Genomic DNA, 115,343 nt, shown 5'->3' on the forward strand with positions numbered 1-115,343 from the left:
CTCCTGAGCGGCAGCTTTTTCTTCGCGGTCAGCTTTCTCGGCCTGATACTTGGCGAGCACATCAGCACGGTTGGCTTCTTCAGCCAGTGGGAAGCCCAGCTCTGCACGGCTGTTGAAGTACGCCTGTGCAACTGAGCGCGCCAGTGTGCGGACGCGGAGGATATAGCCCTGACGCTCCGTCACCGAAATGGCACCACGGGCATCGAGGAGATTAAAGGTATGTGATGCCTTCAGAACCTGCTCGTAGGCTGGCAGAGGCAGGCCAGCATCAATCAGGCGAGCACAGTCTTTTTCGTACTGATCAAACGCGGTGAACAGGAAGTCTACGTCCGCGTGTTCAAAGTTGTATGCCGACTGTTCGACTTCGTTCTGGTGGAATACATCGCCGTAAGTCACGGCTTTACCGTCCGGGCCGTAAGTCCAGACCAGATCGTAAACAGAATCTACTTCCTGCAGGTACATGGCGATGCGCTCAAGACCGTAGGTGATTTCGCCAGTCACCGGGAAGCATTCGAGGCCGCCCACTTGCTGGAAGTAAGTGAACTGAGTGACTTCCATGCCGTTCAGCCAGACTTCCCAACCCAGCCCCCAGGCGCCCAGCGTTGGAGATTCCCAGTTGTCTTCTACAAAACGGATATCGTGTACCAGAGGATCAACCCCCATCGCACGCAGCGAATCGAGGTAGAGTTCCTGAATGTTTACCGGATTAGGCTTCAGAACCACCTGGAACTGGTAGTAGTGCTGCAGACGGTTCGGGTTCTCACCATAACGGCCATCGGTCGGGCGACGGCTTGGCTGAACGTAGGCAGATGCCCAGTTCTCAGGGCCAATGGCACGAAGAAAGGTAGCGGTGTGGAAGGTACCGGCACCGACTTCCATATCGAGCGGTTGGTTGATCACACAGCCCTGTTCGGACCAGTATTCCTGCAGGGCAGCGATGAGGCCCTGGAAGGTTTTGATGTTATGGCGGCTATCGCTCACGGTGGACATTCCTGTGGTTTGCGCGAATTCAAAGACTGGCGATTATAGCAGTGGCGGCGCGGGATAACAGGGGGCAGAAGCCCCGTCTTTATTGGGGAAAGTAAACGGGCACAAAAAAAGGGGCCAAAGCCCCTTTTTTCTTGCTGATTGGTGTCTTGCTGAAAGCTGTTCAGCCTTGCAGCCAGCCGTTCAGCATATTGATGTCACCTTCGTTCAGCGTGCCTGCGTAGTACTTCAGGGTCAGCAGGTTGATGATGTAGTCATAACGCGCGTTTGCGTAGTCACGCTCTGCTCCGTACAGCTGCTGCTGTGCGTCGAGCACTTCAACAATGTTACGGGTACCGACTTTGTAGCCTGTCTGGGTCGCATCCAGTGCACTGCGTGCAGAGCGGATCGACTGCTGGCGTGCCTTGATGTTCAGAACATCATTCTGGACCTGCAGGTACAGAGTACGGATATTCTGGCGAACTGTGCGTCGTTCGTTCTCAAGCAGATAGTCAGCGGCGGCGTAATTCAGAGCAGCCTGTTTGGTCTGAGCATACAGAGAACCACCGGCCAGCAGAGGTACTGATACCGTGATGCCGTAAGCGGTTCGGGTGATGCCGGCAGGATCTTCGGTGATGGTGGTCGCCTGATCGCCGTCTTCATAGTTAGCAAAGACTTCTACGGTAGGTAGATGAGCTGCACGTGCGGCGTTACGCTGCAGGCGAGCGGCTTCAAGTTGTGAATCCACCATGCGCAGGCCCGGGAATTTATCCATGCCGGAATTAACCCATGCGTTCGGATCGGCAGGCTCTGGACGATTCATATCCACTGAGCCTTTCAACGCAGCGACATCACTGATGGTCTGGCCTGTCAGCTGCTCAAGCGTTTCGTACTGAATCTGGCGGTTTGCCTGCTGGCCCAGAAGGTTGGCATAACTCAGGTCGTAAGCGGCTTGCGCCGAATGAACATCGGTAATTGCAGTCAGGCCGACGTCATAGCGCTGCTTAGTTTGCTCCAGTGAGCGTTGCACGGCTTTCAGTTCTGCATCGGCAGTCGACAGGTTGTCTTCGGCGCGCAGGACGTTGAAGTAGGCTTCCGCCGTGCGAAGCAGCAGTTGCTGTTCGGCCATTTGCAGCTCGTAAATGCCGTTGTCATTACCCGCGCGAGCTGCCTTATAGGTGTACCAGCTGTTCAGGTTGAACAGTGACATTCCGGCGGTAACCGAGAATGCGCCGAGTTCGTAATCAGTGACCAGACCGTTTACACCGTCGATTTCGATTTCGACATTGGTGTGCGTGTAGCTGGCTTCTGCCTGCGGCAGCAGGGCGCCGCGGGCGATCATGACGTTATATGCATCTGCTTCGCGACTGGCGCGGGCAGCAGCAATTTGTGGGTCGTTGCTGGCGGCCATGTCGTATATGGTGCTGAGATCTGCAGCAATAACGGCCGATGGCAGCAGGATTGCAGATGTCAGAGTAAGCAGTTTTTTCATAAAGGTGCCTTTCCCAGGAGAAGGTATAAAATGCTCTCAGGTGCCCCTGGAATTTCCGGAGGTGCACCAAGTCTAACAGAAATTATCCGGCTTTCAGTTTCACCTTTGTTGCTGCTGAGCGAACAGTCAGTATTGCCGGTGTTTATTCGAATATTCTTGTTCAGGTATATAGATAGGTCAAGCATGTCAGTTTTCCCTTCCCCTATGACGGTCGCCGATGTCGTTGTGGAGGCAAAAGAAGTCGCATATCAGGGGTTCTTCCGTATGGAAAAGCTCACCCTTCGCCACAAACGCTTCAACGGCGAGTGGATGGGGCCGTTCACTCGTGAGCTTTTCGAACGCGGGCAGGCAGTCTGTGTCCTGCTGTTTGATCCCAAAAAAGATGCAGTGGTACTGCTTGAGCAGTTTCGCGTCGGGGCCCTGGAGGATGAACGTTCTCCCTGGTTGATTGAGTTGGTCGCGGGCATGGTGGAAGAGGGAGAAACACCTGAGGACGTCGCCTTACGAGAATCCGAAGAAGAGGCCGGTACGGTGCCCACCCGTCTGATTCCTGTGTGCAATTACTGGGTGTCTCCAGGCGGTACCAGCGAAAAGGTCGCGATTTTCTGTGGACTGATCGACAGTGAAGGCATGGGCGGGCTGCACGGTCTTGATGACGAACATGAAGACATCCGTGCATTTGTGGTGCCGTTTGACGATGCCTATCGCGGTGTGGTGGATGGCACCATCAACAACGCGGCGACCATTATGGCGTTACAATGGCTGAAGATTAATCACGCCTCAGTGACTGCTTAAACGCTGCATTCAGGGCGATCCCTTTGCTTTTCTAAGGGCGTCTTCAGTCATGTCTGACAGTGCCGATAATGGCGCTGATCAGGAAAATCTTCATGCGTCCTGCTAAGGTGTTGTGTCTTTGATATTTACTCTGGAGAGAACGCTTGCGCCGTAAACGCTACGTCCCTGACCTGCAGGAAATGGCTTCCGTTGCCGAGTCGAATTACCTGCGATTCCTGCGCTTACTGCCTGAGACCGACGAGGGCGGTGAGCGCACGTTTGCGATCACAGGGATGGGTGATCAGAGCGCCCGGGTGCGGATCAGGATCGACGAGGTGCAGCCATACACCACGATGCTGACGGTGCAGCAGGAGGGCCTGAGCCCGGAGTGGGTCACTCCTCCTTCCATGAATGTGCGGCTGTACCACGACGCCAGCATGGCCGAGGTGCTGAGTTACCAGAACCAACATAAATTTGAGGGGCGGTATCAATACCCCAACCCACAGATGCGCCTGCCCGATGAAAAAATTCAGCTGAATAAGTTTCTTGCCGACTGGCTGGAGCACTGTCTGCAGCACGGGCATGTCGAGCAGTCTTTCAGTTTTACACCCACCTTTTAAATAAGTGTGTCGAGTCGGGCCATACTGGCCCAGACTGGTACTTTCTTCGTATATTGGCCCGTATATTCCGATATGTGATGGGTTTCCGTTCGGGGCTTCGACAGACGTCTAGTATATAGTCTCAGCCCACTGAAATTCACACTGAGGCCAACGTGTTCCAACTGACATCCGCCGAGACATTGCGCATCGTGCAGGTGACCGATACCCATCTCTTCGGGGATATCGGTGGTAAGCTGCTGGGCGTACCCACGTACGACAGTATGCATGCCGTTCTGTCTCAGTTGGATGCGTTTCCGTTTCAGGCCGATGCCATGCTGGTCACAGGCGACCTGTCTCAGGATGGCAGCGAACAATCGTACCGTTTGCTGGATGATGCCATGGCCCGCTTCGGTGCCCCTGTCTTCTGGCTTCCCGGAAATCATGACGAACCCCGTAATCTTGAGAAAGTCGGACGCGAGCGGGATCATCTGCATAAGGTGATCCGTAGCGAACACTGGCAGATTGTGATGCTCGACTCTCAGGTGGAAGGTGCCGTGTTTGGCCAGCTAAAGCAGGAAGAGCTGAATATGCTCGAACGTGCTCTGACGGAGCGGGATGACCTGCATACGCTCGTTTGTCTGCACCACCATCCGATCCCGATGAACAGCGAGTGGATGGACAACATCGGCCTGCGCAACCGTCAGGCGCTGATGGATATTCTAAGTACTCATGACAACGCCAAAGGTGTGCTCTGGGGGCACGTGCATCAGAGCTGCGATGGTTACGTGAATGGCGTGCGTCTGATGTCCACGCCCTCAACCTGTATACAGTTTGAGCCACAGACCAGCGGCTTCAGTCTTGATGAGGCTGCACCCGGTTTCCGCTGGTTAGAACTGCACAAAGATGGGCGTATCAGCACGGGCGTTGAACGTCTGAGCCATGTATCCTTTGCGGTAGATCGTACCCAGACAGGATATTGATATGCTGATTCCAGCCTCTGTGCAGAACAGCGGCTGCCTTTATCTCCACGGTTTTCTCAGCTCACCCGCCTCTGAGAAGGCCCAGCAGATGACGGCTCTGTTCCGTGAACATCCCGAACTCGGCTCCATTAACGCCCCTTTTATCCATTTCGACCCCCAGGATGCCATTGCACTGGCCGAGCAGGCCTTGGCGGAATTGCGTGAGAAGCATGACCGGGTCTGGGTTGTCGGCAGTTCGTTGGGTGGCTTTTACGCGACCTTTTTAGCCGAAAAGCACAATGTTCCCGCCGTATTGATTAACCCTGCGGTCAGGCCGTTCGAATTGTTCAGGCATTACCTCGGCGAGCACACTCACTACCATACGGGCGAAACACTGTTGCTCGAAGAAGCGCACCTGCATCAGCTTGAAGCGCTCAATACGCCAGTTGTTCAGAATCCGCAGAATCTGCTGCTGCTATTGCAGACAGGCGATGAAACTCTCGATTACCGGCATGCTGCTGAGCTTTACCGCGAATGTCCGGGCTGGCTGGAGGGCGGCGGTGATCATAGTTTCCAGCATTTTATCGACCGGGTGCCTCAGATGCTGGGGCACTTGAGTCGCCTCTGGTAGGCAGACTCCCCCACGCCCCGGTATACTCCGGACATTACTGCAATTCATGGTTTGACAGGGGAACAGATGTCAAAGCAATACACCGCCTCATCGATTGAAGTCCTGAGTGGTCTGGACCCGGTCCGAAAGCGTCCGGGCATGTACACCGAAACTACCCGCCCGAATCACCTGGCGCAGGAAGTGATTGATAACTCGGTGGACGAAGCTCTCGCAGGTCACGCCAGCAAGATTGAGGTGACGCTGCACGAAGATGGCTCAATGACCGTACTTGACGACGGTCGTGGTATGCCAACGGATATTCACCCTGAGCATGGTATTTCGGGCGTTGAGCTGATTCTCACCCAGTTACATGCTGGGGGTAAGTTCAGTAATGACAACTACCAGTTCTCCGGTGGTCTGCACGGTGTCGGTGTTTCTGTCGTCAATGCCCTGTCGCAGGTGCTCGAAGTCACTATCTGGCGAGACGGTCAGGTCCAGCGCATTGGGTTTAAAGACGGTTATAAAGCGATTGATCTTCAGGTGGTCGACACTTGCGGTAAGAAGCGTACCGGTACCAGCGTTCGTTTCTTACCGGACCCTCAATACTTTGATACCCCCAAGTTTTCTGTCGCACGACTCAAGCACAATCTACGTGCTAAAGCGGTTCTCTGCCCGGGACTGCGTATCAAGTTTAATGCCCCGAACGCTGAAGACAGTGCTGAGTGGTATTACGAAGATGGTCTGAAAGATTACCTCAAAGTATCGACAACCGGCTGGGAAGCCATCCCCGAAGAGCCTTTCACAGGCGCAATGAGCGGTGATACTGAAGGTGTCGACTGGGCAGTACTCTGGCTGCCCGAAGGCGGAGAGCTGCTGCAGGAAAGCTACGTTAACCTGATCCCTACTGCGCAGGGCGGTACTCATGTAAATGGCTTCCGTTCTGGCTTGCTCGACGCGTTGCGTGAGTTCTGCGAATTCCGCAATCTATTGCCGCGCGGCATCAAGCTGACACCAGATGACCTCTGGGAGCGCTGCTCCTATGTTTTGTCTGCGAAATTGGCGGACCCTCAGTTTGCGGGTCAGACCAAAGAGCGACTGTCTTCTCGTGAAGCTTCAGCCTTTATCTCGGGCGTAGTGAAAGACGCCTTCGCGCTTTGGCTGAATGAAAATACCGCGGATGCCGAGCGCCTGGCCGAACTGGCGATTTCCAGTGCGCAGTCGCGTTTGCGTAAATCCAAGAAAGTTGCACGTAAGAAGATTACCCAAGGCCCAGCTCTGCCGGGTAAGCTGGCCGACTGTACCGGTCAGGACAGCGAACGCACGGAACTCTTTCTGGTGGAAGGTGACTCGGCGGGTGGTTCTGCCAAGCAGGCCCGTGATCGCGAGTTTCAGGCCATCATGCCGCTGCGCGGTAAGATTCTCAATACCTGGGAAGTGGAGTCAGGAGAAATTCTGGCATCGCAGGAAGTGCACGATATCGCCGTTGCTCTTGGGATTGACCCGGCATCAGATAACCTTGATGGCCTGCGTTACGGCAAGATCTGTATTCTCGCCGACGCAGACTCCGATGGTCTGCATATCGCGACTCTGCTGTGCGCGTTGTTTGTCCGTCACTTCCGCAAGCTGGTGGCGGATGGTCACGTTTATGTCGCGATGCCGCCTCTGTACCGGATAGACGTCGGTAAAGATGTCTACTACGCGTTAGACGAAGGTGAAAAGCAGGGCGTTCTTGAACGCATCAAAGCCGAAAATAAGCGCGGTAAAGTGAATGTTCAGCGCTTTAAAGGTCTGGGTGAAATGAACCCGATGCAGTTGCGTGAAACCACGATGGACCCTAATACCCGGCGTCTCGTCCAGCTGTCGCTGGAGCCGGGGGATGGCACCAATGAAATGATGGATATGCTGTTGGCGAAGAAGCGCTCCTCTGACCGTAAGGAATGGTTAGAGACGCACGGCAACGAGGTTGAGATTCTCTGATTTTTCACCGCTCCACTGTTTTCAGAACAATAGCCGGCAGTGCGCTGCTGGCGCCCTTACCAGCCATGGCTGATGGGATTGCTGCTGAGCCGTTTGACCTGATTCTGGCCGTATTACTGCTGGCCATGATTTCAGTATTCACTGTGCTGCTGTTGCTTCAGCAGCGTCAGCTTCGCGCGCGCAGTGATCGTCAGCTGGGTGCGCATACTGCCTTGCTCGGCAATATTTTCGGGGCACTGCCCGAGATGGTGTTCTACAAAGACCGGCGCGGCGTCTATCGTCTGTGTAATGGACCGGGTAGTCGTTTTCTCGGTCGCCCGGCTGATGAAATTAAAGGTCAGCGTGATACCGACTTCTTCGATGTTCAGAGTGCTGAGCGGATGCGCCAGCGCGATGTTGAAGCCATTGAACGACGCAGTGCGATACGCTCAGAAGAGTGGTTGCCCGGGCCAGATGGTGAACAGGTACTGCTGGAGATAAATCGCCAGCCATTGTTCAGTGACACTCAGGAGTGTGTCGGTGTGCTTCTCACGTGCCGGGACATAACTGAAACCCGTGAAAAGCAGAAGAAGCTTGAGTATCAGGCGCGCCACGACATTCTGACCGGGCTTGCTAATCGAGCCTTGCTGCATGAAAAACTGACCTTTGCGCTGCAGATGGCGAAGCGTAATGATGAGTCGCTGGCGGTGATCTTCATCGACCTTGACCGCTTTCGTGAAGTGAACGATGCGTTGGGCCATACCGTCGGTGATCTGCTGCTACGTGACGTCGCCCATCGCTTGAGCAGTAATCTGCGTGATAGCGATATCTGCGCCCGCTTGAGTGGCGATGAATTTGTCGTCGTACTGACGCAGGCGGATAAAGCCTACGTTGAGAGCAAGTGCACGCAGCTCCTCGAAGCTTTGGCACGTGCTTACCAGTTGCAGGGCCATTTGCTCAGTATCAATGCCAGCGCCGGGATTGCACTGGCCCCTGAGCATGGGGACAACAGTGATATCCTGCTTGTACATGCGGATGCCGCACTGCATCACGCAAAAGCGCTCGGGCGCAATCGCAGCTGCATCTATTCACAGGAACTGTCAGCCCATAAGAGCAGTCAGTTGTCGCTGGAACAGGACTTGAGAGATGCGGTCGAGAATGAAGAGTTCAGCCTCGAGTTTCAGGGGCAGTTCCGGCCGGGTGAGCGAATCCCTCGTCGGGTCGAAACACTGATCCGCTGGCCTCATGAATTACGCGGCCAGGTTTCTCCGCATGAATTTATTCCATTGGCAGAAAGCAGTGGCCTGATCCGGGAACTCGGTTTCTGGGTGCTGCGACGCGCCTGTGCTGAGTTCATGAGTTGGCGTCAGCAGGGAATGAAACTGGAAAAGATAGCCGTCAATGTGTCGGCCATGCAGATCAACAGCCGCTTCGCCGAAACGGTTGAAACCATCATGAAAGAAACCGGTTTCGAGCCCGCCTGGCTTGAGCTAGAGGTGACCGAATCGTTAATGATGTCGGGCATGACCGAGGTGAACAACCAGATTCACCAGCTTCGGGCGCTGGGTGTCGAGTTTTCAATTGATGATTTTGGTACCGGATACTCTTCGTTGAGCAAGCTGAAAGAGATGCCCGTCAGTGTGTTGAAAATCGACCGGTCGTTCGTGCGTAACATTCATGATCAGGAAAACGATTACGAGATCGCCCGTGCGATAGTGGCCATGGCTGATAGCCTGAACATTGAAGTGGTGGCTGAGGGCGTTGAAAATGAAGAGCAGGGTGAGACCCTGAGACACCTTGGCTGCGAATGGTTGCAAGGATACCTGTACGGCCGGCCTATGGCGGCGGACGATTTCCTCAGGCACTATTCCTAAATTCAGTCCGAAACGCAGTTTAGTCGTTAAGTCAGAAGCAGAAAATTTTAAACATGGCCCTGCGACGGGCCTCGAGCAGACAACCGGATACTATGACGGATCAGATCAGTTATACCGATGATGGCGTTGAACGCCAGTCACTCAAACAATACACCGAGAATGCGTACCTGAATTACTCCATGTACGTCATTCTTGATCGCGCACTGCCTCATGTGGGCGATGGTATGAAGCCGGTACAGCGCCGGATCATTTATGCCATGAGCGAACTTGGCCTGAAGTCTACGGCTAAGTACAAAAAATCGGCCCGTACTGTCGGTGACGTGTTGGGTAAGTATCACCCACATGGCGACAGCGCCTGTTATGAAGCCATGGTGCTGATGGCTCAGCCGTTCTCATACCGTTATCCGCTGGTCGATGGTCAGGGTAACTGGGGTGCGCCGGACGATCCTAAGTCCTTTGCCGCGATGCGTTATACCGAAGCTAAGTTGTCACCTTTTGCTGATGTGCTTCTGAGTGAGCTGGGTCAGGGTACGGTCGAGTGGCAGCCGAACTTTGACGGTACCATGGACGAACCTGCGACACTGCCAGCACGCCTGCCGACGGTGATGTTGAACGGTACGACCGGTATTGCGGTGGGTATGGCGACGGATATTCCGCCGCACAATGTCCGTGAAGTAACCTCGGCATGTATCCGCCTGCTGGATGAACCGAAAGCCGATATCGATGCTCTGTGTGAGCATGTCATGGCGCCGGACTTTCCGACAGAAGCCGAGATCATCACACCTCGCGAAGATCTCAAGAAGATGTACCGCACGGGTAAAGGCAGCGTCAAAATGCGCGCGGTCTACACTCTTGAAGACGGTGATATCGTCATTACGGCGCTGCCGCATCAGGTGTCTGGCGCCAAAATTCTTGAGCAGATCGCAGCGCAGATGCAGGCTAAGAAGTTGCCTCTCGTAACGGATTTACGTGACGAGTCAGACCACGAGAATCCAACCCGCCTGGTAATTGTGCCTAAGTCCAACCGGGTTGATACAGCCGCAGTGATGGCGCACCTGTTTGCGACTACTGACCTCGAGAAGAACTATCGCGTCAACATGAACGTGATCGGACTTGATGGTCGCCCACAGGTCAAAGATCTTAAGACCATGCTCAGTGAGTGGCTGGAATACCGTACCGGTACGGTGCGTCGTCGCTTGCAGCATCGCCTGGATAAAGTACTGGCGCGTTTGCATATCCTTGAAGGTTTGTTGGTTGCCTTCCTGAACATCGACGAAGTGATCGATATTATCCGCACCGAAGACAAACCAAAGCCGGTGCTGATGGAGCGCTTTGGTATTTCCGATATTCAGGCCGAAGCCATTCTTGAGTTAAAGCTTCGTCATCTGGCCAAGCTCGAAGAAATGAAGATTCGTGGCGAACAGGATGAGCTGGAGAAAGAGCGCGATATGCTCGAGAAGACTCTGGGTTCTGAACGTCGTATGAAAACTCTGATTAAGAAAGAACTCACTGCCGATGCGGAGCAGTACGGCGATGAACGTCGTTCTCCGGTCGTTACCCGTGCCGAGGCGAGAGCCTTCAGCGAGACCGAACTGGTATCCGCTGACCCGGTTACGGTGGTGCTGTCGCAGAAAGGCTGGGTTCGGGCCGCCAAGGGCCATGACGTTGATGGTGCGAACCTGAGCTACAAAGCCGGTGATGCCTTCCTCACGGCGGCCAAAGGTAAATCGAATCAGAGTGTGATCTTCCTTGATAACACTGGCCGATCGTACAGTTTGCAGGCGCATACACTCCCTTCAGCACGGGGGCAGGGTGAGCCGCTAACTGGCAAGCTGAATCCTCCTGCAGGAAGCCTGTTCACGAATGCGCTGATGGGTAAAGACGATGACCGCTACCTGCTAAGTACCGACGCGGGCTATGGCTTTATCGGTACGCTCGCCGACATGCAGAGCAAGAACAAAGCCGGTAAGACACTGGTTACTGTGCCGACTAACGCAAAAGTGCTGCCCCCTACGCTCATCGACGAACCGGATAAGAGTTGGATTGCCGCGGTGAGTAATGAAGGTCGGATGCTGGTCTTCCCAGCGGCTGACCTCCCACAGATGGCGCGCGGTAAAGGCAACAAGATGATCAACATCAACGGCACCCGCGCGGCCGCCAGAGAAGAGCTGATGGTTGCCACGCTTGCTTTCAAAGAAGGGGATACCCTGCTGGTTCATGCCGGTAAGCGTCACCTGAAACTCAAGTTCTCTGATCTTGAACACTATCAGGGCGAGCGCGGGCGCCGTGGTAACAAGTTACCGCGTGGCTTCCAGAATGTAGATTCGATGGAGGTTCAGGGGGCTGACTAAATCAGCGCCCACCTTCTGAAGCAACGAAAAGGTCGGGTTGCCGCTCCGGCCTTAACAGATCTGCAACGGCCTGGGATGTTGGTTTTGCTCTGATCGTGCCATCTGTCGTCACGCTTGCGATGCCGGTGCAAGTTGCCCCCAGAGGGACAGTCGCTGCCGAGCGGTTTGCCTCGCCACTGAGTATTGCATCAATCTCAGCCTGACTGAGTGCTTCCAGGGTCTCCGCCGCGGTGACCTTATGTCCTTCGAAATAGGCTGTTTGTTCACTGTCCCACGAGCCATCAAAATTTCTGTCGAAGTGCTTGTATTGTCCGTGCATCATGCCTTCATCCAGAGTGATGCTCAAAGAGCCCGATTCGCTGTAAGGTGAAGTCGCAGTCTTATCGGTCAGTGAATAGGCGCCGCGCAACTGTGAAGCCTGTTGGTTGAGTGTCATTGGCGTGAAATTAGCGGTGCAGTCGTGTAGCCGGAATTCTCCGTGGCCAGTCTCTTCCAGTACGACAAGCTGTCGTCCGGACATTTGGGTGCGGATATCACTTCCTGAGTCATTGATGCTATCGCTCATTGTTGTCTGAACATACCATACCCCCGCTGGGGAGCTGTCTGTTCGCGAGCTGTCTGCGTTTGAATTATCGCTCATGCATCCACTGATGCAGGTAAGTGAGGCAAGGATCATCGTTGATAGAACTGAGCGCCTGGTCTTCATAACAACTCCTTGCCTGGGTATTTATTGAATCGGCTAACTACCATAGCAACCCGTCAAGGGATGAAAACGGGCCCTTAATGACAATACTGTTAATTTGAGGAAGGAGTCACAAATACAGCGTTTTCCGGTACGCTTTCTGTCAAATTTGTCACAGATATCAAGAAATGGAAGGCGATTACCTGTTTGTCTACGGCAGCTTAAGGCCGGCTGCGCGCTTTACCGGTTCCATCGTGGGCGCCGATAAGGCAAGAGCACTCCTGACGCAAGACCGCCATGAAGCGGCTGCGACTGTTCCCGGTCACTTGCTTTCTTTGGGGCTTTATCCTGGGTGGGTCGCGCCCGGAAGCTTGCCGGTTATTTCGTCATATTCACATATTCAGGGAGACATTTATCGCGTTAATGACCGCATTCTTGCCTGCCTTGATGTGTATGAGGGTTGCTCCGCCTCTTGCCCGCCGCCTCATGAATACGAGCGGCGTAAGGTGATAGCGGTTACCGCAGAGGGTTCTGAAATCGAGGTTTGGGTGTATGAGTACATCGGCCATTTAACCGGAATGATCCGGCGGATAGAGCTGATTCCATCAAACGACTGGCTAGAAATGTAACAATACGGGCCGCCGAATTCGTAATCCGGCCGGAAAAGATATGGGCGGCATGATTATCAGACCTTACTATGTTGCCTGCTTATAAGTGAATGAACGACTCATAGAGGAGTAATAATGAAAATAGTTAAAGCGATAGCCGCGCTGGTTGTGGTAGTGGTCATTGGTATCACAGGTACCATCATGGTTGCCCCAGAGGAGACCGCAACGTTTCTGGTTGATGTGAAACGCGGTCTTGGAGATCTTGAACAGAAAGAGATTACTCTGCCGAGTGGTCTGACCTACGTTTACCTTGAGTCAGAAAATACCGAAGCAGACACACTGGTTCTGCTGCATGGCTTTGGTGCTGATAAAGATAACTTTACCGAATCAGCCCCGTACCTGAAAGACTTCCACCTGATCGTGCCTGATCATATTGGCTTTGGTGAGTCGTCGAAACCTAACCCGGCTGACTACACACCAACTGCTCAGGCTAAACGTTTACACGAGTTGTTCAGCGAGTTGAATCTTGATCGTAAGATTCATATGGGCGGCAGCTCCATGGGTGGTCATATTGCTATGACCTATGCTGCCCTGTATCCAGCTGAGGTAAAGAGCCTCTGGTTGCTTGATCCGGGCGGTGTCTGGTCTGCGCCGAAATCTGAAGTGATGACTATCGTTGAAGAAACGGGCAAGAACCCACTGACAGCGAAAACCGAAGATGAATTCCGCGATGTGTTCGATATCGTAATGAGCGAACCACCGTTTGTGCCTGGGTTCGTGCTGGACCAGATGGCCAAAAAACGCATCGACAATTTTGAGCTGGAACAGGATATTTTCGCTCAGATCAAATCGGACAGTGTTGAAGAGCGTGTGACTGGCCTTGAGACCCCGACGCTTCTGGTTTGGGGTGTCGAAGACCGTGTACTTAACGTCGGTGCTACGGATGTTCTCGAACAGCTGATGCAGAATGTCACTACTATCAAGATGGAAGGTATCGGCCATCTTCCTCAGCTGGAAGCGCCAAAGCAGACCGCTGAAGACCTGAAAGCCTTTATTGCTGGGCTTGAGCAGTAATCGCTTACTGTGTTTAACCAAAGAAAAGGCCAGCAATTGCTGGCCTTTTTGTTTGCCCTACGATTACTTCACCATAGTCCTGATTTGCTATGGCAGCTATAATCCGGCGCTTTACTCACTCCCATCTGGAATCCGCCCATGACTGAGAAAACTTTCGTCCGCGAGCGTCTGTACGACGACTACGCCCAGTCCTTCACTGTCAGTGAACTGCTGTTTGAAGTAAAAACCGAACACCAGCATCTGGAGATCTTCGAAACCCCATTTCTTGGTCGTGTGATGCTGCTTGATGGCGTGGTGCAGACCACCGAGAAAGATGAGTTTATCTATCACGAGATGATGGTGCACGTGCCTATGCTGGCGCACCCGAATCCAAAGCGTGTGCTGATCATTGGTGGTGGCGACGGCGGTATCCTGCGTGAAGTGCTGCGTCATAAGAACGTAGAGCACGTCACTCAGGTCGAGATCGATCAGAGCGTCATCGATATGTGCAAAGAGTACTTCCCGAAGCACTCTGACGGTGCCTACGACGACCCGAAAGCCAATATCGTGATCGCCGACGGCAAAGATTTTGTCGCCAACTGCACTGACAAATTTGATGTGATTATCTCTGACTCGACTGACCCTATTGGTCCGGGCGAAGTGCTGTTCACTTCTGACTTCTACGCCGATGAGAAGAAGTGCCTGAACGAAGGCGGCATTATGGTAGCTCAGAATGGCGTGCCATTTATGCAGGGCGATGAAGTGACCAACACTTTCCAGCGTCTGAGCAAGATTTATAACGAAGCCAGCTTCTATGTGATGCCAGTGCCAACCTACGCGGGCGGTTTTATGACTCTGGCATGGGCAACCGATGATGAGTCACTGCGTAAGCAAACCGTTGAGCAAATCCAGGCGCGTTACGATATTGCTGGAATTGAAACTCGCTACTACAACCCGGAAGTACACGTCGCCAGCTTCGCGCTCCCGAATTACGTGAAAGTGCTGATGAAGTAAGTCGTCTGCCTGAAGTATGCCAAAAACAAAAACGCCCGCGCTGACTGGTATCAGCGCGGGCGTTTTCATTGGAGGAGCTTTTAATTCTTGCGTAGTTTTTCTGTGATCAGCTCAAGCAGCTGCGACACCGCTCCACGATTCGTCTCCACGACTCCCAGTCCTTTCTGGCCCATCGCCTCGCGGGCAGTGCTGTCCTTCAGCAAGCGAATTGCCTCTTCCTGCAATGCCGGCAGACTCTCGCAAACGGCCATAGCACCGGCGTCGGTCAGTTCAGTGACGATGCTGGTGAAGTTTATGTGATCAGCGCCAATCAGGGTGGCTTTTCCTAGTGCTGCCGGCTCAATCGGGTTGTGACCGCCGCCGCCAGAATAAAGGCTTCCGCCCATGACGACGACGTCGGCAGCGGCAAGCATATTCAGCATCTCGCCCATGGTGTCTGCAACGTAGATCTGAGTGTCGTTTGAAGCGGGGCCATTAGTTCGACGATGGACACGCAGGTGACGACTGCGGGCAGCATTGGTTACCGGTTCAAAACGTTCTGGGTGGCGTGGAATCAGTAGCAGTAAAAGACCGGGGACGGCTTCTTCTAACGCAGGATAGATATCGAGTAACTGCTCGTCTTCGGTCGGATGACTTGAAGCCAGCGCCAGTACGGGACGACTCACACCCCATTGCTCGCGTAGGTCGGTACCGTTCTGGTGGCAACCCTCTGGCAGGGTGACATCAAATTTTACGCTGCCCGTAACCTTGAGGCGTCCGGTTGGAAGGCCCAGTTCGATAAAACGTTGGCCGTCAGTGGGGTTTTGTACGGCAACGATATTCAGGCTGTGCAGCATTGGCCGGGTCAAAGCGGGTACTTTTCCATAACCACGGGCGGATCGTTCTGACATGCGGGCATTAGCAAGTACGACTGGCAGATCATGCTGATCACAGCACGCCAGAAGATTGGGCCAAAGCTCGGTTTCTACGATGACCAAAGCGCCGGGGCGAATGCTCTTGATAAAACGATTGATAAAGGACGGCAGGTCATAGGGCAGGTACATGTGAAAGACCCGCTCGCCGAAGATGCGTTTGACCTGCTCCGAGCCTGTAGGGGTAGTACTGGTGATGATCACCGGAGTATCGGGGTTCTGTACCATGAACTGTTTGACAAACTGAGCCGCTGCGAGCGTTTCACCAACGGATACAGCATGCACCCAAAGGCCGCCCGGACGTGGCCTGTGTGGCAGAAACCCAAAGCGTTCAGCGACACGCTGGCGGTATCCCGGGTTCGCGCGTCCACGCCACCACAGTCGGGCGACGATGATGGGTAAAAACAGGCTGTAGATCAGGGTGTAAAGATGTCGTGCCACAGTGCGTCCGGGTACTGAATGTCGGGCCCGGATAGTAGCACAAATCAGAGGTCGCCTATGTTAAACTGCGCGCTTTCTGATCTACCGGCGACTCCCCTGATGGATGTAACTATCCCTGATTTTCACAAAGCCCGGGTTCTGGTATTCGGCGACATTATGCTCGACCGCTACTGGGGTGGCCCGACGTCACGCATTTCTCCCGAGGCACCTGTGCCCGTGGTGAAAATTCAGGACACAGAAAACCGTGCTGGTGGTGCGGGCAACGTTGCGTTGAACATCGCAGTTTTGGGCGGACAGGTTGACCTCCTTGGGATAACCGGAGAAGACGACAACGCCCAGCTACTTGAAGGTCTGTTACAGGATGCCGGCGTTACTTGTGATTTCCAAAGGCACGACACCCATCCGACCATCACCAAGTTGCGGATTATCAGCCGTCAGCAGCAGCTGATTCGTCTCGATTTTGAAGATGCCTTTCATGCGGTGGATATCTCCGCATCGAAAGCGTCGTTTGAAGCTCGCTTAAAAAATACGGGTGTAGTCATCTTGTCGGATTACGGCAAAGGCTCTCTGGCAGATCCTCAGCCTCTGATTAAAGCCGCGAAAGCGCAGAATGTTCCGGTTCTGGTCGACCCGAAAGGTGCGGACTTCGAGAAATATCGGGGCGCGACCCTGATTACCCCAAATCTCAGCGAGTTTGAGGCCGTGGTTGGCCCGGCTCCGTCGGATGAGGAGCTGGTTACAAAAGCCCGTGCGCTAGTCGAAGAGTTTGATCTCGAAGGCGTACTGGTGACCCGCAGTGAAAAGGGCATGACCCTGGTACGTCGCGACGCTGAGCCTTTCCATCTGCCGACCCGCGCCCGCGAGGTGTACGATGTGACCGGTGCCGGTGATACCGTGATTTCTGTTCTGGCAGCGTCTTTGGCCGCCGGTGCGGGTTTTGAAGAGGCTACTTTGTTGGCAAATACTGCTGCTGGCATTGTGGTCGGCAAGCTGGGAACCGCAACGGCCTCAACCGAAGAGTTGCGCCGTGAGCTGCGTCAGGACAGCCAGCAGGGTGCTGGCCTGTTTGATGAAGACTCGCTGATGGTACTGGTCGAGGAGGCCCGTGAACGTGGTGAAACTCTGGTCATGACCAATGGCTGTTTCGACATCATTCATCCCGGTCATGTGCAGTATCTTAAAGAAGCGAAAGCGTTGGGCGACCGCTTATTAGTCGCGGTGAACTCTGACGAATCTGTGTCTCGCCTGAAGGGCCCGGCACGTCCGATTAACCCACTCGACCACCGAATGGCTGTGTTATCTGGCCTTGAAAGCGTGGATTGGGTGGTGCCTTTTACCGAAGATACCCCGGAGCGCCTGATCTGTCGGGTGCTGCCGGATATTCTGGTGAAGGGTGGTGACTACCGCATAGAAGAAATCGCCGGTGGTCAGTGTGTACAGCAAAACGGTGGTGACGTGATCATCCTGAGCTTTAAAGACAACTGCTCAACCACGGCCATTGTTAAACGCATTCAGGAGACAGAAGCATGATTATCGTAACAGGCGGTGCCGGTTTTATTGGCAGCAACATCGTTAAAGCCCTGAACGCGATGGGGCGCACCGACATCATCGTGGTGGACGACCTGAGCGACGGTCGCCAGTTCTATAACATCAGCGATTGCGATATTGCCGACTATCTGGATAAGGATGACTTTATCCAGCGCGTACAGATTGATGATGGCCTGCTGGACGATGTTGAAGCTATCTTCCACGAAGGTGCCTGCTCATCCACTACCGAGTGGGATGGCAAGTTTATGATGGAGAACAACTACGAGTACTCCAAGATTCTGCTGCACGCTTGCCTCGAACAGGGTATTCCATACCTGTATGCCTCCAGCGCATCGGTTTATGGCGGTAGTGACGTCTTCAAAGAAGAGCGCGCTCACGAGAAGCCTCTGAACGTGTACGGCTACTCTAAGTGGCAGTTCGACCAATACGTTCGTCAGTTGCAGGCCACTTATCCGAATAATCGTTTCCCAAGTCAGGTTGTGGGCTTCCGTTACTTTAATGTGTATGGCCCGCGCGAGCAGCACAAAGGTTCTATGTCGTCGGTGGCGTTCCACTTCAATAACCAGATTAAAGACGCTGGCGTCTGCAAATTGTTTGGCGAGACCGAAGGCTGGGGGGCTGGTGAGCAGCGCCGTGACTTTGTCTATGTAGGCGACGTTGTGAAAGTAAACCTCTGGTTCTGGCAGCAGAAAGCGGCATCGGGGATCTACAATCTGGGCACGGGCAAGTGTCAGAGCTTTAACGACGTTGCAGATGCCGTCGTGGCATGGCACGGTGCGAAAGGCACGGATGGCAAGAAAGAGTACATCCCGTTCCCGGACCATCTGAAAGGTGCTTATCAGAGCTTCACCGAAGCGGATATTTCAAATCTGCGTGCGGCTGGCTACACCGATGAATTCTTCACCGTTGAACAGGGCGTTAACGCGTATCTGGACTGGCTGAATGGCTGAAGTATCTCAAGGCGGCGCGGAGCAGCTTAAAGCTCCGATCCACCCTAAGCACTGGCCCATCTGGTTGGGCATAGGACTGCTCGCACTTCTGACGCGGTTGCCTTTTTCATGGCAGTTGGGAATCGGCAAAGGCATTGGCTTGCTGCTCCACAAGGTCGCCGGGAGTCGTCGCAGAATTGCCGAAGTTAATATGGAAATCTGCTTCCCGGAGAAAACCCCTGCGGAGCGTGATGCCCTGGTGCGTCAGATCTTTATCGACAACGGCATCGGTCTGATGGAAACCTTTATGGGCTGGTTCCGTGATCCTCAGTGGTTGGCCGCCCGTACGGATTTTGTAGGTTTCGATAAGGTGCGAGAGGCACAGAATAACGGCCAGGGTGTGATGCTGCTCGGTGCTCATTACTCCATGCTGGATCTCGCTGGCAGCCTGGTCAGTACAGTGCAACGCGTGAGCGTAAGCTATCGCCCGCAGGATAACCCGGTGATGAATTATGTAATGGAGCGGAACCGCGCCCGTTTGTACGATGAATGCCTGACGCGCAAAGACATCCGTGGATTTATCCGTACGTTACGTCAGGGCAACGTGCTCTGGTACGCCCAGGATCAGGATTTCGGCCGTAAGAACAGCATCTTCGTAAACTTCTTTGGCCACCCGGCGGCGACGATTACAGCGACTTCCCGTATCGCGAAAGCGGGTAAGGCGCTGGTGATGCCGATCACTTACTTCCGTAAAGATGATAACTCGGGCTATACCGTCACGGTGCATGATCCTTTACCGATTCCGAGCGGCGATGACGCAGCCGACGCCCAAATGGCGAATGACTTTATCGAAACACAGTTACGGGAGCACCCCTCTCAGTATCTGTGGCTACACAAGCGCTTTAAGACAACGGTTGACCCTGAAATGAAAAAGGGCAGCATTTACCGCAAGAAAAAATAACAACAACTTACGGGGTTTTATCATCATGCAAAAAGTACTGATTACAGGTGCGGCCAGCGGTCTTGGCCGTGAACTGGCCTTACGCTTCGCTAAAGAAGGTGCCGATATCTGTATCGCAGATATTAACAGCGAGGGCTCGGCTGAAACTCTGGAGTTGGTAGAGAAAGCCGGTGGTAAAGGCTGGACGGCTTATCTGGATGTCACCTCTGAAGATCAGTGGAATGCATTGCGTGCTGATGTCGAAGGGCGCTGGGGTGGCCTTGATGTCTTGATTAACAATGCCGGTGTTGCCACTGGCGACCGCATTGACGCGGGCGAGTGGGCCTGGTGGGAATGGATCATCGATATCAACCTGAAAGGCGTCGCTCTGGGTTGTCGTACCTTTACCCCTGTGATGAAAAAGCAGAACAGCGGTTACATTATGAATACTGCTTCGCTTGCCGGTCTGATGATTCTGCCGTCGATGGCTTCCTACAATGTGACTAAGGCGGGTGTGATCGCACTCTCTGAGACCATGTACTACGAGCTGCACGCGTATAACATCAAGGTCACGGCGCTGTGCCCGGGCTTCTTCCGTACCAATCTGAACAAGACAATGAAGACATCCGATCCTTCGATGCTGAAGTTCGTCGACAAGGTGTTCGAGAAGTCAGAGCTGGATGCCAGTGAGGTGGCTGATCGCGCATACAAATCGCTGATGAAAGGCGAGATGATCTGTAACCCGCATCCGATTGGCCGCAAGGCGGTATTTATTAAGCGTTGGCTGGGTGGTCTGTTCCGCTGGAAAGTGAAGCAGGCATCATTCGATTTGCGGCGTCGTGAAGAGTCACTGCAAAAGCAGAGCTGATGTTGTTCAGTTAGCTTAACCATCGAAACACACGCATTAAAAAGGGTCGCATTCGCGACCCTTTTTAATTGAACGGAATTGAGAGTGTTTTAACGACCTACTGAACGGACTGGCTTGCTGTCGCTCTCGTCTTCCGTGCTACTACCCGCTGGTTCAGATTCTATGAGGTCAGATTCTTCGGGGGCAGCTGACGGATTGGCACGTAGAATCCCGAGTCCGCCGTCATCACTGACATCAATGCCACTGATCAGGCTGACAACAAAGTCGATGTCGGTTACGTCACCGTTAACCTCGATGACTTCTTCAGTCACTGAGTCAGGATAGCCGCCGCAGGTTTCCCCGTTCTGGCAGATGAAAAGATCAACGTCGATATCTGAACCTGCGACAACCCGATAGCTGCCGGTAGGCACATCCGTGACCGCGTAGCTGCCATCTGGATTTACGAGGGTCTCTGCAACGATTTCGGCGGTTTCAGAATCTTCCAGCAGTACATATTGAGGTGCCGAATCTGTAATGGCGATGATGTCACCGACTCGCATAGTTACCGTCACATCCAGGCTGTTGCCCGTATCTGGTGTAAAGCGGACCAGACCTTCGTAAATACCATCGACAAGGTCGGCGCGATCGACAGTCACTGTGTATTCGCCGAAGCCATTACTGTCGACATCAGTCGGGCTGACCGTGAGCCAGTCTTCGCTGACGTCTGTTGTGATGACAGGGTCATCAGCTTCATCATTAACGTTGTCCAGAGTAAGGGTCAGTGAAGAACCTGATCCGAACTGAAGTTTGTCAGGGTCGCTTTCAAGAACCGGAACCTGAGGAACACTGCCGCCTCCAGCAAGGTTGTTTGCTTCCTGAACCGCCTTCAGCGCATTTATAAGACCGTGCCCGAACTCATTGTCACGACCGGCAGCGCCGATGTCGTCGGTAATCAGGCCGCTACTCAGCAGGGAATCTACTTCGCTGGGTGTCAGTGTTGGGTCGACGGCCTTCATCAGCGCAAGCACACCAGCGACGTGCGGTGTCGCCATCGACGTGCCTTGCTGAAGTGTGTAAGCGCTTTGACGGGTGCCGGAGGAGTCATCAACTGAGGTACTGAGAACACCATCCGCTTGCCCGTCAGAGTTTGTGTCGTTACGTAGGTCTCCGCCCGGAGCGGCAACGTCTATTTTACTGCCAAAGTTTGAATAGTAGGCCAGGCTGTCATCAGGAGCGGTGGCACTCACAGAAATCACACCGTCGTAAGACGCTGGGTAGAAAAGTTCATCGGTGGAGCTGTTTCCTGCTGCGGCGACGATAATCACGCCGGCATTACGGGCAGCGGTAAATGCATCCTGTTCCGCCGAGCTGCGGAAGCTCGAGCCGAGGCTCAGGTTTATGATGTCCGCCCGGGATGACGGCAAGGTACCGCTGTCATTACTCAGGCGTGCGGCGTAGCGAACCGCCTGTAGCACATCGTAGGTAGAACCTTCACCGTTAAGGCCAAGCACCCTGAGAGGCATAACCCGGGTATTCCAGCCGGCTCCTGCGGTCCCTTGTTGGTTGTCTGTCGCTGCGGCAATTGTTCCGGTGACGTGAGTACCATGCCACGAGCTGGCTCCGCGCTGATTGCTGTCGCCAGGATCATCAGGATTTGAGTCAATGCCATCACCATCGCGGCTTACCGAGGAGTCACTGATAAAGTCGTAACCCGACACCAGTTTGCCGGCCAGGTCATCATGGTTGAGGAATACTCCGCTATCAATTACGGCAACGGTCACGGAAGAAGAGCCTGTCGAGAGGTCCCAGGCTTGCGGCAAGCGGATATCCGCATAGTGAAACTGAAGGCGATACAAGCCATCATCTGGTGTGGCTGTGGCATAACGGATGTAGTTAGGTTCGGCGTACTCAACGTCATCGCGTTGATTCAGTGCCTTAATAGCTGAGAGAGTGTCGCGGCCAGCGTTAAAAGCACTCAGATCCTGACCAGTACTGGCCGATAGGCGCTGAACCGATGCCGGTTTCCTAAGGTTGAGTTTGACCGGGCGATCGGTCGCAGTGCTCATCGCTTGTGCACGATGGTCCCGCACATTGAAGGCAGTAATAGCGGAGGTATCCGCAGTGTCTTTCCATTGCACGATGGCCTCACCCGGCTTGAACGATGGCCGGGTAGGTTGTGACTCAGATGCGGTTGGCAACAGGCTATTACTTGCCGGGAGGATCTGTAAAACATACTTAGAGATACCACTGTAGGCGAACACCTCAAGAATGTAGTCACCATCGGCCGGCACTGAAAATTCTTCGCGGTTGGTCTCTGACTGTGAACTGCGGATGGGGTCGCCGCCGGTATTCAAATACAGATACATGTCCAGATCACCCGCGTATGCGCTATCCGGATTGTTATTGCCGTAGTAGTCAACGACATTCATCACGATTCGCTGCCCGGCCTGAAGTGAGACAGCAAAGTAGTCACTTTCATCCGCTACGTTAGCGAAGCGTTCAAACTCTGGATCGCCTGTCGCTGTGGCGTTTGTTGGCGTGTTCGAAGCAAAGCCTTGCACTGTGACCACGTTTGGCAAGGGCTGGCCATTGAATGGATCGTCATTGGTCAGAGAACCGCTATAGACGTCATTGATGTCGTAATCGATGACCGTCTGTCCGGCTGTAAATAATGTGCCACTGACGGTATGTCCGGAATCTGAGTCTCCGTCTGAACAGCCAGCCAGCATGGCTGTGCTCAGCAGGGCGGCCGCGAAACTTGCGACTGTCGAAGTAGCATTACGAGTGTTACATTCATCATCGATTAAAATGTCAGGAGTCATGGTTTCATCTTCTTCGCTACTGGTGGCGCCTCCACATCCTGCCAGGATCAGGCTCAGCGCAATACATATGGGAGAGAGCCGGTTCACAATACGTTCCCTTCAAACAGTATTCTGTTGTCCGTGCCCCGCTAGTTCTTCGGCCTTGAAAGGTAGATACGACTTAGCCGGGGCTTCAGATGTAAAGGATACGTGACTGGCAGTTATGGTGTCAGTCTTTCTTCGTATGGTCGTCACTCAGGCACTTCTATAGTCTAGCTGGATACAGCGGCAAGGAGGCCCGATGTCACTTTCTACAGTTTATACCCGTGCTCAAGTGGGCATAGAGTCGCCTTTGGTTCAGGTTGAGGTGCACTTGTCTGGCGGTTTGCCTTCTTTAAGTCTGGTCGGTTTACCTGAGACTGCCGTCAAGGAATCCAAGGACCGTGTGCGCAGTGCGATTCTGAACAGTCATTACGAATTTCCGGCTAAGCGCATCACTATTAACCTCGCGCCTGCGGATCTCCCTAAGGAGGGCGGACGTTATGACCTCGCAATTGCGTTAGGTATTCTTGCGTCTTCTGAGCAGGTACCGAAAGACAAACTTACCGATTACGAATTCGTTGGCGAACTGACCTTGTCTGGTGAACTACGTCCGGTGACCGGGATTCTGCCGACGGCGTTACGTGCGGCGCATGCGGGTAAGACGCTGATCGTGCCCGCTGGTAATGCCGGTGAGGCCGCCCTCTGTCATGAGGCCAGAATACTGCAGGCGCGTTCGCTATCTGAAGTCTGTAGCTGGTTGCACAATAATGAATCTCTGCCGGAGGTCAGCGCTGAGGACGCACCGGTTCGAACCGCCCGCCTGACGAATGATCTTTCTGAGGTTAAAGGTCAGGTCGGTGCTCGGCGAGCACTTGAAATAGCGGCGGCTGGGCAACATAACCTACTTTTTATCGGGCCTCCGGGGACTGGAAAGACCATGCTGGCGTCACGGCTGCCCGGAATTCTGCCGCCGATGAGTAATGACGAGGCTTTAGTGGCTGCGTCTGTCGCTTCCATCAGTCACCACAGTGGCGACTGGCAAAGCCGTTGGGGGCAGAGGCCCTTCAGGGCACCCCACCATACTTCATCAGGCGTTGCTCTTGTTGGCGGTGGCGGTAACCCCAAGCCCGGTGAGATCTCTCTGGCGCACGGTGGGGTTTTGTTTCTGGACGAGTTGCCCGAGTACAGCCGTAAAGTGTTGGATGTTCTGCGGGAGCCTCTGGAAAGTGGAGAGATCGTCATCAGCCGTGCCAACCGTTCTGTCACTTACCCGGCCAGTTTCCAGTTAATTGCTGCGATGAACCCGTGTCCATGTGGTTACTACGGTGACCCCTCTGGGCGCTGTCAGTGTACGCCAGATCAGATCCGTCGTTATCAGGGCCAGACATCAGGGCCTTTACTGGACCGGATTGATCTTCATGTCGACGTGCCTCCGGTATCGCCAGCGCTGCTGCAGCAGGCGCCACCCTCGGAGCCGAGTACAGCCGTCCGCGATCGCGTGATGGCCGCGCGTGACCGTCAGATGCGCAGGCAGGGCTGCGCGAATTCCTGCCTGTCAGGGCAGCAGCGGGATGATGTGTGCCGGTTGCTTGAGAGTGATCAGGCCTGGCTTCTGGACACGATCGCACGCCTGAATTTGTCTGCGCGCTCGTATCATCGCTTGCTGACCGTTGCGCGCACTCTTGCCGATCTGAATGACGCGGACAGCATTCAGCGCCAACACTTAATGGAAGCGATTGGTTTTCGGGCTCTTGACCGTTATCGGATGGCCTGACACGGGTTGTTTGGTATAGTGCTCAGGTTGAAGAATAATAATTATCCGGAGAAACCTATGAGCCTGCTCAAAAAACTGACGATTGCCGCCAGCATTGCTGGTCTCGCTGCCTGTGGTGCCGACGACGACAGTGATGCCTACGTGCGTATCTTACATGCCTCGCCTGATGCACAGGCTGTGGATGTATACGTTAACGGCGAACTGCAGCTCAGTGATGTAGCTTTTCAGGATGGTACGGGTTATCTCAAATTGTCTGATGGCAATGCCAATATCGAACTGCGCCTGGCAGGGACGGATACTGTTGCTGCATCTTATGCTGCGAGCCTCAATTCAAATGCTTACTATGCCGCGATTGCCGTAAACCAGGCGAGTGACCTTGAGATTACGGTACTTGATGAAACTGACGTCGTCACTGACGGTGATATTGATCTGCGTGTGCTGCACGCAGCACCAGCAGCCTCGTCAACAGACGTCGATGTGTTTGTATCACAGCCTGATGCTGAGCTGGGGGCGACGCCTCAGGTGAATGCTCTGTCTTATTTGAGTAACCAACTAATCGAGGGAGTCCAGGATGGCTCCTATCAGGTGCGTCTGACTGCGGATGGGTCATCTGATGTCATATACGACTCAGGCTCGTTGAGCGTCACTGATGATGCGATTGTTGTCGCTGTGAACAGTGCTAAAGGCCGCTCCCCCGTTTCTTTGCTGGTTTGGGCCGGTCCTGCGGCGACTGCTATTCAAGACAACACGGCTGAGCTGCGTATCGTACACGCTATCGATACCCAGGATATTGATGTGTATATCGAAGGGGAGCTGTACGCTCCGTTGGAAGATATGAGTTACACCCAGGATTCAGGCTATGTTGTGTTTCCTGCGGGTTCACTGCCTATCAGCATTACTGCAGCTGATGCAGCTCTGGAAGATGCCCCATCTGGCTTATCAACATCGCTTGAGCTTGCGAGAGGGGAGTCCTATACACTGGTTGCGAGTGGTAGCAGTGATGATTTCGCAAATGCGATACGTATTTTCCTGACCGATCAGCGCGAGGCATCACAGGCGGGTTCCGCAGATATCCGCTTGATAAATGCATCCGTCGCTACAGATGTGAATTCGGCAGATGTTTATATCTATGAGTCTGCTGATAGTAGCCAGGAAGCATACGAAACCACTGGGATGAGTCAGGGCGATGATACTGACTATATCACTCTTGCTCCTGATACATACGACATTCACATCGTTGCATCAGGGTCGGGCAAAGCTGGGCCCGCGGTTGTCCCTGGGCTTACCAATCAGACGGTAGCTGCAGGAGATGTTAATTCAATCGTTATAGTTGGTAAGACGACCCCGGTGGCGCTTAAGTTATCATCTGATAAGCGCGCGGACTGATTGCTTTTGCAAAACAAAAACGGGGCTTCTGCCCCGTTTTTTTTGCGCCATGTTTCCCCCCAAAGGTGTCTTCTTGCGAAACCCCGGTGACGTGCCAGACTGATAAAACAGACTGAGCAATTGCGGAGACCTCAGTGAATAAACAACTGATCATATTTCTGTTAGTTATCGGTGCTTTTGTTGGCGCTATGTCTTATTACCATGTCAGCACGCCGAGTCCTTTTGATGGAGAGGCGTTCTTTGGCCCGAAAGAGACTCCAGCACCGCCACCTGAAACGCCTCAGGAGTAAATAGATTGCAACGGAGTCGGGCTGGTAGGGAATGCTAAAAAAGGCTCTGCTGCCCGGAAGCGTAATCGACAAGAACAGACTCCTGAACGCAGGCGCGCTCAATCAGTTTGTCGACGGACATGGGCTGAGCGTAGAAGTAACCCTGCACACGATCGCAGCCCAGTGAGTGGATCACCTCGAGGCAGCTCTGGTCTTCTATCCCTTCTGCCGTTGTTTCCAGTTTCAGGCGCTTAGAAAGGTCCAGCATGGTTGCGACTATGTGTCGTTGTGCCGAATTTTCATCGTCGTGGCTCAGTGGTGTGACAAAAGCCCGGTCGAGCTTTATGCCCGTAATCGGCAGATCGCTGAGGTGAGAAAGCGACGAAAAGCCGGTGCCAAAATCGTCCAGAACGATGCGGACCCCTGCTAGCTTTAATCGATTCAGGTTATTCAAAGATACACTGGCGTCCAGCATCATGGCGGTTTCGGTGAGCTCCAGTTCCAGACTGGCGGCGGGCACCCCCGTTTCATCCAGCAGATCCAGAACTTTATCGGCGTAGTCGGGGTCTGCAACCTCCGGGAACGAAACATTAACTGCCATCCGGATATTGATGCCCCGGTCATTCAGCATCTTCCAGACGTTGAGGGTCTCGCGGAGTGCCCAGCTTCCCAGAGTGCGAATCAGGCCAGCCATTTCAGCATCCCGTATAAATGCGGTTGGCGGCACCATACCAAGTTCGGGGTGGAGCCAACGCAACAGGGCTTCTGCCCCCACAATCGTAGCTGTGTGACTATCAAATTGTGGCTGAAACTCCAGATAAAATTCTTTGTTGCGTAGTGCGCGGATCAGATCCTTCACAACTATGGACTCATCAGCGGTGAGCGAGCGCCCTCCAATCCGGCTGCACATCATACGGCTACGCTCAATTTCGCGAACACAGTGCTGAAGCGCCTCACCCAGGTCATCGTAAGAGTGAAGTGGCACCGGGGTGCTTAGAAATGCGGTCCAAAGGAAGCTTGTGTCATCGTCGTGCGAGCGCAGCCACTTTTCTGAGAGGTGCTTTTTATTCTGGCTGACAATCACGAACTGGTCGTCCAGAAGTTTACCGATCAGAGAATCGGTGGGCGCACTGGCCCGTAGCTGATGTTCGAACGATTGTTGTGTATCGAAGCGGATTTCAGCGCTGTCTCCAGAGGCAGCGGGACGCCAGCGACAACTAACGAGTTGCAGCATCAGATCGGAATTTCGTTCCAGAAGACTGCGACATTGAAGCATCCAGTTCTGGCGAGCAAGTAACGGGCGTAACTGGCCAGCAACGCAAGCCCTCAGCTCGGTCAGACCATGTTTTAGAGCGTGGGGAGTCAGGTGATCGGCATCGATCCATACGCAGGCGTCGGGGTAAAAGGCCCTTTCATCTGAAAAGCCAATCAGTAACGTAGGTACCTGGAGAGTAACTTCCTGAACGCGGTCGCGCTGCTCCGGGTCACCATGTGGCACCGTGATGACGACCATATGCCCCTCTGGGACGGGGATAAACGCGTCCAGCATTCCTACGCGCAGTGCGTTTTTCTGGTGTGCGGTTTCCTGACTCAGCCAGTCTGTCAGAAAATCAGGCATCGGGCTGTCAGTGCCCAGTGCAAGTAGCATCGGTTGTTCGGTGTCCATTCTCTGGCTCATCCTGAAACGGTGTACCCCAAAAATAATCCGCCCTATGACATATAGAAGAGAGAATGCGGCTTCGCGAATGAATGGCCGGAAATGTGTCTGGATTGGCCCATTATTTTCACCCCTGACTTTGTTTCTCCAGCGTTCGGCAGTGGTGTCTCCTTCGAGGTAAATGCTGGTAGAATCTCCAGCCTGTTTCAGAGGTATATCCGTGGTCGATTTAAGTCAGCTCAACCCCCGTCAACGAGAAGCCGCCAAGTATATTGATGGCCCCTTGCTGGTGCTCGCGGGTGCGGGCTCTGGCAAGACGAGTGTGATTACCCGCAAAATTGCTTACCTGATCGATGCCTGTGGAATTAAGTCTCATCACATTGCCGCGGTAACCTTTACCAATAAGGCTGCCAAAGAGATGAAAGAGCGTGTGATGCAGCTCACCGGGCGCGGCGGTGCCCGCGGGCTTACCGTGTCGACTTTCCACAACCTGGGCCTCGGCATTATCCGTCAGGAACTAAGTACCGCAGGTTATAAATCGGGCTTCTCTATTCTCGATCAGGACGACTGCAAAGGCATTATTCGTGACGTGATGCACCGTGAGCACGGTGATGACGGCGATATGCTGGACATGGTTCAGAACGAAATATCCAACCTGAAGAATGACCTGATCACGCCTGAGCAGGCAATTAATAAGGCCGCCAGCCCGCAGGAAGTATTGGTCGCTCAGACCTACAGCGTTTATCAGCGTATGTTGAAAGCATACAACGCTGTCGACTTCGATGACCTCATTATGGTGCCAACCATCTTATTCAGGGATAACCCAGAGGTTCTGACCCGCTGGCAGAAAAAGATCCGTTATCTGCTGGTGGACGAATATCAGGATACCAACACCTCGCAGTACGAGCTGGTTAAGCTGCTGGTGGGTCACCGCAATGGCCTGACGGTGGTAGGCGATGATGACCAGTCGATTTATGCCTGGCGCGGTGCGCGGCCGGAGAACCTGTCGTTACTGAAAAAAGATTTCCCGTCACTGAAGCTGATCAAGCTTGAACAGAACTACCGCTCTACGGGCCTCATTCTGAACGCGGCGAACATTGTTATTGATAACAACCCGCACGAATTCGAGAAGAAGCTCTGGTCTGATCAAGGGTATGGCGATCCGATCAAAATTCTTAAGTGCAAGAATGACGAGGTTGAGTCAGAGCGTATCGCTACCGAAATTGTCGAGCGACGCCTGCGCTACGGCGGCACCTATCGTGATTTTGCCGTGCTGTACCGTGGTAATCATCAATCGCGCATGATTGAGATGAAGCTACAGGCTTATCAGGTGCCGTATAAGTTGAGCGGTGGTCAGTCATTTTTCGGGCGTAATGAAATCAAAGACATCATGGCGTATTTACGCCTGCTGATTAACCCGACAGACGATGCTGCATTCTTACGTGTGGTGAACACTCCCCGCCGTGAAATCGGGCCCAGCACGATCGAGAAACTCAGCGAATATGCAGCGATGCGCAATATCAGCATGATTGCCGCAACGACCGAAATGGGGCTGGAGCAGGTACTGATGCCAAAGGCTCTGGATCGCCTGCGTCGTTTTGGTCACTGGCTGGAGCGTATCACCCGCAATGCCTACACAGATGATCCTGTTGCTGCCATCAAAGAAATGATCGACGACATCGATTACGAAGGCTATCTGCACCAGAACTCCGGAACGCCTCACCAGGCTGAGCGACGTATGAAGAATGTTTACTTCCTGGTTGATCAGATTCAGAAAATGATCGACAAGGCGGATGAGCTGGGCGACGAGTGCACCATTGAAGACGCGGTCGGTAAGCTCATTCTGCGCGACATGCTGGAGCAGCAGAGCGAAGAGGACGAGAACGATCAGGTGCAACTGATGACACTGCACGCTTCGAAAGGTCTGGAGTTCCCGCATGTCTATATCATGGGCATGGAAGAAGAGCTTATGCCACACCGTAACAGCATCGAAGCAGACACGATTGAAGAAGAACGTCGCCTGATGTACGTGGGTATTACACGTGCTAAACGCACCTTGACGCTGACCTATGCCGGTAAGCGCAGACAGTACGGCGAAGCCACGGACACCACACATTCCCGTTTTCTGGATGAGCTTCCGCCTGATGATATCGAATGGGAGGGCAAGTCAGAAACCTCTCCGGAAGAGTCTAAAAAGCGTGGACAGGATACATTGGACAGCCTGATGAACCTCTTTTGAGATGAGCCACCTCCCGGCACAAGCGATAAAACCCCGGACTTATGTCTGGGTTTTTTTTGTTTCTACCTCTGAATATCAGGCATTGAAGACAGGTTAGTCACGTTGGCCTGTTAAGAATGCTTGATCACCGCAATGATTCCGGATGGCTCTCTATACTCATTTGATAGCCCATCATTAATGTCTGGAGTCAGATTATGAAAGTGCGTCATTTCCGGCGGTTGCGCCGCGTCGTCGTCCGTATGTTGTTTGCTTCTGCAGTGGCAGCAACGTCCTCGTTAACGGTCGCTGAAACGATAAAAGTTGGGATGTCGGCCGCTCTGACGGGCCCCGCATCGGCTTTGGGTAACGGAGTTAAAACCGGTATTGAAAGCTACTTCGCGAGTGTGAACGCCGCGGGGGGCGTGAACGGCAATTCGTTAGAGCTGGTCGCGCTGGATGACGGCTATGAGCCTGACCGCGCGGCCCCCAATATGAGCACACTTATTGATGAAAAAGGCGTCGTTGCTGTGATGGGTAACGTCGGCACACCGACAGCAATCGTCACCGTCCCGATCGCTAATGAGAAAAAGACCCTGTTGTTCGGTGCCTATACTGGTGCAGGTGTTCTGCGTCAATCCCCACCCGACCGTTACGTCATTAACTATCGTGCAAGCTATGCAGAAGAAACCGCAGCTATGGTGGATGGCCTCCTTGGTGCGGGCATCAAACCCGAAGAAATTGCCTTCTTTACCCAGAACGACGGATATGGCGATGCGGGATATAACGGCGCTGTCGCTGCACTGAAGGCCCGTGGTTTCAACGATACCGACAGTCTTGCTCACGGGCGCTATGCGCGTAACACGACGAATGTAGAGGGCGCTCTGGGTACCATACTCGATGCGGACACTGAGCCGAAAGCCATCATTATGGTGGGTGCCTATGCCCCCTGCGCTGAGTTTATCCGTCAGGCTAAGCTTGATCTTGATGACGTCGTTTATGTGAACGTCTCCTTCGTGGGCAGCCTGCCCCTGCTGAAAGCACTCGGTGACGATGCGGAAGGCGTGATCGTGACCCAAGTCGTCCCGCACTACGCCTCTGATCTTCCGGGTGTGGCGCAGTATCGCAAAGACCTTGCCGCACACGGTGAAGGCGCTGAGCCTGATTTCGTCTCTCTCGAAGGTTATCTGGCTGCTAAGATTTTTGTCGAAGGTCTGAAAAACTCTGCTGCAGCCGATCGTGAATCTGTGATCGATGGCATTGAGGCCCTATCCAATCTGGATGTGGGTATCGGGGTGCCAGTGTCGTTTGCCAAAGATAAGCATCAGGCGAGCCATGAAGTATGGCCAACGATTATCCGAAACGGTAAGTATGAATCGCTCGAGTGGTCTCAGTTGCAGTGATACTCATTAAATGAGAACGAGGTAATTTATGGCACGGTTGAGTTTGTCGATCCGTCAGCTGCTGACAGTGCTGTCAGCCATTGCGCTGGTGTCTGTCGTGATAGTGTCTGCCATGACGTTCTGGCTCGGGCAGGTGGCAACGGGCGTCGGCGAAAGTATGACTGATGAGACTGAGCAGTCGCTTGCGTTGGTTGATCAGCAGCAGCTGAATTCAGAGATACTGGCTCAAGCACTCAGTGTTATAACGGCAGATTCTGCTGATGCCATGGTTCAGGATACCGCTTTGGATGTTGATCCTGAAGATGTCGCCTGGCCGGAGCTTAGCAAGCTTATCGTTGAGCTCAACGATACCGGAAGGCAGTTGCGTAAGATCAAAGGCACTCTTCTCACTAATGAAACTCTGATGGCTGATAAGGTCGTAGAGATTGAGAAGCAGATATCAGCGATGCAACGGGATGCGGGCTCTCTGAAAGGCAAGAGCTCGCTGATGGTTAAACGCGAGAAGCGTGCTCTCAAAAAGCAGTTTGGGCGTGTAGAAGATACCTTCGAAGGTGACTGGGAAGGTATGGCCGGAGACTTGTTTTCCTTTATCCAGGGCAATGGTGAAGAGATTGCTACGACTTCCGTAGAGCTCTCTGAGGGGGCTGCGCGGCTCGGATCTGTGTCGTTTCAGATGCAAACAATTAAAGATCAATCGGGGCTGATCAGTCTTGAGAAGAATGTCGCGGTTCCTTTGTTTAAGCGCATGGATAAATCGCTGGATGCCTTGACGGATGCAACCCGCGACGCAAAGGCGCTTGCGGACCTGGTTGCCGGGCTGAAGGCGCAAAGCCAAGAGACCGCGACCCTGCTTTTTTCTGGTGAATCTTCATTAAAAAGTTTGCGAGAAAACCACATAAATATGGTCTCGGAACTAAAAGCCCTGAGTTCTCAGATGATGACACTGATCGCTGATGTTGCAGCGCTTTCGTCTCAGCGCACCGGGCAAGTCAGATCGGATACTCAGGAAAAGTTACTCGCAGCAGAAAGCAGTATCAGCGGTATTACGACTGCAAGTGTGATTACCAGCATCGTGGTACTGGCGGTCTTACTGGCGCTCGCTCTGATTATCACGCGGTTTATTACGCGCCCACTGGATCAGGTCGCTGGAGCGCTTAACGATATTGCTTCCGGAGAAGGCGATCTTACCCGCCGCCTGAATGTCACAGGAGTTAAAGAAGCTGTCGTCCTGTCTTCTCACTTTAATCGCTTCATTGATCGGCTACATATCACGGTGAAGGCGGTGGGCGAGGTTACTGATCAGTTGGGCGGCTCAGTCAGCGGTACGATTGAAATTGCTCAGCGTAGCCGCGATGCGATTCAGCGTCAGGCGAACGAGACCGGGCAAGTGGCGACGGTTATGGAAGAGCTCTCACATTCGTTTGCTGATACGGCGGGCTCTGCTAATCATGCGCTAGATTCAGCCAAAGTCGCCTGTGAACAGGCCAGCGAGGGGCAGCTGCAGGTAAACAGGTCGGCTGAAAGCGTGTCGCGCCTGGCAGAAAAAATCGAATCGGGCGTTGCCTCTATGGAGCGTCTTGCAGAAACCAGTCGCAATGTTATTGGAGTTCTGACTGTTATCAGTGAGATCACCGAACAGACCAATCTGCTTGCATTAAATGCTGCGATTGAGGCCGCGCGTGCAGGTGAGCAGGGGCGAGGTTTTGCCGTAGTCGCTGACGAAGTGCGAATGCTCGCTGGTAGAACACAAGCATCAGCGGCTGAGATAGGTGGCATTCTCGACACCTTAAATAAAGATGCGGTTCAGGTCATGAGTATCATGACGGATGGCCGGGACCAGGTGCAGGAGAGTGTTGCCCAGTCACAACAGGTGGCTTCATCCCTTGGAGAGATCACTGCCGCTGTCAAAACCATTCTCGAGTTGAATGAACAGATATCTTCTGGTGCAGCGACACAGAACAAAGCAGTATGTGAGGCGACCGGGAGCGTTGAACAGATCAATGCGATTGGCACTGAAACCCTGACTATTGCTGATGAGACACGAGCGTCTGCTGATCGTCTCTCTGAACTGGCTGGATCTCTGCAGCTGACTCTTAAACAGTTCCGTTACTGATTATTTCCGCCTGACCAGGTTCCCTGACAAACCAGAGCTACTCAACGTAGCTCTGTTTTTTTGGGCCCTGCTTTTTAGCTACTCTTGTTTTCTCCTTATCCCGCTTACCGTATCGCCCGGTATCGCTCCATTCTGTTGTTAATCCTGCTGTATTTGGCCCTGCTGTATTTGCTCCTGCTGTATTTAGCGTCGGGGGTTTTATCCACACTACAATCTGGTGTTCGGTGCTTTCTCTCCTTTCTCTCCTCAGTGGTTACGGATCATACTCTCTGCTGCTTTTGGGTGGCCGCTATCTATTCCTCCTATGCGAAGTGCGGGGTTCACTGGAGGGGGAAACAGAGTTGGGAGTGACGTGCAGGCACAAAAAAGCCCCGGTATTACCGGGGCTCTGAGACGTGTCGGGCCAGCTATCGCCAGCGCACTTTTAGCGGACGTCCCATACCTCGCCATTCACCTCGCCAGTTGCGCTGTCGAGTGCACTGCTGTCTTCAGTATCCTGTCCAAAGCTGACAACGCTGATCTGACGAGCATTCAGTTCAACTTTGGCAAGGTTCATTCTCAGGTACTGAGTCACGCCATCATCGGTATGTTGAGTATTGAGAATGAGGTAGCCGTCGTCGTTGATGGTCCAGGTGAAGCCGAGTGAGACAAAGTCCCCATCATTGATCTCTCCCTGATACAGGCCGTTGCCGTCCTGGGTGAAGCTGAAGGCACCATCACCGAAGAAGAATGACTTTCCGGCCACATCCCCAGAGGTGAACGATACCGCGCTGCAGTCGGTCGCAGCTGTGTCGAAGTCAGCAAAAGAAGAGTCTTCGTTATCAGCGATATCGCAGGCAGTAAGCTCATCCAGCAGGGTATAGTCGAACGCTGCTTTAATTTGTTCGCGTGCGTTCCCATTAAATACCCATTGTTTGTCGCTGCGGCCGCCGGCAGGCATCATCTCACCCGCGCGTACGTAGCCATCGACAACTGCAAGTAAGGGCTTCGCTCCGCGGTCGTAATCACTGCGCAGTGCAATATCCGCAGGCAGGTCGATGACCAGCACTTCTTTTGTTTCTACCGTCGACAGGCGCCAGCTCGTTGAGCCAGCAGCGATCAGGCTTTCCGATTCGCCCATACTGCTTCGTTCGATACGATACAGATTCGCCGTGCCACCAGAAACCAGCTCTACAACGTGCTGATTGTCATCGCCATACAGGTCGATGCCTCCCAGGTCTGCTCGATATTGTGGATTACTTGCGGCTGCTGAGCTGATCAGTTGCGAGAGAGAGGTTGCTGCATCGCCATCTGTTTCATGGTTGCCATCGCCTGTGTGGACAAAGACGTTGTTGCACCAGGTATCGGTCGGAGACCAGGTATTACCCTCGATAACCTCTCCATCCCAGCAGTCGCCGACTGACTCTACATTGTCTTTGTACAGCTCATAAGTATCCTGACTGCGGGTAAAGGTCAGCAGATAGCCCAGGGCGGTATCGTCGAATGTTGCTGCCGGATCAATGACGGCTTGATATTCATGCTCCAGATAGGCGCCAATGCGCTTATTTTCCAGGTTGATCTGTTCACCAGAAATAATTTCCTCGGCGAAACTCAGGCCACCGCGCAGAATACGTACGTTATTACCATCGGTTGACACGGATTCGTTATCCTGTGCGAAACAACGCCACTCACCATTGCCGAGCAGACAATCCTGTTGCTGATTTCCCTCGTCAGACATGGCTGCCCAACTGTCGCCCTGTGTGTCATAGCCATACTGCGTGATGGAAATAACTCCTTCACCATCAGCCTGAACATTGCCATAGCCGAACATCAGTGCGCCTTCTTCTTCAAACGCCTCGAAGAAATTAAGGCCATCGCCATCCGTCAGTAAGCCGGCCAGATTTGCCGCGGTTGCTGCGCGGCGGTCGCGGCGTTCTTCAAGCTGTTCTTCGACTTTGCTTGGGTCCAGACGGGTACTCTGAAGATCATCGGAGCCTGCCAGACCATCGGCGTCGAAACCGTCTCCAGCGGTTTCAATCGCTTGCTGAATATCGTCGAGTGCTTCGAGTACCTGTTCTACGATCAGAGCGGTCAGGTCTTCCTGAGACACGCCGGTTTCGTCGACCACTGTATTAACCAGCTCAATGTTCTTCTGCATGACAGCACGAGTGACCTGGGCAACCTTGTGCAGGCGCTGAAACTCCTCTCCACTGGTGCCGTCATCAGAGCCCGCGACATAGTCTTCAGTCGGGTCAAGTTCAGTACCTAGTCTTGCCTGAATACTGGCTTTAGCCTCATCCGGGCTCAGTCCATTTTCTTTAATCTCGTTCTGCACCATTGTCGTCAGCGGGCTGACAAAGGCTGAACCAGCGGGTGCGGTCAGGGTATAGGTCTTATCAATGGTTTCACCTGGGTTATCTTCATCGATGGTTTCACCCACGATAATTTCAACCACGATGGGTGAATTCGCGATCTGTTCCTGCGTCACGCCTTCGAGGGTATAACCACCACCGGCACTGGTCGTCGTGGTCGGCTCGCCATCGTCGCAGCTCGCATTATTATTTAAGTCGAGGCAAACACGTGCCCCTGCAAGGTAGCCATCGGCGGCTTTACCTTCAAGTGAGACATTTCCACTGCCGTCGCTGTTGTCTGATTCGTCAGAATTACCACTACTGCTGGAGCAGCCACTGGTGATTAAAATCGCTGCAAGCGCAGCACCTGTTGGGATGAGTTGTCTGAACATACGCAAATTCTCGGATGGGAGGAGGTATGTTCAGTGAAGCAGTCTGTATGGATTTGTCTTGCCGTGGTGACTTGTCTAACGCGACAAGAGTTTCGTAACTGGTGGGCGGCTACAAAACAGAACAAAGGGGTAACCGTCGGGTAGCAACCCGATGAAATTGTTACCAAAAATCATCGGGAGTTTTGCGTACTTATTTTATTTTTACTGGCCTGTACTTTTTCTCCATAAACCACATCAGCCCGCGGTACATCAGGTTACCCCATGGAGGAGCAACGAGGGCTGCTGTGTTAATCCGCCCTTTGCGAATAACGCCTTTTGCTTTCGAGAAGTTACGGAATCCTTCTTCTCCATGATAGTGGCCCATGCCAGACGGACCTATACCCCCGAACGGGATATCATCGGCGGGCACATGGCTGAGAGAGTCGTTGATACATACACCGCCCGAATGTGTTGTTTTGAGAATGTGATCAGCGCGTTTCTGATTCCAGTCAAAGTAGTAGAGTGCGAGCGGTCGTTCGCGAGCAGCGACGTAATCCAGAGCCTCTTCAATTGAGTCGTAGGGAATGACCGGTAAAATCGGACCGAAGATTTCCTCCTGCATAACCAGCATCTCTTCGGTGGTATCCAATACCAATGTCATCGGCATCTTCCGTGTGTTTCTGAGATTTTCGTTGCTGGAGCCAGCGGTCATTAACTGAGCACCTTGTGCGCGTGCGTCATTCAGGTAGCGTTCTAAGCGATTTTTCTGTCGCTCAGAGATAATCGCGGTGTAGTCCGGATTCTCTTTGAGTGTTGGGTAGGCCTGCTCGACGGCGTCGATAAAGAGAGAACTGAACTCGTGAACTTTATTACGTGGGCAGAGAACGTAGTCTGGCGACACACAAATCTGGCCGGCGTTCATGCATTTGCCGAAGGCAAGGCGGCGGGCGGCTTCGCCGATGGGAAATTCATCATGAATGATTGCAGGTGACTTGCCGCCAAGCTCCAGAGTGACCGGGGTGAGGTTTTCTGCTGCTGCCCGCATGACAATTTTGCCTACAGGGGTTGAGCCTGTGAAAACCAGATGATCGAAAGGCAGCCGGGTAAATTCAGTGGCTACTTCTACGCCACCGGTTACGACTGCGACCTCATCCTCCTGAAAGACACTGGCAAGAATAGTACGCAGCAGTTCACCGCTCGCCGGGGCAAACTCTGACGTTTTGATCATTGCCCGGTTACCCGCGGCTAGCGCGCCTATGAGTGGCGAAAGTGCGAGGAAAAAAGGGAAGTTCCAGGGGGTTACGATGCCAACAACACCGAGAGGTTGGTAATGAACTTCTGCTTTACCCGGCGCAATGGTAAGTGAGGCATGACGCCGTTGCGGCTTCATAAATTTTTTCAGCCGTTTACGGTAGTAAGCGATGCCCTCCAGCAATGGTAGGATTTCTGCCATCTCTGTTTCTGCGCTTGAACGTCCAGAGAAATCGGCATCAATAGCTGTGTATATCTGTTCCCGGTACGCCAGCAGGGCATTGTGCAAAAGGTTCAGGCGTCGCAGACGCTCATTCAGTTCGGGCATGGGTGTGGAAGCAAACGCGTTCTTCTGCGCTTTGAGTAATGGCTCCAGTCGCGTCAGTTGCGATGCATCATCCGAGTGATGGTTCATATTCATAAAAGATGGCCTCTTCAATGGTGAGCGCAGTGTTATGCTGAGTGTGTGCGGTGTAGCCAGGCAGTTTCTTCGCCGGGTTCCGGGAGAATTTCACCCCCCTCCATCGCCCAGCTTGCCGGGAATCCGAGAAGGTGTGCGCTTACTTCTTGCGGTAGGTAACCGGTTGTTTCAGAAATACCGTTACGAATCGCGACCCGGAGGTCTTCCGTCAGTTCAGCGTTACGGTTTCCACCGCTACGAACGTTACAGATGACGCTCAATTCCTTACCTTTTTTCAGTGGGTGGCCATGCATAAAAATAACGTTAACGAATTCTGGCGGTGCCCCGGTTAACTGGCAGTGAATATCGGTGATGCGCGCAGCGGTAGCTTTGCGGATTTCGTAGTTGAGCGGATAATTTGTAGCAATGTTGTAGACAGGCATAGCAAGTACCCTCAGAGATTCGGATTGAATGAAATGGGAGACCCTGTCAGCCGTGCGCGGACAAATGAGCTAAAAACTTTCAGGACGAGACATAGGCGGCCAATAGGGGATAAGCGCTGCTTGTTGCTGTTAAATACATCAGCGAAAAGCGTCTCTTCAACCAGCGCGAGCATTACCTGATGCGGATTCTGGCCGGTAACCGTTCGCCAGTCCCGTTCCAGAGACGTGAGCATGGCGACGCGGGATTCTTGAGGGAAGTTATTCGGACACTCCATGGTGATCAAGGAGGAGCGTGAATCTTCATAATCTGTAAAGGCCTGACCCTTTGGCAGGGTGTTCCAGAGAGTCAGAAGCTTTTCAGACCCAACATGCTCTCTGTAGTGTTTTTGAATAAGAGTGTCGAGGTGCTCGATTTTGGCATCAGAAATCTGTTCTGCCTGAATCACTATGAGTGCTTTACGCATCGTATTTCTCCCGTGTTTAGCCGTTACTTTAGGGGCATCCCGACGCCTTGTTGATGAGCACTTCTGCCATAAAATTGATATTTATTGCCATCATCGTAAGATGAGTACTATGAGTGCACTAGCGAATAAACGGGCGATCTCCAGCGTAAAAATCATGACAGAACTCGGCCAGCACTATGGCTTGAGTACTTCGTATTGCCTGCAAAATACCGGGGTAACACCTGAGCTGCTTGAAGACAGCTCGGCTCTGGTCACGGGGGCTCAGGAGCTACAGGTGATAGAAAACCTGGTGCACGGATTACCTGAAGCCCGGGGCTTAGGGTTGCAGGCGGGGATGCGTTATCAGCTGACAACTTTCGGTATCTGGGGCTTCGCCATCATCAGTAGCCCCACAGTGAGAGATGCAATCGATGTTGCACTGCGGTTTACAGATCTGTCTTTTGTGCTGCTAAAATTTTCGTATCATGAAACCGCTGAGAGCGCAGAAATTGTCATGGGGGTTGAGCATATACCTACTCACCTTCGGCAATTCGTTGTTGAGCGTCACCTTGCGGTTTTTATGATGCTTGCTCGGGAGATGATGGGAAGCGAGGTACTGGCACCCCGGGAAATACACCTCACTATCGATGAATTGCCTCTACCGGGACTCGCTGATCTGATGCCCACGACTCATATATTCCTTGGTGCGGATCAGAATCGCTTTGTACTGGACCCATCACTCCTCGCTCGTCGTGTGCCCAAAGCCAACGCAGCGACAGCGGCGTTCTGCCTGAAACAATGTCAGGAGTTGCTGAATCAGCGCCACTCAGCGTCGGGGCTGTCAGGTGATATCAGGGCTTATTTGTTAGAGAACCTGACTGATATACCAGCGATGTCAGAGGTTGCTGCGCATTTTTTTCTGAGCCAGAGAACTCTGAGTCGACGCCTGGAGGATGAGGGCAGCAGCTTCCGCGAACTCGTTGATGACGTTCGTGAGGGGGTTGCTGCTGAATTGCTTGAGACCGCGAAATTGAGTGTCGAATCGGTCGCTGAGAGACTGGGCTACGCAGAACCTGCCAGCTTTATCCGAGCTTTTAAGCGCTGGACGGGAGTGACACCAGCCCAATACCGGCGCGCGCGATAGCCCTCGGTTGGTCTGGTCTGCGAAACCTTAGCGCCTATCTTAGTGCCACTTAGGCAGCCAGACTTTATTGCTTAGTCCGGTCAGCTCATCCCCCATGATGACAGTCGTTGCGGGCAGTTGTTTATCGCCCACTGCGTACTTAGCGGTGACCGTGTAGTTAATCCGACGACGTTCGCCGGGCGCCAGTGGTTTCAGCGTCCGTTCCCATATCAATTCTGTGCCGTCTTCAGATACAAAACGAGTGAAGTTATCGCCTGCGCCGCTGAAATCAGTATCGTCGAGCGCATCCCTGAGTATCAGCTCGCTGGTGGCCTGTGAGCCGTGGTTAACGACTTCGATACTGATTTCGACAGGCCCGGTTTCTACAGGGATCGGATATACGGTTTTACGAACCTGAAGGTTCACCGGGCCGGGGTTGTAGGTAAATTTGATCGGCTGTAACTGCTGTGAGCGAGCGTAATATTCGTACTGAAATTCTTCTTCTGCAGACTTTTCCATCGCCGGTGGTTCTGAGCGGATCATCGGAAAAGCGGCTTCAGGAATCTGGATATCGATATCCACCGAGCTGATGGCCGGGGCCGGTGCATTATCAAGCAGTAATGAAAGGTCGACTTCAGCTTTTTGAATCTGGTCGATCTTTCCTGCGTGGCGCGGTGATGTCGGCAATGTGATGGTGATCGACTCTCCTGCTGCAACCGTGATTGGCTGAGTGTCAGCACCCGCGAAACCTATCACTCCGGAATAGCTTTCGTTCGATTCATTCTCGATCAGCAACTGGAGCGATGTTTCGGGTGACTCTCCATTCTTGAGGATAATGTTGCCGGTCAGCTCAGTGAGCGCGATCACTGGCTCTGGGATTTCGTCTTCGGCAGGTGCTCGCTCAGACGGTTCGGCATTGGCAAAAACACTGAACAACACTGAACAAATAATAAGGGAGGTCAGGCTAGCGATCTTAGGCATGTGATAGTCCACAGTTTGGTCTCAGGCATTGTTACCCGCGTGCCGTTTTCAGGCAAGGCGCTTAGAGTGCCATAAACTCTTAATGACACGGTCATGAGGACGTATATCTAACGGTAACTTTTGCTGGCAGGCGTTGCTTTCTGACGACGAGAAAGCAACGCTCCGACTGTTACAGTCTTTTTAAGTCGTTACTCAACCGTCACAGATTTCGCCAGATTACGCGGTTGGTCAACGTCGGTGCCTTTAATGACGGCGACGTGATAGCTCAATAGCTGTAGCGGTAATGTATAGAGCACAGGGGCGATAATGTCATCGCAATGCGGCACGCTCATGACCTTCATATTGCTCTCGGGTCTGATGCTGAGTTTCTCATCGGCGAAAACAAAAAGCTCACCACCGCGGGCACGAACTTCTTCAATGTTCGACTTCAGTTTTTCGATCAGCTCGTTGTTGGGTGCCACAACAATGATGGGCATTTCTGAATCAATCAGTGCCAGAGGGCCATGCTTAAGCTCGCCGGCCGCATAAGCTTCGGCGTGGATATAACTGATTTCTTTCAGTTTTAGCGCACCTTCCATTGCAATCGGATATTGGTCGCCGCGACCAAGAAACAGGGCGTGATGCTTTTCTGCGAAATGCTCGGCGAGATCTTTAATAGCACCATCCATGCCGATGGCTTTTTCAATCAGCGCTGGCAGCTTCAGCAGGGCTTCGGCGATGCGGCTCTCACTTTCCTTGTTCATGCCGTTGGCGCGTCCGAGACCCGCTGTCAGGAGCATCAGGGCGGTCAGCTGGGTGGTGAAGGCTTTGGTTGAGGCTACGCCGATTTCTGCGCCTGCCCGGGTAAGCAGAGCCATATCAGACTCACGGACCAGGGAGGAGCCGGGCACATTACAGATGGTAATCGCGCGGTCATAGCCGGTTTCTTTTGCAAGTCGAAGTGCTGCCAGAGTATCGGCTGTTTCACCGCTTTGCGAGATGGTAACCAGCAGGCTGTTAGGGCGCACAACCGATTTCCGGTAGCGGAATTCTGAGGCAATTTCGACGTTACAGGCGATGCCTGCAAGTTCTTCGATCCAGTAGCGGGCAGTCATACCAGCGTGGTAGCTGGTGCCACAGGCAATGATCTGAACCTGATCGATATTGCTCAGGTCACCGAGAGATTCGAGGTTGAGTTTCCCGCCGACTAAGCGGCCTTCCAGAGTATTCGCGATCGCAACTGGCTGTTCGTAAATTTCCTTCATCATGTGATGGCGGAATTCACCTTTGTCGCCCGCATCGTGCTCTACGTCGGACTCATGAGCTTCGCGGGTTGCAGGTTCGTTACCTGCATCAAAAATGCGGATTTCTGTACGGGTAATTTCTGCAACATCACCTTCTTCCAGATAGGAGAACTTACGGGTAACCGGAAGCAGGGCCAACTGATCCGAGGCAATGAAGTTTTCGCCAATGCCGTGTCCTACCACCAGTGGCGAACCTGAACGGGCAACCACCATACGCTCAGGATCTGTACGGTTAATCACCACCATGCCGTAAGCGCCTTCGAGCAGTGATCGGGCCGCCATGACCGCATTCAGCAGGCTGGTTGAGTCGCGCAGTTCGCGCTCAACAAGGTGGGCGATGACTTCGGTGTCTGTTTGGGAGGTAAAGGTGTAACCCTGATCCTGAAGCTCTTCACGCAGCTTTTCGTGATTCTCAATGATGCCGTTGTGAACAACGGCGATATCACCGGATACATGGGGGTGGGCGTTATCTTCGGAAGGCTCGCCGTGAGTGGCCCAGCGGGTATGGGCGATTCCCGTACCGCCGGGCGTCGGCGACTCGGCGATGGCATCTGCCAGAGTTTTTACTTTTCCCATGCGGCGGACGCGCCGGAGATTCTGGGAATCATTGATGACAGCAACACCTGCTGAGTCGTACCCGCGGTACTCAAGGCGACGTAAACCTTCTAGCAGAACTTCAACAATATCGCGTTGTGCGACGGCACCAACGATTCCACACATGACACTTAAACCTTCCAGAATTCCAGCGGCGAACTATATCCGATGCCTGCTGGGCTGGCAAAGTTGCACCTTCATTATGGCTTTTGCTTTCAGGCGATCACCGCGCGGTTGCGGCCCGACTTTTTGGCCTGATAGAGGGCTTTATCTGCTCGCTCGAAGACCATTTCAGTGGACTCCAGCGCTCGAAACTCACTGATGCCAAATGACATGGTTATGGACACACGTTCACCACGGAAATTAAATGGGCAGGCTTCGATACTGGCCCGTAGCTTTTCTGCGACCCCGGCCGCGGCATCTGCCTGAGTACCGGGCAGCAGAATGACAAACTCCTCACCGCCATAGCGTGCGATAAAGTCCGTCTCCCGTAGGTTCTTCTTGAGCGTGCTGGCGATCAGTTGCAGTACTTTGTCTCCAGCGATGTGGCCGTAGTTGTCATTAATCTGTTTGAAGTGGTCAACATCACAGATAATGAATGACAATGACCTGCCACCGCGGCTGCGTTTCATCAGTTCTTCGCCAAGTTGCACTTCATAAGCAGCACGGTTTGGTAAGCCTGTAAGGTGATCCAGCGTCGCACGTTTCTTCTGGTCTTCAATAATCTGGCGTGCCTGAGACGCTTCTGCCTCCATCTCTGTAAGCCGGTTCTGCAGGACTTCAAGCTGCTCTGCCAGTCTCGCTTCACGCTGTGATTCGACTTCCTGATAGTGCTCCATCGCCCGGACGATGGTGGTCAGATGCTCTCTTACGCTGGAGCCCAGCTCACCAAGATCACCGAGACCGTTTACCACGCCGCGGATGTCATCAATCTGATCCCTGACCATGGTTTCGAGGCTTGTGCGGGCATCTTCACGGTCAGCCTGCCCAGAGTTGGCGTCTGATACCATGGTCTGAATAGCTTGCAGGCGCTGATCCAGGCTATGAAGAAATCGCTCGAATTCCTCTTGCCCGGAGCCCAGGCAGTCGAGCAGGAACTGGGAGGTATCTTCCAGTAGGCTGACAAATTCATACCAGTGCAAACCGTCATCAAGGCGTTTCTGTAGCTCGTCAGAGCGTTGGTGCAGTCGCTCTGGTACGACCAGTCGTGATATCAGCCCATTCAGTGCACTGGCGACTTCTCGTGCAATCGTCGAGAAGCCGGGTTCTGCGGGTTCGTCACTGCCGTTGGTATCATCGGCAGTGATGGCTGCTTCAGGAGGCTCGGTCTTTTCGGCGGAGGTCTTCTCTTTTGAAAAGACCTTTTTCCACCAAGGGCCCTTGCCGGTATCGCCCGAATTCTCGTCGAGGGTTACCAGCGTCGACAGGACGCCAGCCCAACCCTCAAGCTGGTGGGAGTAGCCTTGCCAGTCATTGAGAGCATCTGGCGCAGCTTTGCGCAACGCACGAACTTCGTTCACTAATTTCTTAGGTATCTGGCAGTGACACAGCTTTTCAGCCATCAGGCTGATTTTCTCAGCGAGAGCGGCTGAATGTTCTGCCTGACTCAGATCGTATTCTTTTATCTGGCCATTGAGCAGATTCATCGTTTTGTTCAGGTCGCTGGTTGAGCCCCGCATAGACTCGCGAAGATCTGCCAGAGTCCGGTCGAGAGGGTCTGACTGGCCTTCAGCCAACAGGGATACCAGCACTAGCCCACGCCGCAACTGCTCGTTGCGTGTGCCTACCTGGAGCTTAAGCTTGTCGTATTTTTCATTGAGGGTGAGGTACTTATCCCTCCACTGAAGATCGGAGGGTCCCTGCTTTGTTACCGCCATACTGCTTCCCGAAGACGATTCTCAGATGATTGTGTCCTGAGTATAGTCGCGTTTGGACAGTCCGCTGGGCAGATACGGACTTTTATAGTCCTATTTCGGCAGCCACCGGGAGGTGATCTGACTGTGGGTGGTCAATGACCGCAATCCGATGCAAGGGAATGCTGTCGCTGACCAGAATATGGTCAATGCCGCGCGCCGGTTGCCAGCTCGGGTAAGTTGGCAGTTCGTCGGCAACAGGGTGCAGGTTCAGCCCTTTCAGTGGACTTTGCTGGAGAAGCCATTCGCTCTCCTGATTAAGGTCGCCCATAATCACGACTTTTCGGGCGTCAGCGAGCACATCGACCAGGTAGCGAATCTGACTGAACTGCGTTTGCTTGCGCAAAGCGAGGTGAGTAACTGCGACTACCAGCGGGTCTTCAGGGTCACCGTAACGAAGAATCATCATGCCTCGGCCGGGTAAGCCAGGGAGAGGGTGGCGCTCAATACTGAAAGCGCGGTTGCGGCAGAGTACGCCATTAGAGTGCTGGGCGAACCGCCCAAGATTACGGTTCACCTGGTGATGCCAGTGATCGAACCCCGCGAGTTCTGCGATGCACTGAATCTGATTTTGCCGGCCACTGCGCCAGCTTCCTCCATCTGCTTCCTGCAAGGCAACCAGGTCAAAAGGCCGGACCAGATCTGCGATGTTATCTAACGCCGATTCACGGGCCTGGAAAGGAAGAAGGTGTTGCCAGCTGCGCAGGAGGTAGTGATGATATCCGCCAGTGCGGATACCGACCTGCATATTGAAGGTGAGTAGTCTTAGGCGTTCTGGGGAGCAGGGAAGCTCTGTGAACGCCCTTAGAGAGGTTAATTCAGGCACGGCCGCTTAGCGGTTGCGTTCCTGTTCGATCAGATAGTCGACAACTTTAACCATATCTTCCTGACTACCGGCACTGCTGGCATCGACGATGTACTGACCGTTAACAATCAGAGTAGGCACGCCGCTGATCTCAAATGCGCGAACACGCTTGTCGCCACGGGTCATTTTTGAGCGCACGGCGAATGACTCGTAAGCCTTATCGAAATCTTCAGCAGATACGTCGGCTTTGGTCATCAGAAAATCACGCTGCTCGTCCTTGGTGAGTAGGCGTACTTTCTGAAGATGGATGGCGTTGAAGATGTCACTGTGTACCTGATCAAGCACACCTAATGCATCAGCGGTGTAATATAACTGGGCGTGAACTACCCAAGCGCGACCAAACATAGCCGGAACACGTGAGAAGGTCACGTCTTTCGCCAGAGTCTTTTTCCACGGAACAATGACAGATTCGAGGCTGAAACAGTGTGAGCAGCCATACCAGAAAGCTTCTTCGACGTGAATCTGTCCGTCTTGCATGACTGCGACTGGATTTTCCAGTACACGGTAGTGCTTACCAGCTTCATAATCTGCCGCCGACGCGACAGATGCGACTGTTACTAAGGCTGCTGCCATCCATTTCTTGAAAGAAGAAAGCATCATCGCTCCCGTTTAATTATGTTAGATAGTTTATAGTTTGCCCAGAAAGGCCCCGCACGACCAGACTGGCTGTGCAAAGCTCTGTCAATCTGAATTGCACAGCAGAAAACGCAGGCATAAAAAAAGGTGGCCAGGGCCACCTTCTTCTCAGTGCTGCTTAACGCAGACCCTGGATGTAAGAAGAAACCGCTTCGATTTCTTTGGCATGCAGGCGATATGCGATATCACGCATCATTTTGCTGTCACCGTCGTTGGTACGCTCGCCGTTGCTGAACGCGGTCAGCTGCATAGAGGTGTAAACATCATGCTGACCCGCAAGACGTGGGAAGCCAGCCGCTTCAACACCTTTGCCCGAGGGGCCATGGCATGCCAGACATGCAGGGACGTTTTTCTCTTCGATACCGCCGCGGTAGATACGCTCACCCAGTTCGGCAAGTTCTTCTTTAGCACCGCCAGCTGTGGGTACCTGCTCAGTGAAGTAAGCAGCCAGATCAGCGATGTCCTCATCCGACAGGCCGGTCACGAAAGGCATCATTGCTGGAGCCTGACGATTACCGTCACGGATGTCAGTGATCTGTTTGATCAGGTAGCGCTCTCCCTGGCCAGCGATTTTAGGGAAGGTCGGCGCCATGCTGTTACCGTCAGCACCGTGGCAGGCTGCACAGGTAGCAGATTTCGCTTTACCAGCTTCTGCATCACCCGCGTGGGCGACGGTTACGAGGCCGGCAGACAGAATGAGGCTAATCAACAGGTTTTTCATCATCAGGTCCAGTTTCAGATATAGTTCTTAGTTGCTTGTACGATTATTTCGGCGTTGACATATATTCGATCAAAGCCTTGTACTGATCAGCAGTACAATCCATGCAGAGACCTCGTGGAGGCATCGCATTCAGGCCGTTTGTCACGCTCTGTACAAGAGTGTCCATGCCTTTCTCAAGGCGCGGCGCCCATGCTTCAGCGTCGAACGCTTTAGGTGCACCAGCGACTGCCATTTTGTGGCAGGCTGCACAGGCCTGAGTGTATTTGGTTTCAACATCAAACGCCTGCACGTTGGCGCTCAAAGTGGCGGTCAGGGCCGCGAGTAGTGTCAGTTTTTTCATGGTCTGATCTCTCTCTTTAGTTATAGCCACAGGTTTCCGACAAACACACCACTTCAGAATTATCCCTCTATGATAGAATAGGATCTGCGCTGAAGGGCGCTCATTATATACCATTATTTTCCGGACGGTCATTACCAATACCTTATGTCAGCTCAGGAAACCTTGATTTACACCAACGCCGAGTTCGAAAAGAGCGCCGCTAAATTGAGCCAGTGCCCGACGGACATCATCCGTGAGGTGGCTTTTGCCGGGCGTTCTAACGCCGGTAAATCCAGTGCGCTCAATACATTAACGGCGAATAAGAAGCTGGCTCGCACCAGTAAAACTCCCGGTCGAACTCAACTGATCAACTTCTTCCGCCTTGGCGAAAGCAAGCTGGCACTGGTCGATTTGCCGGGCTATGGCTATGCAAAAGTACCGGTCGATAAGAAAAACGAGTGGCAGAAAGAGCTCGAAACCTACCTGAATCGCCGTCAGGCGCTGTGCGGGCTGGTTCTCCTGATGGACATCCGCCACCCTCTCAAAGACTTCGACAACGCTATGCTCGACTGGGCTGCAGAAGCTGGTATGCCTGTTCATATCTTGCTGACTAAGTCAGATAAGCTTAAGCGTGGGCCTGCGAAAACGACGTTGTTGAAAGTTAAAAAGGCCGTTGCTGATCTGGGCGACCTTGTTACGGTCCAGACCTTCTCAAGCCATAACCGTGAGGGGTTAGGTGATCTACAGAGCAAACTGACTCAGTGGCTGGATGCACCGTTTATTACTCAGGAATGAGTGAATTCTTTAGTATTTCGTAAAAAAGGAGGCTGTCGCCTCCTTTTTTACGGTTCAGTCGTCAGTCTTTAAAGATAAAGCGTTTGATGAAGTCCTGTTGATCAGGGCGATCCGAAGCGCGAGCAAAAATCAGGTGCGCAGAGGCATGGGATGCTTCTTCAGCGAATTCACCTTCCCAGATCAGAGGAACGGTTCCAACAACCGGCTTGTAGTGGCGGATACCATAGCCGTCCTCGTCAAAGTCACTCTCAACACGAACATCCGGCATATCGAACAACGGCTCGCCAACAATCGGCAGATCAGCCAGGTTAGCGGCAGCAACACTGCTTGAGTTCGGTACAATCGTGTCGCCAGCACCGTTAGTCAGCATCAGAGGACGAGCCTCATTACCAAGCTGTGGATGACGGAACATATCGATGTAGTTAATTGAGTCGCCGTGGTCGAGGGTTTGCTGAATTGCACCACGCAGCATAATGGCTTCTGCACCGTTGGCTTCAGAAGGCACCAGATTCGAGAACATAGGAACCCACAGGATCGAGTTAGCCAGAATGCTGGTCACACCCACACCCGTCACATGGTATACGCCGCCTTTAATGGTTGGGCTGACTGCGCCGTAGGTTGAACCCAGTACGCCGCCGAGTGAAGTACCTTGCATCATGACCTGAGTGGAGTCGATGTCAGCAACACCATCGGCTTTGTTGCCATACCAGCTGCGCCAGCTTTTCTTGCCAACTACATCAATGTCCGCCAGAGTGGTTTCCAGTGCACGATGCGCTGATGCGAAGTCGATCGCGTTCTGGTTAATCATACCCACCGGGATACCCAGCTTATCGGTGCTGACGTTCGCCAGCACATAGCCACCATCCGCATCACCACGTGCGCCGTGGTTTGGAAATCCAATTGAGAAGGTGGCAACGCCGATTTCAGCGTTCATGGTAGATACCACGCCATCACTTTCTTTGTTGGCGCCCAGACCATGTGCGTACAAAGCAACCGGAGCAGCACCATCGCGCGACGCTGCAGGCAGAGTCAGACGGAATTCAACCCACTGTTCCATAGGCTCAGCGTCGTAATCCACGTTGCTCGTACCGTTTTTCATACGATAGTTGTAAATCAGAACTTCACCTTCAACGCGAGCGGCAACGTCACGGTTGGTGTAGTTATAAGTCACGTCGAGGTTACGTACTGGGTGTTCGCGATCACGAACGTCAGCAACGGCGTTGAATACTGGCTCGATCACTTCTGCGCGATCGCGTACCAGAAAGCGGGTGGCATTGCGTACGCTCAACGGATTTACACCGTTGGCCGTGAGAGTGGAGATCAGGTCCTGTGTATAGGCACGTTGATCTGCGGTGCCAGATAAAATCTTCGATACCAGGCCTGCTTCTGGTGACTCCAAATCCAGATCTGTCGTGATCGCCACTACGATTTCGTGCCCGTATTCCCAGCGAGACTGAGGATAAACTTCAACCACATGTGCGGTGCCATTCACTTTGTCGGATTGTGAGTATTCACTGATGACGGCACGAACCGGAACCTGATTACCGGTAGTCAGATCGATGGCGACGACGGCAGCGCCACCATTCTCAGGCAGAGAGGCCGCATCTGGCGCACTGTTAAACTCGAAAACAGCGGCGCTGGCAGCGGAAAAGCCACTGGCGCCATTGAAGATACCTTCCGGAGTAAATCCTTCATCAGCTGGCAACTGAGCCAGTATCTCTGGACGGATCATGGCGTTGGAGACCTGGATGGTCTTACCTGTTGGGCTCATTGCATCGTCTTCCATCCAGTAAGTAGAAGGGAACGGCAAAGCACAGGTATTCAGTGAAGTGGGGTTGCATAGCTCGTCAGCTGAACTGACTGACGCCAGCGTAGTCAGCGCGACCGTAAGAGCAGAGCGTACAGTATTGATAGGCTTCATTTCGGCACCATTTTATTTTTTTAATGTGGTGTTGCAGAGGGCTAATAGTCTCACGCAACTGGGATGTCCGTGTATACGATGCTTTGAGCCAGTCAGAGTGAGTTATCGGTCTTTTGCGGTCACATATCGGTTGAAAATGACATTCGGCGGGCTGTTGAACACCTGATATAGCCAGAGTGAAACTAAAAGACAGACATAATGAAAAATCTGTCTTAAAACGTGATGAATCGCACGGCAAAGTTGAGAATAGGGTCTATAGTTAAGATATTCCTCCTGCGATTGAGTGTGATTGAGGTCGCTTGAAAGCAAGGGTAGTTCTTTTTCCTTCGGTACTTCCCCCAATGATCCGAAGTTGGCCCGACAGTTTCCCCCAATGGCTGCCGGGCCTTTTTTTGTCTGTAATCCAACAATCCGGGCCGCTTTGTACTATTTCAGTTATCAATCGTTGATCATATTCTCCAGTGAATGCAGCATATAGAACAGAAGTCACTGCCGGAGAATAATAAAAATGGCAAAGCTAAACCGACGTAAGTTTTTACAAAGCTCAGCGGCTGCAGGTGTCGCTGCTGCATCTAGTGTTGCGTCAACTGCTAACGCAGGCTGGTTCCGCAAAACTACTCGCTCTCAAACCAAAGCGTTAGTTATTGGCTCGGGCTTTGGTGGCTCAGTTGCCACATTGCGCCTGGCCGAAGCGGGCATTCAGACCATGCTGCTCGAGCGTGGCAAACACTGGAAATACGAAGGTGAAGGGAGCTACCCAACGCTGGCAGAAACTGGCTCGACCCTGAAGATCAACGACACCGTACTCTGGACCAACCCAAGCCCACTGATACCGGGCTCCATGGGGATGGTGGAATACTTTGTTGATTCATCCATCGCCGTGGGCTGTGGTGCCTGCTTAGGTGGCGGCTCGGTGGTGTATGGCGGCGTACTGCTGCAACCTAAGCGCGAAGCCTTTGAAGATGCTATGCCGTTTCTGTCGTACACCGATATGGATCAGGTCTACTATCCGCGTGTGTTGAATCGCATCAGTGGCGGCCCGATTCCCGACGACGTACTGAATCACCCGAACTACACCGCCAAGCGTGAATTCATTAAGAGCGCTGAAGACGCGGGCCTCGAGGTTGTGCGCAGCCATGTCAGCTTCGACTGGGATGTGATCCGCGAAGAACTGAACGGCACTAAGCCTCAGTATGCCTCCGTCGACGAATACGTCTTTGGCTGCAACAGCGGCGCGAAGAACACACTCGACCGTAACTATCTGGCCGATGCCGAAGCCACCGGTAACGTCACCATTAATCCACAGCATCTTGTGACCGACATTCAAGCCAACAGTGGCGGCGGTTATAGCGTTACCTGTGACATGCTGGATGAGAAAGGCAAAATCACGGGCAAACACGTGATTGAGTGTGACTATCTCTTCATGGGCGCAGGCTCACTGCACACTACGCGACTACTGCTGCGGGCAAAAGAACGTGGGGATATTCCTGGCCTGAACGATCAGGTCGGCGCTGAGTGGGGCACCAACGGCGACGAATTGATGGGCCGTAATGACATCGACACCTCGACCGCGCCGATTCAGGGTGGGCCGCCTTCGATCGCGGCATTTGATACAGAAAACCCGTACAAGCTGACGGGCTATATGCACTCGCCGACATCAGTTGCAAAGGAATTTACTCAGTTGCAGATGGGCATGGTGGTACCCGATCAGAACTCCCGCGTCACCTACAATCGTTGGACGGACAAGATCAAACTTAACTGGGATCGCGACGCCAATGAAAACTCCCACAATGCCCTCGTACACACTATGGAAAAAATGGTGCAGAGCGGCGGCGGTAAGATCAACGAAGCAGGCTGGTTCGGCACCTGGCATCCGCTTGGTGGTGTTGCCATGGGCAGTGCCTGTGACCTCAGCGGTAAAGTCTACGGCGTAGAAGGTTTGTACGTGGTCGACGGCGCAGCGATTCCTGGCTCCAGCGGCTCGGCTAACCCAGCGCTGACCATTGCCGCTAACGCCGAGCGCATGATGGAAGAGATTATTCCGCAGATCAGCTGATCAATATTGGGCGCTTCTCTTGAGGGGCGCCCAATTCGCAAGGCCTCTCGTAGATTTCTCAGACCTCAGACCTCAGACCTCAGACCTCAGGTGTTTTTCGGGCACCATCCGTTTGTGCAACACCGCAAATATCGTGATCCCAGTATCCGCGTTGAGGTAATAAATCACATGTCTACGAAACGGAAAACTGTAGCTTGATGCACTGACCTCCGGGCGGTGTTTGCCTATACCGGGGTTGTCAGCGAGCGTCTGTAAACTGGTGCGTAACGCCATCAGATATTCGCGGGTATGACGCACTCCCCAGCGGTCATCTGAGTAAGCCTTGAGGTGGCGTAAGTCAGCCTGAGCGGCCGGCGTAAGAGAATAATGAGCCATAGCGTTTCTGAGGGAGTGGGGGTTAGTCCTGTTGCGTTAAATCACTCAGAAAGGCATCGCCATCGGTAGTCAGGCCAGACGCTACGTCTTTTTCTGCCTGTACCGCTCTCAATTGCAGTAGCTGCAATTTCAGTTCTTCATTGGAGGCGTAATCTTCCGCCGACAGCACCACTGCCGCTGGCTTGCCATTTTTGGTGATCTGCACCGGCTCCCGCTGAGTCTGCAGCAGCAGCTCACCGAAATGCGTTTTTGCCTGATTGGCAGTCATCTTGTTCATATCGTTCAAACCATGCGAATCGTGCGACTTGGTTAGTTTGCAGCCAATTGACCCGCCGATCAAGTCGCCGCTATTATCCTACTAAGTAGTATCAAAGAGCATTGGAGTAACCCTAATGGCCATGGTCAAAAAGAGCATTACCGTCACCGATCAGCAAGACGCCTGGCTCAAAGCCCAGATCAGCGCCGGGCATTACGGCAACGAAAGCGAAGTGCTGCGCGAGCTGATTCGTGAGCGTCAGCTCAGAGAGGAAGAATCTCAACGGGAAGTTGAGTGGATTCGGGCGCGTCTTATTGAAGGCGAAGATAGTGTAAAAACGCAGGGATACAGCGGGAAATCATTAGATGAAATATGGGAAGTCGTCGAGCAAGAACACAGTGCGAAACAAGGGTGAATCAAGGCTTTGTAGATAATGACCGAGTCATTAAAGGAATGGAGAACTAGTAATAAATGGAACCAAATCTTGGCGATAGCACTCTGGGTAATTTTAGTTTTGGTGTCGATGAAGTTGTAGGTGATCTAAGGCTAACAAGACAGAATCCAAGACTCAGACTTTGGTGTCGTTCTTTAGAAAAGGCCACTCCAATAGCACAAACAATTACGGGTACGCTAACTGACTTTAAATCAGTTAGTCTCTTTGATTGTTTGGAGCAGTCGGCTCAGTATCACTATAGCCCTGATAAAAAAGAAGCTACTAGTATAAGGGAAGTTTTATTTGAATATGCGGTTATTGGTGACAGGCGCATAGGTAGTAGTGAGAAGGTTATTGACGCCATAGAATTCCATTTGAGTGGGGCAACTGAGCTTTTCGATCAGTACTCCTCATTTCATGATATATTCACTATTTCTAGCGACGAAGTTAAAGAGCTATTGTATAAGCATGATTGTAAAGTCAAAGAGATACTAAGAGATAATCTAATTTCTGATAGGGATTGCGAGCAAGACTCATGCTTTTATGTAGGCGAGCACCCTATAGTCTCAGTTTTCACTGATCCCGATTACATCATAGAGCTCCAAACTCCGGTTGGCTTGTTCAAGGTAAAAAATGCGCCAGTTAGGGAAAGCGCATCCTCTTCGGGCTATAAGTTAGAAAATGAAATTAGATTCACTTTAGAGTTCGATTGTCTACTTAGTATAAAAGATGCAGTAGAAAGAATTGATCCCATAACATTTCTATTTTCAATATTTTCTGATCACGATTTCGAGGTTTTCAACATTCGCGGATATTGTAAGGGAGTTGAACCTTATGACGAGGAATTTCTGATTTACAGATATTTGGGAAGAACAGAATTAACTAGTGAGAGGCCTCATAGAACTCGTCGTTTGATTAAGCCGGAATCCAATGTTGCTGAATTTAATAAGGTTTTGATTAAATGGCTGAATAGTTTCGAAGAATGGAGGCAGCCAAGAGAGCAATTTTTCGGTACGTATTTTAGCGAATACTATAGTACTGATAGATTAGTAAAATGTGCTAATACTTTTGATATCATTCCATCTTCTGCTTTTGGTGAAAGACCGGAATTGGACAAAGCATTGGAAGAGGCGAGAAAGCAAGCTAAAAGCATGTTTAAATGTCTACCTGATAGCTTAGAACGTCAGTCAATATTGGGTGCATTAGGTCGCATCGGAACCCATACATTAAAGAATAAAATTAGAAGTCGTGTTGATATAATAAACACTAATTTATCGGTTGACCTTCCGGATATGTATCTTGTCACTGATCACGCGGTAGATTGTAGAAATTACTATGTCCATGGCGGCAATAAAAAACTGGACTACCAGGAAAATTTTGAGATTGTCATGTTCTTCATAGATTCGCTCGAATTTATATACGTAGTTTCAGAATTGATAGAACTCGGTTGGGACTATGAGAATGCCTTTCGCGATTCAGGCTCTGCTCACAGAATTAACGAATATATAAGATATTACCCAAAGGGTTTACGTATACTGGAGTCCCTAATCGCTTCCCATCGTTAATTATGTTGAGTATAAATATTTATCGAAACAGGCGCTTAATGCGCCTGTTCCCAGTTATCCCCAATACCCACATCCACAATTAATGGCACGTCTAACGCCGCTGCGCATTGCATCTGAGTTTTCAGTTCTACCGCGAAGGTTTCGGCTTGATCTTCGCGCACTTCCAGAATCAGTTCATCGTGTACCTGCATCAGCAGTTTGGCGTCGTAGCCTGAGGCTGGCAGCCATTCGTGTACACGAATCATTGCCCGTTTAATGATGTCGGCGGCGGTGCCTTGCATCGGGGCGTTGATCGCGGTGCGTTCTGCATGCTGGCGGCGCTGGCCGTTGGATGAGCGGATATCCGGCAGGTACAGGCGGCGGCCGTAGAGGGTTTCAACGTAGCCTTGTTCTTTCGCTTGTTCGCGGGTGTTGTCCATGTATTCGCGCACGCCCGGATAACGCTCGAAGTATTTATTCACGTAATCCTGGGCTTCGCCACGGGCAATGCCGAGCTGCTTAGCGAGACCAAATGCCGACATGCCGTAAATCAGACCAAAGTTAATCGCTTTGGCACTGCGGCGTTGGTTATCGGTAACGTCGGCTTCGGTTTCGCCAAAGACTTCGGCGGCAGTCGCGCGGTGCACGTCGCGGTCTTCAGCGAAGGCGCTGACTAAGCCTTGGTCACCTGATAGGTGCGCCATAATACGCAGTTCAATCTGGCTGTAATCGGCCGCGACCAGTTTGTAGCCTTCCGGCGCAATAAACGCCTGACGGATTTTGCGGCCTTCTTCTGAGCGGATCGGAATATTCTGCAAATTCGGATCGGTCGAAGATAAACGACCAGTCGCTGCCACGGCCTGATGGTACGAGGTATGCACGCGACCGGTTTTGCTGTTCATCATTAATGGCAGCTTGTCGGTGTAGGTGCTTTTTAATTTGGCCAGACCACGGTTCTCTAAAATCAGTCGTGGCAGTTCGTATTCTTCGGCGAGTTCCTGAAGCACTTCTTCCGCCGTCGATGGCGCGCCTTTTGGCGTCTTTTTGATGATCGGAAGGCCTTGTTTTTCAAACAGGATTTCCGCTAACTGTTTTGGCGAACCAAGGTTAAACACCTGACCAGCGCTGTCATGGGCGGCACGCTCTAATTCTTGTAAACGCTGCTCAATCTGGGCGCTTTGTTCGTGCAGTTTTTCGGCATCAATTAAGGCACCGTTTTCTTCCATCTCGAAAAGCACTGGCATGACGGGCATTTCGATGTCTTTAAAGACTTTGGATTGCGCTTTACGGGCAGCCAGTTGTGGCCACAGCATCTGGTGCAGGCGTAGAGTAATATCGGCGTCTTCAGAGGCGTAGGGGCCAGCTTCTTCAATGCCGATCTGGTTAAAGGTCAGTTGCTTGGCGCCCTTGCCTGCAATCTCTTCGTACTTAACGGTTTTATGGCCGAGGTATTTGAGCGACAGGCTGTCCATGTCGTGTTTAGTCGCGACGGAATCCAGCACATAGGATTCAAGCATGGTATCGAATTCCACGCCTTTTAACTGAATGCCGTAGTTCGCCAGAACGTGGGCATCGTATTTCATATGCTGGCCGACTTTTTTCTGATTCTTATCTTCTAAAATCGGTTTTAACTTCGCGAGCACCGCATCGCGGTCGAGTTGTTCAGGTGCGCCTGCATAGTCGTGGGCCAGTGGCACGTAAGCGGCTTTTCCTGCTTCCACACAGAAAGATACGCCGACTAATTCAGCGTCTTTATAATTCAGTGAGGTGGTCTCGGTATCGAAGGCGAATAATTCACTGGATTTTAATTGATCGATCCAACGATCAAGGTCGGCCTGTTCGAAAATGATTTCGTACTCGCCTTTGCCGGTGAATACGTCGGGCGGCGGGATATTCTCTTCGTCGTCAGTTTCAGATGCTGTTGCCATAGAAGCATTAGAAGAAGAGCTTGTCGCGCTGGCTGCAACTTTAGCGGCGACTTCTTCGCCTACTTCATCCGACAGCTCGGCGATCCAAGCTTTAAATTCCATATCGCGGAAAAGGGTGAGTAGAGTTTCCTGATCCGGCTCGGTGCTTTTTATTTCGGTGAGACCTTGCTCCAGTTCAACGTCGCATTTAATGGTTGCGAGTTCTTTCGACAAGAAGGCCTGGTCTTTGTGTTCTTCGAGTTTTGGTGCGAGGGTTTTTGCACCCCGGAAACTCAGTTCTTTGACTTTATCGAGGTTGGCGTAAATATCTTCGAGTGAACCTAAACCGGCAACCAGGCCGACGGCGGTTTTTTCACCAACTTTTGGCACGCCGGGAATGTTATCGACTTTATCGCCCATGAGTGCGAGGTAGTCGATGATGTGCTCCGGCGGTACGCCGAATTTTTCGTTTACGCCCTCTACATCCATAAACACGTCGTTCATGGTGTTAATCAGCGAGACATGCTCGTTCACCAGCTGGGCCATATCTTTATCGCCGGTGGAGACGATCACATCCTGTTTGTGTTCTAACGCCTGTGCGGCAAGGGTGCCGATCACGTCGTCGGCTTCAACGCCGTCGATAATTAACAGCGGCAGGCCCATAGCGCGGATGATGTTATGAATCGGTTCAATCTGTTCGCGCAGTTCGTCGGGCATGGGCGGGCGGTGCGCTTTGTATTCCGGGTAGATGTCGTTGCGGAAGGTTTTGCCTTTGGCGTCGAACACCACCACGACCTGTGAGTCCGGATAATCTTTATTGAGCCGTTTCACCATGCTGATGACGCCTTTGATGGCGTTGGTGTGCAGCCCTTTGGAGTTGGTCAGCATCGGGATCGCGTGAAATGCACGGAACAGGTACGACGACCCATCAACAAGAATCACAGGTTTTGCGGTCTCAGACATCTTGGTTTGGCCTTGAAATCAAAGGAGGACTGACGCTTACCAGCCCTCTCAGGTACACTGGTGTTAACGACGTTATTGGACGGGAAGTCTACCATGAAGATGCCAAAAACTCTGGCTGTCGGCCTTATCTCTGCGGTTCTCTCCGCTGTAATCTCCGCGAGTGCGCTGGCCGCCGAACCTGCCGGTGAAACAGTGACCATCCGCAACGATGGAGACAATACCTACTACGAATTTCGCGTAAACGGCGAGATTGTGGAAATTAAAGTGCAGCCAAAGGTTGGCCCAGCGTATTATCTGACGCCAACTCAAAGCGAAGCGGAAGAATTTGAGCGCACGGATGCCCCGAATATGCGGGTGCCGAAGTGGGTACTGTTTCGCTGGTGACCTGATTTCCTATGGCGGTTTATACCTCTCTGACGACAGCAGATGTATCTGATCTGCTGTCACATTTCGATCTCGGTGAACTGGTGGAATACTCACCGATCAGCGCGGGTATTGAAAACTCCAACTATGCAGTGGCTAGCTCACAGGGTGAGTATGTGCTTACTCTGTTCGAGCACCACGCACCGGATGAAGTCCGTAATTTTGTCCGGCTGGCCCGTCATCTGGGGGAGAAAGATCTGTGCGTCCCGAGTCCGGTGGAAGATGCGTCGGGCGTTTGGCTGCACAGCCTGAAAAACAAACCAACGATTCTTTGTCAGCGTTTTGCCGGATCTCATCCCGATCAGCTGTCGACAGCACAATGCGAGGCCATCGGTCGCGAGCTGGCGGAGTTTCATCTGGCTTCCAGTGATCTGCCTGATCCGCGCCACGATGAGCGCGGCTACGATTGGTGGCAGAGTATCGCGCCGGAACTGTCGACTGATCTGGACGCCAGCGACAAGGCGCTGCTAACCGACGAGCTGGCGTTTCAGCAAGCTCAGCGAGCACAATGGTGTCAGTTGCCTCATGGCTGGATTCACGCGGATCTATTTCATGACAACGCGCTCTTTGATGGCGATGAGCTGACCGCAATCCTCGATCTGTACAACGCCTGCGAAGGCGCCTGGCTCTACGATCTGGCGATTGTGGCGAATGACTGGTGTGCTTCTGATGACAGTGGGTTGGGTGATAGCGGCCTCGACCCAAAGCGCTTCGAGGCGCTCGTCATTGGATATCAAAGTGTCCGCCCGCTGTCGGACTTTGAGACTGGCATGTGGAATACGGTATTGAGAGGAGCGGCATTACGTTTCTGGCTGAGTCGTTTGTTGGCAACACGCATCGCGGCGCAGCGTGGCGAGCGTTTGCCCGCCAGCAAGCAGCCGCAGGAGTACCGTGATCGCTTGCTCTGGCATCGTGCTCATCTCCCCCACACGCACCTCTAACTGAAGGCTGAATATTTAATGCGCTACTTCTCTTGCGACTGTACTTCCGCGGATGGCAACCCCGTCGCTCTGTTTTTTGAGAATACGCAGTGTCTGAGCTGCCAGCGGCAAGTCGGTTGGTGTTTTGAAGAGCGCGACATGCTGGTCTTCGATCAAAATAAAGACGGCGGCTTTCATTACAAAGGCCGTGATTATGTGCCGTGTGCAAATCGTGCGAATGGTGTTTGTAATGCCATGATTCCTGCCGATACGATCAGTGCAAAGCCCGCACTCTGCTTTGCGTGTCATTTCAACGACAACATCCCAGACCTGAACGTAGATGGCCATGCCGAGCTGTGGGGCAATCTGGAAAGAGCAAAACGCCGTCTGCTATTCACACTGGATTCACTCAGTCTACCGATGCCAGACAAACAGCAGTCGCCGGAAGGGCTTAGCTTTCACTTTATGGCGGATAAAGACGCCAGTGACCATTTCCGCACGCCATTGACGCATGTTGCCGCCGTGTTCACCGGCCACGCACAGGGCGATATCACGATTAACCTTGCAGAGGCGGATGACGTTGCCCGCCATCGCATGCGCGTCGATATGGGTGAGCAGTACCGGACCTTGCTTGGGCATTTCCGCCACGAAGTCGGTCACTTCTACTGGGATTTATTGATAAAACCAGACGAAGCGAAACTGACTCAGTTCCGCGAGATATTTGGTGATCCTGACCTGTCGTATCAGGAGGCTTTGGACAAACATTATGCTCGTGATCCTGACGATCAGAGCTGGCGCAGCGAATTCATCAGTGCCTATGCGTCCATGCACCCCTGGGAGGACTGGGCCGAGACGTTTGCGCACTATCTGCACATCATCGACACCCTGGAAACTGCCCGTGAGTGGGACCTGATCGATTTCGGCAAGTACGCGGGGTTGACCCTACCTCAGGATGATGGACCCTGTGATCCGCAGCGATTGATCGATTGCTGGAGTGAGTTCAGTGTGAAGCTCAATGCCCTGAACCGGAGTATGGGGCTCCCGGATGCGTATCCATTCGTGAATAACCCGGTGGTGGTCGGTAAATTGAAATGTGTGCACTCTATGCTGAATAAAACTCGCTAATCCCGATAGTTGTCCAAAAAGGATACTTTGCGCCGAATAGTGCCGTTTAGTCCCGGTGTCCTTGCCCGTTTTTCAGGGCGGTTATAAAATCGCGCCGCTATTAAAAAGACAAGCAGGGAATCATATGAACGTCTTCATAACCGGGGGAACTGGGGGTATCGGGGCTGCTCTGGCCAGATACTATCTGAAATACGGTCATCGGGTCGGGGTCTGCGGCGGCGATCATGATGATTTTATCCGCGCTTTTCCTGATCAGCCTGAACTCGTTGAATTTTACTCGCTCGATGTGACCTCACGCGAATCCTGCATTCAGGTTATTGGTGAGTTTGCTCAGGGTTCGCTGGATATTCTTATTGCGGCGGCAGGCGTGAATGATGGATCGCCAGTTCAGGGGCGCCCTCTGGATTTTGATCGCTCTAACCTTATTCTGGATGTGAATTTGCGGGGCGCGCTCAACTCCGTTGAAGGTGCACTGCCGATGATGCAGGCACAGGGATTTGGCTCAATCGCAATTCTTTCCAGCGCAGCAGGCCTGAATGGTTTTGGCCAGACTCCAGCTTATTGTGCTTCTAAGGCGGCGGTGAACATGCTGTGTGAAAGCCTGTCACTCCGTTACGCCGATCAGAATATCTCGGTTTCGGCGATTATGCCTGGTTACATCGATACACCGCTGGCGCGGGCAACGCATCCTGATCTCGAAAAAATGCCATTCCTGATGGACTCTGAACGGGCGGCCCGAAAAATTGCCCGGGCAATTAAGCGCAGGAAAATGCGTTATGTTTTCCCTTGGCAGATTCGTATGGTTTCCCGTGCGCTGCAGGTAATGCCGCGACCTTTTTTCCGCAGTCAGTTTAAGTGGAGTGAAAAATAATGGCGATTGTAATCACGGGTGCTTCTACAGGTATTGGATTTTCTCTGGCCGAGCAATTAGCAGGTCAGGGGTATACCGTCTTCGCAGGTGCCCGTAAGCAGGAAGATCTCAATCGCTTGGGAGATGCTCATGCCAACATACGACCTGTTGCACTGGATGTCTGTAATCCTGAACAGGTTAATGCATTAGTCGAGTTGCTGCGCAATGAAAATATTAAAGTAGATGCCCTGATTAATAACGCCGGTGTCGCAGTGATTGGCCCTCTGGAAATTCAGAGTGATGACGATCTCCAGTGGCAAATGGAGACCAACCTGATTGGCACAGCACGCATGATCCGCAGCTTGTTGCCATTTTTGCGCGAAACCAGAGGGCGGATTATTAATGTCAGCTCGACATCTGGTTTAGTCGCCTGGCCTTTTGCCGGTGCGTACGTAGCGTCTAAATATGCGATCGAGGGATTGAGCGATGTGCTCAGAGTTGAGCTTCGTCGTTTTGGTATTGAAACGATTCTGATTAATCCGGGAGCAGTGGCCACCCCGTTGTGGGAAAAAACATTTTCGGCGGTGCATGAAAAATTAGCGCGCCAGCCTGAAGAAATACGTAAGTTTTATGAAGCCGACTCGAAACGCTCGGAAGACGCGGTGCGCAAAAGCGTCGATAAGGCTGTGAAACCAGAAGTTGTGGTTAATACAGTGCTTGAAGCCCTGGCAGCAAAAAAACCTAAGCCACGTTATCTGGTCGGCCCCAGCGCGAAAATTCAGTGGTGGATGCGGGTGCTTCTGAGCACGCAGTGGTTCGACAAATTAAAATATAAAATTGTCTACGGTGATAACTGATAACGAAAAGAGAGGGTACTTCCGGTGAGAAGTACCTGACCTTAAGAAAGCTGGCTAAAGCAGGAGCAGATCCGTTGGCGGACGCTGGTGCCCAGATAACTTCCTTCCAGAACAATTTCAAAGCGCCTGTCGGTCGGGTGTCCGCGTCTTCTTCCCTCTCTGGATATGCCCCGCAACCCAAGCCATTGATAGCATCGCTTTGTGCTCATATTCATCAAGGCCGTTCACTGAAGTAACGAGCGTTCAATTATCAGGCGCAATTGTGGCTCTGGATATGGCGTCATCTAACCAAGCAGGGAGTTTATCCAGTCGCGTGTGCCAGTCGCCATGAGAGATCCAGTAACCGAACCTGGGCGCGCGCGTCGGCCATCACTGCACGAAGACTCTCAGGAATGAATGATTCGAACAACGCCTGCTTATTCTCTGGTAATTGCAGCTGAAGGGCGGCGTAGTCGAGAGACGGGTGGGCCAGTGCTGCGTATTCCCAATCCAGCAGCCAGAATTTACCTTCGCTATCGCGCAGCCAATTCGCGGGCAAAGGGTCAAGGTGGCACAAGCAGGCGTCATCGGCAGGGAGAGGTACAAGCTGAGACACTTCTTCTTTCAGTCTGATGACAGCTTCTGAATGGCCATCGCACTGGGCAAGATACTGAGCGCATGCGGCCTGGACATCGAGAGTATGCAGGTTGGCCCGGGGGCGCTGGGCGTGGACAGTAGAAAGCACTTCCGTCACTGCGCGAAGGTCCTCGCTTGAAGGCGCGGCAGCGAGGGGTGTCCCGAGGATAAAATCACGTACCCAATAATCAAGCTCAGACGAGTGATATCTCACCGCTGGGGTAAGTCCTGCTTTGGCCATATGCTGGTGAATTGCCAGCTCTTCGTCGCGGTAAATACCCAGTGATGTTGCCGTATTATTCAGACGCAGCAGCACTTCGGTTCCCTCACTGCGGATCAGATAGTTCTGGTTGGTCAGGCCTCCGTGGATGCTCAGGATAGAGTCAGGTGGTGACGCTAATCCCCACTGATGCCACTCAGCCAGAATCTGTTCAGGAATCATATCTAAGCTCACTAAGCAGCCTGAGGTGACGCTTGTTGGGCCTGATAGTCTCTGCGCCATAACAGGTAACCACCCACCGCGAGCACGACATAAAATGCCATCAGTACAGCCGTCAGGTAGAGCCCGCGGTCTATATAGAGATAGATTGCTGCAGCGTCGATCACGACCCAGTACAGCCAGTTTTCCAGTATTTTGCGTGTTACCATCCAGGTCGTGAGTACGGCTCCCCAGGTGGTGAATGAATCCAGATAGGGCAGAGCCGCATTGGTATTGTTCGTCAGCAGCCATCCACTGATCAGACTGATCAGTACAACACCGCCAATAGCGATGCCATGCTGCTGGATTCCCCAGCGTTGAACCGGGAGGTCGGGTGATTCCTGAGAACCATTACGCCAGGCCAGCCAACCGTAAACAGCCATCGCCAGATAGTAAACATTCAGCGCAGACTCCATAACCAGCGACACATCAAAGAAGAGCCAGCTGAAGATCGCTGTGCTGCCAAAAGCCGCGTACCAGCACCATTGACTCTGACGCATCGCAAGCACCAGATAGGCAACACCCAGAAGTACCGCAGTGGTCTCCCAGTGACTCATTGTCTGAGCGTATTCAATCGCGCCTGAAATAATGGTGTCGAGCATGGTGGCTCCCGGTGTTCGTTTTTGATCAAAATGAATGGCGCGCAGTGCGCACCCTACATGCGGTAAGGGCGAGCACTGCTCGCCGTCTTAGCCGTGGGGGTTCAGCGCCGGGTCAAGATTCACGCCGATAAACTTACAGACGAAAATCGCTTTGCCGTAGGTTTCCCAGCTCAGCTTCATTTCATCGCGCAGGGTGTTCATCACCAGCTCGTGGTCGCCGAATACCTGAGTACTCATGGTGTTGGTGACCACGGTTAAGCCGTCGATGGTATTCAGACGGTCGATAAAGCTTTTGATCGCCGGGATATAGTCGTCTGCTAATGGGTACTTGCTGATTTCTACTGAGATTTCCATAGTGTTCTCCAGTGTTTGATGTGTAGGAGGGAAGCTTCTTCCCGAACACCGTTATTGCCGATGCTCGGGGATAAGATCCTCTCCTGCATAAAGGTCAGAAATACAGCTTACCTTCGACACCGTAAGTCAGAGGCTCGCCGTATTGGTAATAAGGTTCTTCTGCATAACCTTTACGAGGGTCGTTACCAAAACCACCAAATCCTCTCACCTGGGTATCGCGATCAGTCAGGTTACGGCCATATACCGAGACTTCGTATCCCGGCTGTGCATAGGCTATGCGTGCGTTCCAGAGAACATAGGCTTCGGACTTTTCGTCATGGCTGTCAGAAAAGTAGAACTCATCCTTGGCTTCAGCACCAATACGGACAGATAAGGCATCGGTTAAGCCGTAAGTGAGAGCAGATGCCGCACTGTACTGCGGAGCGTGAGCCTGCTGGCGGCCATCTTTACTGAATTCACCATCGTCAGTCTGATAGGTGTAGTCGACGAATTCGGTGATCAAGTAACCGTATCCTAGCGTCCAGTTCAGACGCTCGCTCAGATCCCAGTCACTTTCAATCTCGATACCGTAATTGCGGCCTTCGGCTGCATTCGCGAGATAATCCTGAAAGCTGACAGGCTGACCGTTGTCATCCAGTACCGCATAAGAACTTTTTACCTGCTGGTCTTTTCGCTGAATGTAGAAAGCGGCAATACGAGTTCTGAGAGTGTTGGCCAATAACGATGATTTCAGGCCGACCTCAACAGCGTTGTTGAACTCAGTATCGAACTCCCGGTTTGCTTCAGAAATATCGGGATCAGTATTGATTCCACCGGCTTTGTAACCGCGTGCCAGCGAAGTGTAGGCCAGGTGGTCATAGCTCAGGAGGTATTCCAGAGTTACTTTGCCACCAACTAATGTCTCATCGGTAGAGCCTTCAATGGTATTGCTGTCGCTGTACTCATTGCTCCAGTTCTCAATACGCAATCCAGTAATCAGACGAAGCGCTTCTGAAAATTGTGTGCTGAGTTCACCGTAGACAGCAACCGATGCAGTCTCCAATTCGCTTTCGAACGGCGTGTCGAGATAGGTGTAATTGCGGGTCAAATCCTCGTTGCGCTGCATCAGGTAAAGGCCCGCAACCCAATCTGTTGAATTGCCTAAGATACGGCCGTCAGTGCCTGACATCAGGCGGATATCTGCAGACTGGCGTTCATAGTCGCGCAGATACTGGTCGAATGAGCTGTAGCCGTCGAAGTCAGCGAGACATGACCCTTGGGTCAGATCACACGGGTCCGGCTGGTACACAGGCTCATCCGCAAGGAAGATGTATTCCCCGTATGCCCAGTCTTCGTCATAGCTGTATTCCACATCAGACTTGCTTGCAGTCAGCTCAGTCTGAAGAATCAGTGCACTGTTAATCTGGCTATCCGAAGTAAGAGCAAATGCGTGTGTGTCTTGGGCATCGACCCCTGGTGTGTTGGAATACGTCTCGCGGGTGTTATCGAGGCTGAATGCGTCGTAGCCATTGTCGATATCGGCATAGAGGTAAGTTAAGCCAAGGTCAGTATCCTCGTTGAGCTGAAACGCCAGCTTACCGCGGGCGATAACTTCATCAATCTGCTCTACATCATCGCGATTAAGCCAGATATTGTCGGTGTAGCCATCGGATTGGAAGCCATGAATTGCCAGACGCCCCTGAACAGAGTCAGTCAGGCTGCCGGAGACTGCACCACCGAGACCATAGCTGTCGTAGTTGCCCGCGCGGGCAGACAGGTAGCCTTCGGTTTCTTTGGTCGGGTCATTGGAACGGATGTTGATCATGCCGGCCAGTGCATTCGCACCGAAGCGTGTGCCCTGAGGACCACGCAGAATCTCAACCTGTTTAACGTCGAACAGGGTTGCAGCACCGCCCAGGCCGGTCATGTCGATACCGTCGATGACCAAACCAACCGATGGGTTGACCGGGTCGATAAACTGGCTGCGCTCACCAATGCCGCGAATCTGGTAGAAACGACCGCGGGAGGCACCTGAGGAGTAGTTCACATTAGGGGCGAAGCTAAGTACCTGCTCAAGGTGCTCGGCGCTGCGCGCTTCTATATCCTCGCGGCCAACCACCGTGACGGCTTCAGGAATCTGTTGAACATTGGTCTGGCGGAAATCTGCTTCAACGGTGACGGGAGTCAGTTCGACATCTGAGTGCGCCATTGAGGAGGCGGTCACTACAGCAATAGCAAGTGGAGTACGGAGCGTTTTATGAGTCATGGGTCTGCCTGTAAACCTTAAGATACTGGTAAACAAAGACCCGGCTGTCGCGTAGCTGCGCGTGGCGCGCAAAATATGAATTGTCGTGCAGTATCGACTGCCTCCCATTCCTACGCCGGTACTAACCGGATCAGGTTCCGGGGTTTAAGCAGATGCTAATCTCAGGCTGCACATTGCAACCTCCCCCTGGGTATGGCGCATGGTAACTAAGCGTCAACACTACTGTCATCACCTTTTTTTACACTCACTATCTATTGATATGCGGGCGTAAAACCCTCATAACCAGTGTCAGACCCTTACTTGATTAGCGGAGAGCACAAAGATGCTTCGTATATTTCTCTTTCTGGCGACCAACCTTGCAGTAATTCTGGTCGCCAGTATCACTCTGAGTCTGCTGGGTGTGGACTCGTATTTCCAGCAGAACGGCACGGATCTTAACCTCCAGTCGCTGCTGATTTTCTGTCTCGTCTTCGGTATGGCGGGTTCTCTGGTATCGCTGTTTATTTCTAAATGGATGGCGAAGAAAGGCATGCGCGTACAGATCATTGATCAGCCGCACAACTCCGGAGAGCAGTGGCTGGTCAGTACGGTAAAAGAACTGGCAGACAAAGCCGGCATTGGCATGCCAGAAGTCGGTATTTTCCAGTCGGATGCGCCTAACGCTTTCGCGACAGGTTGGAATAAAAACGACGCTCTCGTGGCTGTGTCTACGGGCTTGCTGAAGCGTATGAACCATGATGAAGTGAAGGCGGTTCTTGGCCATGAGATTGGTCACGTAGCGAACGGTGATATGGTTACGCTGGCTCTGATTCAGGGTGTGGTAAACGCCTTTGTGATGTTCTTTGCCCGTATTATCGGTAACTTCGTCGATAAGGCGATTCTCAAGAATGAAAATGGCCCGGGCATTGGTTTCTTTGTGGCGACCATCGTTTCAGAGATTATTCTCGGTATTCTGGCTTCGACCATCGTGGCATGGTTCAGTCGCCGTCGCGAGTTCCGCGCGGATCAGGCAGGCGCTGAGCTGGTCAGCCCAGCAGCGATGGCGTCGGCGCTGATGCGTTTAAAAGAGACTTACGAGCAGCCAAGTGAACTGAAGGGCGAGCTGGTCGCATTCGGTATCCGTGGTGAAGGTAAGTTCTCAGCTCTGTTTGCGACTCACCCACCGCTTGATGTGCGCATACAGGCACTTCAGCAGCGCTACGGTAATTCGCAGTAATAACCGTTTCCTCTGCAAATAAAAAAGCCCGCTTTCGCGGGCTTTTTTATTGTGTTTTCTTCAGCAGTGCATCGCGCCACGCATCAGCAATTTCCCGGACGGTCTGTTGATCTGGGCAGATGTGAGGGTGCATCTTTAACGTCAGTGTCAGCTGTCCGTACCACTCTGTTGTTGTCGCCGAGATTGGGTAGTTGGCCGTGCCCGGAGCCACAGCAACCAGGCGACGGTTATCTGGCTTGGGTGGATTATCCTGGCCGGGCAGGGGCCAGCTGCCCATGTTAGAGCAGCTACCCATGTAAAACTGTTTGCCACTGGTCATGCGGTAGATCAGTTTCACGCCGGTCATTCCAACCCACTTACCAATGTTTGCCAGCTTCCAGTTTGCCCAGTGTTGTTTGCCTTTAAAGCGTTGCCGCATCTGAGATTGCCACTCCTGAGGAGAAGATGTCGGCTTGGTAAGCATGTAAAAACCAGAGACCTGATTAAAGCTTTCGGTCTGGATACCTGTCGCACCGCGCACGTTGACTGGATAAAACCAGTAAAAAGGATCGTCGCCTTCAATCATGCGTTCGGCAACAATATTGCTGAGTTCGGCGTAGATCAGGCTACCCGGGCTGACCTTGTGCTCTTTGCACCACTGGTTCAGTTTTGTGGTTTCTTCTTCTGAAAAACAAGAAATTTCCGGTGACAGTGCGTCGTGCTGGGTGTTCTCGTAGGTTTTCTTCCAACGTACGACCTTCCTGCCTTCTTCGGTTGGAAATTCTTTTTTGGCTTTGCAGATTTCTCGCCAGCCCGGAACACTGGTTTCGTTACAGACGGGAAGTGGGTAACAGGGGTAGCCCATTGGCCGGAGGATATTGGCGAAGCCCGCCATGCCATCAGCATCCGCGTGTTGCCAGGTCTTCCAGTCAGTGCTGTTGGTTTCGGGGTCGTACCAACCCCAATAAATCGTGTCGGTTATGCCGTATGGTTTGCGCGCGTGATACCACATGGCAATGTAGTCTTTTTCTGCCATCGGGGCTTCCTATTATTGTTATTGTCGCCGAGTAGCCAACTATAACGGATATTTTCGGTCAGTGGTATGAGACGACAGGCGCCACTTCAAAACAAGTTGCGTACCAAGTCACCACTTGCAGGTTTGACCTGAAATGCCTTGCCCAGTTACGCCAAACTCACGAGTGATGACGTCCGAGTGACTGTCTGAGCAGGTCGACGGGTCTCTTCAGAGACTAGTTCATATATGGCATTCATCCAGCCACCTGTTGACGGACTAGCTCCATTGGCTTCTGATCGAGAGAAGGCCAACCTCAAATCCCTGTCTATACTTGAAAAGTTATGTTCCTGGACGGTGGTATGTTTTTCGTCAGAATCTTCATTGCTGCACTGGCCTATTTTGTCTTTGCCCGTCTGGGCACAGCCTTGGCCATCCCCCCTGACTACGCCGCTGCTGTCTGGCCAGCCGCCGGCGTTGCCTTGGCATCATTTCTACTGTTCAGCCGAACCGTTGCATTCGCTGGGGTTTTGACAGGCGCTGTTCTTGCCAACCTGTACACCACCACGTCAGCGTTGAATGAGTTGTCGGTGACCACTCTTGTGTCTGGCGTGGCGATGGGGGTCGGTGCAACGTTGCAAGGGTTGTTCGGAGCATGGCTGTACCGTACCTATCTCCCCGGTCGCAGCCGCTGGGATGAGTTGTCTCACCTGATTCGCTTCTGTTTTGTCGTCGTCGCCCTGGGCAGTGTGGTCAGTACAACGATTGGTAATATCACCCTCTACGTTAACGAGTTTATTGTCACAGAACGGCTGGCGTTTAACTGGATCACCTGGTGGGCTGGCGACGCGATCGGGGCGCTACTGGTGACGCCTGTCATCATGGTGCTGGCAGCTCCTGAGCAGATCTACAGCCGTGATCGTAAAATCAAGGTGATGGTACCCATACTACTGATTCTTACTGCCGTGTTCGGGCTGTTTTACAAGTCGGTCGGGTTTAACCGGGAGCGGATTGTCAGTGATCTTCAGGCCTCTGCCGATGAGCTGTCACAGCTCGTTGATGCACGGCTGACGATTTCAGAAAATAAGCTGATTGCTTATGCCGCCTTATTCAGTGCAAGTGAATTTGTTACGCCTGAGGAGTTTGCCCTGTTCTCAAAACGGGTGATGGCGCGCGACGATGCCTTTTTTGGCGTAGGCTGGACAGAGGTTGTCGACAACAGCGGTCGCGCCCGCTGGGAAACTTTCTACCGTGAGCGTGGTATCGACGGTTTTACCTTCACCGAGCTTGCTGAAGGTGGCCGCCTGATCGAGGCCAGTCATCAGGATGCATACTATCCGGTCTTATACATCTACCCATTCGAGCCCAATCGCCGTGCCTTTGGCCTGAATTTGGGGGCTAACGCCGAGCGAAAAGCAGCGCTCGACAAAGCGGCGATAGAGCATGTTCCGGTGGCAACCGCACCTATTGTTCTCGCTCAGGAAACGGGCAAAAAGAGGGCGATTATTTTGTACATGCCGGTGTTTGATCTTGAAGACGACGAAGCACTTGTCGGTTATTCCAGCGGTGTTCTCAAGGTCAGCGGCATTCTCGGTGAAAGCGTCTTCCAGTCTCGTCAGTCGGGGCTGTATTTCAATTTATACGATGTCACCGAGGGCGAGCGACTGACAATCTACGAGGCGGCGGAGCAAGCGCACTCCAACCTGCCCATGCATAGCTACGATGCTTACTTCGGTACACGTAAGTATCACCTGGAGATATTTCCGGCCGAGAATTACGTATACGGGCGCAATGACTGGACCAGCTATGTCATCCTGACCGGTGGGTTTGTGATTGCGACGCTGTTTCTGGTATTTGTGCTGACAACGACGGGACAGATTGAAACGGTTCGGCGACAGGTTGAGCTGCGAACGGCAGAACTGAGCGACGCTGTATCCCGGGCGAATGCCGCCAGTGACGCCAAATCTGCGTTTCTCGCCAACATGAGTCATGAGTTACGTACGCCCCTTAATGCGATCAATGGATTTCTCAAGTTGGTGCTCGATACGGCGTTAACTCCCGTACAGAAGAACTACCTGCAGAAAGCGGATCTTGCTTCTGTGACCTTGCTGGGGCTGATTAATCAAACGCTGAATTACGCAAAAATAGAATCCGGCAACATGGAGCTCGAACAATCTTCTGTGCGCATGCGACGTATTGCGCGGAAGATGGAAGCTTTGTTTGGGCACATTGCCGATGAGAGTGCACTGGATTTCAGAATCAAGCTGGCTAATGACGTGCCTGAAGTACTGATAGGCGATGAATTGAGAATCGAGCAGATTACCCTCAACCTCCTTAGCAATGCATTCAAGTTTACCCGCGAAGGCCACATCGACCTGAATATCAGTTACGAGGCAGACGATGAGAAGCTTCAGATTCGTGTCACTGACAGCGGTGTCGGTATTCCCGCCGATAAAATGGAGCATATCTTTGCCGCGTTTGGGCAAGCGGATGCTTCGATCAGCCGCCGTTACGGTGGCTCGGGCCTCGGCCTGAGTATATCCCGCCGGATCGCCATCATGATGAAAGGCGATATTCTGGTGCGAAGCACAGAAGGTCAGGGCAGTGAATTTCTGGTGTACTTGCATCTGCCCGTTGGCGATGCCGCTGCTGATGATGTGGGCGCTCCGGAAAGTCGTGGGCAGCTTCAGGGTAAGTGCGCCCTGATTGTTGAGGACATCAAGGTAAACCAGATGATCGTACAGGAGTTTCTCAGTAAACACGGTATCAGCACCCTGATTGCTGAGAACGGGCGAGAGGCCGTTGATCAGATGTCGGCCAGACCAGCGGTCGACTTTATACTGATGGATGTGCAGATGCCGGTCATGGATGGCTACACCGCCACTCGCGAGATTCGCAAATTGATGCCTGAAATCCCCATCATTGGTATGACGGCCAATGCGATGGATGACGATAAGATGGCCTGTCTGGCTGCTGGAATGAATGATCATATCGCCAAACCTATTGATCCTGAGAGCCTGATCCGCTGTGTGCAGGACGCGGTTAGTAAATGTGGCTAAACAGGCCATGCGTAGGCTGAATTGACCATGCTCACATTGTTCCGCTGCAGAAACGTATCGTTCTGCTAGACTGTCCCCGTTTTGTAATAATTCTCAGGGGAGCGGTATGACGCAGATCGATACCGGAGCACAGGTGCTCAGAAAAACAAAAAATGACCTGATTAAGCGGTACGCTGTCCGCAACAACGGTATTGCATTGAAGCAGACGCTGTCCACGCTCTTGCCAGTCTTCGCGTTGACCTATGCAGGTATTGCTGCACTGGAGGTCTCTCTGTTGCTGACCGCTGGCGTAGTGCTACTCCTTACGCTGTTTCTGCTTCGTGCTTTTGTCATGCTCCACGACTGTGGCCACAATTGCCTGTATGAGTCGCCACGTGCCAATAAAATCGCCGGTTTCATCTTTGGCGTTGTGTGCGGTGTTCCTCAGTACGTCTGGTCGCGACACCATGATTATCACCACTCGACCAACGGCAACTGGGAGAAATACCGTGGGCCGCTGACGGTGTTGTCGACCCAGGAATATGCTGAACTGACGCCGAAACAAAAGCTCAGCTATGCGCGTCAGCGTAAGTTGTTCATGGGGCCTCTGGCTGGCTTCCTTTACTTTGTGTTTAACCCACGTTTTACCTGGCTGAAGGGAACGTTCGGGTTGATCACGCATGTGCTTAAAGGCAACAAGGCCTCTGACTACAGCACCCGGTACTGGGCTGACTGGAAAGAATTCCGTCACATGGCAGGTAACAATATTGCGTTGCTGAGTATCTGGACTCTTGCGGCTATGGCATTCGGTGCGGCTGAGTTCGCATTGGTATTTGTTGTGGCTTTATCGCTGGCAGGTGCGTCAGGGATAATCCTGTTTACGGTGCAGCACAACTTTGAGAATTCGTATGCGTCTCCAACCGAGGGTTGGGACTACTATCAGGCGGCCCTGGCAGGGACCAGCTACCTCAAACTGCCTCGAATCCTGCATTGGTTCACGGCCGATATTGGATACCACCATATCCATCACCTGTCTGCGCGCATACCTAACTACCGTTTACGCGATTGCCATGAAGAGAATCGGGAGCTGTTTGAGAGTGTTACGCGGCTGACATTAAAAGATGTGCCGCACTCCATGCGCTACATTATCTGGGATGAAAACAATGCAACCCTGATGACGCCTGAGCAGTTCGAAGCCCGCACAGTAACTACACAAGCTCCTGAAGCGGTTCAGGCCGCCTGACAGATCAGCGAAGACGCTGAGTAAGAGTGGCTGCCAATTCCTCTGACAGCTGCTCTGCTAACTTCTCTGATGCCTTGTTCAAGGCGTTCTGCTGAATGCCTGACACGCCCCGGGCCTTATCCGAAAACGAACTTAAAACTTTGCCGCTACTGTCTCTGAGGTTCACCCGCGCATTGGCAAATACATAGTAATTGCCATCCTGCTGCTGACTGTCGAGGTTAGCGCTGACCTCAAAGCTGAGATCAGGATCGTCACTTTCGCCAAGTCGCAGCCCTTGGTTTGTCAGTGTTTCAAATAGACCACCGCGCATAATGCGAGCGCCGTCATCAAGTAGCACGAGACGAACATCCAGCTGTTTTACAGCAGCAAGGATGTCTGCTCGGTAGTCACGCAAAGTCTGCGCAGGCTGTGGACGGGTTCTGCTGGTAGCGACGAAGGCGTACTGCTCCGCCAGTTGGTCATGTTGAGCAAAGAGAGCCAGCGCGGGTAACTGCTGCTGCAAGCGTTCGAGCTTACCCGTGCCAGTTACCTGAGCAGACTTCATCATTTCTAATTCGGTCTCTACTTCCTGTAACTGAGCCTTTATACGACTGGCCGCAGCGGCACGATCCAGCTCAGCAAGAGCATAGGCGTAGTTGTCATCGACATATGTATCGCGGATGACGACTTCATCCAGCGTGACTGTCGGGATGGTGCTGCTGACGGCTTGTGAGATATTTTTCTGCAGGCGGGTTTCGCCGTCTGACGTGTATTCATTAATGCGGCTGGAATTGGTTGCTGAGATAGTCACCTTCAGGCGACTGACCAGATCAGCGCGCGCAAAATCAGCTGCGCGCTTTAACGCCTGATCCGGGCTCCCATACACTTCCATCGAGCCGACACCGTATGCCTTCGTTTTATCCGACGGCTGCTGTGTCACCCAGCCAGGCAGGCTCTGAACCTGAGTGACATCGTCGGGGACCACGTCAGAGTCGTCCTTCTCATACAGCGAGCTACAGCCACTCAGGAGGCTGATGGCGAGGGTGAGAGGGATCAGTGAAGTCGTCAGGTATCTGGTCATCATTGGCAGTCCGAATAGGTCCTTGAAGCAGCAGTTCGATCGGGTTGGGTAGAGTGTACCCTGATACGAAGAAGGAATGTCATCTCTCTGACCGTTAAAAGCGGCGCAATATCCCACATCCGCAAAAAGCTAACATCAGTGACAATCAGTAACAGAGATTAGACATTACTTGACAGTGGTTAATTATTAAGCAATTGTTCGCAAAATTTTTGTCTTGCGACGACAACCTGCCAATTGAAAAGGACCCCCTGATGAAAAACTACTTTATAAGTGCACTGCTTCTGAGTGTAGCGGGCAACGTAATGGCTGACGAGGTTATTTCCGGGCCACTGATTGTGATGGAGAGCACCTGTATTGGTGCAGATTGTCAGGAAGGAGAAGTCATGGGCTTTGAAACTCTGCGGGTAAAGAGTGAGAGCCCGCAGATTCTGTTTGATGACACCAGTAACTCGGTCAGCTTCCCGAAAAACGACTGGCAGATAGGTGTGTCCGACGAGGTGGCTGGAGATCAGGCGAGCTTCTTTATTGAAGATGCGACCAGTCAACGCCGGGTATTTGAGATTTCGCCAGAGGGCGACGTCGCTCTGGGGTCTATGTCCGTTGTAGTTGAAGGTGCTGTGTCGGTGGGCAGTTCTGATGCAAGCCGTCGTGTCGCCTATGTTGCGGATGCCGAGGCGGATACCGACGCGGTCAACCTGCGTACTGCTCAAAGCATCGTCAGTGGTCTCGATGTGGCGCCTGAAAAAGCTCAGCTGGATGCAGCAATCAGTGCGTTGAATGATCGCCTGACCGCGCTTTCCGATCGCGTGACTGAACTCGAGAAGTAATCGGAAGCATCATGACAAATTTAAAACAAACCATGTTGGGGGCTCTGTTTTTTGCCCCTTCGGTGCTGGCAATTGAGCCTGTCGCCGAAAACTATATCGTGACCGGAAGTTTCTGTACGGGGAGGGATTGTGTTTCGAGTGAATCCTTTGTCAGAGGTTCAGGGCACCCGGATTACGCCGCTAAACTGAAAGAAAACAACCTGCGCCTGGCCTTTGTGGATACCACGGCCGCCGTCGATCATCGCGAGGATTTCGCGGACGAGTATGCGGTTGCCGGCAACTACTACTACCCCTATGAATGGGGCAACTCCTGGTGGCTGACTGCGAATGACAGCTCGAATGGTGGCCGTAACATGTTTGCCTTTCAACGTGGGGCGACCACGAGCCGCTCCGCCCTGAGTAATGGTTCGGCGATTGATTACGAATGTGTCGTCACAGGTATGTCAGGGCCATTTCCTATTGTTGAAGCCACCGCCGTCGGTACGATACCCGCAGGTGAGCCCGCAGAGTACGAAAGCCTTGATCTCGGCGCTTACCTTACGGATGGTACTGAGCGCTGTGCCAACGTTGTCATGCAGAGTGCTCAGGCTGTAACAGAAGATGTCGTTGTTCTTGGCAGAAAAGCGACACGGGATTTTGCACCGCCTGCGGACCCTTCTGACCCTGAACCTCCTGTGACCGATATTCGCGAGGTTCCGTCGTTTGTCACACTGGGAACCGGTGCCGAAGTGGTCGATGAGGCCGTGTCATTGGGTAATCCCGCCGCCCTGCGCAGACTGAGTAACCTTGCTGAAGCGGTTAACGAACTGGATCTTATTACCCGCACGCAGTTGCGCAAGCTGCCGTTGGATGCACAGTACAAAGCGGTTGCGCTGGTGAGTGAACAACTGGATGCACTGGAATCCCGGATTGCTGACCTGGAGTCGGCGAAGTCAGTTCCGGTGATGACGTCTCCTGCTTCCTATTCCTTCCTCGAAAACAGCGCCTTCGACGTGACTCTGACCGCCACCGATGCCAGCAATGACACTCTGACCATCAGCTTTAAAGCCGGTCAGGATCTTCCTCTGTGGCTGAACCTGTCAGCGGCGGGCAAGTTGACCGGTACGCCGGTGAACGAAACCGGACGCGTGTTCGATGCCATCATCGAAGTTACCGATGGCTTCAACGTGGTTGAGCAGACGCTGAGTATTACAGTTGTGGACGCCGAAGTGAATGCCGTTTCTTCAGTCGCAGGCACCGCGAACACTATTACCTATGTCGAGCTGAATGCCATCGACGGCGTCAGCGGCGCGATCGAAGCGAATAACGCGAAATATCAGGCGGCGATTCAGGCGCGCACTGGCACAGATCTGGATACACCAGAAGAAATTGCATCTCTGGTCGCCAGCGTGAACAGTGTGCCTGTATTCCTTTCCGCGGATACGGTGTCCGTTCTGGAGGGTGAGGTCTTTAACTTCCCTCTGATGGCAACGGATACTGCTAACGATGCACTGATCTTTGGCATTAAAGCGGGTCAGGATTTACCAGCCTGGCTGGGCATTTCAGGTAATACTCTGACCGGAACCCCAGTGAATGAAACGGGCCGCGTGTTCAATATCATCGTTCAGGTCAGCGATACCTTTACCGTGGTTGAACAGACGATTGAAGTGACCGTGATTGATGCTGAGGTAAATGCCATTTCTTCTGTGGCGGGCACTGTTAACAGTATCACCAGCGTGGAGCTGAACGCGGTTGACGGCGTGACGGATGCGATTCCTGAGAACAACAGCGCCTATCAGGCGGCGATTGAGAGCCTGACTGCTGAAGATCTGGATACTCCGGCGGAAATTGCGGCTATGGTCGCTAATGTGAACTCTTTGCCTGCGATTACGTCAGCTTCTGCGTTTACCTTCCTTGAGAACGAAAATTCAGAAATTACCCTCGCAGCCACCGACAGCAATGGTGACGATCTGACCTTTGGCTTTAAAGCCGGCCAGGATCTTCCTGTGTGGCTGAGCCTGTCAGTAGCAGGTGAGCTTACTGGCACGCCGGTGAATGAAAGCGGACGGGTGTTCGATGCCATAATCGAAGTCACCGACGGCTTTAACGTTGTTGAACAGACGCTGACCATTACGGTGCTGGATGCCGAAGTCACAGCGATCTCGATGGCGGCCGGCCTGCCGAACGGCATCACTTACGTCGAGCTGAATGCAGTTGATGGCGTCAGCGGCGCGATCGAAGCGAACAATGCCAAATATCAGGCAGCGATTCAGGCGCGTACTGGCACAGGTCTGGATACACCAGAAGAAATTGCATCTCTGGTAGCCAGCGTGAACAGCGTGCCTGTGTACACGGGGCTGACTGAGCTTCTGATCAGTAATGAAAGCACCGCGACTTATGGTCTGAGTGCTGCGGATGCAACCGGTGACACCACGGCATTTGCTCTTCAGGCAGGTAACCCTGACTGGGTCAGCCTGACGTTACTCGATAATGTGCAGACACTCAGCTTTACACCAGCGACGAATGTGACGGGGGTATTCCCTGTCGCGCTGACCTTGAGTGATGATTTTGCCAATACCGTAGCTGTGACACTCTCGGTCACGGTTAACACGCCTTCTCAGGCTGTGATTTTTGGTGATGTGGTTGTCGGTGAAGTGCTGAGCCTCTCGGTATCTGATGTAAACGGTACTTCGGGAGCATCCTTCACTTACAGTTGGTTCAGTGGTACTGATTCCGTAAGTTCGACAGCGAGCTACGAACTGACACCAGCAGATGCTGGCAAGGTTATCTCTGTTTCAATTTTCTTCACTGATGATCTGGGCGTGAATGAGATGGCGACTGCGGCATCAAGCGCCGTAATCACCCGTGAAGAAAACGCAGCAAATACCATTGAAGGCAGCGTCGGTGATCCGCTGGCAGAAGTGCCTGAGCTGGAAGATTACCAGCTGGTGGGCGTGGACAACGTCAGCGAAGACGAGCTTACTCGTATTCTGCCGATTCTGAACCGTGCGGTTGCCAATCAGTCGTCAGGTGAGAGCGTTGATACGGTTGAAGAAATCGAAGCCCTGATTGACGTGATCATGGAGGGCCAGGACGATGATAACGACGGCCTGCCGAACCTGTTTGAAGGTGACGACAGTATCGATACCGATCGTGATGGCATTGCCGATCGCGATGATGTCGATGCCGACAGCGACGGTATTCGCGATAACCTCGAATACGGACGCCTGCTTGCTTCACTCCCGGATGATGACGCAGACGGTATCAGCGACATCTTCGATGCCTACGATCATCGTTATGACTGGACTAACGGCCCGGATGCAAACAACGATGGTGTTAATGACGATGTTGATACACCAGCCGAGCTGATCGCTTACTATCAGGCCCGTGTTGTAACACCTATCGCGCCGGGTGCGGTCGCTGCTGCGGCATCGAAAGGGTACGCTTACAACCTGGTGGATGTTGATGAAGATGGTCTGATCAACTCTCTGGATATGGATTCCGATAACGACGGTGTATCGGATCTGGTAGAAGCAGGTCATAGCGATAGCAACGAAGACGGTTTGCTGGATAATCTGGCGGATCTGATTTCTGATCTGACGTTATTGCCGGATACAGATACCGATGGCGAGCCAGATTTCTTCGAACTGTTCAGTAACGGTGTGGATCGCGATCTGATTCTCGCTGGTATCCGTGCTGCACTGGATCTTGATGAAGATGGGCGCATCGACAGTGACACCGATGTAGATCGGGATGGTCTGATGGATGTCATTGATAACGCCATCGGGGCCTTTGGCTCACTGCGCGATTTTGATGGTGACGGCGTCCCTAACCACCTGGATGACGACGATGACGGTGACGGAATCCCGGACAGTGAAGAAAACAGCCAGTTCGACTTCTTCACCGGTCAGGATGCAGATGCTGACGGCATTGACGATGGTGTTGATGCTGAAGTGAACGGAACTGTTTTCGGTACCGACACCAACAACAACGGCGTTCGCGATGATCGCGAACTCAGCGACCTCGACGGCGACGGCATTGCTGACTTCCTTGATGATGATGCCGATAACGACGGTATCCGCGATGACATCGACAGCGAGATTGCGCTACCTGTAGCAGAAGAACCGGATCAGGCCCCGGATGCTGATCTCGACAGTGATGGTGATGGCATTCCGGACCGTCTGGATGTGTCCAATAACCCGGGAACCGATGTCGAGGCTGGCACCGGTGGTTCCATGAGTCAGGGTTTCTGGTGGTTGATGGTGGCGATTCTGGCGTTCACTGCTCGTACCCGCCGTCAGCTGATGGCCGTGGTTCTCGCATTGGCTGCGATTGCGCCAGCTCATGCTGAAAATTTCAGCGTCGGAGGCGGGGTTGGTTTTACCCGCTTCTCACCAGACCTGAATATTGAGCCTACCGAAGAAGATTATATTGATGCGTCAGCTTTTATTAACGCTGCATGGCATATCTCTTCTGAGTGGAGCGCACTGGTTCAGTACACCAATCTTGGCGAAGCCAGTGTAAACACAGCGGCGATCAGTTACTCCGCGTGGTCGGTGTTTGGCCAGTACCGCCCGGCGTGGGCGATGAGTGAGAGCTGGAGCACGGTTATTCGACTGGGTAGTAGTGTGATTGATGCCGAGGGTGAGCGCGGGCTTAATGTTGAAAGTAACAGTGAATGGTTATTTTCTTATGGCCTGGGTGCTGATTATCAGGTCTCCGAGGACGAGCTGGTCGAGCTGATGTTCACGCGCTTCTCCGGCGATGCTCAGGGTGTGACTGCGGGATATCGCATCCTGTTCTGATTACGTTTATGGTTGCTTTTGACCATGCATTAAAAAAGCCTCTCTGATCACACCAGAGAGGCTTTTTTGTGGAAGCTCAGAAAGTTAAGAAGAACTCAACGCTCCTGCAGTTTCTGAATTTTCTTCTGGCCATTCCAGACTTCGCGATTGCTTTCCATATTGATGAGCTTCATGTCCACCTGATAGAAAGTTACGCGCTTCTTACCGGCTTCATCGACGATGCTGTTGATTGAACCTGACAGGGCAAAGTCAGCCGCGTCTTCCTGGCCCATCTCTTTCGCATTACGTGAGTTCAGCTCCTGATCACGACGCTCATCACGGACGGCATCACGTTCTTCACCAGCTACGACAAAGTCTGCTTTACCTGAGCGCAGCAGGGCGCGCTTGATGTCATTAACGAAGGTATCAACGGCGATATGTTCGTGCGACTTGTTCGCGATGCGCTGGATAATAATGGTCGGGCGCTCATTGTTTTCCAGTTCGAAGTCAGACACCCAAGGAAACGACAGCATGTCGTTGATCATTTCGGTCGCGACCAGCTCCGAATCTTTGTTATTCCACTGATCAGACAGAGCGATTTCTTCTGCTGGATCAACACGACTGACTTTGGTCGCGCAACCAGCGGTCAGAACAGCTGCGCCAACCATGGTCAGGGCAGCGAATCGGGCAATAGGGTTTAACATAATTTCATTCCTTCGTTGGCAGTCTTCGGGTCGGTTTATCTGTTTTTGGAACGGAGTCCGTCGTCGGAGTTCCGTCTTGAGTATCCGGCTCAGGAGCAGCTTCATTCTTTTCAGGCAGTGCCTTACTGGTTGTATTAGCTCCCGTCGTGCGCACAGTCCAGAGCTGAATATCACCCGGTTTGAGGGATACCTGCTTCTGGATTTGCTGCCGCCTATTGTCGGTCAGGTGCGAGTCGAGGGTTAGTGTGTGGTCGCCGGGCTCAAGAAACAAGCGTCTGATCTGTATTTCGCCAGGCAGCAGTAACCAGCTTCGGGTTTCTGCCGCGTCTGAGAGCTGAGCGGCAAGTTTGCCAGCGAAGGCCAGAAGGCCAGTGGAGTCCTGCGAGCCGATCGCTGACGCTGTAATGGCTTTCACTGCAGCGCGGGACAGGGCAGCACGGATCTCTGGCCCCGCATTTTTCATCTGTTCCTGAATGGCCATCAACTGCGGGCTGGCGGCCGGATCCAGAGACCAGGTCTGTTGATCAATGGTCAGCAGGCTTTGCCCGTAATCGAGAGGGCGACCGTAATAAGGAACGGCTACCCTCAGAGAATTGCCGATGGCGTTGGTCAGGCCCATGCTTTCGGCGGTGTCGTACAGCGGGCCAAGGAATATGGTCTTGGTGAAAAAGTCGACCCGGAAATTACGGGTGGCGTTGAGATAGTCTGCCACCAGACCATAGAACATTTTGTCTGCATAAAGCAGGTAGAACCAGTTGATCTCTTCTTGTGAGTATTCAAAAAAGTATGGCTGTAGCTCAAGAGCCCGCAGGTTCGGGTTGATTGAGAGTTGAAGGTTCAACTCTTTCTTTTCTGGCACCCGGCCTTTGTGTTCAATCACCAGTAACTGGCTTTTATCAGCAACGCTGTCCAGCAGGCTCAGTTGCGATTCAGAGAGCTTGCCGACGGTGACCTGAGTTATTTCGTTGTCTGAGAACCCGGTCCTGCGCATCATTCGGGCAACATCCAGCCAGGCTTGCTGAACCATGCCGTTGCCGAGTTGAAACTGTTCTGAGTAACCGGACTCGTAGCTTTCTGCGGCTTTCAGATAACTGATCCGGGCGTTGTCGTACTCGTCGTTCATTTCGAAGCTGACGCCCGTCAGGTAGTGCGCCATGGCGTCGTCCCGGTAGGTGAGGTCGTCGGTGTCGACCAGGTTACCGACCAGCACTGAGAAGACATCCATGACCTTTGAGAAGGTGCGTTCTTCTTTGTCTTTGTACTGGTTGTAAGAGCCTTCGTTATTACGCAGGGCCTGCAGACGAAGTAACAGGCGACGGGATTCAATGCGTGCGCCTTCAACGGCATCGAGGCGAGCGTTACCGGGCGACAACTGCCCCGCAATCGCAAGGTAGTTCAGGGCCTTGTAGTAGTAGATCATCATTTCTTCGTGAGTGTTGCCCGCATAATCAGCATTGCGCGGGTTACTCATCATGACCATAAGGCTATCGCGGAGTTGTTTTTTCTTCAGCGCCTCACTAATGCGCGCCGCGTCTTCGAGCAGGCGATTACTCTCTGCGTAGTTGCCTTCAAGGTGACGAATAACGCCAAGCTCCAGGTTGTAGAGCAGGCGGTCTTTGCCATCGGCAGAAAGAGACGACTGAATCTGTGTTGCCGCCTTGGCGTAGTCGCCTTCCTCAACCGCTGTCAGTGCCTGTTGGACACCGCTTCCATACGTTGCGCAGCCAGCCAGTTGGACCAGTACCAGGGCTGAAAGCAGGGTTAACAGTCGCCGGGCTATCAAAACAGTTCTCCTTCATCGACACTCAGGAGTGTAACCTACCCGTGCCAAGCTGCCACCCGTATTGGACGCATTTGTCCGGGACAGCACACTATGGCTCTGTTAATTTATGGCCAGCAGATAAAAAAGAGATTATTTCCATGCCGAAGACAAAAGCCCCTGTTGTATTGGTTGCCGGAACCTACTGTTATCCCGAAGTCTGGGACGATATGAAGCAAGCTTTCGAAGAGCGTGGCTACGAAGTTCATGCGCCGCCCTTGCGTCATCATGAGCTGCCCCTGCTTGAAGGCGCACTGGCGATGAAAGACAACAGTCTGTTGGATTACCGGGACGACTTTATTGAACTGATCAACGGTCTGAGCCAGCCACCGATCATTGTCGGATGGTCAATGGGCGGCCTGATCGCGCAACTTATTGCTCAGGAAGTGGAACACGCCGGTCTGATGTTGCTGGCACCTGCGCCCGCGGCCGGCATTTTTGCGGCTTATCCTTCTATGCTGCGTACTTTCCAGCATCATTTCTCGCGTTGGGGCTTCTGGCGTAAGCCGTTGATGCCTGAATGGGAAAGCTTTATCTGGAGCACCGGGCACCTACAGGATGAGCAGTTAATGCGTGATGCCTTTGTGCAGCTGAAAGCTGAATCCGGTAAGGCTTACTTCGAGATGGCCATGTGGTTTCTGGATAAGAAACGCGCCAGTAAAGTCTATCCAGAACGTATTACAACGCCGGTTCTGGTGATTGCCGGGAGCGATGACCGCATCGTCCGAACGCCTATTGGTAAAACGACAGCGCTGCGTTTCGAACACGGAAAGTTCGTCGAGCTTTTCAACCAGGACCATATGTTGGTTACCGGGACAGGTCTGCCACGAGTGATGCCGGAGTTTGATCGCTGGGCACAGGACAATAGCCTCTGACCTTTAACCGTGACTGGATTAAAAATAGTTAGAGAAATGAAGAAAACAATCAGAACAGGCGTGATCGCCGCAGGCCTTGCAGCGACCGTCGCGCCCTCTGTGCAGGCATTGCCTATGACACCGAGGGCGACGACATCGACCTTGTTCGTCTTGTGCTTCGTTACCCACTGGGACCTGTGGCGCTAGGTGCTCTCTGGGAGCATCGCGATGTACTCGCTGAGTCAGAGGCGACGACCGGTTGGCTGGCATCTGCTGTAGTCCCCATCAATACAGAGCTGGCTGTGCAGGTGCAGTATGGCGCATCTGATAATGTGGCCGAGAGCAGCACGAGCGCGAGCCTGGGGGCAACCTACGACCTGGGTAACGATGTGAGTCTCTACGTCTTCGCGACAGAGAACTCGTCTGACGAGATCGACGATGAGTCTGAAGTTGGTGTTGGCATAAGCTACGTATTCTGAGCGATCAGCACACCTATTCTGTGCTCAACGGTCATCCGGATACGGAAACGGACATTGCGGCGTCCTGCCACAATGCCCGCTTTATATTGGGTGCTGTTGTTGTGTCTGTTGGTTGTGACAACAGTTTAAGGGGAAATATCCCGCAGGTGCAGCAAGACTTTAGTAAAACGTGATGTGGCACCGGTTTTACTTACTGTCAGTATCTTCTAAGCCCATAATCCTCAGCGGCTTCACATCTTCGTCCAGCAGCGCTTTGCCATCGACGGGTGTCACCCGTGTGGTCAGCTCGGTTGCCAGCGTATTTGCCTGAGAGTTCTCTTGCGCTTGTTCTTTACTGGTCTGGCTGTAACCACAGCTGATGCACTCGCGGACTTCGTCGCCGTCGTCGTTGGTGTACATCACGGTGCGGTCCATTTCGGAGCACTTGGGGCAAACCGCACCGGCGATAAAGCGGCGCGGACGTTTAGGGGCCTGATATTCGTTCGGAGCGTCGCTCATGCGACCTCCGGGATTTCAATACCAGAATGACGCAACAACGGTTCAACCGATGGCTTGCGGCCGCGGAAAGCCTCAAACAGTTCAGCCGCTTCACGTGAACCACCTTGAGACAGGATTTCTTTCAGGAAGCTTGCGCCGGTGGTTTTGTTGAAGATGCCTTCTTCTTCAAAACGTGAGTACGCATCTGCGCTCAGCACTTCGGCCCATTTGTAGCTGTAGTAACCGGCGGCGTAGCCACCGGCAAAAATGTGGCTGAAACTGTGCTGGAAACGGTTGAAGTCGACGGTCGGCACCACGGTCACTTTTTCGCGCACTTCGCTGAGAATTTCCTCGGCGGTAACTGGGTTGCTGCCGCTGTATTCACGGTGCAGGCGGAAGTCGAACAGGGCAAATTCGAGCTGACGCATGGTCATCATGGCGCTCTGGAAGTTTTTCGCCGCGAGCAGCTTATCCAGCAGCTCCTGTGGCAGTGGCTCGCCGGTTTTGTAGTGGCCCGACAGGAAGGCTAGCGCTTCCGGCTCGTAGCACCAGTTCTCCATAAACTGACTTGGCAGCTCGACCGCATCCCAGGCAACACCATTAATGCCACTCACCGCGCTGACGTCGATCTCGGTCATCATGTGGTGCAGGCCGTGACCAAACTCGTGGAACAGGGTGGTCATTTCGTCGTGGGTCAGCAGTGCAGGCGTGTCACCAACCGCTGGGCTGAAGTTACAGACCAGATAGGCGACCGGCAGTTGTACGCCGTCTTTGGTGGAGCGACGCACGCGGCAGTCGTCCATCCAGGCGCCGCCACGTTTTTTCGAGCGGGCGTATAAATCGAGATAGAAGGCCGCAATCTGCTTACCGTCTTTGGTGACGTGGAAGAAGCGTGCATCCGGGTGGTAAGTGTCGAACTCGTTCTGCTCTTCAAATTCAACGCCGTACAGACGCGAGACGACTTCGAACATGCCTTTAATCACTGTGTTCACCGGCAGGTACGGACGGATATCTTCCTGTGAAATGCTGTAGCGCGCCTGACGCAGTTTTTCGGCGGCGAATGTGACGTCCCAAGGTTTCAGGTCGGTCATGCCCAGCTCGTCGGCGGCGTAGGCTTTCAGCTCTCCGAATTCACGCTCGGCCTGCGGCTTGGCTTTGGCGGCCAGATCATTGAGGAAGTCGATGACTTCCTGACCGGACTCAGCCATTTTGGTCGCGACGGAATATTCGGCATAGTTGTCGAAGCCGAGCAGCGTGGCGAGTTCATAGCGCAGCGCCATGATGTCTTTCATGTTCTGGCTGTTGTCGAATTCGCCCGCGTTCGGGCCGGTGTCAGAGGCGCGGGTTACAAATGCGGTGTACAGCTCTTCACGCAATTCACGATTGGTGCAGTAGCTCATGATCGGCATATACGACGGGAAGTCGAGGGTAATCACGTAGCCTTCGAGTTCGCGTTGTTTGGCTTGTTGCGCAAGCAGACCTAAGCCCGACTCCGGTACGCCGTCGAGTTCTGATGCATCGGTGATGTGCTTGGTCCATGCGGCAGTAGCATCCAGAACGTTCTCGCTGAACTTGCTGGTCAGGGCTGACAGCTGCTGCTGGATTTCGGCGTAACGCGCTTTTTTATCGGCGGGCAGATCAATGCCGGATAAACGGAAGTCACGCAGCGCGTTATTGATCGCCGTCTTCTGAGGCACGCTCAGATTGTCGAATTCCGGGCTGTTCTTCAGCGCGTCGTAGGCTTTGAACAGGTCTTCGTTCTGGCCGAACTCTGTCCAGTACTGGCTCAGCAACGGCAGACAGGCGTTGTAGGCTTCACGCAGTTCATCGCTGTTAAGCACGCCATTCAGGTGGCCGACTGGCGACCAGGCTTTGCTCAACTCGTCGTGCCACTCGTCCATGGGTTCGATCAGTGATTCCCAGGTCGGAGTCGCTTCACCACTGGCGAACTTACCCAGCAACTCGCTGATGCGGGTGCGGTTGGTGTTCAGATGTTCTTCCACCGCCGGCAGTACGTGCTCGGCGCTGATGTCAGAAAAGGGTGGTAAAGCGTGTGTCTGCAAAAGCGGGTTGGACATAAACAGCGGCTCCGTGAGCGGTGGAATATCGTTAATAATGCATATAAGTATTGGGGTTCAGGGCGCTAATTCAAGTATCTGGGGTTCAAGTATCTGGTGCGTGATATTCCGTATCTATGGGCTCGAAGATTCATCTGTCAGGGAGTGCTAAGCTTAGCTAGCATTAGCGAAAGTAAGCTCAAGTAAATCACCTGGTTAAAATGAGGCCCTGCATGATCCGTCGCCCGAATATCCGTGCTTTCCAAAAAACCGCGCCCAAGCTGGGAGAGTTTGTGTTTGTCGACCGGACCGCAGTGATCATCGGTGATGTACGTATGGGCGAAGACTGTTCGGTCTGGCCCTTCGCCGTAATTCGCGGTGATATGCACCACATTCGGATTGGTTCGCGGGTGTCTGTGCAGGATGGTGCGGTGCTGCACATTACCCACTCATCCGACTTTAATCCGGGCGGTTTCCCTCTGATTATTGGTGATGATGTGACCATCGGCCATCAGGCAATGCTGCATGGTTGTACGATAGGAGACCGGGTGCTCGTTGGTATGAAATCCATGATCATGGACGGTGCTGTCGTTGAGAACGAAGTCATTATCGGTGCTGGCGCTATGGTGCCACCCGGTAAGAAGCTCGAAAGTGGTTTTGTTTACATGGGTTCACCTGCCAAGAAGGCGAGGCCGATCACCGAAAAAGAGCGCAAGTACTTTACCTATACCGCCGAAAACTACGTCAAGCTCAAGGACAAGCACATGGCGGAAGGCTTCGATTATTGAGCGTTATCGTCACCTTTGTGAATCCAATAAAGTTCCCTTTCTAGCTCCATTGACCAGCAAAAAATCGAGTTTCATGATTAATATTGAGTCATGAATGGACTAAGTGTAGCTCGATGGCGTGAATAGTCTTTTGTGTTGTTGTCAATTTGCGCCGCCTTTTGAGTCGTTATACGACAAATAAAATCATTGGGCGTAATTTAGCTTGAACCTGTCTTTTATGTCATGGCAATACCCGTCAAACGCAATGAATCGGAAATGAAAATGGCGCATATTCTTATCTGCCGTGCGGAAGTATTCGGCGGTATTGGGTGCAAACTCTAAATAACAGATAAGGAAAATCTTATGAAACTCCCTCTTCTTAAGGGGCGTCCGCTTGCTCTCGCAGCGTCTGCTCTGCTCTCCATCGCTGTAAACCAGGCTTCTGCCTACGACCTGCAGACAGGAAATGCGCCAGTTGAATTGGTGATCTCAAAAGTCGCGCCTGCAATCTTCCAGGACATCTCAGCGACTGCGGGTGACGCAACCCTGGTTCTGCGTGTGACAGCACAGGTGACCAATGCCTGGTACGACGCGTCGGCGCCTTACCACCCAACGGCGGTAGGTGTGTATTCACGTATTCCTAATCGTCCTGCGTCTGAGAGCGTAGACAACGAGAACATCAATATTGCGACTCTGTATGCGTCTTATCAGGTGCTGAAAGTGCTGCTGCCACAGCGCACTGCAGAATGGCGCGGAATGCTGGTTGAAGCAGGTCTGGATCCTGATGACACCAGTACTGATCTGACTACCCCTGTCGGTATCGGTAACGTTGCCGGTGCAGCAGTGGCAGAAGGTCGTCTGAATGATGGTATGAACCAGGCTGGTTGGATCAATGAAGATGTGCACCCACAGCCGTATGCCGACTATACAGGCTATGAGCCAAAGAACACGGCGTATGATCTCAAGCGTCCTTCAAAGTGGCAGCCAGACGTTCAGCGTAAGGGTCTTGGCCTCTACAAAGTGCAGCAGTTCGTAACGCCTCAGTACGCGAACGTTGAGCCGTATTCTTACGATGATCCAGAGCGTTTCAGTGTGCCTTGGCCTGCGAACAGCTTTGCACCTTTCAAGCACCTGTATAAGCAACAGGCTGATGAAGTTCTGGTTGCGTCAGCGAACCTGACCGAAGAGCAGAAGCTGAAAGCGGAACTGTTTGATAACAAGATCTTTTCTCTCGGTTTCTCTGCTGTGTTCGCGGCTCAGTCTCGTGGCCTGTCTCTGCTTGAGTTCATCCAGCTGGACTTCCTGACCAACATGGCAGCGTTTGATGCCGGTATTTTCGTATGGCAGGAAAAAGCTGAGTACGACGGTGTTCGTCCGTTCTCTGCGATTCAGCACATCTACGGCGATCAGCCGGTTGAAGCCTGGGGCGGCCCGGGTGAAGGCACTGTGATGCTGCCAGCGAACCAATGGCGCGCTTACATGGAAGAAGCGGATCACCCTGAGTACCCATCAGCATCCTCTTGCTTCTGTGCAGCACACTCTCAGTCAGCGCGTGCTTTCCTGGGTGACGACATGCTCGGCTTCCCTGTTGAGTATCCGGCAGGTTCTTCCCGTATCGAGCCAGGCCTGACGCCAGCAGCGGATACCACTCTGGTATTCAATACCTGGAGTGAGTTCGAACAGGACTGTGGTCAGAGCCGCGTTTGGGCAGGTGTTCACTTCCAGGCAGCCGTTGATGAGTCTCTGGCACTGTGTGGTGACTTCGGTGACATGGCTTACGACTACATGCAGTCTCTGATCGATGGTACTGCGCCAGCGCGTGGTCCTAGCCAGCCGCTGCGTGATCCAGCGACATACAGCAACAAGAAGTGGTGGTAAGCCGCTGAGTTGTTAGTTGCTTATTGAGCAGTAGAAACGGGGCCATTGGCCCCGTTTTTTTTGGAGTGCGTAGAGGACAAGGTGCTGGGCTGGAAGCCGCACACTTCGTGCCAGTGGCTTGCCGCTGGGTAAAGTTTCTTGACATGTGTCTATAAAAAACAGATCTTACCGGCGTTTGTATAAATGCTGACCAGTACAGCGGGTTCAGCATTCACTATAAGAAAAAAAGACGTTTCCGGGGCAATCTCTGATGCATAACCAACGCAATGTTAATGCGGCGCTTGAATGGTCGATGGCGCTGCCTGCTTTTCTGATTTTAGTTTTCGTTATCCTGCTGAACACCAGCCATACCGTTCATGGCCAGCTTCTGCAATTGGGCGAGTCGGTATGGGAAGGGTATTTCCAGCTGCGCCAGGACCCGGTTGAGCCAACCTGCGACCCGCAGATGGACATTGATGCTGAGGTTCAGAAGCGCATAGAGGCTGCGCCACCGGCGGATGAGTTTGATCTGTTTGCTGCTCCACCACCCGATCCAGAGGTGCTTCGTCAGTCGCTGACGGCTTCAAAGGCGAGTTGCCAGCTGAAACATCAGCACTATGCAGAGAACATGGATCAGATTACCACGGGGGTTGAGGTATTCCGTTCAGCAGAGCTTGCGGTGTCTAAGTTGGGGGAGATTGGTCTTTCTGCAGAGCGCATCCTGCTTGCTGTGCTGGTACTGATCTGCGGTGGCACGGCGTTGTTCCGTCGTCACCATATTGCACTGAAGCCTATGGAAACCGTGATGGACTATCGTGTCGCGGCGGTGGCTCAGGGCATTGCCTTCACGGTTCTGTTTGATTCGGTCTGGAATTTCAAAGACATCGTTTTCTCCGCGGGCGTCGACGTTTCTACAGAGCACGCCGTTCTGCATTGGATGTGGATAGCGGGTTTCGCGGCTCCGATATTTATCTCGATTTATCAGTTCTTCGTCATTCCTGATGACGCTAAGCCGGGCGGCAGCTTCCTCCGTGCTCAGTTATCTGTGCCCTTGTATGCGAGCATGGCGATTGGTACGGGTCTTTACTTTATTCTCAGTGGTCATCCGGCGGGCGTTGCTATTCATCTGAATCAGATGATGGAAATGTCGCAGCTGTTCCTGAACGTTGGTCTGTATGTGTGGATCGGTATGCTGCTGAAGCGGACCGATATGGCACAGAAGGTGTTCAATATATTCCGGCCTTTCAATCTGGCGCCGGAGATCTTTGCGGTCGTTCTCGTCATACTCGCCGCACTGCCTACGGCTTACACCGGTGGCTCTGGTATTTTCGTTATTGCGGTAGGTGGTCTGATTTATCTGGAGCTGCGCCGCGCAGGCACGCGTCGTCAGCTAGCGCTGGCAGCGACTGCGATGTCTGGCTCTCTGGGGGTGGTACTGCGTCCATGCCTGCTGGTGGTTATCGTTGCGGCACTGAATAAAGAAGTGACCACAGACCAACTGTTTGGCTGGGGTGTAAAAGTATTCTTACTGACGACTACTCTGTTTGCTCTCTATGCTTTGCTCACTCGCAAAGGCGAATCGAATAAAGCAGATTTCAGTAATGATGCCTGGTCGCAGTTCTTCACTTCGCTGCGTCCGCTGATTCCGTACGTCATTATAATCGGTGTTGTTCTGGCCATTTACGCGTTACTGCTGGATGCGTATCTCGACGAATTTTCTGCACCTATCATCCTTCCTGTGATGCTGCTGGCGATTATTGCTTATGAGCGTATTGCACAGGAGAAAGGTCTACTTAAACGTGAAAATCTGAATGCAGATTACGTTGAATCGCGCCTGGCAAATTCGTTCGCGGATCTGAAACACGGCCGTGACAGCATGGAAAAAACCCTGCGTGAGTCGACCACGGAAGCAATCGTTCACATCGGTGCGCTGTTGATGCTGATGGGCATGTCGATGAGTCTTGGCGGCGTTGTCGAACGCGCTGAACTCATGTCGTATATTCCGGTGGACTTCAACTCAGTATGGCTGGCGATGGCAGTGCTCGTATCGATACTGGTGGTGATCGGCATGATCATGGACCCATACGGCGCAGTCGTGCTTGTGAGCGTATCCATCGCAGGTATCGCTTATCAGGCGGGCATTGATCCGGTGCACTTCTGGATGGTGACGCTGGTGGCCTTCGAGCTTGGCTATCTGAGCCCACCTGTTGCGCTTAACCACCTGTTAACACGTCAGGTGGTCGGTGAAGAAGAAGTCCGGTTGTCGAAAGAAGAAGTGATCGGCGAAAACTTCTGGTACCGCCATGAGAAGATCCTGTTGCCGCTGGTGACGATGGCGACAGCTCTGATGATTGTTGCCTTTATACCATTGGCGATTGGGTATTCCTGAGAGTATCAGTTCTCAACTTCGGATGAGTGATTGTTGAGGAATCTGACACAAAAAACGGGGCCATTGGCCCCGTTTTTTTGTTGCTTTGTTTTCGTTATGCGCGAACGGTACTCAGCGCATCAGCTTAGGTGCATTCGCCTCCAGCGAACTGGTGCGCATCAGCTCAGTGGCAATGCTGTAGTCGATATCATTGATATCGACGGTACCCATTACTTCGTCGTAATCCATATCGATGAAGGCCGTTGTTTCCAGCATCAGTGCGTACTGACTGTCCGGCAGCATGGTGTCGGTCATGCCGGATGGCAACGACGGCAGGGTGACCGTGCTCTCTCCCGCGGGCAAGTGAATCGCCCAGGCGGTCTGATAGCCGGCACTCGCCTGAGAGGTTTTCAATCGCAGTGTCGTCAGGTCGCTGTAGCCATTAATACGGTCACGCACCGGCGTCCAGCTGATTGTCGGGTTGTCACTGCTGTCGTTCTGGCTCTCCATGATTGGACGATAGGCAATGCCGCTCGCCACGGAAAATTCAGCAATGTTACCGCTGCGGTCAAGTACATCGCCGGGCTGCCAGTACTCCCAGGTTTCGGTATATGCCGTGCTTGTCAGCCGGGCTTCTGGCAGGTCTATGTCGGCACCGGGCAGTTGCACAGGCGAGCCCAGTGTCAGGAAACCACCCAGGTTGACCAGACCATTGCTGGATACTGCGACTGTCACCAGATCTGTCGCGGTGAAGCTGATGGACAGCTGTTCGCGATCAGCGACGATCGGATTTTCGCCTGCAGGAATGGTGGTGAAGGTCTGGCTACCCAGATCTTCTGCGCTGGTCACCACGCCGCTCTCGACTTTGAAAGCCCACAGATTTCCAGTGACTTCCGTGCCAACCGGAACATCGAAGTAGAGGTCTTGGTAGTAATAGTTGGCTTCGTAGGAGGTCAGGAAGAAGCGATCAACCTCGTGCACAGGCCGATGGTTATCATCGAGCAGCGCCAGGACATAGCTTTCGCCCGTATTGTTATAGAAAGGTACGTAAGAGCGATCTGCTGCCACGCCAAGCTGGTCAAGCTCAGAGTACAGGGTGATATCCTGCCCCGGAACAACGCAGTAGAAGCTCTCGTAGCCGTAGCCGTCATTGAATACGTGCACATTCTGAGTGCCCGACAGCCCCGTGAATGAAGCGATGCCAGACGCATCCGTTGTGACCGTGGCATCGTTGTCGTTCAGCATTACGATAGCCCCTGCGATTGCTGCGCCGTTGGCGTCGCGCACCATCACAGAGATATCTCCGCTACCAGCAACGACATCCGCACATGTGGCCGGGATAAAGCCTGCGTTTGATGCCAGCAACTCAGTGCCATAATTGAGAAGATAGATTGCACTGACGATGTAGCGGTCGTCTGTGGTATTCCAGATGCCATCACTGCCCCAGTATTCACTGGCGGACATCACCAGCTCGCCTGCCGCGTTGTACTCACTGAGCGAGTAATAACTGAAATCATCGTCCGTTTTCCAGATGCCGTCTGCGCCGGGGCTGTAGGCGCTGCTTTCGCGCACAATCAGACCGTCCGAATTGCGCTCTGTGTAGGTGACATTGGTGATCTCTCCCGCAGCATCGAACCCGGTGGTAAACAGCGGGTTGCCGTAAGCGTCTTCGTCGATCTCGCGATAGCCAGCAAGGACGAACGCGCCGGAATCATTGAGCACAAATTCCTCAATGCGGTAAGACGTTGATGACAGTTCGGTGTACTCAATATAGAACAGCAGGGTGTTATTGATGTCGTAGCGCTCGCTTACGATCAGGCGACTACCATCATAGGTCTCGATGATGTAACCACTGCGTACGTCATCGTCGGTAAACCATATAGCATCCGGCCCCGGTTGATTGTACTGGTCGTAGCCTGTGTCTGTGGCGATAGAGTATGGCCAAGCCAGAGTGTCGTCTTCCGTCAGAGGAATATCATCGTTACCGAACGCGGTTGTGCCGACGTCGAGACTGTTGGAGAAATCCGCAGAATACACTTTGTAGCGATAGATCTGACTGTCGCTGAATGCCGGGGCGTTCGGATCGCGCGCGGGGTCATAGTAAAACTGCTTAAGCACACGCCCCTCGGTATCGCGTTCGTACTTCAAGTAGTTGTACGAGGCTGTCGGTAGGTCGTCCGAGGTAAACCAGAGGCCGTCCGCGCCTTTGCTGCTGAAATCCGCACGCTCAAGCTCGTTGTTGGCGTCGTCATACATCCGGTAGCTGTAACCGTAGATATTGTCGTCGCCGCTCAGCCATTTTCCGTCCGGGCCAATACCGTTCACTGGTGCGGTAATCCTGACGGTGCCGGTATCGGTTCCCTTGGTCAGTGACAGGGTGCCGCTGGCAAAGTCATCCGCAGTGAACCATTCGCCATCGAAGCCCGGGCCTCTGTGATTGGCAATAATCAGTAGATCGCCGTCTTCGTTATAGCCGTAGTAACTGTAACCGTTGGCGTAGTCGTCGGCAGTGAACCAGGTGGCATCACTACCGGCTAGGGTATAGTTTGCTGCATACAGCGGCTGGTAGTTATCGCCCAGTAACTGCTGGACGTGAGTGTCGACGACGTCGTCATCGGTAAACCAGATGCCATCCTCGCCCTCATCGTCGTATACGGCGGTGACGGTCTGAGGAATGCTAAGGTCAGTGGTGACGGTGACATAGCTGTCCACTACGTCATCACTGGTGAACCATATTTCATCCGCACCGCTGCCTTTGTAGTTGACGACCTGGCCGCGATTGCCTTCCCCATCGATAACGATTATCTGGTAACCAAGAATACATCCCGGAGAGTCATCTTCGGTAAAGGCAACGCCATCCTGGCCTGGGTCCAGACACGGTAGGCTCAGAATCGCGCCTTCGCTGGCGCCTTCAAATTCAAGAGGGCTTTCCTGCGAAATGACCACCGCGCCACCATTGCTGCTTGCTGCGATATCGTCTTCGGTATACCACACGCCATCCTGTCCGGGATGATCAAAGCCATACGACACGCCCAGGTATCCAAAAGGCGAAATGGTATAGCTCATGATGAAGTCATCGCTGGTGTCGGCGACGGCATCGGCGCCCATGCTTACAGTGGTGACTCTCAACCAGTCATGGGTCGCCGTTGTTTCTGTAATTTGGTAACTATTGCCAGTCGTAATATTGTCGATCGTTCGAGTGAGCTCGTCAGGAATCGGTGCAAATATCGCGTCATGTTGTTGTGCCGCCAGCTGAGCATACAAGCTGGCAATATTGCTTGATGGATCAATCGGCGATGCCTGTGGAGCAATGGGCGTGAAGCCTGCGGGCAGTTCAGGGTCGAGATTCAGGCCAGAAAAATCGTAGAGTGCCTCGCCTGGAGTCGGTGGTGGCGTCACTACTTCGTCTTCGCAGGTGATGGCGACGTTGCTGACATTGCCGGTTAATGTGCCACTGCCGTTGCTTATGGTGCAGGTCTGGCCCGATGGCGCCGAGTTGATGCTGAGTGTCCAGGCGCTGCCACTGGCCATGGCATCAGTGAAGGTCACTGCACCGTTAGTCGCACCGCCATCGTTGAAGAATACACCGTCTTTGTACAGTTCCCAGATCACGCTGCCAGAAGCGCCTGAGGCCGTGCCGCTGATGCTGTACGTGGTGGGGCCGACAACGATGTCCGAACAGGTGATAGAGACAGTCGTCACATTGGCGGTCAGGGAGCCGTTGCCATTGTTGATCGCACAGGTCTGACCGGAAGGCGCGGATTCAATCACCACGGACCAGTCACTGCCGGCGTCCATTGCAGAGGTAAAGGACACATCGCCATTGCCACTACCGCCATCATTGAAAAATACGCCGTCTTTGCGCAGTTCCCAGATCACGCTGCCAGAAGCACCTGAGACCGTGCCGCTGATGCTGTACGTGGTGGGAGCAACCACTTCATCGCTACAGGTGATGGAGACGGTGTCGACATCGGCCGATAGCGTACCACTCCCGTCTGTGACCATGCAGGTCTGACCTGCGGGCGGTGTATTGATGACGACATTCCAGATGCTGCCTTCTTCGATACCCTGATCAGGTGAAAAGAGGACGGAGCCGTTGCTATTACCACCATCACGCACAATGCCGCCGGCGACGCGGGTCTCCCAGATAACAGTGCCGGTTGCCCCTGATATAGTGCCTGAAATACTGAACATTTCTGCCGGAGGTGGTGCAGGCAGGTTCGTCAGATTGCCGTCTTTGACCAGCGTAACCAGCGCATCATAGTCGGCAATGTCAGGATCGTTGTCGATGGCGTCACCGATGTCATCGAGCAGGCCATCCCAGCCCGAGCCGTCGGCTGCAAACGGCGTGGTCAGGGGGTTGCCTGTTGCTGGGATAGTGAATCCTTTGTCAGCAAACGAATTCAGCAGATCAGTGGACGCTGTTGAGGTATCCACCGCGGTTCCGTTGAAGTTCGCAAACCAGTCGGCGGGGCTCTGGCCGGTCGCTTTGGCCATAATCAGGTCGGTAAGCGGTGTGATATTCACCGTGCCTGCGGCCGTCGCATAACTGTGTAAGGTCACAGGCGGATTGCCACCGGTGACTTGCAGTGCGCAGGGCATCGCCCCATTGGCGACTTCGCCCGACCAGTTGCCGTTGGCGTCGGTGGTGACGGATTCAGTAAAGGTGCTGCCGTCAGCGCAAATCGCGGTGACGGTACCATCGGTAATGGCGGCGCCGATGGCGGCGGTACCGGTCAGAGACTGTGTCGTCGCCGGAGCCTCTGGTGTTGGGGTGGAGGGGGTGGGTTGAGGGTCGGATGCCCCTGAACTGGACGAGTCGCTGCAGCCGGTGATTAACACCGCACTGAGGAGGGCTCCAGAGAGAGTAAGACGGTCCATAAAATCTGCCTCGAAAGGGTGGTAGTCAGAGGCAGGAAAATATCCGCAGTGGACATTTTTGGGCACCCTTCTTTAGGGGGGCACACTTTAGGGGGGCAGTTCTGACAGGGCTCTATCAGGACTCGCTGTGTCCGGTTTACGACGCTTCGGGAGGCATAACGTCGATCGGTATGTCCAACTGAACGGTCCAGATGGTGTCACTTTTATCGTGGTGCGTACGGAAGGTGGCCCGCCCACGAATCTGCTCCATGCGCTGGTGGATATTGCGCATGCCCTCGCCCTCTCCTGCGCCTTCAGGGGCGTTGGAAGTCGGCTGGAATGGGTTGCTGACGGTCAGTATCAGATAGCCTTCCTGTTGCCCGACGCAGACTGAAATGTCAGGGTGGCTCATATTTCGGATGGCATTGCTGAAGGCCTCACGCAGTGCCCGGCCGGTTTGCATAATTGCGCCAGCACTGAGGCGGGCATGAGAGTGCGATTGTTGCCAATTCAGGTGTACGCCGTGGTCTTCGCAGCGCGTTATTGCCTCGTCGTGCCAACGCATCAGAGTCTGTTGTAACCCTTCTCCCTGCTCACGGGTGTTGTACAGCAGAATACGCAGGTCATTGATCGCCTCGCGGACCAGCGGCTTATTATCGGGTTGACTGCGGTGCAGCAAACGCAACAACTTAGCACCCAGATCATCGTGTAAGTCCTGGCGTATCCGCTGACGTTCCTCACGGGCACCGTCTGCTCGGGCGGACAGGCTGTCGGTAATGAGTGTGTCCAGTGCCACGATCATGCGGGCGATATTGAGATCGGCGGCTTTAAATTGATGGCGACCTTCCGCTGGGTGAAGTAAACGGATGCATTGCCCGTCGGGGCCCGATACCACCATTTCCGTACCGCGATTGAACACGCCGTTTCTGGCATTATCACGACTCAGCTCGAGCTTGAGCGGACGGAAAACAGCCGACAAAGCATTTTTTAACCGTAACTCTGATTGCTGAGTCTGGTTACTGTCCATGCGTTGACGGAGCAGTTCCGGTACTGACAGTGTCAGCCACTCTTCCAGGTAGTTGCCTTTGCGTTCAAAGAATCGCTTCCAGGCCCATTGGCGAACCGGAAAATACAACCAGCCAACGATGCCCATCGCCACCACCAGACTAGCCTCTTGTGAAAGCCCGACCACCGAGGCCAGCAGCAGATCCACCATAAGGATCGTCAGACCACCGAGGAACCAACCCCAGAGTCGATAAGACCAGCGCTCAATATCAAACATCCGATGGCGGGTGATGCCGATCATAATTCCGGCATAAATGAACACCACGCTGACCAGCAGGACGCTCTGTGGGATGGGTGCGTATAGCTTCAGTATTGCCGGAACGGTGATCGCCACCAACATAAACAGAATCCAGCGTAATACGGCGCGATTTTTCGGGTTGTCTGCGTTGCTGCGCCATTGACTGACCATTCCCACGAGCGGTATCAGCAGCAATAAAGAAAAGGGTAGATAAATGGTGATTGCAAGATGATCATGAACCGGAATCGCCGCCAGAGAGATCAGCAGAAGCGGAAATAAGGCCAACAGCGTATTCAGTCCAGGCGATAACAGAACCCGCGGATAATTCCAGAACAGCAAGGCGAGGCCAGACATAAAAAGGTAACTACTGAACGTGTTCAGGAGTGATAACGCGCGAAACAGAGATTCATCTATAAATAACTCACGGGATGAATACAGCCCGGCACTGATCAGAGCAAAAAAATAGCCAAACCCAGAAATAATAAAACCGTATTTTCCGGGGCTGACGTCACCGGGCAACCACACCAGAATACAGATAATCAGGGCGGCAAGCCCAGCACACATCTGCACCCAGAACGAAAAAGGGAGCGCGGTGATGGTGGCGTCTCTGGCCTGTAACGGATAGCTGCCCAACTCCGTGTGCAGCGTCAGGCGACTCTGCTTGAGGGCGGTCGTCAATACGCCTATGTCGTGCATCAGTGTGCGCATCTCTGTGTGCGTCTCTAGGACGTCGGGTTCTTCTATGATAAGACGAACATCGCCAGGGTAATCGGCCTGATCCGCCGCACCGGTACTAAACGCCAGCACCTCCTCGGCGCTGTATTCACTGGTGTCAGATCCGTGGTCGGTGATGTTGCCGTTCGGTATCAAAGCCACGAGGTGGTTGTCGGATGCAACAAACTCAAGCCCTGTCCGCGGTATGGACAAAGCCACACCAATGACCAGCAGAGCGAGCAGGACGGGGACAGCAATTCCAATAAAAATCCGTGTATTCAGCGACTGCATACCTGCTTCTTCCCCCAGATTGAGGGGTTATCCCCGTGTTATGAATATGTGATGATTCCTTATTCTGATCGCCCTGACGTTGCTGGGCAATAGGACATAGCGGACGTTTTTAAGGTGCCTGGATGAAAACCATACTGATCGTTGAAGACTTGCCTGAGGTTTCGGCCTGGCTTATGTCATTGGTTTGTCGTGTGTTCCCCGACGCAGATATAGAACAGGCACATGACTACGCGACTGCCTGTCATCGACTCACGAGTACTGGACCAGATACGTTGCCTGATCTGGCTCTCATTGATCTTGGGTTGCCCGATGGTGACGGCACAGAACTTATTCAGCATCTGAAAGCAGCACGCCCGGACGCGTACTGTGTGGTTACGACAATTTTCGACGATGCGCAGCATCTGTTCCCTGCACTGCGTGCCGGTGCGGATGGTTACTTATTGAAGGATGAGGACGAACAGGAATTTCTGCGAGCACTCGAAGGTATAATTCACGGACGGCCCCCTTTATCGCCTTCCGTTGCGCAGATGATGTTGCAGCAATTCAGGCCAGCGCAAATGGACGTCCCATTGACGGGGCGCGAAGAAGACGTACTGGTTTTGATTGCGAATGGCTACAGCGTCAGGATGGCTGCCGAGTCATTGGGTATCTCGACGAATACAGCATCCGGCTATTTAAAAGCTCTGTATCAGAAGCTTCATGTGAATAACCGCGCGGAAGCGACAATAAAAGCAGTAAAGATGGGGTTGGTGCTGCCGTCAGATAAGGTCTGATTATTTTCTTTTTTCTGTTACCCGAATTTATCCAATTCGCCCCCCCCCTAAAAGAGGGGGTCATGAGAAGAGTGCTTCTCTCTAAAATGGACCCTCCAACCTAGGGAGAGCACAATGAAAAAATTATTCTTACCCGTGATAGCAATGGCACTGGTTCTTGGCGGTTGCGCCAGTGTGGGGGGCGGTACGGCAAAGTCCCGTCTTGAAACCCACAAGCTGGATGCCATGGACGGAAAAAAAGACGTCTACATCGGTAGTCTCGGTGTGACCTTCGTCACTGAAGATTCGAGCTCATCGAAAGCAACCAGCCCGATGATCCGCCACGGGGCATCGGATTACGCCAATGCCCATCTGCGCGCAAAGCTCTCAGGGGTGCCTGAAACGACCATGCAGGCTATTACCGATCAGGTCTATGCCGATTTGGTGAGTAAGTTGCAGGCGCAGGGCTACACCGTACGTAATTACGCTGACCTGAGTAAGAACAAGCGCTGGAATAAAATCGACAAGCTGGAGTCGCCGTATCTACCGACGGGTATGTCGGCGTTTCGAGGTGGTTTGAACAAAGATTGGCCTACCTATTCACCGACAGGCATGGACCTGATTTATGCACAGAAAATAGCGAACACATTTGCTATTGGCGAGGTAGCTGATGAAATCGGTGTGCCAGTTCTGGCGGCAAACTATACGGTGCATTTTGCCTATTTTGATGATGATGCCGACTACAAAGTGGAATACGGGAAAGGTGCTCTGGGACAGGATCGTCGTACCTTAAGTGCGTCGGTAGCACTAGGACAGGGCATCCAGGTTACCTCTGGCTCGGGACTGTATTTCGCCAATGAAGGTGCAGGAAGCTTCGCCGACAACGGTTATATTCGTTTAAAAGATCCGATCATTGTTGCAGGTGCGTACGGTGAAAATGAAGACACAACATCTGGTGCGACTAAGGCCGTAAATGCGTTCAGTTCACTACTTGGGATGGTCAGCGGCCGCTCCTCTTCCACCACCGAAATTACCGTAAATGCTGTACCTGAGTATTATCAGGAAGGTGCCTTGAAAGTACTGACAGCGGCAAACGAACGCATTGTTAATAAACTGGCGGTAGAAAAATAAGAGAAGATTTCTCTGAATTTAGTACGTAAAAGTCAGGAGTTAAGCTCCTGACTTTCCCAGCTGCTATTGTGTTGAAAGCTCCCGCTGCGAAGTGAGCATCTTTCGATCAACCAATACCATGCGCAACCATCGCCCCCGCGAGTTTCTTGAAACCATAGATGTTCGCCCCGCGGCTGTATGGATAAACGCCATCCTTTTTCTCTACATGCTGAATGCACCGCTCATGGATTTCTTTCATGATGCGGTTCAGTTCTTCATCAACGCGGGAAATTGGCCAGGTTGTTAGCTCAGCATTCTGAGACCGCTCGAGGCCCGACACAGCAACACCGCCAGCGTTAGCTGCTTTCGCAGGGCCATATAACGCGTTGGCATTGAGAAATTGTTTACGTGCTCCGTCGGTTAGCGGCATGTTCGCGCCTTCGCACAGAATGCGCACCTCATTGCCGAGTAAGGTTTCTGCGTCTTTATCATCCAGTTCATTCTGTGTAGCACAAGGCAGCGCGATGTCGGCATTATCAATGCCCCAGGGCTTCTTATCCTCTTGGTATTCACCAACCGAGGCTTCTTCAAGCCGGCCATTCTCGTCGAGTTTCAGTGACTTTATCGAGTTCAGCTCTTTTTCTGTCATCCCGTCTTTGAAATACAGAGTGCCACCAGAATCCGAGACAGTAAGAACAAGAGCGCCTTCAGCGATGGCTTTCTCGGCGGCATGAAGCGCAACATTGCCTGAGCCTGAAATTAAGATACGTTTGTTATCCAGCGAGTCATCATGGGCTTGCAGCATTTCGCGTAGAAAATAAATAACACCGTAACCTGTTGCTTCTTCGCGGCCACAGCTGCCGCCGAACCCTGGGGTTTTGCCTGTGAGTACACCTTCCCAACGGTTATTGATACGAAGGTATTCGCCAAACATAAAGCCGATCTCATTACTGCTGACGTTAATGTCACCCGCAGGCACATCGGTATCCGGGCCTATGTGTCGATACAGCTCCCGCATAAAGGATTGGCAGAAGCGCATAATTTCACGCTGACTTTTTCCTTTAGGGTTAAAGTCAGATCCACCTTTGGCTCCGCCCATGGGTAAGCCGGTGAGTGCATTTTTAAAACACTGCTCAAAACCCAGAAATTTAAGAACACTCTCATTCACTGTCGGGTGAAATCGTAAGCCGCCTTTGTAGGCGCCAAGCAGATTATGAAACTGCACGCGCCATGCGCGGTTAACATGCACTTTCCCTTTATCATCTTCCCAGCTGACGCGGAATTTAATAATCCGGTCTGGCTCAATCAGGCGCTCGATGATATTCCACTCGGCATAGTCATCACTGCTTTCATATTCTTCGGCAATGTCGTCACAGACTTCTTTCACCGCCTGATGAAATTCCTCGGCGTGAGGATGGTAGTTTTCGAGATATTCCTGGTACGTATCGGGGGATGACATGGAAATTTCCTGTGTGAGGATAGGGTGCTGTTATTCGGTCAGGCAGGACGTCCGCGCCCTGCCTTTTTCATCATTATGAGAAGGTGATTCGTTTCTGTTCACTTATGTCCGGGCGATCCTGATCACCCAGAATGGCTTTCGCAGTTTGCCAGCTGAAACTGATCGGGTTAGCCGTAGAGGCAGACAGTTCGGCCTTTTCTGGTGAGAACGCCATTAATTGAAGGTTGTCGTCACGCTTGCCTTTGTCGTACCAGGCTTCAATATCGACAGACCATTTATTAGCAACGACTTCTGAGTCATTGACGACCTTAATACGTCCCTTGATGTCGGCCCAGAAATGTTCGGTTGAATCGCTGATGCAGATGCGTGCAGCGGGCTCACCCGACAGGCGGCCAAATGTTTCGCTTCGTTTATCAGTAAAGAACCAGATGGTTTCGCTATCAAGGTCTGGTTTGGCGGCCATAGGCTTCATAAAGTCAGTAACGCCATCTATTCCCAGCATGACTGCGGTTTCCTCGGAAAGCGCGTTCCACAGTGCGGCTTTTGGGTCATTCTGAAGTTGATCTAATGCGGCCATGAGAGACTCCTTAGCAAAAAGCTAGACAAGTGTTGTACATGGTGTGAGTGGCAGATAAGAAATTTGTTCCAATTTCTTTTCACTGGCTGGCATTGCTGTATTGATTCACACAGAATCGCGTTTCTTTTTAGACTTATGTCAGGTGCAGAGCTGCAGCCTTGTTGATAGCCCGCTGCGTGAATCAGAGGCAATGGCAGAGCAAATGGTAGGGGAAGTGGCAGGATATATGAGAGAAACCAGCGTTACTCGTTTGAGAGCCCGACAGAAGGCGCTTTCACGCCGCGAATTCCTGGCCCGTGGTAGTAAACTTTCCCGGTGTGACGACTGCCTGTTGTCAGTGCGCCTGTGTGTCTGTGGACAACGGCCAGAGTCAGTTACCGGTGTTGCTGTTTGTCTTATCTACTATCAGGGGGAGGTCTTCAAACCGAGCAATACCGGGCGATTGATTGCAGATGTGCTCGAAGATAACCATGCCTTTCAATGGACGAGAACTGAGCCAGACAAGGACATGCTCGCGCTGCTCTCTGACCCGGCAAACGCTCCCTTGATTGTTTTTCCGTATGAGTACGTTGAAGTAGAGCGCCAGCTGCGTGATGACCGGTCTTTGGCAGAATACATTGATGGTCGAACGCCGCTTCTGATTTTTCTCGATGGCACCTGGCGCGAAGCGCGTAAGATGTTCAGAAGCCCCTGGCTCGAATCGTTGCCGGTGATCGCTGTAGAGCCAGAAGCTCTGTCTGAGTATCGCCTGCGGGTTGCGGTACGCGATCATCAATTGGGAACCGCCGAAGTCGCTATCCCCTTGCTGGAACGCCTTAATCACCCGGAGGCAGCCCGTCGGTTACAGGCATATTTTGACGTCTTCCGGGAGAATTATCTGGCAGGGCGCTCGAATAAATTTCCTGCTAATCAGAAGAGCGATTCAGCGCCTTCTTCAGAAAACTGACAATCCCGACGGCTGCGGGTACAATCGGCTTTTTTAAATCAACCACAAGAAGCAATTCCTATGGGCCGCGCGTATCAGAACCGTAAAGAATCCATGGCCAAAACGGCCGCTGCAAAAACCAAAGTCTACTCCAAGTATGGCCGTGAGATTTATGTAACGGCAAAAGCCGGTGGTACAGACCCTTCAGGTAACCTGGCTCTGCGCTCATTGATTGATCGCGCGAAGAAAGATCAGGTGCCAAGCCACGTGATCGAAAAAGCTCTGGATAAAGCCAGTGGCGGAACCGGCGAAGACTTCCAACCTGCTCTCTATGAGGGTATTGCTCCGGGCGGTGCTATGGTGCTTATCAGCGCTCTGACCGACAATGCCAACCGCACGTTTGGTGAAATCCGCGGCGTATTCTCGAAGTGTAAGGCCAAGCTGGGTACACAAGGCTCTGTGTCGCACATGTTCGATCATCGCGCCATGTTTGTGTTCGCCGGTGACGACGAAGAAGCGGCACTCGAGGCACTGATGATGGCAGATATCGATGTATCTGACATCGAGTGTGAAGATGGCATGATCACCGTTCTTGTTCCACCGACCGAGTTCTTTAAAACCAAGATGGCTCTGCAGGAAATGAACCCGGATATCGACTTCGAAGTTGAAGAGATTACTTATCTGCCAACGATGGAACACCCGATTGCTGGGGATGACGTTGAGCAGTTTGAGCGTTTCGCGGGACTGATCAACGACCTTGAAGATGTTCAGGAAATCTACCACAACGGCTCGTTTGAATAAGCCGTATGTTGGACAGATGATTGGCTAGTTAGCAGGTTAGAAACGGGAGCTTCGGCTCCCGTTTTTTTGTGGGTGTCCATAGCCACCGGTTCCTGTGAGGGAGTTGTCACTAAGCTGAAATAATTCTCGGTCATCCTGCGTCACTGAAAAATATGTGACTCTGGGGAAGACCATGAAAACATCTCTTACTGCGCCCGCATTGAAGATCATTGTGCCTGCGATAATTGCAGCGACATTGGCAGCGTGCGGCGGCGACAGCAACAACGATAGCAATAACAGTAGTAACGACAGCAGTAACGGCAATAACAACGCTGGCGATACAAATACAGACACGAACACAGGTAACGAAACTAATAACAGCCCTAAGCTGGCGGATCTTGGAATCGAGTGTGAAACCGTTACGACGGCCACCGATACCGCAGTGGCGGGTACTCTTGAGCTGTCTGTGGTGGATACCTATGTGTCTGGCAATGAGTTCGACACAGCCTCTGCTGAGATCGTTTCATACGACAAGTGCTCCGACAAACTGTATGTCGTGAACGCAGAAGACGCGACCGTTGACGTCCTCTCTCTGGCGCAGACCACAAGCGCGCCAAGTAAGCACGGCACGATCAACCTTTCTGCTGCAGCCACTGCGGCGGGTATTGAGATTGGCGCAGCTAACAGTGTGTCGGCAAAACAGGGTCTGGTTGCCGTGGCTATCGAAGCGGCGACTAAGCAGGACGCTGGCCTGATTGCTCTGTACCGCTCAGATACTCTGGAATTGATTGGTACCTACACGGCGGGTGCGCTGCCAGATATGGTGACGCTCTCTGAGGACGCACGTTACATCCTGACGGCTAACGAAGGTGAGCCAAGCGGCGATTACACCAATGACCCTGAAGGTTCGGTCACTATCGTTGATCTGCAGAACGGTTTTGGCCCGGATGATGCGGTTGTTACTCAGGTCAGCTTTGCAGACTTTAATGTCGGCGGCAGCCGTGCCGAAGAAGTCCCTGCGGACGTGCGTCTGCCCGGACCTGCGGGCACCACAGTTGCACAGGATCTGGAGCCTGAGTATCTGGCATTAAACGCTGATGCTTCTGTCGCCTGGGTGGCTATGCAGGAAAACAACGCGGTCGCCATTATTGATGTGGCTGACGCTCGTGTTGAAGGAATGAAGGGGCTGGGTAAAAAGTCCTGGAATTCAGAATCGGGCAATCAGCTGGACGCATCTAACAAAGACAAAGTACTAGGTGAATTCGCCAGCTACGAGCAGCTGGTGGGCCTGTATATGCCAGACACCATCGTCAGCGTAGAGATCGACGGTGCGACCTACATCCTCACCGCTAACGAAGGCGACGGTCGTGAGTACATCTACGAGACGACTCAGCAGGTCTGTGATGCTGCTGGCCACGAGTGGGATGGCGATGACTTCGCACCGGGTGGTGAAGATGAAGACGCCGATGCCTACGCCAACGAAGAAGACGATTGTATCTCGTGGATTGATGAAGCCCGTGGTGGTGATATCGAAGAGCTGGTTGCAGACGCACATCCTCTTAAGGCGGCTCTGGACGACAATGACCAACTGAAGCGTATCAAAGTAACGACTGATCAGGCGGAATACGCAGCCGGTGATGACATCGTTACCTTCGGCGCCCGTTCATTCTCGATCTGGGACGCAGCAGGCGACCTCGTTTATGACAGTGGTGATGTGATTGCCAAGGAAGTATACGATGCAGATCCAGAGGACTTTAACTCGACGAATGACGAGAACGGCTCAGGCGACGACCGCTCTGATGACAAAGGTACTGAACCAGAAGCCATTGAAGTCGCTGAGATCGGTGACCGCTTCTTTGCGTTCGTTGGTCTGGAGCGTCAGGGTGGCGTGATGGTGTTCGACATTACTGACCCAACTGAACCTGTGTATCAGAGCTATCTGAACAACCGCGACTTTGATGCACCTGTCTGCACTGTGGTTGATGGTACAGAGTGCGACAACGACACATACAGTGTTGATGCGGGGGATCTTGGCCCTGAGTCTATTGAGTACTTTACTCGTGAAGGAAAGCACTTCATCGCAGTCGGTAATGAAGTCAGCGGTACGACGACCGTTTACTCAATCGCTCTTCAGGATATCCGATAAACGTTAGCGAATAAAAAGTCCGGCTGTCGTAAGACAGCCGGGCTTTTTTATGTTTCGACGATAATTTTTATCAGTCGTTGTTTTCAGCGTAGTTGGTTAATTTAAGAGTGAAGCGGCTGGCCGCCGTCTCGGTCGCTCCGTAAACTCTCATTTTCAGAACGACAAACTCAATATCGTCACCGAAGAAGCTCACGTTATCAGTACTGACAACAACACTTTCATCGCTGGTTCCTGATGCTTCTGAAACGAGCACGTCACCGTTATGGTCAGTCACCTCCAGATCGAGGTCGTCAGTGAGATCTGTCAGTTCGATGGTGTGTACACCAGAATCAAAGAAATCCACTTCGATGTAGTAGTAATCTTCTTCACCGGCCGTCAGGTCACCGTAAATGCCGACTCCGGAGCCTGGGGGGATTTCATTGGCGGTTTCTTCGCTCTGATTTCCGGGCTCTGTTTCCGGGGCCTTCTGCTGAACGTATTCGGTACTATCATCGCCGCCACAGGCTATCAACATACTGGCGATGGCCGAGGTCATTACAATACGCTTCATGATTAAATCTCCCACGCCAGGCGAATGAACGGACCGTACTGGAATACCATGTTGTCACCAGGGTTTACCTGTAACCCGGCTTCAGAGCCATCATCAATTGACATAGAGGTTCCGAAAAATTCGTCACTGTATAAGCCTTGAAAGGCACGGCCCTCAAGGCCCAGTGATAGTCCAAAGTTACTCGCTGGCATGCGGTAAGCCATGATGTATTCGAGGCGATAAGTGAATGACCAGCCGATACCTGCTGGATCTTCATACTCCAGGTCGAGGCCGTAGTTATCTTCTACAATCTGCTCGAGATCTTTATCCGTGGAGCTGGCAAGCAGACCAAATATTATGTCCATGGTCAGGCCCCAGCCATGACGGAAGTTACCTTTCCGTTTCATGCCTAACAGAAAACCTTCTTCGTCATGCATCGCCGCTTGCAGGTTGTCGAAATCCAGCCATAAACCCAGCAGGTGGTGGTTGTACTCCGGGTCGATAATATCGTCAGGGTAATTCGCGATCCCTGTGTAACCACTGTCGCTATCCGCTGTGTAAAAGGCAAGAGACGCAGGCTGAACAACGTGGATATAGCCCAGACCCCAGCGGGCAGACGGCCAACCTGTTATCGATTTACCAATATTGACCTGCTGATACTTCGCGGTAAAACCGCGCTCGCCTATGACGTATTTATTGTTGAACTGACCGCCTTCAGAAGGTGCGATGTATCCATCGGCGCTGCTACTTTCGATGCGGATGAATACACCGCCAGCTTCTACTGCACCAAGTATCGATTCAAGCTCGGTATCGCCATTGTTATCTGACCGGATAGCCGCAGAAATATCGAAATTAAACTCCTGATCTTGTGGCGAACGGAATTCAAAGACGTGCGCGACAGCATCGTCAAAATTCACAACCTCTTTAAGGTCACCCACGTACTGCTCTTCACTCCATGAGCTGTGTTTGAACGTATAGGAGGTGAACTTCATTGACCGGTAATCTTCATAGGCTGATGCGGTCAGAGGTAACATGCAGGCCGCGGCACTTAACGCCGTAAGTCTTTTAGTCAGAGTCATTCGGCGTTCCCCTTATCAAAATTAAACTCCAGGGTGTAATCGCTGATCAGCCCCGGGTTGTCGGTATAAACGCGAACGTAATACAGGCCTACGTCATAAGAGGCGCTGTTGTATGCCGCATTGTGCCAGACTCTGATTTCTTCATTGCTGGTGTCTCCGGTACGCGACCAGCTGAGCAGGTTCAGGTTGTAATCATAAAGCTCAATATCGGCATCGCCGGCAAGGCCGGTCAGAGTGACGATTAATGGGCCGTTGAAGTTGCCGTTAATATCAAACTTGTAATGGTCGAGCGCATCATCGGTGCTGAGATTACCGGTGGCGGTATCACTTTCGGTGAGCAGTTGGGCTCCGAAAAAAGTATCATTACTGGCTTCTTCCGGATCAGGGCGATTACTCGCATCGTCAGCGATATCCGGATATGTATCACAGCCAGCCAGCACAATTGTGCAGACTACTCCCGCTAACATATGTTTCATGATTGCCTTCCTGTAGGTGGTCTTCCTGTGGATCGTCTTATTGTTAAAACAGCGTTAGCGGCGACGTTCATTCCGTAACGATTGCATCACCCGCGCAGTCTGGGGGCGTACCCCGCGCCAGACATAGAATGCCTCAGCGGCTTGCTCGACCAGCATGCCCAGACCATCGATGGTGCGAAGAGCACCGTGATCTTCAGCCCACTGGTTAAAGACGGTTGTATTGCTTCCATACATCATGTCGTAGGTCGTTGTATTCTGATGGATGACCGATACAGGTATCGGCGGCATTTCGCCAGCCAGACTGGCAGATGTGCCGTTGATAATCAGGTCAAAGCTACCTTCGATATCGGTAAAACCACAGGCTGAAATACGACCGAGGTCGGCAAAGTCTTTTGCCAGCGTCTGCGCTTTTGATTCGGTGCGGTTGGCAATGACGATTCCTGCGGGCTGCTGCTCCAGAAGCGGCTGCAGTACTCCACGAACAGCACCTCCGGCGCCGAGAATAAGGATGCGTTTTCCTTCCAGAACCACCGAGTGGTTAATCATCAGATCTCTGACCAGACCAGCACCGTCGGTATTGTCGGCGAGCAACGTACCATCAGGCATCTTCTTTAACGTATTAACGGCCTCTGCGCGTTTAGCACGGGTGGTTAATTCATTCGCTAAGCGGTAGGCATTCTCTTTGAAGGGAACCGTCACGTTTAATCCGCTGCCACCGTGCTCAATAAAGCGTCTGACTTCGCCCTCGAAGTCATCCAGTGGTGCCAGCAGCGTTTTGTAAAATAAGTCCTCACCGGTCTGCTCAGCAAAGGCATTCTGAATATCAGGTGACTTGCTGTGCGAGATCGGATTGCCGACTACTGCATAGAGGTCGGTCATTGCGTCTCCTTACTGCTGCCGGTACTACACCCAGTCCCGGTGAGGCAGAAAATCTTTGTAAAGGCGTTCTTCAGGGCTACCTGGTTCAGGGTTCCAGTCGTAATCCCAATGCGCGACAGGGGGCATCGACATCAGGATGCTCTCCGTGCGCCCGCCGGTTTGCAGGCCAAAAATAGTACCGCGGTCAAATACCAGGTTGAATTCGACATAACGGCCTCGTCGGTAGCATTGAAACTTACGTTCCCGCTCGCCCCAGGACATGTCTTTGCGGCGTTCTATGATGGGGACCACCGCATCAATATAGCCATTGCCGACCGCCTGCATAAAGGCGAAACTGCGCTCAAAGTCGACTTTGCCATCCCAGCTGTTCAGGTCATCGAAGAAGAGGCCACCAACGCCACGGGTTTCATTCCGGTGTTTCAGGAAGAAATACTCGTCGCACCATTTTTTGTATTTCGGGTAAATATCTTCTCCGAATGGGACGCACAGGTCTTTAGACACCTGGTGCCAATGCACCACATCTTCTTCAAATGGGTAATAAGGCGTGAGGTCGAAGCCTCCGCCAAACCACCAGACGGGCTCTTCACCTTCTTTCTCGGCGACAAAGAAGCGCACATTAGCGTGCGAGGTCGGGATGTACGGGTTTTCTGGGTGGATCACCAGAGAGACCCCCATCGCCTGAAAACTACGACCTTCAAGTTCAGGGCGGTTAGCCGTGGCTGATGCTGGCAGTTTGGCGCCGCGAACATGCGAGAAATTCACACCGCCTTTTTCGATGGTGCCGCCGGTGATTACTCGGGTACGACCGCCGCCAGTGAGCGCCATCGGGTTATTACCTTCCTCTTCGCGATCCCAGGCGTCTTCGACAAAGGTGGCTTTTCCGTCTGCCGCTTCGAGCGCGGTACAGATTCTGTCCTGCAGATCGAGCAGGAAAGATTTTACTGCCTGAATATCACATGAAGTGTTGGCCATTAGGTCTCCTGAGTTGCTCAGCGCAAGCGCTGGCCGTCGAGTGTTCGGATTTCAGAGGGCTGGCGTCGTCCGCCCAGCGCACCGGGTAGCAGGCAGTTGATACCTGACGGGAAGTACTGCCTGACGCGCAACAGTGTTCGGGCGGGTTCTTTACCTGCCGGATTCGCTGAAGTCGAGACCAAAGGGCCCACCTCATCGCAGAGTGCGCGTACAACCGGATGATCGCTGATCCGGATAGCGAGACTGCTGTGTTTGCCACGCAACCAGACAGGTACCGAATCATGGCAGGGCAGAACCCAGGTCACCGGGCCGGGCCAGGTGGCCATGACGGTGTTTCTATCGTCGTCGGACAATGGCTTGACCCAGTCCTGAAACTGCTCCAGCGATGAGCCTACCAGTACGAGGCCTTTATGCTCAGGGCGTGATTTCAGATCGAGGATTCTATGCACTGCCTGCTTATCGGTTGGGTCGCAACCGAGGCCCCAGACAGCTTCCGTCGGATAGGCAATAACGCCACCAGAGCGGATACAACGCAGGGCCTGATGTAAATGCCAGGGATTCACAGAAGGGTTCCGGTAACTTTGATTGAAAAGATTGCGGAACCCTACCTCATGCCCGGCGTGGCGGCAAGAAGGCGACCTTGAGGTAAGGCATGGTGAATAAGGTAACCTGTTGTTTTGGCAGCTTAGACAGTAAAGCTACGGCCTGCTCCGGGGAGAATCCATCTGATGCTGGAGCAAAGCCCATACTGTGTCGAGGCTCAGTTAAGCGCGTGGGTTGGTAATCTACCTGGTTTCTACTTAGCTTGTTTCTATTTGGTCAGATGAGCCGGTTCCAGGCGGATGAATAACTCGCCTTCGTTTTTTTGCAGGAAACCATCGTAGCAGGCATGTTGCAGTTCCTGCTTCTCATCAGGGAGCCAGTGGCGACTATCGAACTCGATGATCTGATCAATCGAGTCGAGTTCAATACCGTAGGTTCTGCCCGCTGCTCGCAATATCACCACCACGGGCTTAAGCATTTCTTCGAGGCGTGCGGTTGCCTGATCAAATAATCGTAATAACACCTTCAGGGTGGAGTGCTTCTCGTCATCCAATATACGGTTTGCCTCCTCGGCTTTATCCTCTTCTTGCGCCATGTTCAGCAGCCGGGTCGCCAGAGAATGTATGCGCTTATGTGGCTCATCGAACTGAGCCATGATTTTGTGCAGCTCTTCGTCATGCGCTTTGTATTTGTCGTACCAGAGGCCAAAAGCGCAAAGATGAGGGTCGACTGCCTTTTTGAATTCTTCGCCATGATTGATGCTGTGCTCAAGCGCTGTAATCCAGTCAATGTGATCCTGGCGGCGTTGCTTCAGCATAGAAATGAGTTGCTCACACTCTTCGAGTTGCGAGGTTGAGCCAATCAGACGGCTGAAATTAAACAGAGGAATCTGTGTTCCCTCGTAGGTGAACATACGGCGAATGCCAGATTTGCCGCCGGGCACATCATGTGGGTCGATTGCATCCAGTGTGGTGATGTATTGAATCGAATCCACGGGTAGAGCGTACTTTGCCCGTGGCAAATGGAAGGTAAGATAGCTTCCTGCCACATCTGACTGTGTGGCAACGGCGGTCTGGTTCATCGGTAGCTCCTCCTGATTCGATAAAGTGTAGATCAGGTCGGATGCTTTACCATTCGTGGTAAAAGGATTTCATCGTACCCGGCAATAGCCGCCGGGTGCCTGTAACAACCATCCTTCAAGTTCGAGCATCAGAAGTTCGCCGAGCAGCTCAGATATCGGGCGTGCGCTACGAAGAGCAATCACGTCGACTGGCGTCGGATTAAAATCAATGTGAGTGAGCAGTTCAGGAGCCTCGGCACCGGACTTGGCCGGATCATTGGTACTTTGTGCGTGCGAAGGGTTTTCAGCTGTATCAGTAAAGCCTGTGAGCGCAGGTTGCTGAGGTATGTGCCCGGGTAGCTGCTGCTTTTGTTTCTGGTGTGGCTGCTGGTGTGGTTGCTGAAATGCCATGCTGGTTGAAAGCGTGGCCTCAAGAATGTGTTGCGCGTTCTCGACAAGTAGCGCGCCTTCGCGAATCAGCTGGTGTGGCCCCCGGCTGAGTGGGTTACCGAGAGCCCCCGGTACCGCCAACACATCTCTGCCCTGATCGGCGGCCATGCGGGCAGTGATCATAGTGCCGCTTTTGATTCCGGCCTCGACCACAACGGTCGCGCTACTCAGACCACTGATGATGCGATTACGGGAAGGAAAGTGACGCGCCTGAGCTTTAGTGCCTGGGCTGAATTCACTCAGCAACAGGCCATGCTCTGTGATGCTGGCGGCCAGGCTACGATGCTTTGCTGGATAAATAATATCGGGCCCGGTTCCCATCACAGCAATGGTTGCTCCTGTCGATACTGCACCGCGATGCGCTGCGCCATCAATACCAAGCGCCAATCCACTGACCACAACCATTCCGGCAGAGGCAAGTTCAGCCGCGGTATCTATCGTCCAGTCGAGGGCGCTGGCAGATGCACCGCGACTGCCAACCATTGCAATCGTGGGCTGCTGTAGTGCATTGAGATTGCCTCGATACCAGAGAAATATGGGAGCATCACGGAGTATATTCAGGGACTCAGGGTAGCCTGCGGTACCTGCGAGTAATACGCCTTGATTTGGGTGCTGGCACCAGTCTTCCAATACTTCAAAGCCGCGGCTGAGTGCGGCGTCATTGTGCCAGCGGTCTGCCTGTTCGGGCTTCAGGCCAAGCTGGATCAGGTCCCGCGGGCTGCATTGTGACAGGGCTTCCGGAGCCGTCAGGCCACTGCGTATTTCGTTTAAGGCGATATTGCCCACACCAGAAATACTGCGTAAACGCCACCAAGCGAGCAGTGTACTTCGGTCAGGATGAGGAGCGGCAGAGTTGCCGTCGGAGCTATCGGGTGCGTATGTGAGTCCATCCATGGACATGCGGCCTCCGTGGCCTGCCAGACTCCCTCGTTGTAGGGTGAGTCTGGAATTGGTCATTCAGAAATTATCAGATTTTCGGTGATTCGAAGTAATCGCCCACTTTCAGCGGACGCTGAGCGCGCATGATCAGCGCATAGGACATTTTTTCGTACACACGGAAAACCATCATGCTACCGGCGTCCTCTGCTGGCAGACGAATCTTCTCTTTCTCAACCGGGTCGTAGACTACTTCGCCCGCTTTCTTGATCAGCATGACATGCCCGACGTCCATGCCATCGCGCTCACCGCGGTTAAGAGCAACGACATCGAACTGGCCAACGTGAGATACACCATTGGTCACTGCCAGAATCTCACCAGCAATACGCTGACCCGGAGCCTTAGGAATAAAACGGGATTTCAGTTCGCGGTCTTCTGTCTCCAGAAGGCGGTCACGAATGGCAACCTGCTGGTTAGTTTTCTCCAGCATCAGGGTAATAACATCGCCCTCAACGGTTTCAACTGAAGCCTTACCGATATCGGTGGCTTCCATACCCAGCACTTCGTCGGTGACTGGATCAACAAAGACGTCGCCTTTACGGAAAATGCCGTAAGCAGACGCCAGTTGGCCGTCCACTTTGCCACGTGCGTAAACTTTGGTTCCGGCGCCCATCAGAACGCGACCGTCGGCACCGCTGACAATATAAGGTGCTTTCGCGAGCTCTTCAGGCTCAACGATACGGTGATCACGCAGGAAACCCTGAATCGCATCCATCGGGATGGCGGCAATGGCGGCTTCGATAGGCTGAACACGTGCCGAAGGAGACATTTTCACGTCGCCCGGGCGCAGTTTAACGGTGCGGGATGCTTGCCCGCGCTCCATTACAGTTAGTTTTTTCTGGCCATCTACGTCAATCAGGCCGATCATGTCGCCAGGGTAGATAAGGTGAGGGTTGTTGATCTGGTCGTTCTGGTACCAGATTTCAGGCCATTCCCAAGCGTTACCAGTGAAGCGTTCTGCGATATCCCAGAGGGTGTCACCCTTTTGTACCGTATAGCGCTCAGGGGCGTCAGCTCTGAGTTCCAGTGCGCTTGCACCGGCTGAAAGGCACATCAAACCTGTAACGAGGAGTCGTTTGATGGTTTTGCTCATCCTTTATTCCCTTTATTATTAGCGTTCAGGGTGACGTTGAATTGGCTGCCACGCGGCCATATTAGCAAGTCACTACCATAAAATTCCATAAGTACCGCATTTCTCATGGCCATACTAGATATTCTGGAATTCCCGGACCCACGTCTGCGAACCGTTGCACAACCTGTAAAAGAGGTCGACGCACGAGTGCAGAAAATCGTCGACGACATGTTTGAAACCATGTACGACGCACCCGGCATCGGCCTGGCAGCCACCCAGGTGAACATTCATGAACGCATCATCACGATTGATGTGTCCGAAGACAAAAGCGAGCCACTGGTGTTTATCAACCCGGAAATTACCGTGCTTGATGGCGAGCTGGAGTCGATGCAGGAAGGCTGCCTCTCGGTACCTGGCTTCTATGAAGACGTGACACGGGTTGAGCATTGCCTGGTAAAAGCTCTCGACCGCAAGGGTGAGGCGTTTGAGCTTGAATGTCGCGGCCTGCTGGCGGTATGCATTCAGCACGAAGTCGATCACCTCGAAGGTAAGCTGATGGTCGATTACATCTCTCCGATGAAGCGTAATCGCATCAAAAGTAAGCTGGATAAGAAACACAAAATCGAAGCCCGTCAGGGGAAACGTTAATACATGGCTTTACGCATTGTTTTTGCCGGTACGCCGGATTTCGCCGCCGTTCACCTCTCTGCGCTGGTCAACAGCGAGCATGAAGTGGTGGGGGTCTACAGTCAGCCAGACCGTCCGGCGGGGCGTGGAAAAAAGCTCCAGCCCAGCCCGGTAAAACAGATTGCGCTTGAACATGATATTCCTGTGTATCAGCCGCTTAATTTCAAAGACGAAGCTGATGTCGAGACGCTACGTTCACTCAATGCAGACGTTATGGTGGTGGTGGCTTACGGCCTTCTGTTGCCGAAAAGTGTGCTGGATGCGCCGAAGTTTGGCTGTCTTAACGTTCATGCGTCGCTGTTGCCACGCTGGCGAGGTGCCGCACCGATTCAGCGCTGTATCGAAGCCGGAGATATGGTCACAGGCATCACTATCATGCAGATGGATGTCGGTCTGGATACTGGCGACATGCTGAGTAAGGTCACGACCGGAATTAATCTCGATGACACCGGTGGCTCGCTGCACGACCGCCTCGCTGAAATGGGGCCGGGGGCACTGCTGAAGACGCTGGCGGATGTTGAAGCAGGCACCCTGACGCCAGAGCAACAGAACGACGCCGCTGCCTGTTATGCCCATAAATTGAGTAAGCAGGAAGCGCTTATTCAGTGGGATGCATC

Annotated in this window: 92 protein-coding genes and 1 riboswitch (2 of these 93 cut by a window edge); of the genes, 48 read left to right on the top strand and 44 right to left on the bottom strand. The window is 52.9% G+C overall.

All coding sequences use genetic code 11. The features are described from left to right. Both glyQ and BW941_RS04100 read right to left on the bottom strand, forming a co-directional pair. Window positions 1–981, bottom strand: partial view of a glycine--tRNA ligase subunit alpha gene (gene glyQ / locus BW941_RS04095; protein ID WP_436286948.1) — the 5' portion only. It extends 9 nt beyond the left edge of the window; the window shows 981 of its 990 coding nt (coding positions 1–981); its start codon is at window positions 979–981; its stop codon lies beyond the left edge, outside the window. 169 nt (window positions 982–1,150) lie between these two features. Continuing rightward, window positions 1,151–2,458 carry a TolC family outer membrane protein gene (locus BW941_RS04100; RefSeq protein ID WP_076514383.1) on the bottom strand — a complete coding sequence of 436 codons (1,308 nt, stop codon included), beginning with the start codon at window positions 2,456–2,458 and terminating at the stop codon, window positions 1,151–1,153. A gap of 183 nt (window positions 2,459–2,641) precedes the next feature. Between BW941_RS04100 and BW941_RS04110 the strand changes: the two genes are divergently transcribed. The 7 genes from BW941_RS04110 to parC all read left to right on the top strand — a co-directional run bounded on the left by BW941_RS04110 (window position 2,642) and on the right by parC (window position 11,581). Next, window positions 2,642–3,253 (top strand): NUDIX domain-containing protein, encoded by a 612-nt coding sequence (locus tag BW941_RS04110; protein ID WP_076514385.1) that lies wholly within the window; start codon window positions 2,642–2,644, stop codon window positions 3,251–3,253. A gap of 143 nt (window positions 3,254–3,396) precedes the next feature. Beyond that, window positions 3,397–3,852, top strand: a complete 456-nt coding sequence (locus BW941_RS04115; RefSeq protein WP_076514386.1) for a DUF1249 domain-containing protein — start codon at window positions 3,397–3,399, stop codon at window positions 3,850–3,852. A gap of 152 nt (window positions 3,853–4,004) precedes the next feature. Next, a complete protein-coding gene (gene cpdA / locus BW941_RS04120; protein ID WP_084188603.1) occupies window positions 4,005–4,811 on the top strand; it encodes a 3',5'-cyclic-AMP phosphodiesterase in 807 nt (268 codons plus the stop codon). Window position 4,812: 1 nt separating this feature from the next. After that, the gene (locus tag BW941_RS04125; protein WP_076514388.1) at window positions 4,813–5,421 is read left to right on the top strand and encodes a YqiA/YcfP family alpha/beta fold hydrolase; all 609 of its coding nucleotides are present in this window, start codon (window positions 4,813–4,815) and stop codon (window positions 5,419–5,421) included. 66 nt (window positions 5,422–5,487) lie between these two features. Continuing rightward, a complete protein-coding gene (parE, locus tag BW941_RS04130) occupies window positions 5,488–7,377 on the top strand; it encodes a DNA topoisomerase IV subunit B (protein ID WP_068442612.1) in 1,890 nt (629 codons plus the stop codon). A gap of 65 nt (window positions 7,378–7,442) precedes the next feature. Beyond that, window positions 7,443–9,230 carry a putative bifunctional diguanylate cyclase/phosphodiesterase gene (locus tag BW941_RS04135; RefSeq protein ID WP_076514389.1) on the top strand — a complete coding sequence of 596 codons (1,788 nt, stop codon included), beginning with the start codon at window positions 7,443–7,445 and terminating at the stop codon, window positions 9,228–9,230. 92 nt (window positions 9,231–9,322) lie between these two features. Further along, window positions 9,323–11,581, top strand: a complete 2,259-nt coding sequence (gene parC / locus BW941_RS04140) for a DNA topoisomerase IV subunit A (RefSeq protein ID WP_076514390.1) — start codon at window positions 9,323–9,325, stop codon at window positions 11,579–11,581. 1 nt (window position 11,582) lies between these two features. On the opposite strand, the gene BW941_RS04145 is transcribed toward parC, so the two are convergent. Then, window positions 11,583–12,287 (bottom strand): hypothetical protein, encoded by a 705-nt coding sequence (locus tag BW941_RS04145; RefSeq protein ID WP_076514391.1) that lies wholly within the window; start codon window positions 12,285–12,287, stop codon window positions 11,583–11,585. Between the two features lie 164 nt (window positions 12,288–12,451). On the opposite strand from BW941_RS04145, the gene BW941_RS04150 reads away from it, so the two are divergent. The 3 genes from BW941_RS04150 to speE all read left to right on the top strand — a co-directional run bounded on the left by BW941_RS04150 (window position 12,452) and on the right by speE (window position 14,938). Further along, a complete protein-coding gene (locus BW941_RS04150) occupies window positions 12,452–12,892 on the top strand; it encodes a gamma-glutamylcyclotransferase family protein (protein WP_076514392.1) in 441 nt (146 codons plus the stop codon). 114 nt (window positions 12,893–13,006) lie between these two features. Next, the gene (locus BW941_RS04155; protein WP_076514393.1) at window positions 13,007–13,945 is read left to right on the top strand and encodes an alpha/beta fold hydrolase; all 939 of its coding nucleotides are present in this window, start codon (window positions 13,007–13,009) and stop codon (window positions 13,943–13,945) included. Between the two features lie 138 nt (window positions 13,946–14,083). Then, the gene (speE, locus tag BW941_RS04160) at window positions 14,084–14,938 is read left to right on the top strand and encodes a polyamine aminopropyltransferase (RefSeq protein ID WP_076514394.1); all 855 of its coding nucleotides are present in this window, start codon (window positions 14,084–14,086) and stop codon (window positions 14,936–14,938) included. An 80-nt stretch (window positions 14,939–15,018) separates the two neighbouring features. Here speE and waaA read toward each other — a convergent pair whose 3' ends face one another. Then, on the bottom strand, window positions 15,019–16,290 hold the full coding sequence (gene waaA / locus BW941_RS04165; protein WP_076514395.1) for a lipid IV(A) 3-deoxy-D-manno-octulosonic acid transferase: 1,272 nt from the start codon (window positions 16,288–16,290) through the stop codon (window positions 15,019–15,021). 99 nt (window positions 16,291–16,389) lie between these two features. On the opposite strand from waaA, the gene hldE reads away from it, so the two are divergent. From hldE to BW941_RS04185, 4 genes are read left to right on the top strand one after another with little or no spacing between them, the layout of a single operon-like run. Continuing rightward, window positions 16,390–17,820 (top strand): bifunctional D-glycero-beta-D-manno-heptose-7-phosphate kinase/D-glycero-beta-D-manno-heptose 1-phosphate adenylyltransferase HldE, encoded by a 1,431-nt coding sequence (gene hldE, locus BW941_RS04170; protein ID WP_076514556.1) that lies wholly within the window; start codon window positions 16,390–16,392, stop codon window positions 17,818–17,820. Further along, entirely contained in the window at window positions 17,817–18,788 is a 972-nt protein-coding gene (gene rfaD / locus BW941_RS04175) for an ADP-glyceromanno-heptose 6-epimerase (RefSeq protein WP_076514396.1), read from the top strand. The genes hldE and rfaD overlap by 4 nt, the downstream gene beginning before the upstream one ends. Continuing rightward, on the top strand, window positions 18,781–19,728 hold the full coding sequence (lpxL, locus tag BW941_RS04180) for an LpxL/LpxP family Kdo(2)-lipid IV(A) lauroyl/palmitoleoyl acyltransferase (protein WP_076514397.1): 948 nt from the start codon (window positions 18,781–18,783) through the stop codon (window positions 19,726–19,728). Before rfaD ends, lpxL begins: the two co-directional genes overlap by 8 nt. 25 nt (window positions 19,729–19,753) lie before the next feature. Continuing rightward, window positions 19,754–20,575: an SDR family oxidoreductase gene (locus BW941_RS04185; protein WP_076514398.1), complete on the top strand. Its 822-nt coding sequence runs from the start codon at window positions 19,754–19,756 to the stop codon at window positions 20,573–20,575. Window positions 20,576–20,664: 89 nt separating this feature from the next. Here BW941_RS04185 and BW941_RS04190 read toward each other — a convergent pair whose 3' ends face one another. Beyond that, on the bottom strand, window positions 20,665–23,376 hold the full coding sequence (locus BW941_RS04190) for a S8 family peptidase (protein WP_139325738.1): 2,712 nt from the start codon (window positions 23,374–23,376) through the stop codon (window positions 20,665–20,667). Between the two features lie 280 nt (window positions 23,377–23,656). Here BW941_RS04190 and BW941_RS04195 point away from each other — a divergent pair, with 280 nt between their 5' ends. The 3 genes from BW941_RS04195 (at window position 23,657) to BW941_RS17810 (ending at window position 26,847) form a co-directional block, all read left to right on the top strand. Then, window positions 23,657–25,171: a YifB family Mg chelatase-like AAA ATPase gene (locus BW941_RS04195; RefSeq protein WP_076514400.1), complete on the top strand. Its 1,515-nt coding sequence runs from the start codon at window positions 23,657–23,659 to the stop codon at window positions 25,169–25,171. 57 nt (window positions 25,172–25,228) lie between these two features. Next, window positions 25,229–26,557: a DUF4397 domain-containing protein gene (locus BW941_RS04200; protein ID WP_076514401.1), complete on the top strand. Its 1,329-nt coding sequence runs from the start codon at window positions 25,229–25,231 to the stop codon at window positions 26,555–26,557. 134 nt (window positions 26,558–26,691) lie between these two features. Then, window positions 26,692–26,847, top strand: a complete 156-nt coding sequence (locus tag BW941_RS17810; RefSeq protein ID WP_175607862.1) for a hypothetical protein — start codon at window positions 26,692–26,694, stop codon at window positions 26,845–26,847. Window positions 26,848–26,881: 34 nt separating this feature from the next. Here BW941_RS17810 and BW941_RS04205 read toward each other — a convergent pair whose 3' ends face one another. Continuing rightward, complete coding sequence (locus BW941_RS04205) at window positions 26,882–28,492, bottom strand: EAL domain-containing protein (RefSeq protein ID WP_076514402.1); 1,611 nt, start codon at window positions 28,490–28,492, stop codon at window positions 26,882–26,884. A 211-nt stretch (window positions 28,493–28,703) separates the two neighbouring features. On the opposite strand from BW941_RS04205, the gene rep reads away from it, so the two are divergent. From rep to BW941_RS04220, 3 genes are all read left to right on the top strand, one after another. Then, window positions 28,704–30,722, top strand: a complete 2,019-nt coding sequence (rep, locus tag BW941_RS04210; protein WP_068442564.1) for a DNA helicase Rep — start codon at window positions 28,704–28,706, stop codon at window positions 30,720–30,722. A gap of 194 nt (window positions 30,723–30,916) precedes the next feature. Continuing rightward, a complete protein-coding gene (locus tag BW941_RS04215; protein WP_245820037.1) occupies window positions 30,917–32,101 on the top strand; it encodes an ABC transporter substrate-binding protein in 1,185 nt (394 codons plus the stop codon). Window positions 32,102–32,129: 28 nt separating this feature from the next. Further along, entirely contained in the window at window positions 32,130–34,214 is a 2,085-nt protein-coding gene (locus tag BW941_RS04220; RefSeq protein WP_076514404.1) for a methyl-accepting chemotaxis protein, read from the top strand. Between the two features lie 424 nt (window positions 34,215–34,638). Here BW941_RS04220 and BW941_RS04225 read toward each other — a convergent pair whose 3' ends face one another. The 4 genes from BW941_RS04225 to BW941_RS04240 form a co-directional block, all read right to left on the bottom strand. Further along, on the bottom strand, window positions 34,639–36,936 hold the full coding sequence (locus BW941_RS04225; protein ID WP_076514405.1) for a hypothetical protein: 2,298 nt from the start codon (window positions 36,934–36,936) through the stop codon (window positions 34,639–34,641). A 190-nt stretch (window positions 36,937–37,126) separates the two neighbouring features. Beyond that, the gene (locus tag BW941_RS04230) at window positions 37,127–38,587 is read right to left on the bottom strand and encodes a coniferyl aldehyde dehydrogenase (protein ID WP_076514406.1); all 1,461 of its coding nucleotides are present in this window, start codon (window positions 38,585–38,587) and stop codon (window positions 37,127–37,129) included. A 32-nt stretch (window positions 38,588–38,619) separates the two neighbouring features. After that, window positions 38,620–39,009: a tautomerase family protein gene (locus BW941_RS04235; RefSeq protein ID WP_076514407.1), complete on the bottom strand. Its 390-nt coding sequence runs from the start codon at window positions 39,007–39,009 to the stop codon at window positions 38,620–38,622. A gap of 11 nt (window positions 39,010–39,020) precedes the next feature. Continuing rightward, window positions 39,021–39,473, bottom strand: a complete 453-nt coding sequence (locus BW941_RS04240) for a hypothetical protein (RefSeq protein ID WP_076514408.1) — start codon at window positions 39,471–39,473, stop codon at window positions 39,021–39,023. Between BW941_RS04240 and BW941_RS04245 the strand changes: the two genes are divergently transcribed. Next, entirely contained in the window at window positions 39,457–40,596 is a 1,140-nt protein-coding gene (locus BW941_RS04245; RefSeq protein WP_084188611.1) for an AraC family transcriptional regulator, read from the top strand. The genes BW941_RS04240 and BW941_RS04245 overlap by 17 nt on opposite strands. Window positions 40,597–40,635: 39 nt before the next feature. Here BW941_RS04245 and BW941_RS04250 read toward each other — a convergent pair whose 3' ends face one another. The 7 genes from BW941_RS04250 to BW941_RS04280 all read right to left on the bottom strand — a co-directional run bounded on the left by BW941_RS04250 (window position 40,636) and on the right by BW941_RS04280 (window position 47,908). Then, on the bottom strand, window positions 40,636–41,556 hold the full coding sequence (locus tag BW941_RS04250) for a hypothetical protein (protein WP_076514410.1): 921 nt from the start codon (window positions 41,554–41,556) through the stop codon (window positions 40,636–40,638). 188 nt (window positions 41,557–41,744) lie between these two features. Further along, entirely contained in the window at window positions 41,745–43,559 is a 1,815-nt protein-coding gene (glmS, locus tag BW941_RS04255; protein ID WP_076514411.1) for a glutamine--fructose-6-phosphate transaminase (isomerizing), read from the bottom strand. A gap of 89 nt (window positions 43,560–43,648) precedes the next feature. Continuing rightward, entirely contained in the window at window positions 43,649–45,310 is a 1,662-nt protein-coding gene (locus BW941_RS04260; RefSeq protein ID WP_076514412.1) for a GGDEF domain-containing protein, read from the bottom strand. 82 nt (window positions 45,311–45,392) lie between these two features. Then, window positions 45,393–46,094, bottom strand: a complete 702-nt coding sequence (locus tag BW941_RS04265) for an endonuclease/exonuclease/phosphatase family protein (protein WP_076514413.1) — start codon at window positions 46,092–46,094, stop codon at window positions 45,393–45,395. Between the two features lie 84 nt (window positions 46,095–46,178). Continuing rightward, window positions 46,179–46,784 (bottom strand): thiol:disulfide interchange protein DsbA/DsbL, encoded by a 606-nt coding sequence (locus BW941_RS04270; protein ID WP_217693565.1) that lies wholly within the window; start codon window positions 46,782–46,784, stop codon window positions 46,179–46,181. Window positions 46,785–46,965: 181 nt separating this feature from the next. Further along, a complete protein-coding gene (locus BW941_RS04275) occupies window positions 46,966–47,568 on the bottom strand; it encodes a c-type cytochrome (protein WP_076514415.1) in 603 nt (200 codons plus the stop codon). Between the two features lie 43 nt (window positions 47,569–47,611). After that, window positions 47,612–47,908 (bottom strand): c-type cytochrome, encoded by a 297-nt coding sequence (locus BW941_RS04280; protein WP_076514416.1) that lies wholly within the window; start codon window positions 47,906–47,908, stop codon window positions 47,612–47,614. Between the two features lie 144 nt (window positions 47,909–48,052). On the opposite strand from BW941_RS04280, the gene yihA reads away from it, so the two are divergent. After that, window positions 48,053–48,682: a ribosome biogenesis GTP-binding protein YihA/YsxC gene (gene yihA, locus BW941_RS04285; protein ID WP_076514417.1), complete on the top strand. Its 630-nt coding sequence runs from the start codon at window positions 48,053–48,055 to the stop codon at window positions 48,680–48,682. Between the two features lie 61 nt (window positions 48,683–48,743). Here yihA and BW941_RS04290 read toward each other — a convergent pair whose 3' ends face one another. Then, entirely contained in the window at window positions 48,744–50,603 is a 1,860-nt protein-coding gene (locus BW941_RS04290; protein WP_076514418.1) for an alpha/beta hydrolase family protein, read from the bottom strand. Between the two features lie 508 nt (window positions 50,604–51,111). Here BW941_RS04290 and BW941_RS04295 point away from each other — a divergent pair. Beyond that, window positions 51,112–52,659 carry a GMC oxidoreductase gene (locus BW941_RS04295; protein ID WP_076514419.1) on the top strand — a complete coding sequence of 516 codons (1,548 nt, stop codon included), beginning with the start codon at window positions 51,112–51,114 and terminating at the stop codon, window positions 52,657–52,659. A gap of 72 nt (window positions 52,660–52,731) precedes the next feature. Here the strand turns inward: BW941_RS04295 and BW941_RS04300 are convergent, their stop codons facing one another. Further along, complete coding sequence (locus BW941_RS04300) at window positions 52,732–53,034, bottom strand: type II toxin-antitoxin system RelE/ParE family toxin (protein WP_076514420.1); 303 nt, start codon at window positions 53,032–53,034, stop codon at window positions 52,732–52,734. Window positions 53,035–53,056: 22 nt separating this feature from the next. Next, entirely contained in the window at window positions 53,057–53,311 is a 255-nt protein-coding gene (locus BW941_RS04305) for a type II toxin-antitoxin system Phd/YefM family antitoxin (RefSeq protein ID WP_076514421.1), read from the bottom strand. A 115-nt stretch (window positions 53,312–53,426) separates the two neighbouring features. Between BW941_RS04305 and BW941_RS04310 the strand changes: the two genes are divergently transcribed. Together BW941_RS04310 and BW941_RS04315 are read left to right on the top strand one after the other, a co-directional pair. After that, complete coding sequence (locus BW941_RS04310) at window positions 53,427–53,705, top strand: type II toxin-antitoxin system ParD family antitoxin (protein ID WP_076514422.1); 279 nt, start codon at window positions 53,427–53,429, stop codon at window positions 53,703–53,705. Between the two features lie 56 nt (window positions 53,706–53,761). Next, a complete protein-coding gene (locus BW941_RS04315) occupies window positions 53,762–55,288 on the top strand; it encodes an ApeA N-terminal domain 1-containing protein (RefSeq protein WP_076514423.1) in 1,527 nt (508 codons plus the stop codon). Between the two features lie 35 nt (window positions 55,289–55,323). Here the strand turns inward: BW941_RS04315 and polA are convergent, their stop codons facing one another. Further along, entirely contained in the window at window positions 55,324–58,137 is a 2,814-nt protein-coding gene (gene polA, locus BW941_RS04320; protein ID WP_076514424.1) for a DNA polymerase I, read from the bottom strand. Window positions 58,138–58,230: 93 nt separating this feature from the next. On the opposite strand from polA, the gene BW941_RS04325 reads away from it, so the two are divergent. The 5 genes from BW941_RS04325 (at window position 58,231) to BW941_RS04345 (ending at window position 62,312) form a co-directional block, all read left to right on the top strand. Then, window positions 58,231–58,521 carry a DUF2782 domain-containing protein gene (locus BW941_RS04325; protein ID WP_245820038.1) on the top strand — a complete coding sequence of 97 codons (291 nt, stop codon included), beginning with the start codon at window positions 58,231–58,233 and terminating at the stop codon, window positions 58,519–58,521. Between the two features lie 11 nt (window positions 58,522–58,532). Then, complete coding sequence (locus BW941_RS04330) at window positions 58,533–59,501, top strand: homoserine kinase (protein WP_076514425.1); 969 nt, start codon at window positions 58,533–58,535, stop codon at window positions 59,499–59,501. Between the two features lie 18 nt (window positions 59,502–59,519). Continuing rightward, on the top strand, window positions 59,520–60,605 hold the full coding sequence (locus BW941_RS04335) for a zinc-binding metallopeptidase family protein (RefSeq protein WP_076514426.1): 1,086 nt from the start codon (window positions 59,520–59,522) through the stop codon (window positions 60,603–60,605). A 124-nt stretch (window positions 60,606–60,729) separates the two neighbouring features. Further along, the gene (locus tag BW941_RS04340; RefSeq protein WP_076514427.1) at window positions 60,730–61,476 is read left to right on the top strand and encodes an SDR family NAD(P)-dependent oxidoreductase; all 747 of its coding nucleotides are present in this window, start codon (window positions 60,730–60,732) and stop codon (window positions 61,474–61,476) included. Continuing rightward, entirely contained in the window at window positions 61,476–62,312 is an 837-nt protein-coding gene (locus BW941_RS04345; RefSeq protein WP_076514428.1) for an SDR family oxidoreductase, read from the top strand. Before BW941_RS04340 ends, BW941_RS04345 begins: the two co-directional genes overlap by 1 nt. Window positions 62,313–62,613: 301 nt before the next feature. On the opposite strand, the gene BW941_RS04350 is transcribed toward BW941_RS04345, so the two are convergent. The 4 genes from BW941_RS04350 to BW941_RS04365 all read right to left on the bottom strand — a co-directional run bounded on the left by BW941_RS04350 (window position 62,614) and on the right by BW941_RS04365 (window position 66,606). Beyond that, on the bottom strand, window positions 62,614–63,369 hold the full coding sequence (locus BW941_RS04350) for a choline/ethanolamine kinase family protein (RefSeq protein ID WP_175607863.1): 756 nt from the start codon (window positions 63,367–63,369) through the stop codon (window positions 62,614–62,616). An 11-nt stretch (window positions 63,370–63,380) separates the two neighbouring features. After that, window positions 63,381–64,007, bottom strand: a complete 627-nt coding sequence (gene pnuC / locus BW941_RS04355; protein WP_076514430.1) for a nicotinamide riboside transporter PnuC — start codon at window positions 64,005–64,007, stop codon at window positions 63,381–63,383. Between the two features lie 87 nt (window positions 64,008–64,094). Next, a complete protein-coding gene (locus BW941_RS04360; RefSeq protein ID WP_068434962.1) occupies window positions 64,095–64,361 on the bottom strand; it encodes a YkoF family thiamine/hydroxymethylpyrimidine-binding protein in 267 nt (88 codons plus the stop codon). Window positions 64,362–64,455: 94 nt separating this feature from the next. Then, entirely contained in the window at window positions 64,456–66,606 is a 2,151-nt protein-coding gene (locus tag BW941_RS04365; RefSeq protein ID WP_076514431.1) for a TonB-dependent receptor, read from the bottom strand. 90 nt (window positions 66,607–66,696) lie between these two features. After that, window positions 66,697–66,803, bottom strand: a riboswitch (TPP riboswitch). Window positions 66,804–66,928: 125 nt separating this feature from the next. Between BW941_RS04365 and htpX the strand changes: the two genes are divergently transcribed. Continuing rightward, window positions 66,929–67,822, top strand: coding sequence for a protease HtpX (gene htpX / locus BW941_RS04370; RefSeq protein WP_076514432.1), 894 nt, complete (start codon window positions 66,929–66,931; stop codon window positions 67,820–67,822). Between the two features lie 46 nt (window positions 67,823–67,868). Here htpX and BW941_RS04375 read toward each other — a convergent pair whose 3' ends face one another. Then, the gene (locus BW941_RS04375; RefSeq protein WP_076514433.1) at window positions 67,869–68,837 is read right to left on the bottom strand and encodes a hypothetical protein; all 969 of its coding nucleotides are present in this window, start codon (window positions 68,835–68,837) and stop codon (window positions 67,869–67,871) included. Between the two features lie 338 nt (window positions 68,838–69,175). Between BW941_RS04375 and BW941_RS04380 the strand changes: the two genes are divergently transcribed. Next, a complete protein-coding gene (locus BW941_RS04380) occupies window positions 69,176–71,872 on the top strand; it encodes a CHASE domain-containing protein (RefSeq protein WP_076514434.1) in 2,697 nt (898 codons plus the stop codon). Between the two features lie 106 nt (window positions 71,873–71,978). Beyond that, on the top strand, window positions 71,979–73,094 hold the full coding sequence (locus BW941_RS04385) for a fatty acid desaturase (protein ID WP_076514435.1): 1,116 nt from the start codon (window positions 71,979–71,981) through the stop codon (window positions 73,092–73,094). 4 nt (window positions 73,095–73,098) lie between these two features. Here BW941_RS04385 and BW941_RS04390 read toward each other — a convergent pair whose 3' ends face one another. Continuing rightward, window positions 73,099–74,157: an LPP20 family lipoprotein gene (locus BW941_RS04390; RefSeq protein WP_076514436.1), complete on the bottom strand. Its 1,059-nt coding sequence runs from the start codon at window positions 74,155–74,157 to the stop codon at window positions 73,099–73,101. A 248-nt stretch (window positions 74,158–74,405) separates the two neighbouring features. Between BW941_RS04390 and BW941_RS04395 the strand changes: the two genes are divergently transcribed. Together BW941_RS04395 and BW941_RS04400 are read left to right on the top strand one after the other, a co-directional pair. After that, window positions 74,406–74,981, top strand: coding sequence for a hypothetical protein (locus tag BW941_RS04395; protein ID WP_076514437.1), 576 nt, complete (start codon window positions 74,406–74,408; stop codon window positions 74,979–74,981). Window positions 74,982–74,992: 11 nt separating this feature from the next. Continuing rightward, window positions 74,993–79,765, top strand: coding sequence for a putative Ig domain-containing protein (locus BW941_RS04400; protein WP_076514438.1), 4,773 nt, complete (start codon window positions 74,993–74,995; stop codon window positions 79,763–79,765). 95 nt (window positions 79,766–79,860) lie between these two features. Here BW941_RS04400 and BW941_RS04405 read toward each other — a convergent pair whose 3' ends face one another. Next, window positions 79,861–80,448, bottom strand: coding sequence for a penicillin-binding protein activator LpoB (locus BW941_RS04405; RefSeq protein ID WP_068435438.1), 588 nt, complete (start codon window positions 80,446–80,448; stop codon window positions 79,861–79,863). 4 nt (window positions 80,449–80,452) lie between these two features. Beyond that, the gene (locus BW941_RS04410) at window positions 80,453–82,231 is read right to left on the bottom strand and encodes a COG3014 family protein (protein ID WP_076514439.1); all 1,779 of its coding nucleotides are present in this window, start codon (window positions 82,229–82,231) and stop codon (window positions 80,453–80,455) included. 137 nt (window positions 82,232–82,368) lie between these two features. Here BW941_RS04410 and BW941_RS04415 point away from each other — a divergent pair, with 137 nt between their 5' ends. The 3 genes from BW941_RS04415 to BW941_RS04420 are packed head-to-tail and all read left to right on the top strand — an operon-like array spanning window position 82,369 to window position 83,600. Beyond that, entirely contained in the window at window positions 82,369–83,142 is a 774-nt protein-coding gene (locus tag BW941_RS04415) for an alpha/beta hydrolase (protein ID WP_076514440.1), read from the top strand. Window positions 83,143–83,178: 36 nt separating this feature from the next. Beyond that, a complete protein-coding gene (locus BW941_RS17920; RefSeq protein ID WP_245820050.1) occupies window positions 83,179–83,328 on the top strand; it encodes a hypothetical protein in 150 nt (49 codons plus the stop codon). After that, window positions 83,295–83,600 (top strand): porin, encoded by a 306-nt coding sequence (locus BW941_RS04420; RefSeq protein WP_076514441.1) that lies wholly within the window; start codon window positions 83,295–83,297, stop codon window positions 83,598–83,600. The genes BW941_RS17920 and BW941_RS04420 overlap by 34 nt, the downstream gene beginning before the upstream one ends. A gap of 186 nt (window positions 83,601–83,786) precedes the next feature. Here the strand turns inward: BW941_RS04420 and BW941_RS04425 are convergent, their stop codons facing one another. Together BW941_RS04425 and prlC are read right to left on the bottom strand one after the other, a co-directional pair. Further along, entirely contained in the window at window positions 83,787–84,098 is a 312-nt protein-coding gene (locus BW941_RS04425) for a YheV family putative zinc ribbon protein (protein ID WP_076514442.1), read from the bottom strand. Next, window positions 84,095–86,155 carry an oligopeptidase A gene (gene prlC / locus BW941_RS04430; protein ID WP_076514443.1) on the bottom strand — a complete coding sequence of 687 codons (2,061 nt, stop codon included), beginning with the start codon at window positions 86,153–86,155 and terminating at the stop codon, window positions 84,095–84,097. The genes BW941_RS04425 and prlC overlap by 4 nt, the downstream gene beginning before the upstream one ends. Before the next feature lie 212 nt (window positions 86,156–86,367). On the opposite strand from prlC, the gene BW941_RS04435 reads away from it, so the two are divergent. From BW941_RS04435 to BW941_RS04445, 3 genes are all read left to right on the top strand, one after another. Beyond that, a complete protein-coding gene (locus BW941_RS04435; protein ID WP_076514444.1) occupies window positions 86,368–86,922 on the top strand; it encodes a gamma carbonic anhydrase family protein in 555 nt (184 codons plus the stop codon). A gap of 342 nt (window positions 86,923–87,264) precedes the next feature. Continuing rightward, window positions 87,265–88,779, top strand: coding sequence for a vanadium-dependent haloperoxidase (locus BW941_RS04440; RefSeq protein WP_076514445.1), 1,515 nt, complete (start codon window positions 87,265–87,267; stop codon window positions 88,777–88,779). 250 nt (window positions 88,780–89,029) lie between these two features. Continuing rightward, window positions 89,030–91,147 carry a TRAP transporter large permease subunit gene (locus tag BW941_RS04445; protein ID WP_076514446.1) on the top strand — a complete coding sequence of 706 codons (2,118 nt, stop codon included), beginning with the start codon at window positions 89,030–89,032 and terminating at the stop codon, window positions 91,145–91,147. 111 nt (window positions 91,148–91,258) lie between these two features. Here the strand turns inward: BW941_RS04445 and BW941_RS04450 are convergent, their stop codons facing one another. Both BW941_RS04450 and BW941_RS04455 read right to left on the bottom strand, forming a co-directional pair. Beyond that, a complete protein-coding gene (locus BW941_RS04450; protein ID WP_076514447.1) occupies window positions 91,259–96,007 on the bottom strand; it encodes a hypothetical protein in 4,749 nt (1,582 codons plus the stop codon). Window positions 96,008–96,143: 136 nt separating this feature from the next. Continuing rightward, the gene (locus tag BW941_RS04455; protein ID WP_076514448.1) at window positions 96,144–98,294 is read right to left on the bottom strand and encodes a sensor histidine kinase; all 2,151 of its coding nucleotides are present in this window, start codon (window positions 98,292–98,294) and stop codon (window positions 96,144–96,146) included. A 122-nt stretch (window positions 98,295–98,416) separates the two neighbouring features. Between BW941_RS04455 and BW941_RS04460 the strand changes: the two genes are divergently transcribed. Continuing rightward, window positions 98,417–99,067: a response regulator gene (locus BW941_RS04460; RefSeq protein WP_076514449.1), complete on the top strand. Its 651-nt coding sequence runs from the start codon at window positions 98,417–98,419 to the stop codon at window positions 99,065–99,067. Between the two features lie 114 nt (window positions 99,068–99,181). Then, the gene (locus BW941_RS04465) at window positions 99,182–100,177 is read left to right on the top strand and encodes a hypothetical protein (RefSeq protein WP_076514450.1); all 996 of its coding nucleotides are present in this window, start codon (window positions 99,182–99,184) and stop codon (window positions 100,175–100,177) included. A gap of 106 nt (window positions 100,178–100,283) precedes the next feature. On the opposite strand, the gene gdhA is transcribed toward BW941_RS04465, so the two are convergent. Then, window positions 100,284–101,615 carry an NADP-specific glutamate dehydrogenase gene (gene gdhA / locus BW941_RS04470; protein WP_076514451.1) on the bottom strand — a complete coding sequence of 444 codons (1,332 nt, stop codon included), beginning with the start codon at window positions 101,613–101,615 and terminating at the stop codon, window positions 100,284–100,286. A gap of 73 nt (window positions 101,616–101,688) precedes the next feature. Further along, window positions 101,689–102,192: a pyridoxamine 5'-phosphate oxidase family protein gene (locus BW941_RS04475; RefSeq protein ID WP_076514452.1), complete on the bottom strand. Its 504-nt coding sequence runs from the start codon at window positions 102,190–102,192 to the stop codon at window positions 101,689–101,691. Between the two features lie 142 nt (window positions 102,193–102,334). Between BW941_RS04475 and BW941_RS04480 the strand changes: the two genes are divergently transcribed. The 3 genes from BW941_RS04480 to BW941_RS04490 all read left to right on the top strand — a co-directional run bounded on the left by BW941_RS04480 (window position 102,335) and on the right by BW941_RS04490 (window position 106,043). Continuing rightward, window positions 102,335–103,138, top strand: a complete 804-nt coding sequence (locus BW941_RS04480; protein WP_245820039.1) for a tRNA-uridine aminocarboxypropyltransferase — start codon at window positions 102,335–102,337, stop codon at window positions 103,136–103,138. A 60-nt stretch (window positions 103,139–103,198) separates the two neighbouring features. Beyond that, the gene (locus tag BW941_RS04485) at window positions 103,199–103,918 is read left to right on the top strand and encodes a YebC/PmpR family DNA-binding transcriptional regulator (protein WP_076514453.1); all 720 of its coding nucleotides are present in this window, start codon (window positions 103,199–103,201) and stop codon (window positions 103,916–103,918) included. Window positions 103,919–104,090: 172 nt separating this feature from the next. Beyond that, the gene (locus BW941_RS04490; protein ID WP_217693566.1) at window positions 104,091–106,043 is read left to right on the top strand and encodes a choice-of-anchor I family protein; all 1,953 of its coding nucleotides are present in this window, start codon (window positions 104,091–104,093) and stop codon (window positions 106,041–106,043) included. A gap of 70 nt (window positions 106,044–106,113) precedes the next feature. On the opposite strand, the gene BW941_RS04495 is transcribed toward BW941_RS04490, so the two are convergent. The 9 genes from BW941_RS04495 to BW941_RS04535 form a co-directional block, all read right to left on the bottom strand. Further along, entirely contained in the window at window positions 106,114–106,593 is a 480-nt protein-coding gene (locus tag BW941_RS04495; RefSeq protein WP_076514454.1) for a hypothetical protein, read from the bottom strand. Window positions 106,594–106,595: 2 nt separating this feature from the next. Beyond that, a complete protein-coding gene (locus BW941_RS04500; RefSeq protein ID WP_076514455.1) occupies window positions 106,596–107,651 on the bottom strand; it encodes a hypothetical protein in 1,056 nt (351 codons plus the stop codon). Next, a complete protein-coding gene (locus BW941_RS04505; RefSeq protein ID WP_076514456.1) occupies window positions 107,648–108,127 on the bottom strand; it encodes a hypothetical protein in 480 nt (159 codons plus the stop codon). Before BW941_RS04505 ends, BW941_RS04500 begins: the two co-directional genes overlap by 4 nt. 54 nt (window positions 108,128–108,181) lie before the next feature. Then, window positions 108,182–109,006 (bottom strand): shikimate dehydrogenase, encoded by an 825-nt coding sequence (gene aroE, locus BW941_RS04510; RefSeq protein ID WP_076514457.1) that lies wholly within the window; start codon window positions 109,004–109,006, stop codon window positions 108,182–108,184. 24 nt (window positions 109,007–109,030) lie between these two features. After that, window positions 109,031–109,978, bottom strand: coding sequence for an oxygen-dependent coproporphyrinogen oxidase (gene hemF, locus BW941_RS04515; protein WP_076514458.1), 948 nt, complete (start codon window positions 109,976–109,978; stop codon window positions 109,031–109,033). Window positions 109,979–109,995: 17 nt separating this feature from the next. Further along, window positions 109,996–110,541 carry an L-threonylcarbamoyladenylate synthase type 1 TsaC gene (tsaC, locus tag BW941_RS04520; RefSeq protein ID WP_076514459.1) on the bottom strand — a complete coding sequence of 182 codons (546 nt, stop codon included), beginning with the start codon at window positions 110,539–110,541 and terminating at the stop codon, window positions 109,996–109,998. Between the two features lie 248 nt (window positions 110,542–110,789). Continuing rightward, window positions 110,790–111,602, bottom strand: coding sequence for a chemotaxis protein CheW (locus tag BW941_RS04525; protein WP_076514460.1), 813 nt, complete (start codon window positions 111,600–111,602; stop codon window positions 110,790–110,792). A gap of 69 nt (window positions 111,603–111,671) precedes the next feature. After that, entirely contained in the window at window positions 111,672–112,925 is a 1,254-nt protein-coding gene (dprA, locus tag BW941_RS04530) for a DNA-processing protein DprA (RefSeq protein ID WP_076514561.1), read from the bottom strand. Window positions 112,926–112,998: 73 nt separating this feature from the next. After that, the gene (locus BW941_RS04535; protein WP_076514461.1) at window positions 112,999–114,060 is read right to left on the bottom strand and encodes a LysM peptidoglycan-binding domain-containing protein; all 1,062 of its coding nucleotides are present in this window, start codon (window positions 114,058–114,060) and stop codon (window positions 112,999–113,001) included. Between the two features lie 105 nt (window positions 114,061–114,165). On the opposite strand from BW941_RS04535, the gene def reads away from it, so the two are divergent. Beyond that, the gene (gene def / locus BW941_RS04540) at window positions 114,166–114,687 is read left to right on the top strand and encodes a peptide deformylase (RefSeq protein WP_076514462.1); all 522 of its coding nucleotides are present in this window, start codon (window positions 114,166–114,168) and stop codon (window positions 114,685–114,687) included. A gap of 3 nt (window positions 114,688–114,690) precedes the next feature. Beyond that, a protein-coding gene (gene fmt, locus BW941_RS04545; protein ID WP_076514463.1) for a methionyl-tRNA formyltransferase crosses the window boundary here: on the top strand, window positions 114,691–115,343 show its 5' portion. The gene runs 298 nt beyond the window's last position; 653 of the gene's 951 nt are visible here — the first part of the coding sequence; its start codon is at window positions 114,691–114,693; the stop codon falls past the right edge of the window.

This window comes from Thalassolituus maritimus (genome assembly GCF_900156675.1).
Classification (GTDB): domain Bacteria; phylum Pseudomonadota; class Gammaproteobacteria; order Pseudomonadales; family Oceanobacteraceae; genus Thalassolituus; species Thalassolituus maritimus.

Bases quoted from the DNA above. Each gene is read 5' to 3' on its own strand.
- BW941_RS04490 (WP_217693566.1), top strand. From the start codon at position 104,091: ATGAAAACATCTCTTACTGCGCCCGCATTGAAGATCATTGTGCCTGCG.
- BW941_RS04435 (WP_076514444.1), top strand. From the start codon at position 86,368: ATGATCCGTCGCCCGAATATCCGTGCTTTCCAAAAAACCGCGCCCAAG.
- lpxL (WP_076514397.1), top strand. From the start codon at position 18,781: ATGGCTGAAGTATCTCAAGGCGGCGCGGAGCAGCTTAAAGCTCCGATC.
- glmS (WP_076514411.1), bottom strand. From the start codon at position 43,559: ATGTGTGGAATCGTTGGTGCCGTCGCACAACGCGATATTGTTGAAGTT.
- htpX (WP_076514432.1), top strand. From the start codon at position 66,929: ATGCTTCGTATATTTCTCTTTCTGGCGACCAACCTTGCAGTAATTCTG.
- hemF (WP_076514458.1), bottom strand. From the start codon at position 109,978: ATGGCCAACACTTCATGTGATATTCAGGCAGTAAAATCTTTCCTGCTC.
- BW941_RS04350 (WP_175607863.1), bottom strand. From the start codon at position 63,369: ATGATTCCTGAACAGATTCTGGCTGAGTGGCATCAGTGGGGATTAGCG.
- BW941_RS04135 (WP_076514389.1), top strand. From the start codon at position 7,443: ATGGCTGATGGGATTGCTGCTGAGCCGTTTGACCTGATTCTGGCCGTA.
- BW941_RS04195 (WP_076514400.1), top strand. From the start codon at position 23,657: ATGTCACTTTCTACAGTTTATACCCGTGCTCAAGTGGGCATAGAGTCG.
- polA (WP_076514424.1), bottom strand. From the start codon at position 58,137: ATGTCTGAGACCGCAAAACCTGTGATTCTTGTTGATGGGTCGTCGTAC.
- BW941_RS04450 (WP_076514447.1), bottom strand. From the start codon at position 96,007: ATGGACCGTCTTACTCTCTCTGGAGCCCTCCTCAGTGCGGTGTTAATC.
- BW941_RS04335 (WP_076514426.1), top strand. From the start codon at position 59,520: ATGCGCTACTTCTCTTGCGACTGTACTTCCGCGGATGGCAACCCCGTC.
- BW941_RS04415 (WP_076514440.1), top strand. From the start codon at position 82,369: ATGCCGAAGACAAAAGCCCCTGTTGTATTGGTTGCCGGAACCTACTGT.
- BW941_RS04295 (WP_076514419.1), top strand. From the start codon at position 51,112: ATGGCAAAGCTAAACCGACGTAAGTTTTTACAAAGCTCAGCGGCTGCA.
- hldE (WP_076514556.1), top strand. From the start codon at position 16,390: ATGGATGTAACTATCCCTGATTTTCACAAAGCCCGGGTTCTGGTATTC.
- BW941_RS04395 (WP_076514437.1), top strand. From the start codon at position 74,406: ATGAAAAACTACTTTATAAGTGCACTGCTTCTGAGTGTAGCGGGCAAC.
- BW941_RS04305 (WP_076514421.1), bottom strand. From the start codon at position 53,311: ATGAACAAGATGACTGCCAATCAGGCAAAAACGCATTTCGGTGAGCTG.
- BW941_RS04505 (WP_076514456.1), bottom strand. From the start codon at position 108,127: ATGAAACATATGTTAGCGGGAGTAGTCTGCACAATTGTGCTGGCTGGC.
- BW941_RS04185 (WP_076514398.1), top strand. From the start codon at position 19,754: ATGCAAAAAGTACTGATTACAGGTGCGGCCAGCGGTCTTGGCCGTGAA.
- BW941_RS04460 (WP_076514449.1), top strand. From the start codon at position 98,417: ATGAAAACCATACTGATCGTTGAAGACTTGCCTGAGGTTTCGGCCTGG.
- BW941_RS04260 (WP_076514412.1), bottom strand. From the start codon at position 45,310: ATGGCGGTAACAAAGCAGGGACCCTCCGATCTTCAGTGGAGGGATAAG.
- BW941_RS04275 (WP_076514415.1), bottom strand. From the start codon at position 47,568: ATGAAAAACCTGTTGATTAGCCTCATTCTGTCTGCCGGCCTCGTAACC.
- BW941_RS04440 (WP_076514445.1), top strand. From the start codon at position 87,265: ATGAAACTCCCTCTTCTTAAGGGGCGTCCGCTTGCTCTCGCAGCGTCT.
- BW941_RS04245 (WP_084188611.1), top strand. From the start codon at position 39,457: ATGAGTGCTTTACGCATCGTATTTCTCCCGTGTTTAGCCGTTACTTTA.
- BW941_RS04300 (WP_076514420.1), bottom strand. From the start codon at position 53,034: ATGGCTCATTATTCTCTTACGCCGGCCGCTCAGGCTGACTTACGCCAC.
- BW941_RS04190 (WP_139325738.1), bottom strand. From the start codon at position 23,376: ATGACTCCTGACATTTTAATCGATGATGAATGTAACACTCGTAATGCT.
- BW941_RS04375 (WP_076514433.1), bottom strand. From the start codon at position 68,837: ATGGCAGAAAAAGACTACATTGCCATGTGGTATCACGCGCGCAAACCA.
- BW941_RS04340 (WP_076514427.1), top strand. From the start codon at position 60,730: ATGAACGTCTTCATAACCGGGGGAACTGGGGGTATCGGGGCTGCTCTG.
- BW941_RS04390 (WP_076514436.1), bottom strand. From the start codon at position 74,157: ATGATGACCAGATACCTGACGACTTCACTGATCCCTCTCACCCTCGCC.
- prlC (WP_076514443.1), bottom strand. From the start codon at position 86,155: ATGTCCAACCCGCTTTTGCAGACACACGCTTTACCACCCTTTTCTGAC.
- BW941_RS04100 (WP_076514383.1), bottom strand. From the start codon at position 2,458: ATGAAAAAACTGCTTACTCTGACATCTGCAATCCTGCTGCCATCGGCC.
- BW941_RS04215 (WP_245820037.1), top strand. From the start codon at position 30,917: ATGAAAGTGCGTCATTTCCGGCGGTTGCGCCGCGTCGTCGTCCGTATG.
- speE (WP_076514394.1), top strand. From the start codon at position 14,084: ATGACTGAGAAAACTTTCGTCCGCGAGCGTCTGTACGACGACTACGCC.
- BW941_RS04500 (WP_076514455.1), bottom strand. From the start codon at position 107,651: ATGACTCTGACTAAAAGACTTACGGCGTTAAGTGCCGCGGCCTGCATG.
- BW941_RS04365 (WP_076514431.1), bottom strand. From the start codon at position 66,606: ATGACTCATAAAACGCTCCGTACTCCACTTGCTATTGCTGTAGTGACC.
- BW941_RS04290 (WP_076514418.1), bottom strand. From the start codon at position 50,603: ATGAAGCCTATCAATACTGTACGCTCTGCTCTTACGGTCGCGCTGACT.
- BW941_RS04315 (WP_076514423.1), top strand. From the start codon at position 53,762: ATGGAACCAAATCTTGGCGATAGCACTCTGGGTAATTTTAGTTTTGGT.
- BW941_RS04485 (WP_076514453.1), top strand. From the start codon at position 103,199: ATGGGCCGCGCGTATCAGAACCGTAAAGAATCCATGGCCAAAACGGCC.
- BW941_RS04225 (WP_076514405.1), bottom strand. From the start codon at position 36,936: ATGTTCAGACAACTCATCCCAACAGGTGCTGCGCTTGCAGCGATTTTA.
- gdhA (WP_076514451.1), bottom strand. From the start codon at position 101,615: ATGTCATCCCCCGATACGTACCAGGAATATCTCGAAAACTACCATCCT.
- BW941_RS04250 (WP_076514410.1), bottom strand. From the start codon at position 41,556: ATGCCTAAGATCGCTAGCCTGACCTCCCTTATTATTTGTTCAGTGTTG.
- BW941_RS04455 (WP_076514448.1), bottom strand. From the start codon at position 98,294: ATGCAGTCGCTGAATACACGGATTTTTATTGGAATTGCTGTCCCCGTC.
- BW941_RS04445 (WP_076514446.1), top strand. From the start codon at position 89,030: ATGCATAACCAACGCAATGTTAATGCGGCGCTTGAATGGTCGATGGCG.
- parE (WP_068442612.1), top strand. From the start codon at position 5,488: ATGTCAAAGCAATACACCGCCTCATCGATTGAAGTCCTGAGTGGTCTG.
- pnuC (WP_076514430.1), bottom strand. From the start codon at position 64,007: ATGCTCGACACCATTATTTCAGGCGCGATTGAATACGCTCAGACAATG.
- BW941_RS04200 (WP_076514401.1), top strand. From the start codon at position 25,229: ATGAGCCTGCTCAAAAAACTGACGATTGCCGCCAGCATTGCTGGTCTC.
- BW941_RS04205 (WP_076514402.1), bottom strand. From the start codon at position 28,492: ATGGACACCGAACAACCGATGCTACTTGCACTGGGCACTGACAGCCCG.
- BW941_RS04425 (WP_076514442.1), bottom strand. From the start codon at position 84,098: ATGAGCGACGCTCCGAACGAATATCAGGCCCCTAAACGTCCGCGCCGC.
- BW941_RS04155 (WP_076514393.1), top strand. From the start codon at position 13,007: ATGAAAATAGTTAAAGCGATAGCCGCGCTGGTTGTGGTAGTGGTCATT.
- BW941_RS04270 (WP_217693565.1), bottom strand. From the start codon at position 46,784: ATGGCAGCAGCCTTAGTAACAGTCGCATCTGTCGCGTCGGCGGCAGAT.
- BW941_RS04265 (WP_076514413.1), bottom strand. From the start codon at position 46,094: ATGCAGGTCGGTATCCGCACTGGCGGATATCATCACTACCTCCTGCGC.
- yihA (WP_076514417.1), top strand. From the start codon at position 48,053: ATGTCAGCTCAGGAAACCTTGATTTACACCAACGCCGAGTTCGAAAAG.
- BW941_RS04360 (WP_068434962.1), bottom strand. From the start codon at position 64,361: ATGGAAATCTCAGTAGAAATCAGCAAGTACCCATTAGCAGACGACTAT.
- parC (WP_076514390.1), top strand. From the start codon at position 9,323: ATGACGGATCAGATCAGTTATACCGATGATGGCGTTGAACGCCAGTCA.
- aroE (WP_076514457.1), bottom strand. From the start codon at position 109,006: ATGACCGACCTCTATGCAGTAGTCGGCAATCCGATCTCGCACAGCAAG.
- BW941_RS04125 (WP_076514388.1), top strand. From the start codon at position 4,813: ATGCTGATTCCAGCCTCTGTGCAGAACAGCGGCTGCCTTTATCTCCAC.
- BW941_RS04280 (WP_076514416.1), bottom strand. From the start codon at position 47,908: ATGAAAAAACTGACACTACTCGCGGCCCTGACCGCCACTTTGAGCGCC.
- dprA (WP_076514561.1), bottom strand. From the start codon at position 112,925: ATGGATGGACTCACATACGCACCCGATAGCTCCGACGGCAACTCTGCC.
- BW941_RS04380 (WP_076514434.1), top strand. From the start codon at position 69,176: ATGTTTTTCGTCAGAATCTTCATTGCTGCACTGGCCTATTTTGTCTTT.
- BW941_RS04345 (WP_076514428.1), top strand. From the start codon at position 61,476: ATGGCGATTGTAATCACGGGTGCTTCTACAGGTATTGGATTTTCTCTG.
- BW941_RS04310 (WP_076514422.1), top strand. From the start codon at position 53,427: ATGGCCATGGTCAAAAAGAGCATTACCGTCACCGATCAGCAAGACGCC.
- BW941_RS04535 (WP_076514461.1), bottom strand. From the start codon at position 114,060: ATGAGCAAAACCATCAAACGACTCCTCGTTACAGGTTTGATGTGCCTT.
- BW941_RS04475 (WP_076514452.1), bottom strand. From the start codon at position 102,192: ATGGCCGCATTAGATCAACTTCAGAATGACCCAAAAGCCGCACTGTGG.
- BW941_RS04110 (WP_076514385.1), top strand. From the start codon at position 2,642: ATGTCAGTTTTCCCTTCCCCTATGACGGTCGCCGATGTCGTTGTGGAG.
- BW941_RS04235 (WP_076514407.1), bottom strand. From the start codon at position 39,009: ATGCCTGTCTACAACATTGCTACAAATTATCCGCTCAACTACGAAATC.
- BW941_RS04325 (WP_245820038.1), top strand. From the start codon at position 58,231: ATGAAGATGCCAAAAACTCTGGCTGTCGGCCTTATCTCTGCGGTTCTC.
- BW941_RS04150 (WP_076514392.1), top strand. From the start codon at position 12,452: ATGGAAGGCGATTACCTGTTTGTCTACGGCAGCTTAAGGCCGGCTGCG.
- BW941_RS04385 (WP_076514435.1), top strand. From the start codon at position 71,979: ATGACGCAGATCGATACCGGAGCACAGGTGCTCAGAAAAACAAAAAAT.
- BW941_RS04400 (WP_076514438.1), top strand. From the start codon at position 74,993: ATGACAAATTTAAAACAAACCATGTTGGGGGCTCTGTTTTTTGCCCCT.
- BW941_RS04220 (WP_076514404.1), top strand. From the start codon at position 32,130: ATGGCACGGTTGAGTTTGTCGATCCGTCAGCTGCTGACAGTGCTGTCA.
- BW941_RS04495 (WP_076514454.1), bottom strand. From the start codon at position 106,593: ATGAAGCGTATTGTAATGACCTCGGCCATCGCCAGTATGTTGATAGCC.
- def (WP_076514462.1), top strand. From the start codon at position 114,166: ATGGCCATACTAGATATTCTGGAATTCCCGGACCCACGTCTGCGAACC.
- BW941_RS04230 (WP_076514406.1), bottom strand. From the start codon at position 38,587: ATGAATATGAACCATCACTCGGATGATGCATCGCAACTGACGCGACTG.
- BW941_RS04240 (WP_076514408.1), bottom strand. From the start codon at position 39,473: ATGCGTAAAGCACTCATAGTGATTCAGGCAGAACAGATTTCTGATGCC.
- BW941_RS04405 (WP_068435438.1), bottom strand. From the start codon at position 80,448: ATGTTAAACCCTATTGCCCGATTCGCTGCCCTGACCATGGTTGGCGCA.
- BW941_RS17920 (WP_245820050.1), top strand. From the start codon at position 83,179: ATGAAGAAAACAATCAGAACAGGCGTGATCGCCGCAGGCCTTGCAGCG.
- BW941_RS04525 (WP_076514460.1), bottom strand. From the start codon at position 111,602: ATGAACCAGACCGCCGTTGCCACACAGTCAGATGTGGCAGGAAGCTAT.
- BW941_RS04465 (WP_076514450.1), top strand. From the start codon at position 99,182: ATGAAAAAATTATTCTTACCCGTGATAGCAATGGCACTGGTTCTTGGC.
- BW941_RS04330 (WP_076514425.1), top strand. From the start codon at position 58,533: ATGGCGGTTTATACCTCTCTGACGACAGCAGATGTATCTGATCTGCTG.
- rfaD (WP_076514396.1), top strand. From the start codon at position 17,817: ATGATTATCGTAACAGGCGGTGCCGGTTTTATTGGCAGCAACATCGTT.
- BW941_RS04145 (WP_076514391.1), bottom strand. From the start codon at position 12,287: ATGAAGACCAGGCGCTCAGTTCTATCAACGATGATCCTTGCCTCACTT.